Consider the following 96755-nt stretch of genomic DNA (forward strand, 5'->3'; position numbering starts at 1 on the left):
TACGTTGGCGCTTTCGCGTCTTTGTAAAGTTGCTGTCATTGTTCTTATGATTGCTATTACGTTATTTATGATGTTTGGGTGTTTTTTACCCTATGTTACACATCTTAAAGTGAATATTGCGGTTTGTAAAGTCTTTTCATAAATATCTACTTCTGGTATGATTTACGCGCCCAACTTGTATATATTTTTGAGGAGAATTCACTACACTTTCTGTTCCCCGTTCTCCGGATCAACTAAATACAGCCCTTTGCATCTAAATGGAATACACCCTGTGGGGACAAGTCCAATCCCTCACATCTAGCGGCATTTCAGTGACTTGATAAAATTGTGGTTACGTTCGCCCTTGGCGTTCTTGAAGGGTACCATGCCTTTGACATTAAGATTTTCTACTATGTTGAGAACCCCGACAACTCTTGCTAAGTCAGGGTTCTCGTCTCTCACAAATAATTTAGGAATGCTAGATGACTCAAAAACAAAATCAGGCGATCGCTACTGTTGCTTTTAATTCAAATATTTTTTCGATGACATCTTCTACTACCTTATCAGGTGTAGAAGCACCAGAAGTTACACCAATCACTATTTTGCCTTCAGGCAACCAGTTATTTGTGATTTCCAAATTACCATTTAATAATCGATGTTCAATGCGATCGCCAGATAAAATTCTATCAACACTATCAATATGGTAAGAAATGACTCCACGCTCAAAAGAAATTTGTTGCAATTGAGTAGTGTTTGATGAATTAAACCCACCAATCACAATCATTAAATCTAGTTTTTGTTCTACCAATTCCAAGATAGCATCTTGTCGCTCTTGAGTAGCATCACAGATCGTATTAAAGCTTTGGAAATGGTCATTTAAACTAGCTGGGCCATACTTCTGCATCATGGTATGCTCAAACAGCTTACCCAATTGCTCAGTTTCACTTTTGAGCATTGTAGTCTGGTTGGCAATGCCAATCATTTCTAAATCTTTATCTGGGTCAAATCCTGCTGAACAAGCTTTACTGAATTTAGCAATAAATTCTTCTCGGTTCCCACCATGCAAAATGTAGTTAGCGACGTATTCTGCTTCTTTTAGATTCAAAACAATGAGATATTTACCTGCAAAAGAACTAGTCGCAACTGTTTCTTCATGCTTATATTTGCCATGAATAATTGAGGTATATTCACGCTTTTTATGTTTTTCAACAGTATTCCAAACCTTTGATACCCAAGGACAAGTAGTATCAACTATTTTGCAGCCTTTATCGTTAAGTATCTGCATTTCTTGAACACTGGCACCAAAAGCAGGCAAGATCACAACATCACCAGTTTCCACAACCGAAAAATCTTTTTTCCCTGCTATGACTGGGATGAAGTCTACTTCCATTTCCTGCATTCGTTGGTTAACAGAAGGATTGTGAATAATTTCATTAGTAATCCAAATGCGTTCTTTAGGGAAATGTTTACGAGTTTCATAAGCCATTGCTACAGCACGTTCTACACCCCAACAAAAGCCAAAAGCTTGGGCTAGTCGGATTGTGACGTCTTCTCGGTTAATGGTATAATTATTATCCCGTATTTGCTGAATCAGTGGGCTTTGATATTCTGACTGTAACTGGGTGGCAACTTCTTCTTGATGACCAAATCCTTTACGATGATAGTTTTCAGAATGTTGAAGTGAACGTTTAAAAGCTTTAGTATCCATATGGTTTTTTCAACAAAAATCACTTTTTCACATTTTCTCTTACTGAGGCACTATTGAGGTGAGGAGTTGGAGAGATTGGGAAGTTCCCCATTTTCTTCTACTAGGGTTTATCAACTAAATCCATCTGACTATACAACTGTAAAGCAGAACTCCAGACTAAATAACCTTGAGGATTAAGATGTAAGCCATCAGTACTGAAATTGTGACGAAGATTACCTTGATTGTTGACAAATAGGGGATGCAAATTTAAATATTTGACGCCTTCTTTTGTCGCCATAGTTTGCAATTGCTGATTCAACTCAAGAATGCGACTATTTGGAATATTTAGCAATTTTTCTCGCCCTTCCCAAGTTGCTTCTTCTCCTGCGTGTGGTAATATCGATTGGATGACTATTTGTGTTTGGGGATGCACCCTACGTAGGTAACGCATGATTTGCCGATGATTGTTTAAAATTATCTCATCCTCATTGCCCTGGATTAAGTCATTAATACCAATCATTACAAAAATTGTTTCTGGTTGGGTGCGGTCAAATAGTTCTAATCTTTTTAATAATCCAGTGCTGTTTTCTCCAGAAATACCCTGATTTAGCCAATTCCTATTCTCAGGTAACAACTCAGGAGGAAACCACAGACTTAAAGAATCTCCAGCTAGTATGGTCAGATGAATTGGACGTTTTTCAGACGCGATTTTGGCTTCTTGCTTGAGAACATTTACCCATTGTTGATAATTGAGTTTATGACGATTACCCAATTCTGGTGTGGACTGGGATGAAGCATTTGCATTGACGTGATTTGGCAATATATTCGCTAAAAAAGCGGTGACACCCTGCTGTCGCCAAATTAGCAGGATGACCGCTACCAAGAGTACACCGTTAGTGATCAGCGATAAAATTGCCCAGGTAGGAGAAGTTTTTGCAGAAGTGGACACGATTCTGGAAAATATACCAAATCTTTAGTACCAGATTTTATCTGTACGCACTCCATGATGGCTACTTATCACTCACAGAAATGCGATCGCCAAATTCTTCGTTGTAACCTTCTTCTCCGTGTTCGTTGATATCTATACCTTGCATTTCTGCTACTTCTTTCACACGCAGACCCACTGTAGCATCAATTAGTTTGAGAATGACGAAGGTTCCCACACCAGCAAAAACGTAAGCGATCGCAATTGCTGCTAACTCGACTAATAATTCTTCTGGATTACCGTAGAGTAAACCATTTTTTCCTGCGGAGTTAACTGTGGTGGTCGCAAAGACTGCTGTCAAAATTGCACCTACTGTTCCACCCACGCCATGCACCGGGTAAGTATCGAGGGCGTCATCAATTTGTACTTTATGTTTGAAGCTAACAGCATAAAAGCAAACAAAAGCGGTGATACTACCAATTAAAATGGCTGCTAGTGGTGTGACAAAGCCTGCGGCGGGAGTAATACCCACTAAACCAGCAACAGCGCCTGTGGCTGCACCGACTGCGGTTGGTTTACCGCGCAAAACTTTTTCTAAAATTAACCAAGTTAATGCGGCGGCCGCGGCGGCGGTATTTGTGTTAACAAAGGCCACTGTTGCTAAACTACCTGAAGCAAGGGCGCTACCAGCATTGAAGCCAAACCAGCCAAACCACAACAAGCCAGCACCTAACAAAATGAAGGGAACGTTGTGAGGAGGACTAAGACGATCAGGGTAGGTTTTGCGAGGACCTAAGATGATCGCTGCAACTAAAGCAGAAACTCCAGAACTAATATGGACAACTGTACCACCTGCGAAGTCAAGAGCGCCCAAGCCCCCTGCTAAACCAATGAATCCGCCTTTACCCCAGACCATATGGGCTAGAGGAGAGTAAATAAAAGTAGACCACAATAGTACAAATAAACTATATGCAGTGAAGCTCATCCGTTCGGCGATCGCGCCAGAGATCAAAGCTGGGGTGATCATGGCAAACATGGCTTGGTAAATCATGAATGCTAGGTGAGGAATTGTTGGTGCATAAGAAACGAAATCGGCAGGATTTGATCCTTTGAGATAATCAGTTAATTCTGTGCCAACACCATTTAAACCCAGCCACTGTAAGCCACCAAGAAACGGATTTCCGGGCGAAAAAGCAAGGCTATAGCCCCACAGAACCCAAGTCACTCCCACAATCGCCATTGGTACGAAGCTCATCATCAACGTATTGAGAACGTTGTGAGAACGTACGAATCCACCATAAAAAAAGGCAAGTCCAGGAGTCATTAGCAATACTAAAGCTGCACAAATCAGCATAAATGCTGTATCAGCAGCAGTTTGAGCGTTAGAAATTGCTGCGTTCACATCAACGGGTGCAGCAACAGCATTGCCTATGAGCGGGCCTATAAGAAGCATTAGAGCGATCGCCCCAATCATGAAAATTTTCTTCAGCACTTGTTTATTATCCCTTTGCGCCAAAATCTTTCCATTACGTACATTTATTTGAGTAATTTTTAATACAGAAAACTGTATTGAAAATTACTCAAATTTAGTCCGTTTTGAGACATTCCTCAAAATATACTTCTTTTAGTAGTTGGCAAATCTTGAATTTTTAGCAGGTTATGCGTGTTTTAGAGTAATTTTTTAAATAAATTTTAAATAGCCATCACGAAGGGGAGCATCCCCTATCCCTATCCCTACCCATTAGCAACCATTGGTAAGCGTACGGTGAAAATCGACCCTATTCCCTGCTCACTCTTGACAAAAATTTCACCACCCATCATCAAACAAAAGTGACGGCTAATCGCTAACCCCAGTCCAGTTCCACCATATTTTTTCGTAGTTGAGGCGTCCCCTTGTGTAAAGGGTTGGAATAACTGCTGTTGTTGCTGTAAAGACATACCTATGCCTGTGTCAGTTACAGTAAAAATTATGATTTCGATGGGTTCTTCGTGAGGTCTGTAAACTTTTTCTCTTTTGACATTTAATACCACTTTGCCATTGGTAGTAAATTTCGCAGCATTACTGAGCAAGTTGTAAAGTACCTGCCTGAGCTTAGTCTGATCAGTGTGCATGATACCCAATTCTTGCTCATAATCTACTTCTAGGACGTTACCATTTTTTTCTACTAGCGGTTTTACTGTCAAAACAACACTATTGATTAATGTCATCAGGTCAAATGTCTCTGGGTAAAAAGTCATTTTCCCTGCTTCAATTTTTGATAAGTCTAGGATGTCGTTAATCAGTAACAAAAGATGCCTACCAGCAGAATTGATCGATTCCAAGTCACTAATAAACTCTCCTCCGAAGCTGCTATCAGCAGCATCATCTTGGAGTAGTTGACTCAATCCGATAATTGCATTTAATGGTGTACGTAGTTCGTGGCTAATATTTGCCAAAAATTGACTTTTGGCTTTGTTGGCTCCTTCTGCCAATTCTTTGGCATGTTCAAGTTCTTTCGTGTGTTTTGATACTTGTTCTATCAGACGATTCAGTGATTTTGCTAATAAACCTATTTCATCTTCAGTGGTAATTGGCGCTCGCAAGTCAAAATTTGATTTCCGTGCGACTTGTTCCGCGACTTGAGTGACGGTGATGACTGGTTCGGCGATCGCTCGCGAAGTACGCCAAGCCACAACAGCAGCTACTCCAACTGACAAGAGCATACTAGCTATGACTATTGATCTTTCAATTCCTTTAGACTGGCTGACATCATTTTTCATCCTCTCCTCTACTTGTTCGGCGCTTTGCAGGAGATCATTCAAATATTTGTATAGTTGATCTAGGCGCGAAGCTGTTTCACCGCGCATCACAGCTAGTAATTGATTCTGGACTGTGGATGCTTGCTGTTGTGATATTTGCTGGTTATTAATTGGTTCTAAAATAGACTCAATATCCTGAACGTAGGAGTCTAAATTAGTCGCGTAATTTTGTAATAAAGTCTGTAGAGAAGCTTCACTGGTTGCTAAGTTTCTAGGCTTGCTTTCCAGAAAAGCCATAATTTGATTTTCTATTTTTTTGGTTTTTTCAATATTTTCCAGAAATTTATCTCTTCTGTAGGCTAGGCTTTCTGGATTTTGCACGACAGCAGGCAAATTCGCACTCTGGATTTGTGCATCTGCGATCGCATCTTTGTAATTGACCAGCATTTGCGTCTGATAGTGGGCGTGATCTAATTCCTTGATTTGTTGTCCTCGGTAAAAGTTCGCAACAAATAATCCAGCAAGTGAACCAAAAAACCCAATCCCAATTGCCAGAAAGTAGCCATAGCCTATTTTTTGATGGATACGCCAAGAACTAGCTTTGAGTTTCCCTCGTGAGGGAAATTCGATAGTTGGCAGTTCATCGGTTGAGGGGTCGTTAGCTGACACTTTTGTTGTTTGTGAACTATTGTCAACAGCGGTTGGCTTATGAGTTTATATCCCTCAAATCTTCTTATCCATCCGCCAAAATTACCAAATCAGTTTAGGCATGAAATCACATCAGTGACTCTCACCTAATCTTATCTTCCTTTATAACAAGAACGAATATTCGCTCACTATTATAGTTAGTCTTACTAAAAATAAAGAGCTAGGAGCCATAGTTTTTACTTTTGGCTCCTAACTCTCGGTTTAACTGAAATTAAGCGATCGCAGCAGTTGAAGGTTGTTTGTTGAGTGATTGTTTCAACAATTCTGCCTTATCAGTACGCTCCCAAGGCAGATCTAAATCTGTCCGACCGAAGTGACCGTAAGCCGCGACGTCCTGATAAAAACGTCCGCCTCGTTCGCTTGGCAGGTTGCGTAAGTTAAAGGAATGGATAATCCCAGCTGGACGCAGTTCAAAATGATCTGTAATGAGTTGCAGCAAAGTTTCGTCATCAACTTTGCCAGTACCGAAGGTATCTACCAAAATGCTCACTGGTCGTGCTACACCAATGGCATAACTAAGCTGAACTTCGCACTTTTGTGCTAAACCGGCGGCTACAATATTTTTTGCCGCATAGCGACAAGCATAGGCAGCACTACGGTCTACTTTAGTGGGGTCTTTACCAGAAAAGGCTCCACCACCATGTCGGGAGTAACCACCGTAGGTATCAACAATGATTTTACGTCCAGTCAGACCAGAGTCTCCTTGTGGTCCACCAATGACAAATTTACCAGTGGGGTTAACTAAAAAGCGGGTATTCTCATCTGGCTTGACTTCTAAGTCGCCAAACACAGGTTCAACCACTGCTGACCACAGGTCTTTTTTGATTTTGGCTTGCACTTCTGCCTCATTGGTGATATCACCAATGGTAGGTGTGTGCTGTGTGGAAATCAGGATAGTATCGATACCTACAGGATGTCCGTCTTGGTAAGCAACAGTTACCTGAGTTTTACCATCAGGACGCAGGTAGGCTAATTGACCTGTCTTGCGGACTGCTGCTAGTCGGCGGGCAATACGATGAGAAAGGCTGATTGGCAAAGGCATCAGTTCTGGTGTTTCGTTACAAGCGAAACCGAACATAATACCTTGGTCGCCAGCACCAACTTTATCGAATTGTTCCTCGCTATCCTGGCGAGCTTCATGGGCAGTATTTACGCCTTGGGCAATATCGGGTGATTGCTCATCCAAAGCTACCAACACCGAGCAGCTGTTAGAGCAGAAGCCATTCACAGCATCGGTGTAGCCGATTTCCGCTATTTTATTACGAGCGACACTGACGTAATTAACACTTGCTTTACTAGTGATTTCACCAGTAATCAATACTAAACCAGTGTTAACAACGACTTCCGCAGCCACACGACTAGTCGGGTCTTGTGTGAGCAAGGTATCTAGAATTGCATCAGAAATCTGATCGCAGATTTTATCTGGATGACCTTCAGTCACTGACTCGGAGGTAAATAGATAGCGTTTAGACAAATTTAATTCCTCCTAAACAATTTGAGTTAGCCGATAAAATGACAACATTTAATCTAGCTGCTCAATCTGCAATCATAACAATATTTGTAGTTATAAAAAAAGGGACACCTCTTGGTATCCCTTAGATATTTGACACAACAACTGTTTTTTTAAACTTGAACGGCCATTTTGGCTTCCTTTGCTGTTAAACGCTCATAGGCAGCGCGCATTTTTAATCCTGTTAGCACTTGGAACAAACCTGTACCATTGTTGGAACCAGGATACTCACGGTGCTGGAGTAACAAGTGAGTCATCTCACCTTGATACTTGGTGGATGTTTTGCTGAGGTGAGTTTCGATGTAAATCACTTCTTCGAGATTGTCGAACTGACCATCTACCTCTAGAACAGAGACATAGCGACCGTAGTACACATCTGAACCATAGTACAGTTGCATACCAGGATAAGAACAACTCAGTTTGCGTCCACAGGGAGTCCACTGGATCGTGGAACCTTCATCGAACAGATAAACTGGTTCAAAGCCTTCTTTACCCTCACGTTGTAGCATCCGTACCCGCAGAACTTTACGCTCTTTATCTTCTTTGATCAGGTTGGTAGGTAATACCTGAAGAACTACATCAGCAAATTCTCTTTGTGGTTCAATGTACTTCTGAAAATCAGGTTTGCGAGAATTGATTTGAGCCAAAACATCTTCGTAACGATGACCACGTTCAGCCATGTCTCGCTGAATCTTCCAAGCAATTTTGACTTCATCACTGATATCAAAATAGACGCTGAAATCAATTAGCGATCGCACACGTTCATCATATAAAGGATGTAGCCCCTCAATCACTAAAATATGATTCGGCTCTATCAGTTCGGGTGGATCGATAGCACCAGTTTCGTGGTTATAAATTGGCTTCATGATTGATTGACCATCTTTGAGCGCTTTAATTTGCTCGTACATCAGGTCAAAATTATTGGCTCTAGGGTCAAGTGCGGTTATACCTGTTTCTTTACGCTGTTTGCGATCCAAACAATGATAGTCATCCAAACAGATGACTGTCATCAACTCCTCACCGAATAAATCTGTCAAACGACGCAAAAACGTAGATTTACCACATCCAGAGTCTCCGGCTACTCCAATTAGTACCACTCGTTCTGGTTTATTACTCATAGAATCTCCTCTAAATGCTAAAGATGAGTCAATCAATAATTTTTCACACCTACAAGACATGAAGCCAGGAGTTTACCCCTTTGGTTTATCTTGCGTTCTTGCTACTCAACAGCACAAATAAGAATATAACGGGTAAGCTTAACAGTAATAATTGTTACCCGTTTTTGTTGCCTAAGTTGTTACTGGTAAGTATTTAATCCTAGTGATATATTGGATTCTAACAGAAGGGGTTACTCTATACAAGGCTTACTAGCAGCAAGAAATTGCGTTTTTAGAATCATGGTTGTGAATATTTAGCAATCACAAAAATTTCCTAAACACTAGCTGTGCAGCTACTGAAGTTTAAGTCACAAGCCCAGAAATCATGGTTTGGGAATTTTTTCTTCCATATAGCAGCAAAGTGCTAGCTTTTAAGAGCGTTATGGTAAGGTCGGATTGCAGTTTATGACTCTGTTAATTCAAGTTTATAGGGTATGATCTGATTTTTAAAGTACTTTTTACCTTTTGTGAAGTACCTACACTCACCGCAAGCGGTGAGACTACTACCCTAATTAAGCTAAATTTTTATTAGACAACAAGCAAAACTCGATAATATTAAAAATTGTCAAACAGAGGTATTCTTCTTGGGCAAGTCATATCACTGCCAAGCTCGCTCTGTGGCGGTGATATGAACTACAGACAGGGACTGTGGTAAAATGCCAATAGTTCACCGAAATGCCTGTAGTCGTAAAAACCAAGCGACATAATTGGGTAAGAAAGTAAACAAAGTATTACAGTACCGTGGGACACACGGGATTTTAAGCCTGTGGAGAGTGAGTAAGGCTAGTAGTGCTTGCACTAAAAGCATCGCTCGTTGAATCAGGAATCTTCAGCCAAGCTTGCGCTTTGGCGGTGAGAATGTCAAGTTGTAGCGATGCCATATCACGAAAAAAAGATTAAATTGACTCATTATTAACATTCTCCAAAGAACTTATCCTCTACCTTAGAAGGTGAACAGGTGTGACTTTTTCCATGCCTTAGTATCTTTGGTGAGTGTACGTAAAAAGGCATTGGCTGATGCTGCTTTTCCAAGTGTTAGTTTTTCATAACCAAAATTTGGTAATGGAGAACTGTGTCTGTGGTGAAAGGGTTTTTTGTGAGAAAAGGTTAAGTAAATATCGGAGTGGTAGAACGAATGTACTACAGAGGTACTGTTGAAGGAGCTGCCAACACAGAATCAGGTAGCCGTGTTTTCGTTTACGAAGTAGTTGGTTTGCGTCAGAGCGAAGAAACTGATCAGACGAACTATCAAATTCGTAACAGTGGCAGTGTGTTCATCAAAGTGCCTTACAGCCGCATGAATCAGGAAATGCGACGTATCACTCGCCTGGGCGGCAGAATTGTTAGCATACAACCAGTGAGTGTTTTACAGCAAACCAATGGTAAAGCCACATCTGCTGAATCTGCTTACGAAGGAAATGGTAATGCCACACCTGTCAATGCTGAATCACCAGTCCAGCAACAGCCCCAGAAGAATGAGACGAAAGGCAAGACCATGACTCAAGCGAAAGCTAAAAAAGATGCCCACGCTGACGTTCCTGTCAATATTTACCGTCCTAATGCACCTTACATTGGTAAATGCATTTCCAATGAAGCATTAGTAGGAGAAAACGGTATTGGTATTGTTCAGCATCTCAAGTTTGACCTCTCTGGCGGAAATTTGCGTTATATAGAAGGTCAAAGTATCGGTATTATTCCGCCAGGAGTAGACAAGAATGGCAAACCAGAAAAATTGAGACTGTACTCGATCGCCTCGACTCGTCACGGCGATGATGTGGATGACAAAACTGTATCGCTGTGCGTTCGTCAATTGGAGTACAAGCATCCAGAAAGTGGCGAAACAGTCTACGGTGTCTGCTCTACTTACCTATGTAACCTCAAGCCTGGAGATGATGTGAAAATCACAGGCCCAGTGGGTAAGGAAATGTTACTACCCGCAGATGAAGATGCCAATGTAATTATGATGGCGACAGGGACAGGTATTGCGCCCATGCGTGCCTATCTGTGGCGGATGTTCAAGGATACCGAAAAAGCTGCTAATCCAGAATACCAGTTCAAAGGTTTCTCATGGCTGATTTTTGGTGTTCCCACAACTCCAAATATTCTTTATAAAGAAGAACTGCAAGAAATGCAAGCGAAGTATCCTGATAACTTCCGCTTGACATGCGCCATTAGCCGTGAACAGAAAAACCCCCAAGGCGGCAGAATGTACATTCAAGACCGCGTTGCTGAACATGCAGATGAACTGTGGAGTTTGATTAAGAACGAGAAAACCCACACCTACATTTGCGGTTTGCGTGGTATGGAAGATGGCATTGATGCAGCCCTTTCAGCAGCAGCAGCGAAAGAGGGTGTTACTTGGAGCGACTACCAGAAAGAAATCAAGAAAGCTGGTCGCTGGCACGTTGAAACATATTAATTTTAGTCATTAGTCATTGGTCATTAGTTATTTAGTGACAAAGAACAAATGACATAGACGCGCAAGCGGCTTCTGGTAGAGTAGGACAATTGACCAACAATAATTGTAGGGTGGGCAATGCTCACCCTACAATTATTGTTGGTGAAATTTGGTATAAGATTCGTGGGTGTAAAGCTGGGAATACTAGGTTTGGGTACGGTAGGCACGGGTACGGTGCAACTTTTGCAAGATAGTGCCGGGCGTCATCCTTTGTTGCGAGATGTAGAAATATATCGGGTAGGAGTGCGATCGCTTGACAAACCCCGCGCGGTCAAAATCCCAGATGCTGTATTAACAACAGATTTGGAAGCAATTGTCAATGATCCGCAGGTAGATATCGTCGTCGAAGTCATTGGTGGACTCGAACCAGCGCGATCGCTAATTCTCAAAGCCATTGAAAATGGCAAACACGTTGTGAGTGCTAACAAAGCGGTAATTTCTCGTTTTGGAGATGAAATATTTACTGCTGCCAATCAAGCTGGTGTTTATGTCATGCTAGAGGCTGCTGTTGGTGGTGGTATCCCAGTGATTCAACCCCTCAAGCAATCTTTAAGCGTTAACCGGATTCATACTGTTACAGGCATTGTCAACGGTACGACCAACTATATCCTGACGCGGATGCAAACTGAAGGCAGCAGTTTTAATGATGTCTTAGCTGATGCTCAAAAATTGGGTTATGCAGAAGCTGATCCTAGCGCTGATGTTGATGGCTTGGATGCCGCAGACAAAATTGCTATTCTGGCTTCATTAGCCTTTGGTGGACGCATCAAACTGCAAAATGTCTATTGTGAAGGTATTCGCCAAGTCAGCAAAACAGATATCGCCTATGCCGATAAATTGGGGTTTGTCATTAAACTACTGGCGATTGCCAAAAGAGTTAATCTTCCTTCCATTACCCCATCACCCCATCTTCCCATCTCCGTCAGAGTTCACCCCACCCTAGTTCCTAAGACACATCCCCTAGCCAGCATCAACGGTGTTTATAATGCCATCCTTGTCGAAGGAGAACCAATTGGACAGGTAATGTTTTTTGGGCCAGGTGCGGGTGCAGGTGCGACTGCTAGTGCTGTTTCATCTGACATTTTAAATTTAGTAGCAGTACTGCAAGCCAGTACAACCACACCCAATCCTCTATTGACTTGTGGGCATCAAGACTACTGCGAAATTACGCCATCAGAAGAACTTATTAGCAGATTCTATAGCCGTTTTATCACAAAAGATCAACCAGGAGTAATTGGTAAATTAGGCACTTGCTTTGGTAAATACGGTGTCAGCTTAGAATCAGTTGTTCAAACAGGCTTTCAGGGAGAACTAGCAGAAATTGTTGTTGTTACCCACGATGTCCGAGAAGGAGATTTTCGACAAGCTTTGGCAGAAATTCAGACCTTAGAAGCAATAGACAGCATTCCCAGTTTGTTACGAGTTTTATGAGAAACTTTGTTAGTGGTTATAAAGACCAACCAACAACCAAGCATTAAGGATAATTACCGATGACAGACACGCCTCCCGATCCTAAGTCATCTCAAACTAATGCCCTCGGCTTTGATGAATTTATTGGCATTCTTGTTGCCTTTGCTACTGTCGGGGCAATTTTGTTTTGGTCATTTTCCCGTAAGGAGTCTGGGTGGAACTTCAACAGCTTGCTGCTACCTGACTCTGGTTCGGTTGCTTCTCCCAATACTCTACCTAAGCAAACTGCTCCTAATGTCGAATCTCGCCAACAACTGTCTACATCTGTTGAGGATAAGTTACCTGTAGTCACACCAGAACCTAGTGTTAACTTTACGACTTTACCTCAACAACAAGCACCTTCACTACCTTTTACTATCAACAAAACCATACCACTAGTAATTCCTGAGCAGAAGTCAACTATTCCGCCGCCGATCACATTTACTGATGTACCTGGCGACTTTTGGGCGCGTCGTTTTATTGATGCGCTTTCTTCTCGGAATATCATCAAGGGCTATCAAGATTACACCTTTAGACCAAATCAGCCTGTAACTCGCGCTGAGTTTGCTGCGATCGTAGAACAAGCATTTGGCAAAGAAGTTGGTAAAACCAAGAGTACAATCGCTTTTAAGGATATACCATCTCAGTTTTGGGCAAACTCAGCTATCGACCAAGCTATTAGTATAGGGTTCTTGAAAGGCTACCCTAACAAAGTTTTTAGACCACAACAAAGAATTCCACGAGTACAGGTATTGGTTGCCCTTACTAGTGGTATGAATTTAAATGTTCCTGATTCCCCAACTCAAATTTTAAGTTTTTACAGGGATGCAAAAGTAATTCCTAACTATGCTACCAACAAGATAGCAGCGGCCACAGTCAATGATCTTGTGATCAACTACCCCAACACCAAAACGCTGAATCCAAATAAAGAAGCTACCCGTGCTGAGGTAGCTGCTATGGTTTATCAAGCTTTGGTGCGAACGGGAAGGCTAAACGCAATTGAATCTGAATATATTGTCAAAGCGCCTAATTAAATGTGATTACACAAGTGGTCAAGTGTTGCGAAGAATCTACTTGACCACTTGGGAGGAGGCGAGGTCCAGCAGCAATTCGTGGCGTACCAATAGTGCGATCAAGTAGCGTCTCCCTTTTGGGAGAATCGTCTCTAGCGGGCGCTGCTGCGCCATCGCGCTTGGGTACTGAATTACTCAGTTTTAGGCGTCTTTACCGACTACTTGTGATTTGAGAGTTGCAATTTCACTAGTTAACTCTTCCCTGGTAGAGGCTTTGAGTAAATAACGGTAGATAAACCATGCAGAGTAACCAATACCAATTAATTCAAAGGTCGGTGCTACTAAAGGAATATCATTTAAAGCATCCAAAATTGCTAAGACAACTTTAACAGCGACAATTGCTCCCACAATTAAACCAATTGTAACCAGGGGCTGTTTGTATTTGTTAAAGAAGGTTCCCAAGTATTCAGGTAATGTCGCTAAAAAGCTAGAAGCGACTTCTCCATACTTCAACCATTGGTCTTGAGTTTGCGCAGTAGGCTGGATTTTAGTAATGGTTCCTGTTTGGTTGTTCATTTCTGGCACTATTGCCTCTGGAGACTTTGTTTCTACTACTTCCGGTTCTTGCATTTCCGCTCCCATGATTGTGACAGTTGAGTTACTTTTATCGGGACAATTACAACCAAAAGGCTGTTGAGTCGGCGATGCACTAACACATCACTTTACACATATAGACATGTGCCTTGAACCAAAGTTCAAGTTTTGGTCTTACCAGTTTTGCCCATCTAGTGGACTAACATTGAGACAGGTAAGCTGCTTATGATCGTACTCATTCAAGTACAAATCATGCACCAATAAGTTCATCCCTTATTTATACAAGTCTAAATGCCGATTTTACCTGATATTTAGGCAATCTTAAGCTGTTATTCTCAATGTTGATAGTAGAATTAATATGAATACTTAATAAAACTTTTTATGTATTCACATAGTCTAGACTTTTATAATTATTTGTGGTAAATCATGGCTGTACATGCATATAAAAAAGCTAAAGTAGCTAGCTAGTACCTCCAAAATTTAATGTGAGTTCAACCAAGTATCTATTTTTACCATAAGCACGCGACTTAAGTGCGTGCTAGCTAATAGCGAAAACCCACTGTAAGTGGGTTCAAATGCTTCATAACTTATGCAAAAATTTTATTCTCAAAAATCTTCAAATCATTGGGCGCGTTTTAGCAAAACGCCTAACGCACCGACAATAACATCAGATAATGTGTTAATTAAGTAATGCACCCTACTAAAATATTGAAGAATTTATTTTCTGGTATTCCTTTAGTCCCAATCAGGAATATCCGCGCTGTCACCACCAATGCCGATCCCTGTATTGTATATCTCAGCGTTAGTGATATTAAGGTTATTCATTGATGCGCCATGGACATTAGAATCTAAAATTGTAGCACTGGTAAAATTGACGCCGTTGAGATTGGCATTTTTGAAATTAACATTGGTTGCAAAAGCTGACTCTAAGTTTGCACCTGCCAAGTTTGCACCCGTAAGATCAGCACCTTCAAGATTTGCTCCTTCCAAGTTAGCCCCTTGAAGATTTGCGCCTCTTAAGTCAGCACCAATTAAATGAGAACCACTGAGGTTTGCTCCTGATAGATTGCACTGTATACATTCCCCAGTTGATAACAGCTTTTGTACTTGCTGCGGATTGTTGGCGCTAACTGCACCAGTAAAGAACAGGGGAGCTGCTAAGGTTAAAGCTGCCAATATTTTAGTTTTCATATTTCCCCCTTTAAATTTCAACGTGCTTCCGTTCTTTTCCTCACGATCTAATTATCTCACTAAACAAGTTGTAAAAATGTATTTGTTTCATCAACTGTTTGCGATCGCACTTCGATTCAGACAAGTGCATAAATACTAGCGACCATCAGATAATTAATCATTTCTGGTCATAGTATATGTCTAACGAATGGCATCTGACAAATGTCTATTGTCAGAGTCTGCACATACTTTATTTTCTCACTCTTGGCAGAAGAGGGATTATATATCTTTTCTTTTATCTATTCCATTAGAAATAGATAATGAATTACATAGAATTATTTCAATTTCTCAAAAAATAATTTTTTGCTTAAATGTTACTCAAAATTAAATTTTCTCTGAACCAAGTCAATCGATTTTGGATTTTGGATTTTGGATTTTGGATTTTGGATTTTAGAAAATGGAATTGACCCCACAGATAAATCTGCTTGCTCTGTACCCTGCTCGGAATAATCGGTCAAAAATACTGCTATATTAAATATCAATCATCTTGAACATCTTTAAATTAGCTACTCAGTATTATTATTTTATGTTCGAGATTGAAGTACTAAGAAAAATATCTTTATTAATCAAATATATTTTGCTAAGTATTATTTAGGATTTTATAGCATTCCTAAATCCTTCGTAAAAGACAATATCCCCGACTTTTCCTGCGAAGTCGGGGATCTAAGCTCTGCTATTCTCACAAATCATATAGTATTACTATATATCTAAGACGCAATTAAGCTTACAAGATTGATAGGTAGTTGTAGATATAAACTTACCGCAAATCGATACTTTTTTCAAGCTTTGACCGTTGAGACTAGTTAACGTATAGTCATAATCTGATGAGAGATCAACAAGGCTTGATTTATGGTTCGAGAGCTTGAACGAAAACGCCAGAGTGCAAACTTTCCAGAAACAGCCCCAGCTGCTAATCCGGTGTTTTTTAGAACTTACAGCCGTCGTCAAGAGGCACAAACAAGAGAGACATGGGAACAGGTGTGCGATCGCACCTTGGGAGGTTTAATCAGTTTAGGGAAATTGCAACCACACGAGGCTGACATTCTCGAACGGATGCAGCGTAACTTGAAAGCTTTACCCAGTGGGCGCTGGCTGTGGGTTGGTGGTACAGACTGGATAGCCAAGCCACAGAATTTTTCTGGGGCTTACAACTGCACTTCTACCAACCTCCAAGACTGGAGTGCTTTTGGTTTGATGATGGATTTAGCAATGATGGGTTGTGGTACTGGAGCAGTTTTAGAACCAAAATACATTAACAAATTGCCGCCAATTCGTAATCTTTTAAATGTAACTGTACAGGGAGAAATTGGTTTTACTCCCCGTCTAGAACGACGTGAGTTGACAGAAGTCAAAATAGATAGAGATGCTAACCGCGTTACCATCTATGTAGGAGACAGCCGTCAAGGTTGGGTGCAATCATATCAAAGTTTACTGGAACTCTCTACAGATGAAAGATTGACTCAAGAAGTTCAAGTAATTGTTGATATCAGTGATGTACGTCAAGCTGGAGAAGTTCTTAACGGCTTTGGAGGAGTAGCCAATCCTGTAAAATTGCCTGGACTTTACCAGCGCTGCGCTTCTATCCTCAACAAAGCAGTCGGGCGTAGATTGAATTCTGTAGAATGCTGCTTGTTAATTGATGAAGCGGCTGTGACAATTGTTGCTGGGAATATCCGAAGATCAGCTGGGATGAGGCAAGGCAACAATGATGATAATTTATTTGCGGATGCGAAAGCAAACCTTTGGCAGCAGGATGAAAACGGCAACTGGCGTATCGATCCAGAACGCGATTCACTGCGAATGGCAAACCATACCAGAGTTTTTCACCGTAAGCCGACATTAGAAGAATGTGTTGATGCTGTTCGCAAACAATACTACAGTGGTGAAGGTGCAATTCAATGGGCTGGTGAAGCTGTAGCTAGAGCAAACTTTGATTTACTGTCTACCACCAGCTTGAAAACTGAATTTTTGCAAGCTTATCAACAAGGTAATGCCAAACAGTGGTTGCAGGAACACTATCCCAATCTTGATGCTTGTGAGCTAGAACATCGTTTGGCTCGATTTGCCTTGAATCCGTGTGGTGAAATTATTGGTAGTGACTTCCACTGTAATTTATCAGAAATCCATCTCAATCAAATTGATCCATTTAACTATAAAGAACAGGAAGAAGCCTTCACCGCAGGCGCATTATCTGTAGCCGCCCTTTTGCATCACAAATTCCAAGAGCCACGCTATCAATATAGCCGTGAACTTGACCCGATTGTCGGTGTTTCTTTCACTGGTTTATTTGATTTCTTTGTTCATGCTTTTGGGGTTAATTGGTTACATTGGTGGGCTGAAGAAAGACCAAACACTGCTCAAGGATTGGCGTTTAAGCGTGAAGAAGAAAAATACTTGAGTACGTGGAAAGATATTGTGCATCGGGTAGTTTGGGATTATTGCTCAAAGCACAATCTGAAACGTCCAAATCGTTGCACTACTGTTCAGCCTAGCGGTACGAAATCTTTGTTGACTAGTGCTTCTCCAGGATGGCACCCCCCTAAAGCTCAAAGATTTATTCGCAGAATCACTTTCCGTAAAAATGACCCAGTAGCTTTAGCATGTGTTGATTATGGTTACAATATTATACCTTCTCAATCTGATAAAGATGAACAGGGCAATTTATTAAATGACCCCTTTGATTCTAGAGTTAGTGAGTGGTTGGTGGAAATTCCTGTGGCTGTTCCTTGGGCTGATTTATTAGGTGCTGATCAAATTGACATTAGTCAATTTAGCGCTTTATCTCAGATGGACTTCTATATGCAAGTACAGAAATTTTATGTGACGCATAACACATCTGCTACAATTGAACTGCGAGAGCAAGAAATAGAAACTTTGGGAAGTCGTATATACGAAACTATTCGTGATGATGAAGGTTATATCAGTGCAGCTCTTTTAGCACGATTTGACGATCATCAAACTTTTCCACGTTTGCCCTTTGAACCAATTACAAAGGAGCAGTACGATAAACTTATGCAAGAAGTCATATTACGTCGTAAAACGAATGATTTTCACACAGCATTGAGTCGTTATGATTTCGGTGAATTAATGGAAGTTGGACCCGCAGGTTGTGATTCAGATAAATGTATGATGCCTGAAGAAAATCCTAATTAATTAGTTAACCTAGAAATTAGGAAGAAGGAATAATTTAGATTGATTTTCTTCTTCCTACTTTATTTGAGGACTACTTTCTAACGAACTTCCTCGCACACGCTACGATGAATAAAATTCACAAATTTTGAGACTAATGCAGGTAATTTAGGGGACTATAATTATGTTTTTGGATGAACTGACGCCTATTTTTCAACAATTTACCCAGCACCCTGTATCATTTATGGGTGGTTTCTTCTCTGGGTTACTGCGATTAAATCTTGCTGACGAGCCTGTTAGAAGCTGGCTGGATCAACAAACTGGCTCAAATATTCATACAGCTTCTACCGCTGAACAAACGAATGGTAGGTCAAGTGGTCCTCAATCAATAGCTATTGAATGAACAAAACAATCATTGGTCATTGGTCATTAGTTATTTAGTTATCAGAGGTTATTTATAAAGTAAAAATAAAATTACTGTAGGAGAGCCAGTGCGCTGTTGGAACCCTCAAGATCGCACTGGCTCTTTGATATGCGTCTTAACCCGTCTACTGGCTACTCTGACTTGAAAATGATTGTGGGGGTGTAAGAAGAGTCATATTTTTATTCACCCTGGTGTATGCAGTTCAGTCAGGGCTACTAAAGATTTACTTTATAAGTAATCTCTGAATACATTTCTTTGACTAACTTTTTCAGCTTCATAGACTTGTGCTATTAGCTAAGGGTTAAAACCCTTAGCAGTATATTGAAAAAATTGGGATGCTCCCCGTAGCAATTCTGGTAGAGAGAACATGTATTCGCAAAGGTTGTTTTTTGTTTCAATCAACGCACTCCTAAAGTGGCAAATTTCGCATCTGCACAAATAGGTATATTTGATGTAAGTAGCATGGAGAAACTTTTAAAAAACTCACTTTAACATCAGCAAAACCCCACATATAAGAGAGACTGATTTGAAGTTAAAGATGTTTGTAAAATCTCATACTTTAAAAAATGTCAACATCGGTTATCATATGAGCGTACGCGAAAAATTCAGCCTAAATGTTAGACCAGACGAAATCATTTTCGTTTCTTGTTAACTTTACTTTTGAGCTGAATTTATCGCCTCGAGTTGAGACTTACGTGATCCAAATGACTATTTACGTTGGAAATCTCTCCTACAGCGCTACCGAAGACGATTTGAAAGCTGTTTTTGCCGAATATGGCCAGGTTAAAAGAGTTGTGTTACCGACCGACCGCGATACGGGTAGACTGCGCGGGTTTGCTTTTGTTGAAATGGATGATGATGCCCAAGAGGATACAGCGATTACAGAATTAGATGGCGCTGAATGGATGGGCCGTCAACTCAAAGTCAACAAGGCAAGACCAAGGGAGGATAACCGACGAGGTAGTTGGGCGAAAAGGTAATATATATCTTATCTTTTAAAACTGACGAAAGACAATAATAGCAAATTCCTTTCTTTTTAGGCAAGGTATTTAAGTTACGGTAAGTAACCACAAAGCAGTGAATCGACCTAAAACTAAATAGCAGCTAAATAGCCAGCTAGTTGTGACTTATAAAAAAGTTAGCGACTAGTTGGTTATTGCTGTTTTATATGAGCAGACGATCCTATTTAAGGGTGACAAAATGTTGATTTCTTTAGTTTGTCTAAAGTCACATCTCAATTGTCAAATTACCTTTCTAAGATAGAGGCAGCAACCACAAGTTGCAAGGCACGGGAGTAACCCAGTAAATAGCTAATTGCTATGGAGGACAAAGATAATGACTAAAGCGGCAGAATCTTTAGAACAGTCCATCAAAGATGCTACAGCAAACCGCAGCTTAGATCGTGATTGTACTACTTTATCCCGTCACGTCCTGCAACAACTCCAGACTTTTTCGCCACAGGCACAGGATTTGAGTGCGCTGATGAATCGTATTGGATTGGCTGGTAAACTCATTGCTCGTCATCTCAGTCGCGCTGGTTTAATGGAAGGTGTTCTCGGATTTACAGGCGAGACTAACGTCCAGGGTGAATCTGTGAAAAAAATGGATGTCTACGCCAATGACGTATTTATCGCGGTATTTAAGCAAAGCGGGTTAGTATGTCGCTTGGCTTCTGAAGAAATGGAAAATCCATACTATATCCCCGAAAACTGTCCCATTGGCCGCTACACTTTGCTCTATGACCCCATTGATGGTTCATCTAACACTGATATTAATTTGAGTTTGGGTTCCATCTTCTCAATTCGTCAACAAGAAGGGGAAGATATTGATGGTACAGCAAAAGATTTGCTAGCAACGGGACATAAACAAATTGCTGCTGGATACATCCTGTATGGTCCCAGTACGATGCTGGTCTATACTATAGGAAGGGGCGTTCATTCCTTTACCCTTGATCCTAGTTTAGGGGAATTTATCCTTACCGAAGAAAATATTCAGATTCCTACCCATGGTCCGGTGTATAGCGTGAACGAGGGGAACTTTTGGCAATGGGATGAATCAATTCGCGAATATATCCGTTACGTTCATCGTACAGAAGGTTATACTGCTCGTTACAGTGGGGCAATGGTTAGCGATGTTCACAGGGTGTTAATTCAAGGCGGTGTGTTTCTCTATCCTGGAACTGCTCAAAAACCAGAAGGTAAACTACGCTTACTTTATGAAACAGCTCCCCTTGCTTTTTTGATAGAGCAAGCAGGTGGTCGAGCTACAACTGGGCATGAGAACATTTTAGACGTGATACCAAAGAAACTGCATCAACGTACACCTCTGATTATTGGTAGTAGAGAGGATGTGGCGAAGGTAGAGTCTTTTATTCAAAACGGTCATTAGTAATTGTTGGTTGATGGTTGTTTTTTGGAAAGTAAAACCTACCAACTAACAACTAACTTTAAAAAATTTCTCTAGCAAAGAGAATAAGCAGGAGGGAAAAAATATGACGACAAATCATTTATTTGAGATTAAAAATTACGGTCAAAGTATCTGGATGGATAATTTGACCCGTGACATTATTAAGTCTGGCGAATTGAAAAATTTGGTGGAAAAGAAAGGTATTTGTGGCATTACTTCCAATCCAACTATTTTTGAAAAAGCGATCGCTGGTAATGCAATTTACGACGAAGATATCGAAGCTGGAATAAAAGCAGGATTGCCAACTTACAAAATTTATGAATCACTGGTATTTCAAGATATTCGTGATGCTTGTGATCTTCTGCGCCCAGTTTACAAATCCTCGAATGGGTTAGATGGTTATGTCAGCATAGAAGTACCACCAACAATTGCTGATGATACCGAAGCCACAATTTCTGAGGCTCGTCGCTACTTTCAAGAAATTGGCCGGGAAAACCTCATGATCAAAATTCCTGGCACTGAACCCGGTTTGCCAGCAGTTGAGCAGGTAATATCCGAAGGAATTAATGTCAATATCACGCTGCTGTTCTCCGTAGAAAGCTACATCAACACAGCTTGGGCTTATATTCGCGGCTTAGAGAAACGAGCAGCAGAAGGTAAAGATATCAGCAAAATTGCATCTGTAGCTAGTTTCTTTCTTAGCCGAATTGACAGCAATATTGACGGTAAAATTGATGACAAGCTAGCCAAAGGCGTTGACAATCTCAATGTTGAAGCCAAGCTAAAAGCAATTAAAGGAAAAGTAGCGATCGCTAACGCAAAGATTGCTTATCAGGAATATAAAAAGATTGTGCAAAGCGATCGTTGGCAAGCGTTGGCGGCTAAAGGTGCAAAAGTGCAGCGCCTACTGTGGGCCAGCACCAGCACCAAAGATCCCCAATACAGCGACGTGATGTATGTTGATGAGTTGATTGGTCAGGACACCGTTAACACCTTACCACCAGCAACCATCGAAGCTTGTGCTGACCACTGCAATGTCGCTAACCGAGTGGAAACAGACGTAGATGAGGCTTACAACCTGATCGCAAACCTCAAAGATCCAGACGTGAACATCGACATCAATACAGTGATGGATGAACTGCTTTTAGAAGGAATCGACAAATTTGTCAAGCCCTTCCAATCCTTAATGGATTCTTTAGAAAATAAAGTCAAGCAGTTGTCGCCAGTATAAGAATAAGGGACAAGGGAGACACGGGGACAAGGGAGAATTGGTTACTTATAACTTAGTCTCCCCACACTTCCCACACTTCCCACACTTCCCACACTCCCCACACTCCCCACACTCCCCCAATCCCCGATCCCCGATCCAACATCTCAAACCTAAAATTCAAAATTCATTCCTATGGTCAGTCTGCTAGAAAATCCTTTGCGGGTCGGTCTGCAACAACAAGGGATGGCCGAACCCCAGATAATAGTCATCTTTGGTGCTTCTGGAGACCTTACTTGGCGCAAACTTGTGCCATCACTATATAAATTAAGACGCGAGAGACGCATTCCACCAGAGACAACCATCGTTGGCGTAGCACGTCGGGACTGGAGCCACGAATACTTCCGCGAACAAATGCGAAAAGGTATGGAAGAGGTTCATGGCGGTGTTGGTCCAGAGGAACTCTGGCAGGACTTTTCTCAAGGATTATTTTACTGCCCTGGTAATATCGATAAGCCCGAAGATTATCATAAACTGAAGACTTTTTTGCAGGAGTTAGACGAAAAACGGGGAACACGAGGAAACCGGATGTTCTACCTTTCTGTGGCGCCCAACTTCTTTGCAGAAGCAATTAAACAACTAGGAACTGGAGGAATGCTGGACGATCCCTACAAACATCGTCTAGTTATTGAAAAACCTTTTGGTCGAGATTTGGCTTCTGCTAAAAGTCTGAACTTAGTAGTGCAGAAATATTGTAAAGAACAGCAAGTCTACCGCATTGACCATTACTTAGGTAAAGACACAGTTCAAAATTTGCTGGTATTTCGCTTTGCCAATGCTATTTTTGAACCGTTGTGGAATCGTCGCTTTGTTGACCACGTCCAGATTACCGTAGCTGAAACCGTCGGGGTAGAAGACCGGGCTGGCTACTATGAAAGCTCCGGCGCCCTGCGGGACATGTTGCAAAATCATTTGATGCAACTTTATTGCTTGACAGCAATGGAAGCTCCCAATGCTATGGATGCAGACAGTATCCGTACAGAAAAAGTTAAAGTATTACAAGCTACACGTTTAGCAGATATCAACAATTTAAATCTCTCGGCTGTGCGTGGGCAATACAGTGCTGGTTGGATGAAAGGTAAGCCTGTACCAGGGTATAGAGAAGAACCAGGAGTCAATCCTAATTCGACTACACCCACTTACGTAGCGATGAAGTTTCTCGTTGACAACTGGCGCTGGCAAGGAGTTCCCTTTTACCTACGTACTGGTAAGCGAATGCCAAAAAAAGTTAGCGAGATTTCTATCCACTTCCGCGAAGTTCCTTCTCGGATGTTTCAATCCGCAGCCCAACAGATGAACGCCAATATTTTAGCAATGCGGATTCAGCCGAATGAAGGTATTTCTCTGCGCTTTGAAGTCAAGATGCCTGGCGCAGATTTTCGCACTCGTTCCGTTGATATGGACTTTAGTTATGGTTCCTTTGGCATCACCGCAACTTCTGATGCCTACGATCGCCTGTTTTTAGATTGTATGATGGGCGATCAAACATTGTTTACACGGGGGGACGAAGTAGAAGCAGCTTGGCAGGTTGTCACACCAGCTCTTTCTGTGTGGGATGCACCCGCAGATCCAACAACCATTCCCCACTATGAAGCCGGAACCTGGGAACCCGTGGAAGCGGAATTATTGATTAACCAAGATAGTCGCCGTTGGCGCAGACTCTAGAAACTAGTCATTAGTCATTAGTCATTAGTAAAAACAAATGACCAATGACCAATGACAAATGACCAATGACAAATAACAAAATAATTCTTATGACTACCCAAGCTCCTACTATTTTTTCACTACAGGCTCCCAAGGATGTTTCGCTTACAGATATTGAAGCGGAACTCGGCCAAATTTGGCAAAGTTACGGCATGGCTGGCGAAGATGGTACACTTCCGGCGGCGACAAGAGCAACCACATTTACTTTGGTGGTTTACGAGTCAGAAGAAACTCAACATTTACTCGCCGCTTTGGGATTTTACAATGGTCCAATTGATGGTATTCCTGGTCCGCAAACCCAAGCAGCACTGAGGGAAGTACAGAAGAAGTACGGGTTAACAGAAACTGGAAAAGCTACAGAGGAAACTTTGACTCTGTTGCGGGAAGAAGTTGCCAAACGTTACAAGAGTGGGACAACAGAAAATGGGTCTGCATCTTATAGTTTAGATTCAAAAGGCCCTAGAATTGCTGACGAAATTGCTCTGCGTAACCCCTGTCGGATTATTACTCTTTTACCAGTAGTCGGAGAAGACGAAGGCGTGAAAGCACAAGTCTCTGCCTACTGTCCCATTCAAAAAGGTACATCCACCAGTCTGGTATGTTGTGAATACATCACCCTTACCGGAACCGCCGCCGCCTTAGAACGGATTGGTGGTATGATACCAGCGTTGACGATTGGCGGTTTACCTAAGTTTTTATGGTGGAAAGCCACGCCAGATGCCAATAACGGTTTATTCAAACGCTTGGCAGCAATATGCAACAACGTTATTGTAGATTCTTGCAACTTTAACAAACCAGAAACAGATTTACTCAGCCTACAATCATTGGTGGAAAATGGTGTACCTGTGGCTGATTTGAACTGGCGTCGCCTCTCTGGATGGCAAGAATTGACAGCAGAAGCTTACGATCAACCCCAACGTCGCGACGCCCTGATTGAGATTGACAAAGTAAATATTGATTATGAAAAAGGTAACTCCACACAGGCGTTACTGTTTTTAGGTTGGTTGGCAAGTCGTTTGAATTGGCGTCCGGTTTCTTATCAAAAAGAAAGCGACGATTATGACATTACCCGCGTCAGCTTTAGCACCGATAACCAACGGCAAGTAGAAGCTGAATTAGCAGGAGTCCCTGTAGCTGATGTGGGCGAAGTTCCAGGCGACTTGATTGCTTTACGTTTAACTTCTACCAATCCCCAAGCTAACTGCGGTACTGTAATCTGTACGGAAACTGGCGGTTGTATGCGGATGGAAACCCAAGGTGGCGCCCAATCTGCTGGATTATTCCAGCAGGTAACTTCACTTTCTGAACAAAAAGCCGAAGTTTTGTTGAGTCAACAGGTACAACGTTGGGGAAATGAAGCGCTGTTTGAAGAAAGCCTAGCAGTTATAGGGCAAATACTCAAATTAGGAAAAGGGTAATGGGTAATGGGTAATAGGATAGAAAATCAGGCGTTGCTGAATGCGGTATGAATCCGAATGTAGAGACACGATATATCGTGTCTCTACAAAGATTTTGGCATTACGCAAAATCATTTTCATACATGAAATCAGCAATGCCGAAAATCAGTTACCAATTACCTATTACCAATGGCTTTAATTATTGCAGGAGAACGTAGCGGGGTGGGTAAGACAACAGTCACACTCACCCTGCTGGCGTCTTTGTGTCGGCGATCGCACAAAGTACAATCTTTCAAAGTAGGGCCGGATTATATAGATCCGATGTTTCATCAGCATGTGACTGAACGTGCTTGTCGGAATTTAGACCCAATCTTAACTTCAGAAACCTACGTACAGCATTGTTTTACTTGTCACAGTCAAGGGATGGATTATGTCCTAATTGAGGGCGTGATGGGTTTGTTTGATGGAGTAACCCCTCCCCAACCTCTCCCCTTACTAAGGGATGGGGTTAATGATTATGCTAGTACTGCTCATATAGCAAGACTATTAAATTTACCTTTAGTGTTGGTGATTGATTGTAGTCGCTTGTCTGGTTCTGTTGCTGCGATCGCTCACGGTTATAGTTCTTTTGATCCCAGAATTAAAATAGCTGGATTAGTCTTAAATCGTGTGGGTAGCGATCGCCACTTGCAATTGCTTAAAGACTCTCTCACACCACTACAGTTACCAATTCTTGGTGTACTGCGTCGCCAAGACAACATTACCATTCCTGATCGTCACCTTGGTTTAGTACCCACAGTTGAACTTCCTGAACTCAATGCTTTGATTGAGAGATTTGCTGATTTGGGTGACATTTGCTTTGATTGGGAGAAGTTGTTACCGTTGCTGAGAATGGAAGGATACGGGGACAAGGGAGACAAGGGAGACAAGGGAGACAAATTGCTTGCTTGTCTTTCATCTACTGTAAAGATTGCTGTGGCACGCGATCGCGCTTTTAATTTTTACTACCAAGACAATCTTGACTTGTTACAACAACTGGGTGCAGAGTTGGTTTTTTGGAGTCCTTTAGAAGCTCCTGAGCTACCAGAAGGAGTGGAGGGTATGTACTTTGGTGGTGGGTTTCCAGAAGTATTTGCCCAACAACTTGCGGAAAATACTGATGCTAAAGCAGCAGTTCAGACAGCAATTATGGCGGGAATGCCAACAATTGCCGAGTGTGGTGGGTTGATGTATTTGTGTGAGCAAGTTATCGATTTTGCAGGTAAATCTTGGTCAATGGTGGGAGTGTTACCTACAACCGCAGTTATGAGTGGACGATTAAGTTTGGGATATCGCCGCGCAGTTACCCTGCAAGATAGTTTGTTAGTAAATGCAGGAACAACAGTTTATGGACATGAATTTCATCGTTCCTATTTAATGTCTAATTTTGAGCAGCCACTATTTCAAACTTATCGCTTTGATAATGAAGAATTTATAGGGTGTGAAGGATGGGGATCTAACTTACCACATCTCAATCTTCACGCCTCTTATATTCATATGCACTGGGGTGCTTCCCCAGAAATTCCCCAAAGGTTTTTAAGACGCTGCTTGAGTGAGTAGACTTGTTGGTTTTTGGTCGTCTTGATTAAATAAAAAACCCCCAATAGGGGGTTAATGTCATCAAATAAGGGAGTAAAAAGTAATACTCACAGTATATATAATAATCCGAATAGGATTATCCAAATTACGTCTACGAAGTGCCAATAAATTTCGGCAGCTTCAATACCAAAGTGCTTTTCACTACTGTAGTGGTCTTTTTTGAGCGATCGCCACAATACTGCCAAGATTGCTAAAACACCAATCGTCACGTGCAAACCGTGGAAACCAGTCAAAACATAAAATGCACTGGCGAACAAATTAGTTGTCAGACCAAATTCCAGGTGGAAGTATTCATACATTTGTCCCACCAAGAAAATTATCCCCATAACAGCAGTAATTGCAAACCACATTTGCATACCCCGCACATCATTCTTTTTAATAGCGGTATCGGCATTATGAATAACAAAACTGCTAGCAATTAGGTTTATGGTGTTGATACCGGGAAGCAACAGTTCTAATTCTGGAGTACCTTCTGGTGGCCAAGCAGGTAATGTCGAACGAAAAGCTAAATAGGCTCCGAACAAGCCCATAAAAATCATGCCTTCGGCAACTAGAAATACAATAAGTCCAAACAGACGATAGTCATGATGTTCTTCGTGATGAGCAGTTTCTGCTGCGTGGTGATAATTTAGGGCTGTTTTTGCTGGGTCAATAGTTTGACTCATGAATCTTTTTTAAATTATGAATTGTGAATTATGAATTATGGATGATGAATTCAGGATTCATCATTCATAATTCATCATTAAATTAGATTTCGCCTTTTTCAGCTGCGATCGATGGATAGGGTTCGTCGGGATTGGCGCGTAAAACTGAGTTTGGCCCTGCTGACAAAGCTGGATCGGAACTAGATAAAGGTACACCTTCTCTAGCTCTTTCCAAACCGTAGTCGTAGGGGCCAGTAGCCAATACAGGGGGTTTATCAAAATTCTCAAATGCTGGAGGTGAAGCAGTCATCCACTCCAGAGTTAGAGCTTTCCAAGGATTATTACCAGCCTTGGGACCATACATCCAACTCCAAATCACATTGACAATAAAAGGTAAAGTCGAAACTGCGAGTATGTAAGAACCATAGGTGCAAATTTCATTGATCAAGGCAAATTTGGGATCATACTGGGCAATACGGCGGTTCATACCCATTAATCCGAGTTTGTGCATGGGTAAGAAGGTCATATTCAGACCAATGATGGTAAAAGCAAAATGAACCTGACCCCAAAATTCGTTTAGCATTCGTCCCGTCATTTTTGGGAACCAGTGGTAGAAAGCGGCATAGATACCCAAAACACTACCACCAAACAAAACGTAATGCAGGTGGGCAACTACAAAATAAGTATCATGAACGTGGATATCAAAAGGCACTGCTGCCAACATGACTCCACTGATACCACCAATCACAAAAGTTCCCACAAAGCCGATCGCAAATAGTAAAGCAGTACGATCAACGCGGAGTTTACCACCCCACATAGTTCCTAACCAACTGAAAATTTTAATACCCGTAGGTACGGCGATGATCATCGTCGTGATCATGAAAAACATCCGCAACCAACCAGGAATACCACTGGTGAACATGTGGTGCGCCCACACAATTAAACCCAGAAAGCTAATTGCCAAAGAAGAGTAGGCGATCGCCTTATAACCAAAAATTGGTTTGCGGGAGTGAACGGGGATCACCTCAGAAATCACCCCAAAGAAGGGCAAAATCATGATGTAAACTGCTGGGTGAGAGTAAAACCAAAACATGTGCTGGTATACTACTGGATCACCACCGCCAGTCGGATTAAAAAATGTTGTACCTGCTAATAAATCAAAGGCAAGCAAAATTAAGCCTGCTGCTAGCACAGGCGTAGACAATAGTACTAAAGCTGAAGTTGCCAACATTGCCCAACAGAACAAGGGCATTTGATGGAAACCCATGCCAGGGGTACGCATTTTTAGGAGAGTGACGAGGAAATTAATTGCCCCCAAAATCGACGATGTACCCAACAGCAGGATACTCATAATCCAGATTCCCTCACCCACTTGGCCTGTTACCAAACTCAGAGGAGGGTAAGAAGTCCAACCTGCATCTGGAGCATCACCTACAGCTAAACTGGCGATCAGCATCAAACCTGCTGGAGGAATCATCCAGAAAGCTAAGGCATTAAGGCGAGGGAATGCCATATCTTTTGCCCCAATCATCAGTGGCATTATGTAGTTAGCAAAACCCGCACCCGCAGGCACAATCCACAAGAAAATCATGATTGTGGCGTGCAGCGTAAACAAGCTGTTGTAGACTTCAGGAGTTACAAAATCTACTTCTGGAGTTCGGAGTTCGGTACGTACCAAATCAGCCATCACCCCGCCAATACAGTAGAAGATGAAAGTGCTGACTAGATATTGAATACCAATGACTTTGTGGTCAGTGTTAAAGGTAAAGTATTCCCACCATTTTCTAATCCCTGGTTCGTCTGCCTCAGCAGGGATATTAGCTGTTTCTTGTATTTGTGCTTGTGTCATAAAAATCTATTGTCATTTATCATTTGTCTTTTGTCATTTGTCTTACTCTACGAGAAGCCGCTTGCGCGTCTATGTCATTTGTTCTTTGGGAAGAAGCTAATGACTAATGATTAATGACTAATGACCAATGACTATTTTTTGTGAAGTTGATGTAGCATTTCTGGCTGAATTTTCATGTCTTGAGTGTATGGGGCAAGATATTCAGCTGGGGATAGTTCGCTAGGGTTCACGGCAACTGCTTGATTCAGAGTTTCGGCACTAGCAATCTGCTGTTCTTGTATCCATTTTTCAAAGGCTTCTGGTTTTTCTACTATGACTTGTGTCCTCATCGCGCCGTGGTAAGGACCACATAATTCCGCACAAATTACAGCATAATCGCCTTCTGTCTTGGGTGTAAACCGAATTTCTGTTTGCCGACCGGGGATCACATCTTGCTTGAGACGAAATTCTGGCACCCAGAAAGCATGGATGACGTCATTAGCTGTCATATTTAGTCTCACTTCCTGGCCAATGGGAACGTGCAATTCACCAGAGGTAATACCTGTATCTGGGTAGGTGAAAATAAACGCATACTGCAAACCTGTGACATTAATCACAAGTTCCGGTGGTTTGCCTTGGTTTTCTCGACTAGCACCAATCGTGGGAGCAACACTACCGACACCGGGAGCATCCTGTTTTTGGGGAATTTGGTCAGCATTACGAACTGCTGCGGTGGCTGGATCTTGCATTGCCTCATCAGATTTCTGTTGATTGAGGTTGGGTTGATCACTTCCTTGTGTATCGGTCAATGTTGCTGCGATCGCTGCCCCTGGCATTTTCATTGCTTGAGGGGTCATCGGTGCGTCGTGAATGGCATGGGGATCAAAGCCACCCATCTCATTGTAGACATCAAAACTGTAAACAGAGATACCAATGACAATAATCGCGGGGATCGCTGTCCAGAGAATCTCTAGTGGTACATTGCCATGCACTGGCTGACCATCTGTATCATCACCTGCACGTCGGCGATATTTAAAAGCAGTGTATATTAAAACACCTTCTACAATTAAAAATATACCTGTAGATACGATCATCATTGCATTGAACAGGCCATCCACTAAAACAGCTTCATCGGAAGCCTGGGTAGGTAACAGACCATGATTTTGACCATACCAGAGGCTGACTACTGTCAGCACGATGCCAATAAGTAATGTCCAGATTGAACTTGGAATTTTCACGGTTGATAAAGTTAATGACTTTACTACTTAGACGGAACTGCTCACTTACTACGGTAGTCCAGCCTACAGGAGATAGAGTCCTAGAAAGTAAAATCATTATTAATTTTTAAGCTGATTTTTCAATCCTCAACAGAATGTATTGCTTGGATATGTCGGAGGTTAGATGCAAATTAAGAGAAAACTTTTCTTAAGCTAGAAGTATCTCTAGCAGTCTATTGTCTACAACTTGAAAAATACCTAAAGCTTAGGCGCAAAGTAACCAAGGTGCTTCAAAGTATTAAGTGAGAGCCGAACTTTCACCCGAATTTTCATAAGCTAGGGTGGAGATGTGGATTTTGAATTTTGCGAAAAGTTTGAGCGCAGGTTTCCTCCGTACTCTAACGAGAAGCCGCGCAAAGCGCGTCTACGCGAAGCGTCCCGGAGGGAACTTCAAAGCTTTTCAAGATGGATTTTGGACTTTGGGAACGACGTTTCAACCAAGTCACAACTCCTCTATCGATCATCCAAAATCCCCAAGCCCCTAAATGGATGGCATGGACAATCTCTATAAAGTCCAAATCGACTGGTAAACGTTTGAAATTTTGTGGCTCACGAAGAGCAACTCAAAGGTATCTTTCATGAGCGAATTTGTTCTGGAACAACAAAATGTAGAGGCAGTAGGACAACAGCAAAATCCCAAGGATAGAATTCGACGCTGGGTGTGGAGAATGTGTGTAGCCACTTTGATTTTGATGGCGATCGGCAGTGCCACCCGCGTCATGAATGCAGGATTAGCTTGTCCAGACTGGCCTTTGTGCTACGGTAAACTAGTACCAACCAAGCAAATGAATTTCCAGGTGTTTCTGGAATGGTTTCATAGATTGGACGCGTCATTAATTGGGATCAGCGCGATCGCACTCGTGGGTGTATCTTGGTGGAATCGTCGCTCTTTACCCAAGTGGCTTCCTTGGGCATCCACATTTGCCTTATTTTTAATTATCTTCCAAGGTGTGTTAGGTGGACTCACTGTTACTGAACTGTTACGGTTTGATATAGTGACTGCTCACTTGGGAACAGCTTTAGTATTTTTCTGTACTCTATTGGTGATTGGTACTGCACTCACTCCCTACCAAGCTACCGGAAGTGTTGGTAAATTACCTTGGGTAGGTTTAATTGCCACTATTTTGGTTTACGTACAGAGTCTTCTCGGCGCTTTAGTCGGTTCTCGCTGGGCGCTACACCAATGTTTCGGAGGCTACGAACTTTGTAATGTGATGTATAGTCACATCTTTGGCTTGATCCCACCGACAGTGGCAATATTGGCACTGGTATTTATGGCTTGGCGTACACCAGCACTCCACCCAGCTCTACGCAAACTGGCAAATATGGCTGGTGGATTATTGGTTTTACAATTGATCGTAGGATTTGCTACTTTCCGGTTACATCTCCAAGTCGAACAATTAACAGTCTCTCACCAAGCTATAGGGGCAAGTTTGCTGGGTATTTTGGTAGTTTTCACTGTTCTGTCATTACGCGATTGGGCAGCCAACCGCGGTATTAACGCTGACATGAATACTGAGACTGCCAATCCACTTCTAAGTTAATCAGTTAACAGTTAACAGTTAACAGAAAGGAACACTGATAACAGTGAACTGTTATGAAAAAGAGCTACTAGTAACTGATAACTGATAACTGACTGATAGCAACAGCATACAAATTATTGAATATTAAGGAATTAGTGCCAAAATGATTGAGACTAATGTCTCGAAGCAGCATGAATCATTTTTACAGATTCTGCAAAGCTATTACCAACTAACTAAACCCAGAATTATCCCATTGCTCTTAATTACCACAGCTGGCAGTATGTGGATCGCAGCAAAGGGGCAGGTAGACCCGGTGCTGTTGCTAGTAACTCTGTTTGGTGGCACTTTAGCTGCTGCTAGCGCCCAAACAATTAACTGTATTTATGACCGGGATATAGATTATGAGATGGAGCGTACCCGTCATCGTCCCATCCCTTCTGGTAGGATACAGTCACGTGATGCTTTAATTTTTGCGATCGCTCTAGCTGTTATTTCCTTTAGCCTATTGTCAGTATTTGCCAACTTGCTAGCCGCCTCCCTAGCAATGGCTGGTATAGTTTTTTATGTTTTAGTTTATACTCATTGGCTAAAGCGTCACAGCACCCTCAATATTGTCATTGGTGGAGCCGCAGGAGCGATTCCGACCCTAGTAGGTTGGGCGGCTGTTACTGGTAGTTTAAGCTGGACAGCGTGGTTATTATTTGCAATTGTCTTTTTATGGACACCGCCTCATTTCTGGGCTTTAGCCTTGATGATTAGCGAGGATTACGCAAAAGTTGGTGTACCAATGCTACCAGTAGTTGCCGGTAATCCAGCGACTGTGCGCCAGATTTGGTGGTATACCTTAATCACAGTCGCAGCCACACTGATGCTAATTTATCCTTTGCAGCAAACAGGATTTGTTTATGGTGCGATCGCCCTATATTTAGGCGGAGTATTCATTTACAAAGCTTGGCAATTGCTCCATAATCCAAGCGATCGTAATTTAGCCAGAGGATTATTTATCTATTCCATTTCTTACATGATGCTGTTATGTCTGGGTATGGTAATTGATAGTCTTCCTCTTACCCATCATGCAATTAGTTTTGTAGTGAGTCAGTTGCATTTGGTGAACTGAAAGGTAGATCACTGGAATTAGACCGGGTTTTTCTCAAACCCGGTTTTTATTTTTATTTAAATTATTGGCTTTGCTGATTTTATGTATGAAAATGATTTTTAGATGATTTCAAAATCCTTGTACCAGACCCGATATATCGCGTCTGGTACATCTAATTCATACCGCGATTCAGCAACGCCAAATTATTTAATTGCAGAAAGAGCGTGTCCACAGACACCAGCAGCTATACCAGCCGAAGCCACCAAAGAAGGCTGATTCTTAACGACACCAACAATAGCTGCTAAGAAAAGAGCAAAAAAAGCACTCAACGCCATTTGACGTAAAATACCCATCTTGAATCCTCTAGCTAGATTTAATAGGGCTGACACTAATATAATTATCTATTAATTTTGTTTATAGAAATAAAAATAAATTATACAAATTATTCAATTTTAAAAATTATTCTCGTTACCAGGTTTAACCTGGTAACGAGGGTTTAAAGGCTTCGCATCCTGATACTACAAACTAGTGCAAGTTGTCAGTCTCTGTATTTGTAACATTCGTAGCATTTGTATTTATATTTGTCTTTGTCTCTGTCTTTGCCTTTGTCGTCTCTACCACCAATAATTTGACTAGATTCAACAGATTCGATGTGATTCAGATCAGAAATAATCATGACTTTCTCCTGGGAATTAATTAATGGTAATTGCTATGATTTTAAGGATGTTTGAAAAGCGTTGGACTGCGATTTATTAGTACCGATTGTAATTAACTTTCACTTCTCAGACATCCTCTTAGCCTCACTTACAAAATCAGGTGAGCGATAACCTTAGTACCCTAATTTAGGTATTGCTGACTGGACATTCATATGTCCAAAGGTAGAACCTACATCTATCAAAAGTTGAACTCAATCTCTGGCTATAAATTAGCTATCCAAAAGCTTGTAATTTTAACTTTAAAAATAAATTTATTAAGTGTTTTTCTGGAATCAATTAGGATGTTAAAACGCGTATTTGTTGGCATAATATTTATCGTGTTAACCCAATTAATTATTTACAACCAGTTGCAAAAATAGTCATATTTTCATACCAAACACCTTGGTCAGTTGCCATTGCTTCTATTTTTTGACGATACTCTGCTTGCAATTCTTGCATTTGCTCCACATAAATCTGTAATAAGGGATTTTCTCTAGGATGAAACCATCCTCCATTCCATTCTTGAGCTTTCTCAACACTACGGTAAAAACCAAATTGTTCGCTTTTGACTTGAATATCTTTAAAACCAGCTTCTCGGAGCAAATTTTGGCACTTATGGTGAGTTCCTGTTGGCTCGTTAATATTTGTCAGTGAAATACCATATTTGGCACAAATTTCAATAATGAGTGATGCTTCACATGACTCCTGAGAGCAAGCAGAAAAACCAACAATGCCACCTTGTTTTAGAAAACGATACCATTTTTGTAAAGCAGCAGGAATATCTGTAAAGTAAACTATTGCTGTAGAACAAATAATTACATCAAAACTTTCATCATGAAAGTCTATATACTCTGCATCTGCTTCTATTAATTCAATATTTTGCAAGCCTAATTCCTCTATTTTGCGTTTGGCTTGCTCAAGCATTCCTGACGAAAAATCTACTCCAATTACTTTTCCTTCTGAGCCAACAATTTGAGCAGTAGGGATAGCAATGATACCTGTACCAGTTGCTATATCTAGTATTTGTTGTCCCTTTTTTAATTTAACTAACTCTAATAAAGGCAAAGTGCGACGAATAGTGTAGTGATTGTCGTAACTAGTTCTGCTGTTGAAAAAATCAATTACTTCTTGTTTGTACTGTTGTTCGTATTGGTTGCTGCACATAAAATTGTCAGGAAAAATATAGACTAAGTTTAAACTAGAAAAATATAAAAAATAAATGATATTTAGAAGAAAATTTCGTAAATCGCCCAAGTTTCTTGAAACAGCTTGATTTGTCCGATTGCTTCACTTGTGAGTGCTGCTAATAGCATTTGCTAGTGTAGTAAAGTAATACATGCTTAAAATAACTGGCTTAATATGGCTAATTTAAATCTGCGTCGCCCCCAAAATATTAGTGGTGACTTTTATGTCGATACCACTTGTATCGACTGTGATACCTGTCGTTGGATGGCTCCAGAAGTATTTACTGAAGCTGAGGGAATGTCAGCAGTATATCAGCAACCAGCGAACTATAAAGAAAGATTAAAAGCATTGCAAGCACTTTTATCTTGTCCTACGAGTTCAATTGGAACTGTTGAAAAGCCTCAAGATATCAAAATTGTTCAGTTCAGTTTTCCGATTCCTGTAGAAGAAAATGTCTATGATTGTGGCTACCATTCGGAAAAATCCTATGGTGGAACCGGCTACTTTATTCAACTATCAGAAGGTAATGTTTTAGTAGATTCTCCTCGCTTTACACCACCTCTAGTCAAGCGTTTAGAAGAAATGGGAGGAATACGTTATATGTACCTAACTCACATAGATGATGTGGCAGATCATCAAAAATATGCACAACATTTTGGGTGTCAACGTATTCTACATAAAGATGATATTAATGGGGGTACTCGTGATGTTGAAATTCAATTGACTGGTTCAGAACCTTTTGAGTTAGCTTCTGATTTATTGATTATCCCAGTTCCTGGACATAGCAAAGGACACACTGTCTTGCTATACAAAAATAAGTTTCTCTTTACTGGCGATCATCTGGCTTGGAATGATGATATTGACCAGTTAATTACTTTCCGTGATTATTGTTTTTATTCTTGGTCAGAATTAATTAAATCAATGCGGAAGTTGGCTAATTATACTTTTGAGTGGGTGCTTCCAGGTCACGGACGGAGATATCATGCAGATGCAGAAACTATGAAAAAACAAATACACAAATGCGTTGCGTGGATGGAAAACCAATAACGCAATTAGTATTGATGAAAATAGTTTGGAAAAGTTTACAAAATAGCCAAGAAACCGGGTTTTAATCATATGATTAAAACCCGTTTTTTATATAAACATCCTCACTTCATCACTACATACTTCCATACACAGTAATCTATTTCCGGAATTTCACGAAGAAACTTAGTAGCATATTGTGTAGTTGCTTGCCGAAGTAATATATAGAACCATTAATCACGGGAGCGATCGCACTATTCTTAATCAAGAAACTACATTGATTGAGATCTAGGAAAAAGTTTTGATGGAGCTTTTGGAAATATCATGCAAAAGCTGAAAGTCCAATCGCCTAATACCGCAGACGCTTTAGAAACAGAACAGCAGTTTTTAGCATATTTTCGCAATCAGTTAGGTTTAGAAAAATCTCATCATGTTTTAGGCATGGAAGTATCAAAACACCAAAACAATCTTACCCGTGGTCGAACCAGATTCAATTAACTGGTGTGCTTTTGCTGCTTCAGCTAAGGGTAACTCATGACTTACATGAATTTTCAACTTACCTGCATCAATATATTTAGCACACTCTGCTAATATTTCTGCTTGGTGCTGCTGTGCTTCCACCATCCCTTCCACCATTGGTATAAGCATTAATTCTAAACCAATGCGAAGATTACGGTTTCTCGCAGTTCTCCAAACAGTATTAGTATTTGGTTCTAAAATTGTCACAATATCGCCATACATCCGTACAGCTGGGAAGGTTTTATGAAAAGTTTCTCCACCCACAGTATCAAAAGCCAAGTCTACACCTTCGCCACCAGTCCAATCTAAAACTGCTTGGACAAAATCTGTTTGTTTATAGAAAATCGGATAATCTGCACCGAGTTGTTTGACAAAATTTGCTTTTTCTGGAGAACTTACTGTTGTGCAGACATCTGCGCCTTTAAGTTTAGCTAGCTGAATTGCCACATGTCCAACACCACCAGCACCAGCATGAATTAAGACGCGATCGCCTGGTTCTAATCTTCCACGTTCATATAAAGCTTCCCAAGCCGTAATTAATACTAAAGGTGCTGCTGCGGCTGCTGCAAACGAGACAGATTTGGGTTTGTGGGCTGCAAAGCGCTCATCTATTGTAGTATATTCAGCATAATTACCTTGGTGTTCCCCCAACCCACCATTACAAAAATATACTTCATCACCAACGTTAAAATTCTTGACACCAGCACCAACAACTTCAACTACACCTGCACCATCACAACCTAAAATAGCAGGCATTTGATCGGGGTAGAAAGTGCCACGTTTGCGAAGTTTGGTATCAATCGGGTTAACACCAGCTGCTCTTAAGTGTATCAAAAGTTCAGTTTCACCAACAGGAACACCAGGATTTGTCACATCTTGTAGTTGCAGAACTTCAGGGTTTCCGGGTGCTGTCATTAATACTGCTTTCATGACTTATTCCTCCGCGTGCTTGCATTTGTCAATGTAGCGCAAACAGGTAGAGCGATCGCATAGATAAGTTAAAAACAGATCCAGAAAAACAGGGAAAACCTTTTGTTGACAAACTCAAGGGATATCGTAGTGTTAGGGCTGTAGGTCAACGTTACAGAATCATACACTCATGCAGAAATTGTTAGAGGACTTAGAGAAGTAAGATTTCAAACATCTATCTATAGAAATAGATTTATCAAAAGTAAGAAACTTCACAGAGATGTTATCAGTCTGATGATTCACATTCTCCGAAAATTTTCTTATGCCAGAACAAGCTCAAGGTATTCCAGGAATACCTGATCTTACGCATCCTACCGAACTAGTTCAGTTTGGAACTCATATCCTCAAAGGTTCGCTGTTATTAGTACTTATAGTTATTGCTTTGGGAATTGCGATCGCTCTGCTCAACTTCTCCCTGCGTCGTAATCAAGCAGAACAGGCAAATTTTATTGATGAATGGGCAATTCGCTATTCGCAAATTTTATCAGGATTACCACACTTAACTCTAATTTTAATTTTATTAATTGGAGGATTTTTTCTTTGCTCAACTTTAAGTAACAGATATCACCATTGGGAACAAGCAAAAGTAGCACAAGTAGCAGAAAGTGTTGCTGGCGACAGACTAGAACAAATCGCACCGCAAATACGTTATGTAGTGCAAGTACCCTACAATTACACCACCCAAGTTAATGGCAAAATTGTCAAAGTCAATGAGACGCGAGAAGAAACTCGCTACCTGACGCTAGCTGGTTCACAAATTCAGGTCAAAATTGATCAAACTCCTGATGTGCAAAATCGTCGTGCCACATATCGCGTAGACTATACTGCTGACTATAAAGTAGTTAATCAACTCAAAGATATTGATAGTTTTTTCTTTGAAACACCACCGCCTAACGGCTATTCACTGCTTTCCAACTATAAAGTAGAGCGTGATAGTAATAGACTGCAACAAACCAATCCAGGTGACTACGGCTTTCCCTTCCGTCTTCAACCAGGGGAAGAAACCAGCTTTCGAGTTACCTATAAAACTCAAGGGGGATCACGCTGGGTTTATAATGCTAATGGGCAGTTACTCCAAAATTTTCGCTTGGTAGCCACTGCTAACTTTCCGGGGGCTGATTTTGCGAGTGGTATTGTACCAACAGAAATTGCAGGAGAAGGACAAAGCACCCGCTTTACTTGGGTATTTGACGATAATGTTTCTGTGAGAAACCCATTTGGAGTATTTACAAATACTAACCCTGTTCGTAATACAGGTGTGCTTCCCCGCCTATTATTGCTAGCGCCAGCAATATTCTTATGGTGGATATTGTTGCTATATTTATCTATTCCTATAAATTTAAAAAATATCGCTGTTGCTGGTGGTATATTCTTTGCCTGTCTGTTGGCTTTAACTTACACTAGTCGTGTCATGAGTCCCCAGTTTGCTTGGACTTTGATTTCTCTAGTTTTACTAATATTAACTTGGGGACTGGGTACAAATGTTCGGGCTTCATTAGCTGCGGTAATTTGTACTATTGCTGGCGCTGTACTACCAATATTTGGATTGTTAGTATCATACAGTGGACTAACGCTGAGTTTAGCTGGTTTTCTTTCCGCAGTTTGGCTAGCGGTTTGTCACTGGTTTTGTTGGTACAGGCTACAACCACAAGATTATCGATAGACAATTGATTTATATATTTACCTCATCCTGCCTATAAAGTACTCCTGTGAGAGTCATTAGTCCTTGGTCAGCTTTTATGATTTGAATGAGCAAGCTAGGATCGAGATAATAGTTGAGGGTAATTTGGAACGTGTATTGTCAAGCGTTCTTATCTCAAATACCACTTTACCTTGGTGAAATTTCTCGATTTTTCGTTGGTAAATTGGTATCAAATTTTCTTTTTTGCAAAAGACATCTAAATTTATGACCTACGATTACGACCTGTTTGTCATTGGTGCTGGTTCTGGAGGATTAGCAGCTTCTAAGCGTACTGCTAGCTACGGTGCAAAAGTGGCGATCGCCGAAGAAAGTTTAGTCGGTGGTACTTGTGTGATTCGTGGCTGCATTCCCAAAAAATTAATGGTCTATAGTTCCCATTTTCCAGCATTATTCCATGATGCAGCAGGCTATGGCTGGAAGGTAGGCAAAGCAGAATTAGACTGGGAATATTTTATTACAGCAATTGATAAGGAAGTCAAACGACTTTCCCAACTACATATTGGTTTTTTGGAAAAAGCTGGGGTAGAACTTATTCCCAGTCGTGCTACTCTTTTAGATCAGCACACTATCGAAGTGAATGGGCGTAAAGTCACCGCCGATAAAATTTTAATTGCTGTTGGTGGTCGTCCCGTCAAACCTGATTTACCGGGGATGGAATATGGTATCACCTCCAACGAAATGTTTCATCTCCAAGAAAAACCTAAGCACATAGTGATTATTGGTGCTGGTTATATTGGCACAGAGTTTGCTTGTATTATGCGTGGTTTGGGATGCGAAGTCACCCAAATTGTCCGTAAAGACCTTATTCTCAATGGTTTTGATGAAGACATTCGTAGCAATATTCAAGAGGGGATGACCAACCACGGTATTAAAATTATCCAGAATCATATAGCGGAAGCAGTGGAAAAAGTTCCAGAAGGTTACAAAATCAATTTGTCTGGAAATCAGGAAGAATCTGTAATTGCTGATGTGTTTTTGGTAGCAACTGGCCGTACCCCCAATGTGGAAGAGCTAGGTCTGGAACAAGCTGGAGTAGAAACGTGTTGTACTTCCATCGAAGGTCCCGGATATAACACAATGGATGCGATCACTGTGAACGAATACAGTCAAACTTCACAAGAAAATATTTTTGCCGTCGGTGATGTTACTGATCGTATGAATTTAACCCCTGTCGCCATTGGTGAAGGGCGGGCGTTTGCAGATAGTGAATTTAGTGGTAATCGTCGTGTATTTAGTCACGAAAATGTCCCGACTGCTGTCTTTTCTACACCGGAAGCAGCAACAGTTGGTCTCACAGAAGCTCAAGCCTGGGAAAAGCTGGGAGACGATGGAGTTAAAATATACCGTACTCGTTTCCGTCCTTTATTTCACAGTTTAACAGGCGCTCAAGAAAGAACCATGATGAAATTGGTAGTAGATGCCAAAACTGACAAAGTGTTAGGCGCTCACATGGTAGGAGAAAATGCAGGTGAGATAATTCAAGGTGTGGCGATCGCTGTTAACATGGGCGCAACCAAAAAAGATTTTGACGCCACCGTTGGTATTCATCCTACAGCAGCTGAAGAATTTGTCACTATGCGCTAATTGTTAGCTTGTTGAGCATTGGACATTGGGAGAAATTTCTTCCTTGTCTACCTTTTCTCCCTTGTCCTTAATCCCCAACCCCCACAAAAGCTTGATAGTGAATCAGTTTATCTATCTTCATGGTTTTGCTTCTAATCCCAATTCTGCCAAAGCTCGCTACATACGCGATCGCTTTGCCGAATCCAAAATCAAGTTGAATATTCCTGATTTGAATTTTGGTGATTTTTCTCACTTGACAATTACTCGCCAAATTCATCAAGTAGGGTCAATAATATTAGCAGATGGAAAACAAAACATAGAACCATCTGCGTCTCAAGCTGCACCAGTAATTCTCATTGGTTCTAGTCTAGGTGGTTTAACAGCTGCCTACACAGCACAACAATACCCCCAGGTGCAGCGACTCGTTTTACTAGCACCCGCCTTTGGCTTTTTATCTCACTGGTTAGCGCAGTTAGGAGATGCACAAGTCCAGCTTTGGCAACAAGAAAAGTATTTAATGGTTTATCACTATGGCGAAGAGCGATCGCAACCTTTAAGTTATGATTTCATCACAGATGCGACTCAATATCAAGAAGAAGTATTACAGCGCCCTATTCCTACTCTCATCCTGCATGGAAAAAATGATGAGGTTATCCCAATTCAAGCCAGTCGCGACTTTGCCAAATCACGTCCTTGGGTAGAGTTAGTGGAATTAGACAGTGATCACGCCTTAGCTAATGTCATAGCAGAAATTTGGCAGGCAATCCGGCTATTTTGCAACTTACCGTAGAAATTTCTTAGGAAAATACCCACATGCTGAATCGATTATAAACTGCTTTCCAGACCTCAAATCTGAACGAGCTCAATAAATCAGTCTAGTATCTACATCATTGCCTAAGCGGCGTACTATGGAAACCGTTTGTGGTAAAACACCCACTAATAATGCAAATGCTTCATCTGGCAAATTTTCCACCATCTCAAGTGGAAAATACTGTTCAAATTGATCAAGAATCTTTTGAACTCGCTGACTAGGAACAGGGTTTTCTGTAATCTGTTTGATGAGCCGAATCCACTGTCGCCTTATTAAATAAGCCTTCTGTCGCTCTTCATTTGTTTCAGGAGTTAATAAAGATAAATTTCCTATAGGTAATACTTTTTGACAATCATAATCATAATCGCCACCAACAGCTGCTCCTGGACCGGCAAACTCTGTATGGTAGCGTTTAAACAGTATCAAACCATTTCGTCTTCGACTGTTAACAATGAAAACTTTTCTACTCAACAATTGTGTAAGGATATCCGAGCTACAGGATTGCTCAGTTCCGTCTCGCATGACAATATAGTCAAGAAAACTTGTGTCCGGGTAATAAGTGGATACCATAGCAGTCTGATAGCGTTGCTTTTTTGCGCTATCCATCTTCTTTCAAAATGAGGATGAATTGGGGACTAGTACCGCAGGCAGAAGTCAAAAGTCAAAAGGCTTTTATTTTGAGCTTTATGGCTGTTTTGTAGACACTGAGCGGCTTCCCGCAGGGTATGGTAACTTTATTTGCGCCGTCATGTACTAGTTTGTACCTAAATAATAGATAGATTGCTATTAGATCAAAGTTTTTATTTTGCTGTTAACAAGATAATATATCTTTGGTCAATCTAAACTTACGATGAACATTAATAGAGGTTGCTCTGTAATTGATTATTCATATTTTATGAGATTTAACATTGATTTGTCTGCCATTACTGGTATCTTTTTTTAAAGTTTCTATAAAGATGAATATTTTTAATACAAAGTTATTATGAGGGCTTGACAGATTCCTGATCGTATTTTTACTGAATATATTTCAACAATAATCTGTTTTGTATTGCACTCAGAAAACTTTCTCCTTTTAGATCCCATATTCAGCACTTCAAAGTGAAACACGAAAATATTACAGCCGACAAAGAGACAAAAACTAGTACAATTACAACAAAAAAAATCTACTAATTAAATATTAAATAATCAGAATCACATCGAGAAGATTCTCCTGATAATATTGAGTTTATCTAAGCAGCAAAAAATATAAATTCAGCTTCTTGTTGATTCCTTTTATCTTATATTGAGCTTGCTCTGGATTCTCAAAATTCTCTTGTTTTATTTCTTTGAGTAACTTTTTAACCTTATCCTCTTCCCTTTTTATCTTTTTTTGTAGTTTCTCTAAATCAATTCTTTTTGTTTTTTAACTTTCTACAATTAACAATTAACCAAACTTGCTTTACTCACAAAAAAAACCCCAGTACCATGACTAGGGGTTCTTAAAATCACCATTTCACCCAATATTGCCAGAGGCTTATCAAAATCGCTCCTTTAGGCTACATAGGAGCGACAGTCTTTTTCAATAATGTTAGCGCAACAATGTGAATGTATAAATATTAGCCTACATTCGCCAACATGAACTCTCTGGTTTCTGATTTGTTGATTGTGACTTGTCCATCATCATCAACATCGACAATGGCTGTATCACCTTCACCAATTTGACCAGACAACAATGCTTCTGCTAGAGAATCTTCTAAAAGATTCATAATCGCCCGACGTAAGGGTCTAGCACCGTAGCTGGGGTTGTAACCTTCTTGAAGTACGCGCTCTTTGAAGCGATCGCTCACTTCTAAAGTGATACCTTTTTCCGTTAAACGGCCAGCAACTTCTTTGAGCATAATCTCAGCGATTTGCTTGACTTCTTCTTTCTTGAGTTGAGTGAAGACAATAATCTCATCAAGACGGTTGAGGAATTCTGGACGGAAATAGTTCTTCATTTCTTCGTTCACCAAGTTACGAATCCGGTTGTAACTTGCTTCGGCTTCGTCTTCGTTGAACTGGAAGCCTAAACCGCCACCACCTTTTTCGATCACTCGTGAACCAATATTAGAAGTCAAGATAATCAGAGTGTTCTTGAAGTCTACTTTACGACCTTTAGCATCAGTGAGATGACCGTCATCCAACATTTGCAGCAGCATATTGAATACATCGGGGTGTGCTTTCTCGATTTCGTCGAACAGCAACACTGTGTATGGTCTGCGTCGGACAGCTTCGGTCAATTGTCCACCTTCATCGTATCCGACAAAACCAGGAGGCGAACCAATCAGCTTGGAGACGGTGTGGCGTTCCATGAACTCTGACATATCCAGACGAATCATGGCTTCTTCAGAACCGAAGAAGTAAGCTGCTAAGGACTTAGCCAATTCTGTCTTACCAACTCCCGTAGGCCCAGAGAAAATAAAGCTAGCGATCGGTCGATTCGGATTCTTTAAGCCGACACGGGCGCGACGAATTGCACGGGATACAGCCGTAACTGCTTGCTCTTGACCAATAAGGCGCTGATGCAGGGTATCTTCTAAGTGCAGCAACATCTCAGACTCAGATTCAGTCAATTTGTTGACTGGTACGCCAGTCCAAGAGGCAACAATTTGAGCGATATCTTCTTCGTCAACGACGAGGGTATTGACAGATTTGTCAGTTTGTGAATCTGCCAATTGAGTTTCGAGTTCCAACTCGCGATCGCGCAATTCTCCAGCTTTGTCAAAATCTTGCGTTCTGACGGCTTCGTCTTTAATTTTAATAACAGCAGTCAATTGGCGCTTGATTTCGCGATTCGCACAAACCATCGAACTCCGCAGACGCACACGGCTACCAGCTTCATCAATCAAATCGATAGCTTTATCTGGTAAGAAGCGATCGCTAATATAACGATCAGATAAATTAGCGGCTGCAACCAATGCTTGGTCAGTAATTTCCACTCTATGGTGTTGTTCGTAAACTGAACGCAAGCCTTGGAGAATCTCAATTGTGTCTTCTACCGAAGGTTCACCAACCATAATCGGTTGGAAACGACGCTCTAGTGCAGCATCACGTTCGATATGCTGACGATACTCATCAAGGGTAGTTGCACCAATGCACTGGAGTTCACCCCTGGCTAATGCGGGTTTGAGTATATTAGCAGCATCCATGCCACCTTCTATACCACCAGCACCAACGAGGGTGTGAATTTCATCGATCACCAGGACGATATTACCCACAGTGCGGATTTCGTCCATGATTTTCTTCAAGCGTTCTTCAAAATCGCCACGGAAGCGAGTACCTGCTACGACTGACCCCATATCAAGACTGATAACTTGCTTGTCTTGCAAAATATCGGGGACATCTTGGTTGTGAATGCGTTGTGCTAAACCTTCAGCGATTGCAGTTTTACCAACTCCCGGTTCACCGATCAATACGGGGTTGTTTTTCGTGCGACGACCAAGAATCTGGATAGCACGCTCAATTTCTTTATCACGACCAACTACAGGGTCGAGCTTACCTTCTTGTGCTAATTTGGTCAGATTTCTCCCAAATTCTTCTAAACTTAAATTTTGTGTTCGTCTAGGACTGCTACTAGCACCTACAGTCGTCGGTGTGACTTCACCTAATATACGAATAACTGTGCTGCGGATATTGTTGAGGTCAACCCCCAAATTTTGTAGTACCTTGGCAGCAACTCCTTCCCCTGCCTCAGTTAATCCTAACAGTAAGTGTTCAGTACCAATATAGTTATGTCCTAAACCACGAGCTTCTTTAAATGATTGCTCGAATAAAGTTTTTACTTTCGGAGTAAAAGGAATTTCTGGTGGTAAATAGCCAGAACCCCGACCAATAATTCTTTCGACTTCGCGACGTGCTTCTTTGAGAGTAACGCCCAATTCAGTCAGCACTTTGGCAGCAACCCCATTTCCTTCTCCCAGCAAACCCAGGAGAATTTGTTCAGTTCCTACGAAGTTGTGACCCAGTCTTCTGGCTTCCTCCTGAGCGAGCATAACTACTTTAATAGCTTCGGAAGTGAAATGTTCAAACATAGCGGGTTTTGCTCCCTTGCTGCTTGGGCTTTGGGTAGAATCAATTTCACCCTCACCTGAACTTGTTGTCTACTTTTCTTAAAGACAATGTATCTTTATTTTAAGTTTAACGGCAGTGAGGAGAGCCGTAAGATTTTAGGTAGGGTAGCCGTCTTTTTGGGGATAGGGGATTGGGGATAGCGGATTAGGGATTGGGGATTGGGGACAAGGGGGAATTATTTACCAAGTCTCTTCCCAATGACCAATGACGAATGACCAATGACAACTAAAGTAAATATTTATGAACAAAGATCAACAACATCCTTTATATAATCGCGATCGCTCGATTGTGGAAAGTTTACTAGCTGGTGAGGCGACAGAGTACAATTTGGCAGAATTAGCTAGATTGCGAATTCGTTATAACGGCTTTCCCGGTGCAAGAGACATTCAAAGCGACTTGGATAAAATACTACAACAGTGGGGTCTCACTGAAGCAAAGCTATTTGACAAAACTCGCGCTATTCACGCTGTTGGTGGAATTTATCAAAGTCGCTCTAAAAAAGATGAGCAAGATTGGAATTAGTCATTGGGGAGTGGGGACTTGGGTATTAACATTTACATTTATTGTCCCTCGTGTTCCCCATATCTTCCTTCTCCTCTTTCTCCTCCTTGCCCCCGATCTCCGATCCCTGACCCCCTATTTTTACTATATTCACGTAATTTATGCAATAGTTTTTCTTGAGATTCTGAGGTACTAAACTCAATTGCTGTTGGTTGAATTTCTTTGCTTGCACTCATCAGTGTTGTGGGTGAAAGATTAAACTCAATATTTGGTTGATTTTTGTTTTTGTGCTGATTTTTGTTTGTTGTTAATGTTGTTGCTTTGGGATTTTTTACGGCTGTTTTGACTGCATCGAGTGTAGATGCAACTTCAATTTGTTGCTCTATTTGTTGAGTGGAAGACAGTAATTTACCTAAACCATTTACTAGCTGCTTGACATTTTCTCGAAAAGCTGGATCACCAGTCAATTCATCTAAATCAGATGTGATTTTTTCGACGTTTTCAAATGTTACTCTGGCAGAATCTAGAGTTTGTTGCAGCACCAAAATATTATTAGGATTGTTAAGCGCTTGGCTAGCATCCCGCAAATTAGCTGAGGCTTGTGCTGCATTTGCAGATAGTGTTTCTAAATTTTGAACTAACTCTCCTTGCGTCAAGCGATTGAGAGTTGGTGATAAGCTACTAACTGTAGTTCTGAGTTCCGTTGTAGTTGCAGTAATATTATTTAAAGTGCCAACCAGTGAAGAACGATTACTTGTGAGCAGGGTATCCAGATTTTTGATCAGTTGACTTGCTTGATTTGCTGTGAGGCTGAGATCCTTTGCTGTGGTACTAAAGGCACTAGCTGTATCACTAAATTGACTAGTTGTTTTAGTAGCAGATGCGGTGATTTTATCGGCTGCATTTGCCACTGAATTTGTAGCAGTTGACAAACCACTTAGTTGTTTTTGCGTACTTTTTGTCAAGTTGGAAAGATCGCGGCTAAGAACAACTACTTGACCAGCTGCTTTTGAAGCATTTACTAATGTATTGTTGAGATTATCGTAGATTTGAGGCTGAGTATAAAGATTGGCAAAAACAGTACTACTACGAATTAACTCATCCAAACTAATACCAATTTGACCTTTTAACCGTGAACCATTACAAACGATGAGACTCGGATCGCAATCTTTATCTAATGGTTTAGCAATCGTACCACTTGGTAATGGTGATTTAGGTGTAATGTCAATAATGCTTTCGTTAATCAGACCGGATTGATTAGCTTCTACTTTGACATCACGGGGGATAATCAGGTTAGGATTGGCAATTTCGATTTCTACTTCTACATTGTTCGGTCTTGGTCGGATTGAAGAAATATTGCCGACTTTGACGCCACGAAAGCGAACAACAGCTCCTTTTTGCATCCCACCAGCATTAGCAAATTCAACAAAAGCTTTGTATGAACTCGCAGCAGCAGTAAATCTTGTTAACCAGAGGATAATTATTCCAAACACACCCACTCCAACGAGGAGTAGTAAACCCACAGAACCTTCTCGAAAAGTGCGCGATCGCATTTTTTATCCTCCTTCTCAGATTTTTAGATTTTAGATTAGGTTGTGGTTTGTTGGTTGTTATTAGTCATTAGTCATTGGTCATTGGTCATTGGGAAGAGACTTGGTAAATAATTCCCCCTTGTCCCCCTTGTCCCCCATGTCCCCCATGTCCCCCATGTCCTCCTTGTCCCCGCTCCTCTCATCCTGCGACTTGAATTGGTCCAGATATACTTCCACTCATAAATTGTCTGATTAAAGGATTATCTGTGTGGTCTAGTTCACTGACTGTACCTTGCCACTGTACTGTACCGTGATAGAGAAATATTAGCCTATCTGCTGTTCTGCGGATGGTGCTTTCTTGGTGAGTGACAATTGCGTAGGTGCTACAGACTCCTTGTGTTGATCGCAATTGTCGGATTAAATCTTCGATTACTGTTGAGGCGATGGGGTCGAGTCCAGCCGTGGGTTCATCGTATAGTAAAACCTCTGGTCCTTCTTTGGTATTTTCCGGGTTAGACATAATTGCACGAGCAAAACTTACCCGTTTTCGCATCCCTCCAGATAGTTCCGCAGGATAGCGATCGCTTATTCCTGGTAAACCCACCATCTCTAATTTTTCCTCAACTAGTTCATGAACGCGCGATCGCGGCAATTTTGAGTTTTGATAGAGAAAGAACCCAACATTTTCATCTACTGTTAGTGAATCAAATAATGCCGCCTGTTGAAACACCATACCAATACCTACTGGATCGGCTGCATCTTCAATCAATCCTTCTCGGCGCACACCTTGCACAATAATTTCTCCAGCATCAGGAGCAATTAAACCCGCAATTATACGTAGAATTGTTGATTTACCAGTACCACTAGGCCCAATTACTCCTAATGCTTCTCCCCGATAGATCCTCAAATCCACGTTATCTAATACTTTATTATCACCAAAGGATTTAGAAATACCTTTTAGTTCGATTAATGGTTCGTCATTAGTCATTGGTCAATAATCAAGGGTGATTGGTCATTTGTTATTAGTATTAGACAAGAGACAAAGGACAAATGACAAATGACAAAAGACAAATATGATGTCATCGTCATAGGTAGCGGTATTGGTGGGTTGTGTGCTGCGGCCTTACTTGCGCGTTATGGTAAACGCGTCATTGTCTGCGAAAGTCACACACTTGCTGGTGGTGCTGCTCATAATTTTAGACGTCGGGGATTTGAGTTTGATTCTGGCCCTTCATTTTACTGTGGTTTAACCGACATCCAGAGTTTGAATCCTCTCAAACAAGTTCTAGATGCAATTGGCGAATCTGTTGCAGCCATACGCTATGACCCATTAGGACATTACCATTTTCCCGAAGGGACTTTGGCAGTTTATAGTGATGGCGATCGCTATCGTGATGAAGTAGCTAAAATTACTCCTGTCGGTGCAAAGGAATTAGAAAATTTTGAACGCCGCCTCTTGCCTTTGTATGATGCGATGAAGGGTATTCCGACTCTGGCGCTCAGAGCAGATTGGCAATTACTTCCTCTGCTGCTGGGGCGTTATTTATCATCTATGTTAAAAATGTTACCCAATCTCTTACTTGTTCAGGCTTCTGTGGGTAGCGTGATGGATGCTACTGTCAGAGATCCTTGGGTCAGACGATTGATTGACCTGGAATGTTTTTTATTATCAGGTTTAAAAGCACACGGGACAATTGCACCAGAAGTAGCTTTTATGTTGGGTGAACGTACTCGTGCTGGTGTTGAGTATCCTGTGGGTGGAAGTGGGGCGATTGTCAATGCTTTAGTGCGGGGGCTAGAACGGTGGGGTGGTAAGTTGCTGTTGGGGTGTCATGTCGAGCAAATTTTGGTGGAAGCAGGAAAAGTTGTAGGTGTACGGTTGCGATCGCAATCTATCCTGCAAGCACCTATAGTAATTTCTAATGCCAGTATTTGGGATACCTATACTCAATTATTAGATTCTGATGACTTACCCCCATCTGATCGCCGAGCAGCTTTGGCTACACCCACAGTCGAAAGTTTTATGCATTTACATTTAGGGATTCGTGCCGATGGTTTAGAAAATTTAACGGGACATCATGTAGTAGTTCACGACGCCAATAAAGATATCATCACACCAGGGAATACTTGCATGATATCAATTCCTAGCGTTTGGGATGCAAAACTTGCGCCTGAAGGACACCATGTAGTCCATGCTTACACCCTAGAGCCTCATACCGGATGGGAACGCAACGATGGGTATGAACACAAGAAACAGGAAAAAGCAGAAACTTTGTATCGCGCCTTAGAGAAAATTATCCCAGATATTAAGGAGCGTGTGGTTTTAGAACTGATTGGTACGCCTCTAACTCATGGTTATTATTTACGAAGATATCAGGGAACCTACGGTCCTGCGATCGCAGCAGGTAAGGGTATGTTTCCGGGAACCCACACACCCATACAGGGTTTGTATCGTGTAGGTGATAGTACTATGCCAGGAATTGGTGTACCTGCGGTAGCAGCGTCTGGGATTTTATGCGCGAATACGTTGGTGGGAGTAAAGCAAATGCAAAAATTGTTGGGATGATAATCATACTGAGGGGAAGGGGAAGCCGATGGCAGCCTCTTCCCCTTCCTCTTATAGAGTTATTAGTTGTCAGTGAACAATTATCAGGTGAAATCATAAGACAATTTTGGGAGTTATGCCAAAATCGTTATAGATTGCCTATCCTGGAAGCATATGGCAAGGAAAGTGGCATGACCAGTCAGACAACTAGTTTAAAAACTTTGAAAATCGCTGTAGTTGGAGATGTTCACGATCAATGGGAAGTGGAGGATGGGAATGCACTCAAGCATCTTGGTGTTGACTTAGTGCTGTTTGTCGGAGATTTTGGTAATGAGTCGGTAGAAGTGGTCAGAGCGATCGCATCCCTTGATATTCCCAAGGCAGCAGTGATGGGAAACCACGATGCATGGTACACTGCCACAGAATGGGGACGAAAAAAGTGTCCCTACGACCGTTCTAAAGAAGATTGGGTACAGGAACAGCTAAATTTATTAGGTGAAGCCCATGTTGGTTATAGGAAACTAGATATTCCTGCTTTTAACTTGACAGTGGTGGGGGGACGCCCCTTTACTTGGGGTGGGCCGGAGTGGCGATTTGCTGACATCTGCAAAGAACGCTATGGTGTCACCGATCTCGATGAGTCCGCCGTCAGGATTTTTGCAGCAGTCAAAAAGGCTGCTTATGAGACAATTATTTTTTTAGGTCACAATGGACCTTCTGGGTTAGGCGATCGCCCAGAAGACCCCTGTGGTAAAGATTGGCACCCTATCGGCGGTGATTTTGGCGATCCTGATTTAGCTGAGGCGATATCTCTAACTCTCACTGCTGGTAAAATGGTTCCTCTGGTGACATTTGGTCATATGCACCAGACGTTACGACACACGAAGAAAGTGTTGCGAAAGCGCGTGTTTACCAGTCCAGAGGGGACAGTTTACTTAAATGCGGCAAGTGTACCGAGAATTGTGGATAGTGATGGTCAAAAACTGCGGAATTTTTCGATTGTGCTGCTAGAAGATGGAGTAGTTTCCCAAGCCTCTAGTATCTGGGTTGCTAATGGCTATAAAGTAGCTTCTGAGGAAATTTTGTATGAAAAATCCCGTTCAGTAGTGCAAACTGCATGAATTTGAGTTATGATTACTTACTGGTCAGCTTTTTTAGCTGACGGCTGACGAATAGAGTTCGGCAGCTTTTTTTGGAGAGGTGGCAGAGTGGTCGAATGCGCTCGACTTGAAATCGAGTGATGTGAAAGCATCCGTGGGTTCGAATCCCACCCTCTCCGCTTAACAATTAAAAATTAAAAGTTGCGAGCTTGTGCTTATTCTACCCCTGTTTGTCATCAAGAAACTGGCACAATTTGACTATGCGAATTGAGAAACGAAAAGTGCGATCGCAAATGTCTTTTTTCACAAATGAAAATTGATTAAAATCAAATACAGTAGGGTAGATGCATTACCACTGTGTTTAACGAAAACCCAATATTTCTGAAATCGCCGCGATAATATCGAGATAAATACTACCACCTCGTACCGACCGAAACAATTCAAAATTAGCTTTAGGATCACCAAAAAAAGGTCTGAGAGTCCATCCTAGCTGCATACCAACAAAGGCATAAAGCAACAACCAGGATCTTAAAATAGTAGTGCGAGTTCCTTTACCAACCTCATCTTGTTGGGAAAGTAACTGCATTCCTTCATAAAGAAATTTAACACCAAAAGAGCCTGTAATCACAAAAATGAACACATTCAAAAGTTTAAAAAATTGGTAAGAATCGGGAGCTGTGATTAGGAAAAATAGTGTGACTGGAGCCAAACTAAAAAGCAGAACACTAATCACAGACATAGCTGTGAGCAAGACTACCAAATGCTGTTGAATAGTACTACGAGAACCAAATAAAACATTAAAAAAGTACAAAGTTGGTAGACAAATAATTAGCGTTAATAAGTATAAGATTGGCAATTTGATAGCAGCAGATAATGCTTGCATCCAACTATGAGATGCACCAATAATCGCACCATAAAGAGCAAAGAAAATTGAACTAGTAATGAGCAGAGAACTAGCTTTGGTTTCTAATCTCGTTCTTTGACGAATTTCTTCTAGAAAAGCTTGGCGATCGCGCAATAAGCTAATCTGCACCGCAAAGTATTTTTTTCCCTGAAATTGCCGTATAGTCATGCTATCCTCACACTTTTATTGGTTGCTGATTTTACTCATTTGATGTTGAACGTCTACCCGACTTCCTGTATATTCGCCACGTTTCCAAACTCAGTATACAAGTCATCAACCAGACTACACCCGCCGCGTAACCAGCGATCACATCAGTCGGCCAGTGTACGCCAAGATAAAGCCGACTAAAACCAATTGCTATAATTAAGATCATGGTGAATGTAAAAATCCATGCTCGCCAACGACGATATCGCTTTGCGATTAAATAGCCAATGAAACCATAAATTACTAATGAAATCATCGCATGACCGCTAGGAAAGCTGTATTGACCGACGTCAACGATACGATTCCACAATTGCGGGCGTACTCTACCAAATAACACTTTTATTAAATAATTTAAGCCGATCGCACCAACTGCGGCAATACCCAAAGTAGTTGCTTGCGAACGACGGTGAATATAGAGTAATCTGATTGCTATTCCCAAACAAATCAGCAGCAAAAATACTGGTTCACCCAAAAAAGTGATACCCAGCATTACGCGATCGCCTATGGGTGTATGCATCTGCCGAATTGCTAGTAAAATGCTTTGGTCGAACCTTTGAGTTTCTTGTTCGAGAACTTCGTCGGCGATTTGAGCAAATACCCACAACGCTAGGGCTGAAAGTAACAGTCCCATTAACCGAATGCTAAATATTAAGGAAAAAATCCGCGATCGCATCTAGTACCAGTTTTGTTGTATAGTAACTTTTCCTACTCTTCTACTACTTCAACTAAGTCTTCAATCATCACATCTAATGCACGCGCCATTTTCAAAATTGAGGTAAAATCTACCATTGCTAGCCCTCGCGATCGCGCGTAGGCTCTGACTGAACTATAGGCTACTCCCGAATAGTCAGAGACATCCTTGAGCGTCCAACCTTTTTCACCTGCAAATTCCCTAATCCGTAGCCTAATTAGCCCCATTTTTTCTCTTGACAAACGATGAGATTATATCGTTTAATTATTACACTTTAAATTAAAAAACGATCTCCCCCCGGCGTAGGAAACTGAAGGGCGATCGCTTTTCCATTAAATTAAATCTCTTCTTCAAACAGATACACCATCCGTAACAAGTTATCCGCCAAGGAATTTGGATGTATCCATCTCAAAAGGATTTGTCTATATGTTATCATTAACCACACCAAAAGCGATTGTCATCCGTGAGTCAAAAATTGTCCACAAGTCAAGAACCATCAACCCATTAGCCAGATTTGTCACCGAAGAAGCTGTTTGCTTGATGTTGAATATCAAGCCAGAAAATATTTATGTAGTAGAATGCTGGCGCTATATGGTTTACGTTCATGGTAAGGGTGTGAGTAAGTTTGTGAGTTATGCAGATTTTCCGCCAATTCTGGGAGTCCGCCCACCAACCCAAGCAGAAACAGCCAAATGGCGCAGGCGTTGGCGAAAAAATTTCAACCCTGAATATAGAAAGCAAGCACCTCAATGGTGGGCAAAGTTTTTTGCAGGTGAAGCTTCCCAAGCCCCTTCAGAACCTACGTTGAAAAGTTGGAGTGATTTAGTAGAGTCAATTAAATTTGCATTTAATCAAGAAAGCTGGGAAATACTCCAAAAAAATTTGTTAAGTAAGTGGGTCAAATTAAATATAAAACCTCACCCTCAATCCCTCTCCTTAGTAAGGAGAGGGAAGCCGGAGGCAGGGTGAGGTTTTATTTTATCTTTAATTACACCTACCTACTTAGTTAAAAAACAACCACTAACCACTAACTCCTAACCACCAGATCTTTCAAGGTGTAAATTTAGAAAATGAAAATTTCTTGGTGTCTTAGTGTTTTGGTGTTGAAAAAAATTACTTTTTCAACACCAAAATACAGAGACACAAAGAGAAAATATATTTTCTTAACTTAAGATAATGGTTCTTTTTCTATCCACCTTGAAAGGACTACCGCTAACCACTAACCAAACTATTCAGTAATTTTTTTCCTGGCTCTTTCTGCACGTGCTTCAGCACTTGCCATGACTTCATCCATGTTTTCTAACATTTCCCCAGGGAAGTTTTCTAAGACTCTAGTGGAAAGAGCAACCCGATTTTTTCCTTCATCTAAGTCAATAATTACGGCTTTGATTGACTGACCGACTTGGAATACTTTTTCGAGATTGTCAATAAATTTCTGAGTAATCTGCTTGATGTGAAGTAAAGCGCTAACGCCATCTATATCTACAAATACACCAAAGGGTCTGATACCACTAATTTTCCCTTCTACTAACTGACCTAGTTCAAAAGTACTGAAGCTAGCAGAACGAGTTGCCAAACGCTGGGAAAGTATAAGTTTTTTATTATTGCGATCAATTTCTAAAAAACTAACAGTCAGAGTTTGTCCTTTGAGGGATTCTAAATTATTACGTTCTAGCAGGTGCGATCGCGGAATAAATCCCCGTAAACCCAGAATATCAACAGTAACACCGCCTTTATTAACATTGAATACCCGGACTTCCACTGTCTGAGAATTATCACGCATTTGGGCTAGTCGTTCCCAAATATGTTTAATTTCTAATTGTCGCCGCGAAAGTGTAACTTGGCCTTCTGCGTCTTGATCGCGAATGATTAAAAATTCTAATTCCTCATTGAGTGGCAGTACCTCTGACAAATCTGTTACATTTCTCAAAGCAGCCTCTTCACGAGGAATAAAGGCAGACGATTTACCACCAATGTCTACATAAGCGCCATCTGGGTCTAACTGGAACACTTTCCCATGTACTACCTGTCCTTTTTGAAACTGGTAATCATGTTTTTCCAGCGCTTTAGCAAAATCGTCCATTGAAAAAGATGAATTGGCTTTTTGAGAAAGTTTAGTTTCAGAATTCATGAGTTGTGCAGACAAATTGTTAATTAGTCAATAGTCCAGAGTCCATAGTCAATAGTTCAGAGTTTTTAATGACCCTTGACCATTGAACGCCACGTGCTACAACGCGGGGAACCCGCGCAACGCAGTGGCTCCCCTTAACCATTGACTATTGTTGTAGCTGTTGTGCAAACAGTTGTTTTACCTGTTCCCAAGCATCAGCCGCAGCTATTGGATTATAGCTGGCACGTTGGTCACAGAAAAATCCGTGATCAGCTCCATCGTAGCGAAACACGCGATGAGGAATTTTATATTTTTCTAACTCTGCTTCTATTTGGTTTACCTGTTTAGTAGGAATACTGGCGTCTTCCATACCAAAGAAAGCGTAGAGAGTTCCTGGAATATCTTTTGTACGAGTGATAGTAGCATCGCCGCCTCCTGGTGTGGCGTTAGCAATACGTGCGCCGTAGAAGGAAGCAGTAGCTTTGATATCTGGGAGAGTAGCAGCAAGATAAGCAACATGGCCGCCAAAGCAGAAACCTATACAACCAAAACCATCTTGTTTTACTTGTGGTAGAGTTTTGAGGTAGTCAATCGTTCTTTGAATATCACTGAGTAGTTCTGATGCTTGGCTTTGTTCCCAAGCGTAGACTCTACCCACTTCTATATCTGCTGGTGTGTAACCTGTTTCAAAAGCAGGGGCGACACGTTCAAACAGCGCAGGGGCGATCGCTACATAACCTTCACGAGCAATACGTTCTGTAACATCGCGGATATGCGAGTTCACTCCAAAAATTTCTTGCAAGACTATAACTCCTGGATAAGAGCCTGGTTCTTGAGGCTGGGCTATGTAAGTAGCTATCTCGAAATCAGCTTGCGAAAGATTAACTTTTGCGGTGTCAATTGCTCGTACCATAACAATTTTTACCAGTACTATGTATGATTTAGATATATCTATAGATATACCTATGCAAATATCTCTAAACTATCCCAAATCAAATTATTAACTACTGGCAACGAATGTACTATAAATTTCCCTCAAATAATTTGAATCTATAAATAGAATATTTAACAAGTAAAATTTGTAGCTGGTTACAGAATGCTAATAATGCAGCGTGGTAAAAATTACTATGCAGTAAAACAGGGTAAAAAACAAAGTATATAAACCTTGTAGCCTTCTACCTTTTTGTACCAGCAACTTTGGAGGCTTGGTGATGATTCAGTTCCGTATTCAGCCAGACAGTGAAATTCCTGCATCAAATCAGCTGTTTAATCAAATCAGATTTGCGATCGCATCTCGCCAATATCCCCCTGGGTACAAGTTACCGAGTACACGGGCGCTGGCTATGCAAACTGGGCTGCATCGTAATACCATTAGCAAGGTTTACCGCCAACTCGAAGATGACGGACTCGTAGAAAGTCTTGCTGGTTCAGGTATTTACGTCCGCGCCCAAGGTCATGAAGGTGGTAGTAAACTGCAATCACCAATTCTCAAAGAAGATCCCGAAGCATACAAGGTTGTCCAACAAGCACTTGATGAGTTGCTGTCTCATGGCTGTTCACTCAACCAAGCACGAGAAATATTTCTCGCGGAAATTGACTGGCGCTTGCGTTGTAGTGCGCGGGTGTTGGTAGCGGTTCCTGCTGGTGACATTGGTGCAGGAGAATTGATGGTGTATGAATTAGAACAAAATCTCAAAATACCAGTACAGCTAGTCACAATGGAAGAATTGCCTGTTGTACTTGAGAAAACCTCCTCTGCTACAGTTGTTACCAGTCGATATTTTATCGGTGAAGTAGAAGTAATTGCAGCTCCGAAAGCAGTACGGGTGATTCCTCTGGATATCCAAGACTACGCCAAAGAGTTCAATATTTTGAAAAACCTTCCAAAAGACAGTTGTATTGGTATAGTCAGTCTAAGTTCTGGCTGGCTTCGAGCCGCAGAAGTTATTCTCCACGGTCTACGGGGAGATGAAATACTCGTAATGACTTCACAACCAAAAGATAGTTATAAACTTCAAGCAATGGTCAAGCGGGCGCAGGTAATTTTTAGCACAGACAAACCTAGTTTTGCTGCGGCACAAGTAGCTTTACACAACTGTGCTGAAGATATTATTCGTCCACCCAAACTCATGTGTGGTGAAAATTATATCGGTACTACATCGATTAATTTGCTCAAAAGAGAATTGGGTTTAAGTTAGTTAGTGGTTAGTGGTTAGTAGCAGATGACAAATGACTATTGACCATTAACTTGTCTAAGAGTTCATTTTAACCCTCGTAACAACAGAGCGATCGCCTACTTTCTCCACTTTGAGAAGCTTGGAAAACAGAGGCATTTTTATCTGGTAAGAGTGTTAACCATTAACCATTGATAAAAATTCTTGTACCCTTTTTAAGTAAGTTGGTGCATCTTCCAACATGGGGAAATGCGCTGTCTTGGGAATCATCACATATTCAATTGCTTGATTCAGTTTTGCTGCTTGACGTCCCATCTCAGCAGGAATAATTTTGTCATATTCTCCTGACACTAGCAGCGTCGGTACAATGATCTTAGTAAATTCCTGCGGCATTAACTCAGCAGCAGCTTTACTGACAGAAGTAAAAATTGTACCTAAAGCTGCATCATAATCAGCAACGAGAAAATCTTGTAAAAAAGCTCGCCTTTCTGGTGCTGGTATGGGGCGATGCAAAAATCGTGCAATGAACATCCTGTCTACTAACGGTATTTTTCCCAACCATTGAGGGCGGAATTTGACAACGTAGCCACCGAATTTATGAAAGGCTGTGAACGCTTTCTCGTCGTATTCAAAAATACCGCTACAGGTAAGAATTGCTTTTTCCACTCGTTCTGGATAGCGGTTGAGAAATAGAGTCGCGATGGAAGCGCCCATCGAATGAGCATGAATATAAGCGCGTTGAACCTGTAACGAATCTAACAACGCTGCTAAGTCATCCGCGTATTCTTCTAATTCATAAGTTAATTCTGTAACTGCTTGTGATTCTTCTGACGGCGAATCGGACTCAACAACGGCTTCACTAGCTTTAGTGACAGCAGTCGGCTTACCACGGGAACGCCCGAACCCGCGTAAATCATAAAGCAGACAATCGAATTTTTCAACCAATGTTGCGGCAGTACTTTGCCAGTATCGACCAGAACCAGCCCAACCATGCACAAAAATCATCACTGGTTTGGGTTGAGAAATAATGGATGGTTCTCGTATCCATTCGTAATAATGTTCTACGCCACGGATATTAATGTAAGGCATCTCCAGGAGGAGGTGGTGAGGAGTAGGGGGAAGTGGGGAAATTGGGAGATGAAGAGGGTTAGAACATTCTGTATATTCTGTCCCTGTGTCACCTTGTCGCCGTGTCCCCGGATTCTTAGTTTACGCTGATTCTGGCTTGGGTAGGGAAGAAGGATGCACTAATAGTTCAGCTGTGGAACGCTTCTCTACCATTTCCCGTGTGACAGTGCAGCGAGTCACGTCCTTACGGGACGGTAATTCATACATGACATCGAGCATTAGTTCTTCAACAATACCCCGCAGCGCCCTTGCACCAGTTTTGCGGCGATATGCTTCTTGGGCGATCGCTCGCAAAGCTTCTGCTTTAAAGTCCAGCTGAACGTTGTCCATTTTCAGTAGTTTCTGGTACTGCTTGACTAAGGCACTACGTGGTTGAGTCAAGATAGCCATCAACGCTTCTTCATCTAGTGGATCTACCACTGCTACCATTGGCACACGTCCAATAAATTCTGGAATCATGCCAAATTTAACTAAATCATCCGGTTCCAAATACCGCAAAGTATCTGCTGCGCGTTTTTCTTTCGTTTGACCTTCTCCTGGTTGCACAAAGCCTATTGACTTTTTGCCAGTTCTCTGATCTACAACTTTTTCTAAGCCAACAAAAGCACCGCCGCAGATGAACAAAATATTACTGGTGTCAATCTGGATACAGTCTTGATAGGGGTGCTTGCGTCCGCCTTGAGGAGGTACGTTAGCAACTGTTCCTTCCAGCATTTTCAGCAAAGCTTGCTGTACACCTTCACCAGACACATCCCTTGTAATCGAAGGGTTTTCACTCTTACGAGCAATTTTATCGATTTCGTCGATATAAATAATTCCCCGTTGCGCTTCTTCGACATCCAAATCTGCTACTTGCAGCAGTCGCAACAAAATATTTTCTACATCTTCGCCCACATACCCCGCTTCTGTCAGGGTAGTCGCGTCAGCAACAGCAAACGGCACATCCAGAATTTTGGCCAAAGTCTGAGCGAGCAGAGTTTTGCCACAACCAGTAGGGCCAATCAACAGAATATTGGACTTCTGTAGCTCAACAGGATCATCGGTTCCACTTTTGCCATTGTTTTTGGACTGAATGATCGCCAGTCGCTTATAGTGATTGTAAACGGCTACTGATAGTACTTTTTTGGCTTCGTCTTGCCCTATCACATGTTCGTCTAGATAATTCTTAATCTCTCGCGGTTTAGGGATTTGGTTTAACGAGAGATTGGAGGAGCGGACACGGCGTTTTTGAGGATCTTCTGATTTTTGTGTTGGTTGAGACGCCGCGCTATTTGTGTCGAGCAACTCCTCGTCTAGGATTTCATTACACAAGTCAACGCATTCATCGCAGATATAGACTCCCGGTCCAGCGATTAATTTACGCACCTGCTCCTGAGACTTACCACAAAACGAACATTTTAAATGGGAGTCGTACTTAGACATACCAGCCTCTTATTTCAGAATGGTGACGTTTTCCCCTGCTGCGGGAAGATTTTGCCTGGTGATGACCTGATCGATCAATCCATAATTTTTGGCCTCTTCAGCCGACATGAAAAAGTCCCGTTCAGTATCGGCTTCTATTCTTTCTAATGGTTGACCAGTATGGTGTGACAGTAACTGATTCAACTTTGCTTTAATGTAAAGAATTTCCCTTGCTTGAATTTCTATGTCAATTGCTTGACCTTGAGCACCACCAAGAGGTTGGTGAATCATAATCCGCGAATCAGGTAAAGACATACGTTTACCCGCAGTTCCGGCTGTTAGTAAAAATGCTCCCATGCTCGCGGCTAATCCAAAACAAATGGTCACAACATCTGGACGAATTTGTTGGATTGTATCATATATTGCCATGCCCGCATATACTGAGCCACCAGGAGAATTAATATATAGCTGAATATCTTTTTCTGAATCTTCAGCGTCTAGGAACAGCAACTGAGCAACTATCGAGTTAGCGATCGTATCGTCTATTGGCGTTCCCAAAAAAATAATTCGTTCTCGCAGTAGGCGGGAGTAGATATCAAAGGCTCGTTCTCCCATGCCAGATTGCTCTACCACCATCGGCACGATGTTACTCGGACCGTTTTGGGTGCGAATTTCAAATGGACTTAAACTGCTGATTGGGTAATTTCCCGACTGCGATACAAGCATACAGACAAATGTTTGACTTTAAATGTAACAGTAACAGTGGGCAAGACAGCATATGCTGCCTGTGATGAGCGAATGGTTTTTTTTTAGGTATGTGTTAACCATTATGCCTCATATAATTTCTTCTCGTGTGAATACAGGATGAATCTAGGTGAGAGAGGATCGGGGATTGAGGATAGGGAGAGGGGATAGGGATAGGGATTGATTGTTGAATTTTGTTAAGCATCCCTGATCCTAATTCCCAATCTCTGAATCCCCTATCTCTGCTCCCTAAATTTATTCTGCTTCTGTTGAGGCTTCCTCTGTGACTGCTGTAGCTTCAGCATCTATGGTGATGGTTTGTTCTTCGCTTTCGTCTGTTTCTTCTGTTGGAGATTCTTCTGCACTCAAAGAACCTTCGGGTAAGAGTTCAACTTTTGCATGTTCCAGCAGCCAGTCGATAGTTTTTTCGGTTAGCAGTTCGTCTTTGACATACTCTTGCAGTCGCTCTGGATCATAATCTTGCCCAGATAACTGTTCAGAGAGTTCTTCTATTCTGGTGGCGACCTCTTCATCAGTAACTTCGATAGACTCGCGTTTGCCGATTTCTTCAAGGGCTAGGGTGCGTTGGAGACGTTCGATCGCTTCATCACGAGAACGCTGACGTAATTGCGGAATAATATCGGCAGTAAAAAATTTCTTGACATCTAACCCTTGTTGTGCAAGACGCATAGCTGTTTGAGTAAGCATGTTATCGACTTCCCGATCAATCATTGTTTCTGGTAAGTCAATTTCTACATGCTGAAGCAGTTCATTCAACAAGGCTTCCTGCTTATTTCCTTTGGTTTTTTGTTCGGCTTCTTTTTGGAATCTCTCTTCCAGGGAAGTCCGTAATTCAGCTAAAGTCTCATGATCACTGATGTCTTTGGCGAAGTCATCATTCAACTCTGGCAGTTCTTTTTCTTTAATTTCTTTGAGAGTGACGGTGAAAATAGCTGGTTTTCCGGCTAAATCTTCATTGGTATAGGGATCGGGAAAAGTAGCAGAAATTTCTTTGGTTTCTGTGGGGTTCATTCCGAGGATGCCTGTGATAAAACCAGGAATAAATTTATCTTCCTGTAACTCTACCTGAAAATCAGTTGCTTCGCCGCCAGGTATTGCTTCCGGTTCGGCTGCTTCATCATCACCTTCAGTTTTGGCGATCACGCCTTTAAAGTCAACTACGGCAATATCGCCCAGTTGTGCTGGGCGTCCTTCTACAGGAATCAATGTTGCCATTTGTTGACGTTCATTTTCTAGAACTTGGTCTACTTTTTCGGGATCGTACTTGATTTCTTCTGCTTTGATTTCCAAATCAGTGTACTGAGTCAAGTTGACTTCTGGTGACACATCAACAGCAGCCGAAAAAGTCAAGGGTTTACCAGGTTCATAATTATTAATCAAGTCATCAAATGATGAACGTAATTGTGGTTGCCCGATCGCCTGGATATCTTCTTGTTTAACAGCTTCTGTAATGCCATCTTGAATAAGTTCTTCTAGCGCTGCTGCCTTGATTCGAGTTGTACCCAGGCGCTGTAGCAGTATCTGCCGTGGCACCTTGCCTTTACGAAACCCAGGAATGTTGGCAGAACGGCTTAAGTTTTGGATAACTTGTTCGTAGGTTTGCTTGGTTTTTTCTGGTGTAATCTCTATTTCCAGACCGATTTGACTGGAGGGGAGTTTTTCCTGGGTAACTTTCATGCTTTGTCTCTATTTGCTTTCTGCTAATATTTTTTTACTTCTTGCTTCTACACACAGACGTCACACTTCTCGTATGATGGGTTATTCCTAATTGGGAGGAAAATTACCCACAAGGCTTTGTCAGCTTGAAATCGAACCTGTGTTGATGAACAGAGATCCAGTTTACTGCTAATGCGAAAGCTCTTGACACTTTAGCGCAAATTAGTTTATGTATCTATGCCTCTATTACTCAAAGCCAATCAAAGCTAATACTAGTACTTAACCAAGAGTTTTAACCAACATAACTAGCAGCATGGTATCCTGGTTCTCAATCAGTTGTTGTTAGTGAACTGCGTACACCAGAAAACATGAAAAAGGGGGTTGGATATTGGAAATTAGTGATTTAATGGGAGTAAATTACTCCTGATCTCATTTTCCATCCCCACGATCAGTACAAGCATCTATTCCACAGCAGCATAGTCGCTTGACTGTATCAACTACGTAGCTGCTCTTTAGTACATTTGTCACTGAGACTGATTTTGTTCTTGATTTAGTTTCAGTGGGTATGGTTGACAGCATAAAATACCAAGCAGTTAGAATTACTTCAAGTGCATTTTTTTAATAACACTCAAACGACAGTTTGCTGTATAATATTCAATCTATATATAAAATGTTGAAAAAATAATAGTTATTAATTCTTGTAAAGCGAAATACAACTTTTGTAACAGTAAAAAATAAATGTATTAAATTAATAAATAAAGATTAAATAAAGGTAAAGCATTAAAGACCGTAAAATCATTCAGAGTCTGTTGTGTAATTTAATATATGCGTAAATTTTAAATTGATTCAAAAAATTGCCAGAAGAAACCTTAAGGAGGAAGCTAGTTTGTCTAATTCCTATTGTGTAGCTATTTTGGGCGCGACAGGTGCTGTCGGCAGGGAGTTGTTGGAATTATTAGAAAGTCGTAATTTTCCAGTTTCAAAATTAAAATTATTGGCATCAGAACGTAGTGCAGGGCAAAAGCTGCCGTTCAAAGGAGAAAATTTATTAGTAGAGCCAGTCAGCGATCGCGCCTTTGAAAATGTCGATATAGTACTAGCAAGTGCAGGAGGTTCAACCTCAAAAACTTGGGCGTCGATAGCCACAGAAAAAGGCGCAGTTGTCATAGATAATTCCAGCGCTTTTCGTATGAATGAGGAAGTACCTTTAGTTGTTCCAGAGGTGAATCCCCAAGCAGCAGCAAATCATAAAGGTATTATTGCGAACCCTAACTGCACCACAATTTTAATGGCAGTAGCAGTGTGGCCTTTACACAAAATCAAACCCATCAAACGCATTGTCGCAGCCACCTATCAATCTGCCAGTGGTGCGGGTGCAAAAGCAATGGCAGAAGTCCAAACTCAAACTAGCGCTATTTTAGAGGGCAAACAACCAACTGCGGAAGTATTTCCTTATCCTTTGGCTTTTAATTTATTCCCGCATAATTCCCCATTAAACGATTGGGGATACTGCGAAGAAGAAATGAAAATGGTCAACGAAACACGGAAAATTTTTGCAGATCAAAATATCAGAATTACTGCTACTTGTGTACGGGTTCCCGTACTCCGCGCTCACTCAGAAGCGCTTAATCTAGAATTTGAAACCCCGTTTAACCCAGATGAAGCCAGAGAAATTTTAAGTAAATCTCCTGGTGTGAGACTGATAGAAGATTGGCAGAAAAATTACTTTCCCATGCCATTTGAAGCCACGGGTCGTGATGAAGTTTTAGTGGGTAGAATTCGTCAGGATATTTCCCATCCTTGCGGTTTAGAACTGTGGTTATGTGGTGATCAAATCCGCAAAGGTGCAGCATTGAATGCTGTACAAATTGCGGAATTATTAGTAGAAAAAAGTTTACTTAAACCAACTCCTTTATTGGTTAATGGCTAATTGGTTATCGGTTAATTGGTTATTGGTAAATATATCCCAAACAACAACCAAAAACCAATAGTTTCCCCTTGAAAGTAATTTGCAAATAGGTTATTACAATAAAGAACCACCAAAACACAAAAAACAAAAAATCAGGAGTAGAAAAGGGTGGTAGATTTCGGTAGAGTTTTAACCGCAATGATTACGCCGTTTAAAGAAGACGGTAGTGTCAGCTATGATGTAGCAGCAAAACTAGCAGATCATCTAGCAAATAACGGTACTGATACAGTGGTGGTGTGTGGCACAACTGGAGAATCTCCTGCTTTAAGTTGGGAAGAAGAATATCAACTATTTTCCGTTGTGTTGGAAGCAGTAGCAGGTAAAGCACTGGTAATGGCTGGATGTGGTTCAAATTCCACCAAAGAAGCAATCGCTGCTACTCAAAAAGCAGCTAGAATAGGAGTACACGGTGCTTTACAAGTTGTTCCGTATTACAACAAACCACCGCAAGAGGGACTTTACCAACATTTTCAAGCCATAGCGCAAGCTTCTGGTGACTTGCCTATCCTGTTATATAACGTGCCAGGTCGTACTGGTCAAAACCTCAGTGCTGAAACAGTTGCTCGATTAGCTCAAGTAAATAACATTGCTGGTATTAAAGAATCAAGCGGGAACTTAGATCAAGTGAGTGAAATTCGTCGCTTGACACCAAAAGAATTCCAGATTTACTCTGGAGATGATTATTTAACCTTGCCATTGTTAGCAATCGGGGCTAAAGGTGTAGTTAGTGTTGCTTCTCATCTTGTAGGCAATGAGCTACAACAGATGATTCAAGCCTTTAATTCAGGTAAAAATCAAGTCGCTATCGACATTCATCTGCGGCTTTTTCCTATATTTAAAGCTTTGTTTTTAACCACAAATCCCATTCCAGTCAAAAAAGCATTACAACTTCAAGGCTGGAAAGTTGGTTCAACACGTCCGCCTTTGTGCGAAGCTGACGTCAAAGTTACTCAAACCTTGGAATTTGTGATGAAGGAACTTAGTCTGATCTAAATCAAAGTGGAATCTCAGTTACTTTCACACTCGAAAGATATGTTGAAAGGAATTCAATAAAAATCCTTAGTAATTTTGACAATGTGTCAGGTACAAAGCCTATACTACGAAAGAAAAATTACAAAGAGTGCCTTTGATGTAAAGTTGCTTTTATCAAATATATAGAAAGAATTAAAAAGCTCATAAAAACAGGATTACAGGAAAGCAAAAGGCATGTTATGTTGCAGAAAAAAATTTGTATTTCATAACAATTTTAATTTTTTTCACTGGATACTTAAATTTATTTATGTCACACAGAACTACCTTATAACTGAATTTCTAATAGACATACAAATAGATGAATGTAAATAAAATAACTACGCGAGTTACAAACAGTAAACACGCACCAAATCCTTACCAATGACATAGACGCGCCTTCTTCGGCTTCAAGGGAGGACAGATGACGACATAACCCTTATAGGTTTGCAGTCGCACCCTATACCGAAGCCTTCTAAAGGGCGTCTAAATGGGGAAACCCCCAAGACCAAGCTGACTCACAAATTAACTTTAATTTGTGCCGATCTACTTATTTTTTAACTGTCTTAAAAGACCGCTAAATTCTCATATTTTTAAAGATCAAAAGAACAATCTCAGGAGAAGTAATGACTAAAAACGAAACTAATTCCGCACTCAAAATAATTCCCTTGGGTGGCTTGCATGAAATTGGCAAAAACACTTGTGTTTTTGAGTACGAAGATGAAATTATCCTCTTAGATGCAGGATTGGCGTTCCCCACTGATGGAATGCATGGAGTCAATATTGTTTTGCCAGACATGACTTATGTGCGGGAAAATCGCCATAAAATTAAAGGCATGATTGTTACCCACGGTCATGAAGATCATATTGGGGGTATTGCCTTTCATTTGAAGCAATTTGAAATTCCTGTAATCTATGGTCCTCGCCTAGCGATGGCAATGCTAGAGGGTAAATTGGAAGAAGCAGGAGTACGCGATCGCACAGAATTAAGAAGTGTCCTTCCCCGCGATGTCGTGCGAATTGGCAAACATTTCTTTGTGGAATATATTCGCAACACTCACTCTATTGCTGACAGTTTCACCGTCGCCATCCATACCCCCCTTGGTCTGTTGATCCACACAGGAGACTTTAAATTTGACCATACACCCGTAGATGGCGAACGTTTTGATATCCAACGTTTAGCCGAACATGGGGAAAAAGGTGTTCTGTGTTTGATGAGTGATTCCACTAACTCTGAAGTACCTGGATTCACGCCTTCAGAACGCTCAGTTTATCCCAATTTGGATCGGGTTTTTTCCCAAGCCCCAGGGCGACTATTTGTTACAACCTTTGCTTCTAGCGTCCACCGCATCAACATGATTTTGCAGTTAGCGCAGAAGCATAACCGTGTTGTCACAGTTGTAGGACGCTCGATGCTGAATTTGATTGCCCATGCTCGAAATCTTGGGTATATCAAGTGTAATGATGATTTATTCAAGCCGTTGAATGCCATCCGCAATCTTCCGGATGAAGATGTGCTGATTTTGACAACTGGCTCCCAAGGTGAGCTGATGTCAGCCATGACACGCATTGCCAGAAAAGAACATCCCCATATTAAAATTCGCCAAGGAGACACAGTTGTCTTTTCTGCTAACCCGATTCCTGGCAATACGATCGCCGTTGTGAATGTCATTGACAAATTGATGATCCAAGGCGCAAATGTAGTCTATGGTCGGGATAAAGGTATTCACGTTTCCGGTCACGGCTGTCAAGAAGACCAGAAACTCATGCTGGCGTTAACTCGTCCCAAATTTTTCTTACCTGTTCATGGTGAACATCGGATGTTGGTGAAACACTCTCAAACAGCCCAGAATGCGGGTGTTCCAGCCGAGAATATGGTGATTATCCAGAACGGCGATATCGTAGAGTTGACAGAAGAATCACTGCGTGTTTCAGGAAAAGTTCCATCTGGCTTGGAACTTGTAGACACTTCCAGTTCTGGTATGGTCAGCGCCAAAGTCTTGCAAGAACGGCAGAAAATGGCAGAAGAAGGTATTGTTACCATTGCCGCAGCAATTGATTGGACTGGTAAACTGATGGCGAAACCAGAAATTCACCTGCGGGGTGTGGTGACAAGTATCGAGCGATCGCTTCTGCAAAAATGGGTACAACAGCGAATCGAAGAAATCCTCAGCGTGCGTTGGTCAGAATTTGCCCAAGGATTTGAAAGTGATAAACCAGAAGTAGACTGGGGTGGATTGCAAGAAGTATTAGAACGAGAACTGGCGCGTTCAATTCGTCGTGAATTGCAATGTCAGCCATCACTGACATTATTAATGCAAATTCCTGATGAACCACCCGTCAAAGTTGCTGATGGTAGAAGACGGCGGACTCGTACAGCTGCTCAGGTAGCATCGTAAGGAATTAGCAATTCAAAATTAGCTGTGGGCGGTTCTCCCACTCTTGCAGGGGTTGCGTAGCAGTGCTACCTACCCCTGATTGTTTATTTTACACAAATTCTTTTACTACCAACTATTTTGGCATTTCACCAGTGGTAAGTTTCATAAACGTATGCGTACAAATTGACTGCATCAAATATGCCACGCTTCTAAACTCTTTTTGGTTTAAAGGATGTCCCTTCTTCTTTGAGCTTTTTTGAGAGAAATGCGATAAATTACCACGTATTTGTACAATTAGTTCGATGATTCCATCAATACTCAATTCCTTTTTTTCTAATTGTAAAAATTTGTTTAACTCATCTAAATTTTCTGAACTCTCCTCGTCCTGGTATAACTGTATGGTTTGTTGCACAGCGTATCTAACATGCTCTGAGGATTTAAACAGTCTTTCTACTTCTTTGTTTTTTGTTTTTCCCTGTCCATACAAGTCATCTAGATAGAAGTAGAAGTTGATGAAGGAACTCGTGTATCTTCCAGAACCGAAGTCGTTACACGCTTCTCGATAAAAAGACATTGGCAAAATTAAATGGTGATGCAGGCGACGATTATGCACCATAGACGCTAACATCTTTGGAGAGATTTCTCTATAAAATTTGTTTTCGCGAGCTTCTTCCTGAAAATTATGTGGTAAAAATTCAATAACTTTCTGCTCCTCTGGTGTCTCAGCTATCCAAGCTCTTTTTGGACTTTCCCAATAGATCTTCTTAACTCCAAACCAAAAACTACCAAGAGCTTCTATATGCTGTGCGACGTCAACCAGAAAAAAACATAATTCTGAGTCTCGCAGGCTTATTTGAGTAATCTGGCTTTCTATGTCTAAACTAAGTTGAGGTAAAAAATCCTGGTAATTATTTACTTTTAAAGCAATGCTCAGTGCTTCTACAATTTTACCGGAGTCAACTATTACTTCAATGATAAAGTTATCGACTTCAATTTTATATGGTCGTTGGCAAGTTGCTTCCGCTTCAACCTTGACTGTTATCTGATACAGCATTGACTTTGATTTTTAGATATGTTCCATTTACTATTTACTAGAAATTCATCGAATCCACACATAAACTAAAAGCAAAGTTAACACGAGCAATAGCCAAGACTGGGTATCATCTTTAGGAATCAGAGGATGCAACAGCAGTACAGCCGGCACATTAGAAATTAAGTTCGATAAAATTGCTGTCACTCCCAACAAACCAGCAGCAGAGTTAACTGCATAGGTAAAAGGTTGTAGCAAATTCAGTTTTTGAGTGGCTTTACTCAAAATAAATAGTCCAGAGAACATCACCAGTAAGTTCCAATCGATTTTGTTAAGAACCCGCTGGGGTTTGACTCGCCTGGTGATCAGTAATAAGCTAGCAGCAACTAAAGCTGACTCTGCTAAAGGTAAACCAGCAGCAAAAGCAATTAACAATCCGGTGGTTATTATTAAGGTTTTGTAAAATAAAGGTTTAAATAGGCGCTTTTTCCTTGTAGGTAAGTGTTCGCAAGGCACAATTGAGCGTACATTTGGGTAAAGTAAACACAGTAGAATTACTTGAATTGCTAACCCTGTTACAGCAATTGGAGTCATTACCAACGTAAAATCCAGATAATGAATGCCTGAAAAGGAGCCAATCAAGATGTTTTGAGGATTACCGCTCAAAGTGGCGACAGAACCAATATTAGTTGCGCCTGCGATCGCCAATAAATAGGGTATGGGATGCAATCTCAAAGCTTGAGTTAGGCTCAGTGTAAGTGGTGTAAAAATTATTGCCAATGTATCATTCAAAAAAAAGGCGGAAAGAATACCACTACCAAAAGTTAAGGCGATCAAGATCCCCAAAGGACTACGGGTAAAACGTAGAAGCAGTGACAATGCTTGAGGGAAAAATCCTGCGTAGGATAAGTTAGCGTTCACCACCATCATGCTCAATAAAAACACAATCGTGGTGGGATCAATTGCTTGCCAAGCCTCCTCCAAACTGAGTACACCCAAAGCAATTAAAAAGGCTGAACCCACCAAAGCGATCGCAGCCCTATTCATGCGTAAACCAGGTAGGTAGCCCAATGCTAACCCCAGATAGGTCAATCCTAAAAAAATATAAGTGGCAAATTGATAGATATGTGGTAACATCTTTCACTGGTAATCCTAATTCTGAACTCAGAATTAGGAATGCAAAATTGTTGAAATCAGGGGCAAATAAGCGAAAAGTAGCAACCAAAAGACTTGTACCTCTATTAACTCAGGGTGCAAAGCATTTTAAGCTCCTAACAAAAAATAATTCCTGGGTGCTAATTAATCAGATACATCAAATAGACACTTAGGAAAAATATTTTATGAATTTTCTGCAAAAAAAGTTCGTAGATGTTACATTGATATCTGTCTTTAGACAGATGACTTTATTAAAATTTTAACTATGTCAAGTTATTAAGAAAATAGTACAATTACACTTCCGATCCTGGGGAAATTGCGATTAACTTGACGTAGTTAAAAAGAAAGTTCTGAGCAAAGTGGCCACTTAAAAACTAGACAGTATCTCTGTTGAAACAAGAATTTTCCGGGAAACGCGATTGTTACATTGTATAACTTCATCGAAGTGGTGAAGACCCTCAAGGAAAAAGAGGAATAGATCATGAAGGTATTCGACAATACCACAAAAAAGATTTTTTTCGCTAGCTGGGTATCGCTAAATCCAACCGAAGCTAGTAATACCAGTGCTATCCAGCCAAATCGCCCAGTTTCCAAGCCTTATTTTGATGTTCTCAAGCCTCTACGTTGGTGGCTAGACCACGTTAAAGTTAGTGATCGCCAATTAGCACACCGCTTGTGTTATCTAATTCCTGCTCAATGTCCATTTGAGCGTGATTTCAAATTATTTGGTAGAACCTTATTTCACATACCACCCATGTGCAAGCTCAACCCCCTATATGAAGAAGTCGTGAGCTTGCGTTTCCGAGCGCTGTGTTACCTAGCCGATGAATGCGGCGAAGATGTTTCCCAGTATTGTTGAGAGAGTGGGGATCAGGGATCGGGGATTCTCCAGAGGAGACGCTACGCGTAGACGCGTAAGCGGCTTCTCATAGAGTACGGGGATTGGGCATGAATCAGTTAACAGTTAACAGTGACCAGTTTAATTTGATAACTGATAACTGATAACTGATTAGTTGTCCCCCTTGTCCCCGATCCCCTACTTCTGCAATTTGCCATTTTGCCATTTCTGGATGGCTTCTTGAGCTTTGTTATGGGCTGATGTTCCCTCTGGAACTAAAACAGCCGTTCCAATTGCTGATTTAGTTTCTCCTCTAGAGGCGCGGCGTTTAGCCATTTCCAAAATAGTTTCGCTCCACTTATTTATAGATTTTCGAGCTTGATCGGAACCTGGTTCACCTGGTGAAACTTTTTTAGCAACTTCGATCGCGCGGTTATAAGTAGAAGCTTGTCCTGGCTGAATTAAACCGTTAGCAGCATCCAAAAGGGTTTTATTAGCCACATATTGCTTGGCTTGTTGACGCCACTGTTTAATTGCTGCTTGTGCTAGGGGATAATTTGGCTGATCTTGACCAATTAATTCAGCAGCAGCTACAGCTTTGGCATATTTTCTCTGTTTAGCGCGATTTTTGGCTAAGTCTAAGATCATGTCATTCCAAATCTGAATATTTGTTTGTGCTTGTTCGTAACGTGAATCACCGGGTTTGATTTTTTTGGCTTTAGCGATCGCCAAGCTGAGATCGCTGGCTTGATTTGATTCGAGTGACATTTTTGTCAAATCTGACAGTGCTTGCTTGCGCTTGGCTAACTCAGAGGTAAGAACAGTCGATGCTTCTACTTGATTGTTTTTAACTTGATTGCTTTGTATTTGATTGTTTTGTAGAGGCGGTGGAACAGTTGGTAAAGTCTTGATAATCTTGGTACTCCTGGTGGTATCTGGTATTACAGGCAAAATTTCTGTTTCACTGTCATCATTAGTAGTTTTGGTTGTAGTTGGAGAAATATCTACAGTTCTAAATCCTGCTTGATTGCGAAGAAATACCACTACAAGCAAGCCAACAACCATGATTGTGCTTATACCCCACCACAGTAGTGGTTTCCAAATAGAGGTGTTGGGTGTTGCAGTCTGTTTTGCTTGTGAGTAGTTTGTTGGTGGTGAGTTGGAATTTTCTTCTGCGCTACTGTAAAGGCTGCTTTGAGAACCAGATCCGACTCCATTCCAAGCGATCGCATTTGTTGCTAATTGATGGGAATGAGAATGCAGCGAAGGCAATGGTAGGGAAGCAGCTAAAATTTCTTGAGAGTTGATCGCACTTGTATTTTTGACGCGATGATTTGTTTGCGATTCTGGTAAGATTCCTTGCTTTCTGGAGGGAATAATGGTAACAGGATTTTGCGTTGGACGCCAGTAGTGTTGACATAGTTCTGGAGTACGGAGGCTCAAGTATCTTTCGAGATCCTCCAAGGTGTTACCATTGCCAGAGCGCAAAGCTTCTAACACTGCTGCTGTAAAGAATCCATGACCGAGTTCGGTACTTTCATGAGAATATTGTTCTGGTTGGCAAGAAATAATAGTGGGAATTTGTAATTCTTGCGCTAGTTCAATTGCCTCTTGACCAATGAGAGTATTTGCTTGAGTTGCATAAGCACGATTGATATCAAGCAGTACTACTGCATCAAGCCCAGCATTTTGCAAAGTTTGCATCAATATTCGCAACTCTATGCCCGTTTCTTCAATCTGAGTGGAGTTGCCTTCAATAGGCATCAGGTAGTCTTGTCCATTGTGATTGATGCCATAGCCACTAAAGAAAAACCACAGTCTGTCTTGGGGTTGCCAACACGCTGCCGCTAAATCTTCTAATAAAAGCAGGATATTTTCCTTTGTAGGATAAGTGGATCTATCACCTAGAGGCGGTGAAGTATCTGTCAACAGTAGACACTGTTGTTGTAAAAAACCTGCTTCTATTACCAAAAAATCTTTTAATGCCTCGGCATCTGCTTGAGCACATCCTAACGGTTGAAAGAATTGATATTGATTTACGCCAATAGCGATCGCCCAGTTATTTGCCATCGCACTTTCTGCCGATTATTTTTTACTTACTTAAAATCGCGGTTGGCTTTGCTGAAAAAACAAAGCTAACCTATTGTTTTATCGTTTTAGTGACCGAAAGATTTCGGAATTGTGAACTAGGAATTTGGAGTTTGGCGCTTTCTCCCATAAGAGTTTTAGTTCTAGGGAGTAAAGAGTTTCTATTCCAAATTCCTAATTCTAAGTTTGGATAAACCTTCATTGAGAGAGAAAAATTTAAACATCATTTTTGTTACTTGTATGTACGAATAAATACTGAATTTGAAATCACCTAAAATTTTCATAGTGAGGAGTATACAGGTCATGAGGAGTTACAGTCATCAGTCATCATGCAGAATTCTCTTTGAAAATAAGATTTTTTTTCAAAGACTTATTCAACTTATGCCATTAATTGGCAAGAGAATCCGGATAGCCTACGCAGTAGTTTTGCTGGGTATTGCAACTCCTATTTGGCTAGCGACGAGTGCGATCGCACCTCAGATTGTGCGAGCTTACACCGCCAGAGTAGACTTATCTATTGATCGCTTACCAGAAGAAAACTACGAAACCCTACTGCAAAGAGCAGAAGCAGCTGCAAGAGCGGCGGCTCAACGTAGCTTTGATCAAGATATTTTAGTAACAGATGTTTCCATATTTATCTCCGTACAAAACAACGGAGCGATCGCACCAGTTTTAGAATTAGCAGTGACTCGTCCTCAGTGGCGCAATCGTCCTGATCCACGACGCTGGGCAAAATATTTTAAAACAGCGCGATCGCTTCTATATTTTGGCGACAATTTTACAACTCCCACTGCGACTACTAATCAAACTGCTAAGTAGGGGATCGGGGATTGGGGAAGAAGGGGGACAAAGAAGAGAATCACTAATGACAATTGACTATTGACTATTGACGACCAAGCACTAAAAATGTCTTGATGACTTAGAATAGTAAGGTTGTCAAAAATTGCGTTATCCGCTGATATGGCTGTTCCAAAGAAGAAAACATCTAAATCCAAACGTGACAAGCGTCGAGCTACCTGGAGACGTAAAGCCAGCCTGGAAGCACAAAAAGCTCTCTCCCTTGGTAAGTCGATTTTGACTGGACGTTCTACTTTTGTCTATCCATCTGCTGAAGAAGAGGAAGAAGAGGAATCATAAAACTGCTAATTGATAATTGGTAATTGGTAATTGGTAATTGAGAAAATACATTATCCATTACCCATTACCCATCAAAGTAATGCAAGAGGGCAATAACCCCTGAGTTTTTAACCAGTGGATGAAGCCCTTTAATTTTTGAAAAAACTCACTACACTTCCTGTTAAGAGTTCCCCATGTTCAAGAGTAAGTTTATAAATCAAACTTGATTTTTATATCCAAGCATTCGTTGTAAAAAAGATAATTTGCTCTTTGTATAGGGAGCGTATCGCCATTTTAAATCTAGCCAGAAAGGATTGGATAATACGCTTTTATAGTGAGAAAAGGTGTCAAAACTAAACTTACCGTGATAACTGCCGATACCGCTATTGCCTACACCACCAAATGGCAAAGATGAGATACCGATATGCATGACTGTTTCATTCAGACACACTGTCCCGGATGAAGTTGTGTGTAAAACTCTTTGTTGGAGATTTTTATTGTTAGAAAATAGGTATAAAGCTAAAGGTTTGGGCTGAGAATTGATTAGAGCGATCGCCTCTGATATATCTGTGTATTCAATGATTGATAAAATTGGAGCGAAAATTTCCTCTTGCATTATGGGTTCTGCAAAGGAAATATTCTCTACTAATGTTGGAGAAATATAAAGTTTTTCTCGATTTATTTGTCCGCCAAAAATAATTTTACTGCTATTTAAAAGATTTGTGATTCTATCAAATTGTTTTCGATTAACAATTCTACCATAGTCAGAACTAATGGCAGGATTGTTACTATAAAATTCTTGAATACATTTTTGAATTTCAGCTAATAATTTTTCTTTAATATTGGTATTTACTAATAAATAATCTGGTGCTAAACAAGTTTGTCCATTATTAATAAATTTACCCCAAGTAATACGTCTAGCAGTATGTTGAAGATGAATATCTGTATCAACAATACAAGGATTTTTGCCACCCAATTCTAAGGTGACAGGCGTCAGGTGTTTGGCTGCGGCTTTCATAACAATTTTTGCCACAGCAGTACCACCAGTGAAAAATATGTGATCGAACTTTTGTGCCAATAATTCTTGACTTGTCTCCACACCTCCTTCTATAACTTTGATGTATTCTGGTTGAAAATACTTACTAATCAGCTTGGCAATCAAATTAGAGGTATTGGGAGCAATTTCTGATGGTTTGATAATAGTACAATTTCCAGCAGCGATCGCACCAATTAATGGTGTCATTACTAACTGAAAAGGATAATTCCAAGTACCAATAATTAAAACGACTCCTAATGGTTCTGGATAAATTTTTGCTGAAGCAGGAAGTAATTGCCAAGGAACTTTTGTTTTTTGGGGTTTAATCCAATTCTTGAGATTTTTGATACAATATTCTATTTCTTTGAATACTAATAATATTTCTGAAGAAAAAGCTTCAAACTCTGGTTTTTTTAAATCTGCCTTTAAAGCTTGACAAATTGCTGTTTCGTTTTCTTTGATTAATTGCTGTAAAATTTTGAGTTGAGAAATCCGAAAAGATAAAGTTTGAGTTTCGCTCTTTTGAAAAAAATCTCGTTGCTGATTAATAATATCAATAATTGATACTTCTAAAATCATTTTATTTCTCAAATAAATATATTTCTGGGGATTAACTGAGAACAGACGCGTAGACGCTCGCAAGAGCAGCTTCTCGTAAGAGTATAATCGCGTCTCTAGCTAACTGTTAACTGTTAAAGGCAATCTCACAGTAAATATACTGCCTTTTCCTACCTCTGAACTGACTTCGATACTACCTTTGTGTGCTTCCACAATTCGCCTTGAAAGATACAGTCCCAAACCACTACCAGAACGCTTATGGCTTCCTTGGCGAAATCGTTCAAATAAAGTTGCTTGTTCTTCAACAAGAATACCAGAACCTGTATCTACTATTTTGATAGTTATATTGTGATCATCACTGATATAGCGTTTCCTATGCTAATGAAGTATAGCTAGACTTCATAGATAAATCATTTCAACTTTGAGAATGTACCTCATCTGAGCGAGAACCGCTATAAATGGTACAAGGCTAATAGTCACAGAACCTTGATCAGTGAATTTGATCGCATTACCGATCAAGTTGGTGAACAGGCGATGTAATTCTAAGCGATCGCCAATAACTGTAATTTTGCAAGACTCTTCATCAAAATCTAATAAGAGTACTAGTTGCTTTGCTTCGGCTAAAGGAGTTAGTTCACCTGCAACTTCTTTGAGTAATTGTCCCAAATCAATCGGTTGAAACGCTAGGGTTTTACGACCTGCCTCAAAACGGTACACTTCTAGTAAAGTATTCACCATCGCTAGCAAGTTGGTGTTGCTACGTCCCATGATCGTGATCACTTCCTGCATCGGTGCTGATAAACTTCCTAAAGCACCTTCCGAAAGTAGTGTTAGCATCCGTTCTGCTGCAACCAGAGGTGTGCGTAAGTCGTGAGTGAGACGAGAGACAAAATCTTCTCTTTGGCGAGCGATTTCATCTCGTTCATCAATACTATGCTTCAACCGCAGAAGCGATCGCACTCTTGCTAACAACTCATCCACCGTCACAGGTTTACGGATAAAGTCATCAGCACCCAAATCTAAACCTTGGGCAACATTGGGTGAATCGTGGGCTGTTATCAGTAAAATGGGGATAAACGGCAAATTCTTATTTTCTCTCATCCGCTTAGTTACTTCATAACCATCCATCCCTGGCATCATCAGATCTAGCAATACTAAGTCGAAAGTAGCCTCATCAATTTTTGCTAATGCAGAAATACCATTTTCTGCTGTGCTAACTGTATAGCCTTCTTCTTCCAAAATAGTTTTGATCAAAAACACGTTATCAGGAGAATCATCGACTACCAATATTTTGTCTGAGTTAGAACCTTGTGTAATCATTGACATTTATTAATTTCAGTAATACTTAAATTTATATTTAATTTTATTAGTATTAATGATATCTAAATTTTTATCAAATTCTTCTTAGCTACTCAATTATTAATTTTATTTATTATCCACAAAAATTTTACTTGAAAAAATAATTAAAAACCACAAATATTTTTTTGTGTTTGCATAACACAAACTGGTAGAAATCAAGTCAAATATGCCAAAAAATCCTAATCACTGTTTTTTATCAAGCAAGAAATAATCACTAACTGCTCATTAAATGAAATATATTTATTTGACGCTTGTCTTGCTTAGAAGAAGGTTATAGAGCAATACGGTTGTTAAAGATTTTTAGTACAGAAAATTGGTGTGTAGAGACGTGTAGCAAGATCTCCGAGGGAATTTCGCGTCTCTACAAATAATTGTGGGCTTAACTGACTCTTTTTAGCCTGTGTAGGTAGGCGTAAGTTTCGTGTAGCCGCTAATTATAGCGCTTCTCGGTTGTGTGCAATACGCTGCGCCCAGACGTTACATGTAACGTCTCTACATTGTTTGTGGCGGTGTATTTGATTCAAATGAGAACCGCTATATATTCGCCAGGTAAGTTTGAAAAATTGGGATGCTCCCCCTTTAACCTTTTACTTTTACCTTTTTCCAATTTAATAGGGTGGATAACCAAAATCATCCTCATCAGGATAAATGTAAGAATTAGAAACCCCCGCCACTACCATCTTCGGGGCTTCTGCTTTAATAGGTTCTTTGCCAAATTCCTTATATTCTTCGTAATTCTTGATAATTATCTCTGACTCTGGAGAATCAGAAGCTATGAGATATTGCGTTAAAGTTGAAACCGTCGGATGTTTATAGTCTACAGTAGAAGCAACCAAAACTGTATTTGGTTCAATACCCCTTTCTTCTGAATCAATAATTGGGCAAAAAATGCCGTGAGCGTGAAATAATGGCCCTTTTGGTGTTAAAGGTAGCTTGCGGTAAGTAGCATAAATTCTTTCCAATTCCGCGAGAAATCCACCTGTAATTCTACCTTGTTGATATTCACAATAGGATTTACTAAAACTTGCTCCGGCTGCGCCATTCAAAGTAAGTTGCAGTGGCAATTCATGCAAAAATTCTTTATTTTCTCCGACTACAAAAATTAAATAGCGTGTAAAGGTTTTAAATTTAAGTTTATCTGCTAAAAAAGCATCATAATTATCTCTTAATGTACCTAGTTTGACACCAGTTTCTCGGTCTTTGACAGACAATGGCCCGCGCCGCACTACTACTAAGCGTGGGGTAGTAGTGATATAAACTGTTTCAGAACCGGAACTAAATTCGTGTTCCATTTGTTGCCAATTGTCATCTGGCTTAAACCCAACAGCATGGGCATTATCCAGCTTGATTGCTAAACCATAAGGCTGGATATGATCTTGTCCATATCGAGGATTAATCATCTGACACCAAGGGATGACTTGAGAAGGCGGTGCATTAAACTTATCGTCCTCAAAGTCGAATTTTCCAGATGTTTTCATTGTCTTTGTCTTGAGCATTTGTGAGTATCTTGCAGATCCAGTTTAAGAAATTTGTAGAGTATTGGTGTTGATAGTAGCTTTGTTAACTTAGACACAATAAGTCTATAGTTGGCTAGGACAGAAAATAGGTAAAAATTAGGCGATCGCACCTCAGACAAGCAAGTTAAATAATGATACCTTGTGTATCGACACCAAGCACATTTATCAAAGCAGATTTTAATTTTTAATTACTTAACTTAAATTACTCGCCATCCACTCCAAACACAACTGCCGGAAATGCTCACCTCGCACTTCAAAATTAGGATACTGGTCAAAACTCGCACACGCTGGTGACAGTAAAACTACAGATGCTTGATGTTGTTTAGCTAGTTCTGCTGATCTGCAAACAGCTTTATCCATCGTTTCCACAATTTCGTAATTAGTGTATCCCACTTCTTGCAACCTTTGAGCAAAGGTATTAGCAGCATCACCAATTAGTAAAACTACGGCAGCTTTGGTTTGAATTTTTGCCATCCAGGCAGTATCATCACCTGCTTTGGCTTCACCACCAGCTATTAAGATCACAGGACTTTGGACTGATGCTAATCCAACCTCGGCAGCATCATAATTAGTAGCCTTGCTATCGTTGATAAAATCTATACCTTCCCAAGTACAAATGTGTTCTAGGCGATGGGGAACACCGGGGAACTCCCTAATGGCACGAGAAATGGCATCTTGATCAATTCCAGCCAATCGCGCCGCCGCTACAGCCATGAGTAGATTTTGCTGATTGTGTTCTCCTACCATCCGTAACGCAGATACTTCCACAATCGCTGTATCTTGTCCCGAATTATCATGGCACGTCTGGGAAATCCAGCCATCTTGAATGTAAAAACCTTTTTCACCAATCAAGAAATCTTTACCTTGAACACTTGTCCAATAGGCATCCGGCCAATCACTCAAACCAACTTTACGCAAGTATGCGTCATCACCATTAAAAATTTGGATCTCACTCTGACGCAATAAAGAAGCTTTTATATTGTAATAATTATCTAATGTTTTATGGCGACTGAGATGATCGGGAGTAAAAGTAGTCCAGACACCAATACGTGGTTTCAAGGTAGAAGAAGATTCTATTTGATAACTACTAATCTCTGCAATCACCCAATCTAGATGATTTTGGATTTTGAATTTTGAATTTTGGATTGCAGTAGCTTCTTCTTTATCGTGTTCCTGTGTGTCTCTCTCTCCGTGTTTCTCCTCAAAAGACAGGGCAACTTCACAAGCAGCATAGCCAATGTTACCGCAAGCTGGAGCATTTAAACCTGCTGTTTGGAAAATGCTAGCAATTAAAGAAGTAGTAGTTGTCTTGCCGTTAGTACCAGTAATTGCCACCCAAGGTATAGATGTTAAGTACCGCCATGCTAGTTCCATCTCGCCGATGGTTTCTATACCCAAATCCCGTGCTTGGGCTAGTACGGGGATATCCCAAGGAACACCGGGACTAACAACTATTAGCTGGGGTAAATCTGATTTGGTCAAGTCCAGAGAATACCCTAGTTCAACAGTGATTTGTTCGGCTAGGAGTTCTTGTTGTTGTGTACGGAGGTTAGGGGAGGTGTTGCGATCGCTTAACACCACCTCCCAACCATCCCGCTTCAACAATCTCGCCGCCGCAACACCGGACTTTCCTAATCCAATTACATGGGCTTTGGGCATAGACTGTAGCAGAATTCCCTGGTTAAGCACACCTTATCCTAACGTTTCTTGGCATAATTTACACAATATTTTTATGGACTTTAGCTACAAATTTTTTACAACTGCACCAAAATCTGCTAACACGCGCGCGTGATTACGCAGCAAACCCAGCAAATTTAATCGATTGCGCTTAATATTGGGATCTGGATCTATAACCAAAACACTTTCCGGCCCATCAAAAAAGTTATTCACAGTGGGAGCAATTTTTTCTAATCCTGCTACCAACAGTTGGTAATTGCGCGAATTTTGTGCGGCTTGAGTTTGGGGAACTAATTCTACTAAGGTATGGTAAAGTGCAGTTTCACAGGATTTTTGGAATAGTTCTGGCTGAACGACAGTCGTCGGATCAAGCTGCTTGGTATCTAAATCACCTTGCGCTGCTAAACGGGTGGAACGGTTGACGGTTTCGTAGATTTTGTCTATAGTACCGTCTTTGCGGATTTTTTGCAGGAATAAGGCGCGATCGCGGACATCTAATAAATCCTGTAATGTCCTTTGAGTATATTCTGGATCATTTTCGCCCAAAACAGCATTCACTAAGTCATAATCTATTTGTTTTTCTTCTTGCAATAGTGTACGAATGCGTTGTAAGAAAAAGTCTTGTAAAGTCGCAACTAATTCTTCTTTGTTTTTATTATGAGTTGCAACAAAATCTGTAGCGATTTTCTCCAATAACTGTTGTAAATTAATTGCTAAATCTGCTGTCCATGTGATGTTTACAATTGCATTGGCAGCGCGTCGTAAGGCGAAGGGGTCAGAAGAACCTGTAGGAATCATCCCTAAACCAAAGATACTGACTAAACTATCTAATCTATCTGCCAAACCCACAACTTGACCTATAATTGTTTGTGGCAAAATATCATCTGCACCACGAGGCAAATAATGTTCAAAAATTGCTGTTGCAACCGCTTCTCCTTCTTCACTTGCTAAAGCGTATTTTTGTCCCATAATTCCCTGTAATTCTGGAAACTCATAGACCATTTGGCTGACTAAATCAGCTTTGCATAATAAAGCAGCGCGGTGAACATTATGACTTTGCTCTGGATTTAATTGCAATTGTTCAGCAATCTGTGTGGTAATTTGAGAAACTCGTCCTACTTTATCTAAAAGTGAACCCAAATCTTCTTGAAAAGTAACTTTTGCTAACTGGGGTAAAAAACTATCTAACGGGTTTTTTAAATCAGCATCATAGAAGAATTTACCATCAGCTAAACGAGCGCGAATTACTCTGGCATTACCAACAGCAATGATATCTGATTTTGCTGGATCACCATTGGAAATAGTGATAAAATACGGTAGTAATTTTTGCTGAGTACTATCTTTGAATATCGGAAAATAACGCTGGTGATGCACCATTACAGTCGTAATTACTTCTGTAGGCAAATTCAAAAACTCGCTTTCAAATTCGCCAATCACTGCTGAAGGGTATTCGACTAGGTTTGTAACTTCTTCTAACAAATCTGGGTAAATTTCTACAGAACCATTTAACTTATTGGCAGATTTTTGGACTTCTTCAACGATAATATTTGTGCGTTCCTCGACATTCACAACAACCGAAGCTAAACGCATTACAGTCACATAATCGGTAGCTTGAGGAATTTTAACTGGTTGGGGATGTAAAACCCGATGACCTTGAGAGATGCGATCGCTTTTAATCGTCTCAGAACCATTCACTAATTCTATCGGCAGCACAGCATCATCTAACAAACTCACCAACCAACGAATGGGACGAGAAAATCGCAAATCTCCATCACCCCAACGCATCAACCGCTTACCTTCTAAAGCCAAAATCCACTGAGGGACAAGTTCTGTTAAAATTTCTGCTACCCGACGACCGGGAATAAGTTTGCGTACAAAAACAAAATCGCCTTTCTCTGTGCTGCGAATTTCAAAAGCATCAAGTTCCACACCTTGCTTTTTAGCAAAACCTTGTGCTGCTGGGGTAGGTTTTCCGTCTTTAAAAGCAGTTTGGGCGGGTGGTCCCTTTATTTCTTCTTCCCTGTCAGCTTGCTGGGATGGTAAACCTTTGATTAATACTGCTAAACGTCGGGGAGTACCGTAAATTTCTACAGATTCACTGCTGAGACTATTTTCTTGGAGACTTCGAGGAATCAGCGATTTCCACTGTGCGATCGCACCACTCAAAAAGCTTGCAGGTAATTCTTCTGTACCAACTTCTAATAAAAATGCTTTTTTGCTTGTATTTTCAATAAATTGAGAATTCATAAACCTGGTACTACACAAACGATATACAAATTTAAGTCTAGTTCAGCAGACAAAGCTAGCTTACTAGTTTGAGGCTCTTTTTTCCTTACTTAGTAATAAAGAGATTCACAACAAAGTAGTGTGGCGATACTGTAGTAGACTATACCAGAAGCTTGTCACCAATGGTCTGATATTAATTCTCCATGAAAGATTAGCAAAAATTATTCAAATCTTTCAAAAGAAAAATAGCTAGGCATCTCGCTAAAGACCTAAAGTTTTGTTAAGATGCAGATGCTGGTAAATTAAAGAGCGAAAATCAGCCATCAGGGTGTGAAGAAACAAATAGTACTAGCACAACAGAGTTAAAGAGAGCAAAGCTATGACCACCTACATTTTCTTTGATGAAGCCCTCCACATGCTTGTAAATGCCTTTTTGATATCGGTAAGTCTGCTGATTGCAGGTTCTGGTATTGGTTTGGCAGTTATTGAAACAATAGAAAAAACAGGCGATCGCCAAATCTCTCCCAGACAGTTTCGCTAATTGCAAGCTAAAAATGTAACTGATTGTCGAAAACCATTGAGTGCTGTGTTCACTAGACAAAAATCCTGGGAACACTAGGGTCAAGAGTCTTACAGAGTTTCATTAATTACCTAAAAAGGAATAAAAATACGGTAATTATACAGAGACGGAGACCAGAGCAAAGGAGCAAACTACAATGGGTTTATTCGACAAAATGTCCAGTACACAGAGCCAAGTTCAAGACGCATTCACTCCAGCAGAAGCATTTGCCGCCATTACTCTGGCAGCAACAGCCTCAGACGGTTATCTTTCTGAAGAGGAAGCGCGTGCTATCTCATCTACACTTTCTCGCATGAGACTTTTCAGAAGTTATTCTAATGATGTCATTATTAGAATGTTTGACAAACTTCTGGGAGTTTTAAAGGGCAAGGGTATTAACTTTTTATTTAATGCTGCTAAGGATTCTCTACCAAATGATTTGCGGGAAGCGGCTTTTGCAGTAGCCACCGATCTAGTATTAGCTGATGGGGTCTTTTCCCAGGAAGAGCGAGATTTCTTGAATGATTTATACCAAGCTTTAGGCATCTCCAGTGATATCGCCACACAAATTGTGCAAGTGATGTTGATCAAAAATAGGGGATAGTTTCGTCATATATCTAACATCACTGTCTCAATGAAAAATAGGGGACGCTCTTTATATTTTCCTGCTCAGTCAAAAACCTGCTTTTGCGATCGCTCTGTTCACGTTCTAATTGAGAGTATTTCTGGGCGATCGTTCAAAATAATTCTATTTACTTACCTAAATCTCGACTGGATGCTGTCCGTAGAATGGAAGTGCTTCTGACCAATAAAGACGCTTTCCTGCTTGCCATTCCAGATACGCTAGCTGCAAAATGCTTGTCACTGTTGCAGCTAATTCTGATTTTGCTTCAACTAGCTGATAATCACTATTCCAGGTTGCTAACTTTTTCTGCCATGCTTCTGGTGTCAATACAGTATCTGGTAATAAGGCTTGGAGTCCCAAACCATCAGGTGCAGGTTGATAAATAGCAGCAAAAAATTGACCCCTTTGTGCCGCCATTTGTACAGCAATGACACTTTTATTTGCTTGTGACAAAGCTACTGCTGACAATGTGGAGATAGCAAATACAGGAATATCTAACTGTTGTCCCAAAGTCCTAGCAGCAACCACCCCAATCCGAGTTCCAGTAAAACCACCTGGTCCCTTAGCTACAGCAATAAAGGCCAAGTCTACCCAAGTTTGGGGTTTAATAAATTCTATTAAGCGTTGATGCATAAGACTGGATAATTCACGTTCCAAATTCCAGACAGCAGAACGTGCATCTCCAGCAAAGTTACTAATTGCCAAACCCAATTCAGGGGTTGTAGTATGCAACGCTAATCCGTATCGTTTGAGGTCGAGATCTTCCAATGCAGTAGACAAAGCAAATAACTTGATTTATTTTACCAAACATAAAGCGTAGAGACATGCCATAGCACATCTCTACAACTAACCACTAAGCACTAACTAAATACTATTCCTCTTCAGCAGCATCATCAGTATCTTCGTCTTCGTCCTCATTTGTCTTGGTGACAGAGTTAGCGGAAACAACAGCTCCTTTTTCTAATTTTTCCCGTACTAGCTGTTTAATTTGTTCAGCAAATTCCGTTTTTTCTTCTAAGTACTTAATAGCGTTATCTCGACCTTGGGAAATATTATCGCCATTGTAGCTATACCATGCTCCCTTACGGTTGATAACACCAGTTTCTTCTGCCAAATCCACAAGACAACCCAAGGTAGAAATACCTCTACCAAAAATGATGTCAAATTCTGCAATTCTAAAAGGTGGCGCGACTTTATTTTTAGCAACTTTGACTTTGACGCGATTACCAAATTCCTCGGTTCCTTTTTTCAAGGTTTGAATCCGGCGGATATCTAAGCGTACCGAAGCATAATATTTAAGTGCATTACCACCAGTTGTAGTTTCTGGATTTCCGTAGCTGATACCAATTTTTTGTCGTAACTGGTTGAGGAAAATAACTGTGCAGCCAGATTTACCAATATTACCAGTAATTTTACGGAGAGCTTGGCTCATCAATCTTGCCTGAAGACCAACGTGAGCATCGCCCATATCGCCTTCGATTTCTGCACGGGGAACCAGAGCTGCTACCGAGTCGATGACGACTATATCTACTGCTGCTGAACGAACGAGTTGATCGACAATTTCTAATGCTGATTCTCCTGTATCTGGTTGGGAAACCAATAAGTTTTCTGTATCTACACCTAAAGCTGCGGCGTAGGTAGGATCTAAGGCGTGTTCAGCGTCAACATAGGCAGCAATTCCACCATTTTTTTGCACTTCTGCAACGGCGTGTAATGCTAATGTTGTTTTCCCAGAGCTTTCTGGGCCATATATTTCAATCACTCGACCTTTGGGTAAACCGCCGCCCAAGGCCAAATCTAAAGTCAGCGCCCCACTAGAGATGGTTTCTACCCGCATCCGGGTGGCGTCGCCCAAGCGCATGATTGTTCCTTTGCCAAAAGTACGCTCAATCTGGTTGAGTACCATGTTGAGCGCTTTTTGCTTGCCAGCATTGTCAGTATTAACAGCCATTCCTACCTCTATATATATGGATTTAGGGAGTGTTGCTTGGGAAGATTTATAGAACAGATATACTATTTTGACATTTTTCTGTGGCTAATCGCTACATAGTGCGAACTACTCTATCTTGGTTATTATGCAGTATGTGTTAGCTATGCGCCTGGTCAAGCGCTACTATAGGCATATTTTTACGTTTATTTACAAGACATTTGTTAATTCTCGTCTAGCTATTTAGTCTACAAGCATAATGAGTGCTGATTTTACTGACTTTGTGATTCCTGATACAGCTGTTACCGTAGCTGGTTTGACTGATTATATTCGCTTGCTACTAGAACAAGATGAGCAATTACGGCAAGTTTGGGTAATTGGAGAAGTTTCTAGTACTAACAATCATCGTAGTGGTTTATTTTTTACACTGCAAGATCCCGATCATGGAGCAGCAATTAAATGCGTGGTGTGGAATGGGCAATTGCCGAAACTGATGCAAAGACCGACTGTGGGTGAGCAGTTAATTATTTTGGGTAGTATACGACTATACCCGGCACGCGGAGAATATCAGCTTTCTGTTTGGCAAGCTTTACCTGCTGGTGTGGGTTTGCAGGCGTTGCGTTATCAACAACTGCGAAACCGTTTAGAAGCGGAAGGATTATTCGATCCACAAAGGAAGCGATCGCTTCCACTTCATCCTCAAACTATTGCTGTTGTAACTTCACCGACTGCTGCTGCTTGGGGTGATATCCAAAAGACTCTCAAACACAGATACCCAGGTTTACGTGTTTTATTTTCTCCTGCCACAGTCCAGGGTGAGCAAGCACCAGATTCTATTGTCAAAGCAATTGAACGGGTTGAACGTGATGGACGGGCTGAGGTATTAATCTTATCACGGGGAGGGGGTGCTGTTGAGGAATTGGCTTGTTTTAATGATGAACGGGTAGTGCGAGCAGTCGCTAATTGTGCTATTCCTGTGATTACGGGGATTGGACATCAAAGGGATGAGTCTTTGGTGGATTTAGTTGCAGATGAGAATGTGCATACTCCGACTGCGGCAGCTGAACGAGTTGTTCCGGCTCTGGCAGACCTATATAATCAGCATCAACAGCGAGTTGTAAGTTTACAGCAGGTTGTGCAGAGGAAGTTAACAACAGCTGAAAATCAACTGCAAGGATTGGGGGAACGTTTACAGCGTCTGCGCTTGGATAAGCAAGTACAGCAACAAATGCGGATGCTGGTTTGGCAACGTCAGAAATTAGTGCAAATCACATCTGGTAAACTACAACAAGCAACTCAGCATTTGGAGATGTTACGACAGAAGCTGACAACTCTTGACCCGAAAGCTGTATTACAACGTGGTTATGCCGTGGTCAGACAAGAAAATGGGATGATTGTTCGCAATGCGACTGAGTTAGGTATGGGTCAGGAGTTGGTGATACAGTTGGGACGGGGTGAGGTTAAAGTAAGGGTTACGGAAGTAGGGGACAAGGAGGGAAGAAGCATTTTGAGTAAAAAAATTGGATAATTTATTTTTTGGAATTTCCCTAATTAATAGTGTGAAGACGCAGAGGACGCGGAGATTTGCATGGTTAAGCGCAGTAATTCTTCTAATTCTAAATCTGTAGAAATAGAAGTTTGGAGTTATGAGGCGAAGGTTGCTGAGATTGAAGATATTATTGCTCGGATTGAGGCGGGTGAGTTGGAGTTGGCTGATGTGTTTGAGGAATTTGCTAAAGCTGTTGAGTATTTAGGTGAGTGTGAAAGTTTTTTACAACAACGACAACAGCAAGTAGATTTGTTGATTGAAACTTTGGATGATAAATAATTAACTTAAGTTAGCGATCGCAGTGGCTTGTCCCTAATCAATTGTTTGTATAAAAGGGTGTAACTATCGATACTGGCTGTTCTGCTTCACTGATGGGAGCAGGTTTCATTTCGCCGCGAAAGTCGATGATTTGTACGAGTAGTAGGTAGGCGATCGCCAGAAGAATTGAAAAAATACCTGTAATAATTGCGACAAACTTTGAACTATTCATTTTTCTTCCTAGATGTGAGATTAGAACGAGAGAGTATTTTTATTAGGTTCTATTTTCTACTAAGTAGTTAATGATAAATGACGAACTTTACGAGTTAGCTTTACTCGTGCCGATCTACTTAATTATGATATTACACTGGATTTTTCTTTTGTGTTAATCAAAAATTGATTAAGTGGCTTGATCCGTTTTTTAATAGACGACAGCCAAAAGAAGATTCTTTCTGTGTGTCTAAATCCCAACATATTTTGAATTAAGTTATATGTTATGCGTTTACTTTGATGCTTAAAATCAGGGGATAATATTAAAGTTTTTTCCAGAAATCGCAGGTACATTGAATAATCAACTTTTAATGATTCTCGTGCCAATTCAAAGTAAGATAAGGCTAAAGCATAACGATATTTCAGTGTCAATTTGTTTGACTGTGCTAACCTATTTTGTGCTTTCTGTAGCACTAAATTTTGGCATTCTATCCAACGAGATTTACTATAAGTAGAAACTGTCACATTGCCATATCTTCTATAAACTGCATAGCAACCTGGCTGATATACTACTTTCGCACCACTAATGACTACTGATAAGAAGAAATCTCGATCTTGTGCAGCTAACAAGTTTTCATCCCATCCACTACTATTTTCGACTGCACTTCTTCTATAAAGTAATGAAGCGACAGCAGTCCACCAATTTGATAGTAAAGATTCAAGGATATCAGCTTGTATTTTGGCTATTTGTATAGGCCCTAAAAAACTTGTTCCATCTGAATAATGATGTTTATGTCTCCAATCACCATAAACGACATCAGCTGCTGTTTTTTCTAAAAAATCCACTTGTCTGGTAATCTTTTCAGGTAAGATATAGTCGTCTGCATCTAGGTACTGGATATATTCTCCTTGAGATAGATGAAAGCCATAGTTTCTGACATGGTTTCCGCCTTGATGAGGTAGGCTTTTCCAGATCACTTTATTGCCATAAGTTTTGATAATTTCTAAGGAATTGTCAGTTGAACCATCATCAATCACAATAATTTCAAGATTGGGATAGGTTTGTTGTAGACAGCTATCAATTGCTTCTTTTAACCATTTTTCTGCGTTAAAACAAGGAATGATCACTGAGACAAGTTTGGACATTTTTGTTTGACTCTATGCGTTGTAAAAACTTTATAAACAGATTATTAATAACATATAAATGAGATGGTTTTCAGGAATCCTGAGATGTGATTAGTCTTTTTAATCTAAAAATACTTAAAATTAACGAAGTAAAAATTATTCAAACAATTTTTTTGCGGTTTGGAATTATATCAAGTTAGGATAATTTGTTCTGCTTGTGGTACACGAGTTAAAAAGTCTTTGTCTACTCGTACCCACAAATATCATGAATGTGGGACACTTATGCATCGTGACCACAATGCAGCGATTATGATTTTGAACAAAGGACTTAAACCCACATTCCGCACCCTAAAGTGTCACACTACGAATTTTGGACGTTTGAGGATTTTGAGATGGCGATCGCCATTTCAAATTTATCGAGTTTTGTATAAAATACAGCTTTTCTCGTTAGTAAAAATCCGAAAAAACCGATTGTGACAGTAGGGTGTGCGGAATGTGGGCTTAAAAATACGGTAGGGCATACCGAAATTCAAGCTTCTGGACAGAACGACCTCTGCTTAAGTGGGGAAACTCCTTTAAGTAAGTTGGCTGGATGAAAGAAGAATCCCGTCGCCTTCAGGCACGGGAGTGTCAACCATTAAAAAACCGAATCACATTCAGGATTCTGGCTAGTGGTAACTTTCCATTGTCGGGGTTGATAAAACAAAGATTGATTGGTAATCGTATTGGCTTTGACTGTAAATCGAAAAGATTCAACAGCATCAAAGGAGTAGGCGCCTTCTTTGATAAAAACTTTGGCATTGTATACACCAGGATTCAAGCAGCAAAAAGGCATATACATTTGTAATTCATTTTTTCCCGGTAGAACCTTTAAAGAATTATTGTCGCTGGCTGCTGTTAGATACAAAATTCGACCGTTTTCTCCACCAATATCTGTAATTGTGACACAGAGATTAGCGTTAGTTACCGTGCGATGTGCTTTGCATTCTACACACAAAGAAGCAGATGCACCACTTATAGGTGTTTCTACAAAATTTCCCTGGTCATCTTTAAAATATACAGAAGTAATATCTATACCTGTACTTTCACTTTCAGATTTTTCTGGTAAAACCAAGTAACCTGTAGATTTTTCTGTCCCAGCTAGACATAAATCTTCTTCATATTTACGAACAACAGTATCTATGTCGCCAGCAGAAATCAATCTACCTTTTGATATATAAACTGCTGAAGTACAGACATTTAAAATTGCTGGAGGATTATGAGAAACTAAGATAAAAGCAGTGCCATTTTCTCGAAGTTTAGCCAGTCTGCGATGGCATTTCATTCTAAATTTGATATCACCAACTGCTAATACTTCATCAATTAGTAAAATATCTGGTTCAATATGCACAGCACAAGCAAATCCTAATCGTGCAGCCATCCCAGAACTATAAGTTTGGACAGGTGCGTCAATGGCATCGGCAATTTCCGCAAACTCTATAACATCCTGCAATCTTTCTTCAATTTCTTTTGTAGATAGACCCAGGATAGACATATTAGCATAAATATTTTCTCGCCCTGTCAAAATAGGATTAAAACCTGCTCCCAAGGCAATTAATGGTGCAATTCTACCTCTAACTTTGACTCTGCCAGTATCAGGTTTAATCAAGCCACTAATAATACGTAGAATTGTACTTTTACCAGCTCCATTTGACCCGATTAATGCTAGTGCTTCTCCTCGACGGAGTTGAAAGCTAATATCTTTAAGCGCCCAAAATTCTTTTGGTCTTAAGGAGTGACTTTTTCGATTCACACCAAATAATTCTGTAGTGATATCTTGAACACCATATAACAAAGATTTTTTTAAATTTCGACAAAATTTTTTAGATACATTCTCTACTGAAATCACAACTTCAGTATCCTCTTGAGATTGGGTATGGGAAATTTCTTCAATTAAATATGTCATAATCATGAACTAACTCTTTCTACTACGAAAGGCATAGCTAGACGAAATGTAATCCAAGTAAGTAGTAAACCGATAATAGTAATTCCACTAACTACCCAAAATCCTAAAGGTTCTGATACTATGCCTGTGGTTGCTAACTCTCTAGTTGTAACTAATAAGGGAGTCACAGGGTTGAGCTTTACTAAAAATCTAAATATTCCCTCACTAGGAATTTCATAGACTACTGGTGTTAAAAACAGCCAAAAACCTGTGATTAAAGTTAATCCTTTAGACACATCTTGATATAAAATTCCGAAAGGAGCTAATAAAATACCGATGAATGTTCCAAGTAAAACTAAGTGAATTAATGCTACTGGCGTTAAAATCACTGTCCAACTAACAGAAACACGAAAGAAGATAAATAAGGCAACAATCAAAATTACTTTAATAGCAAAATTAAAAAACACTTCGCCTAGCTTCGCCAAAATTAGCGCTTCGCGAGGAAAATTAACTCTGGCTAACATTGGTTTAGCAACTGTCACTGCTTGTAGAGGGCCATTTAATGCTTCCACAAATGTTTGCCACAAAGCAGTGCTAAACATGACATAAGCTGGATAGGGTATATCTGTTTTCCCGACATTAATGACTTGGGCATTATTAGCAAGGGTAAAGCTTATTGCCATGACAATTGGGGGTAAAAAGGCCCAGATTATTCCTAAAAATGATTGACGGTACTGGGCGCTGATATCGCGGATCATTAATCGCCAAGCGAGTTCACGAGAAGCGAGTAAGTCTCGCCACATTTGTTGGAATAATCGGAGGGGATGTTTCAGGCTACTTTCTGGTGTATGAATAACCACATGTAGCTGAGATTTTGAACGCTTTTTGTGCTTCAAAGTTTTCACTCCACTACACCGCATATATATATTTCCCTTCACAGGTAAGTGTTTTCCACTACCTTATGAGTGAGGTATTCTCAGTCATGAGGTTGTGATCCGGGAAAATTGTATTTTTATTTACTGAGCGATAAAAAAAGACTATCGCGATCGCAGTTTTCTGGCAATGATCTGCGGTACATACAGAGGGTCATATGAAGATTTGATGAGCATTGCTCGTAGCGTGCCAAAATATTTATTACTTGGATTACAAGGATAAATCGCTATTTGAGGAGCAGCTTGAGAAATCAGATCAAGTTGATACTTGGCATTGAGGCGGCGATTTTCTGGGATACTAAGCATTAACGCATAGGTGCGCGCAGCGTTAATAATGGGAATTCTCTGGATATTACTCAGGTCATACAACTGTTCTTTGGAACTCTGCCAACCTGCGAGCCGTTGTTCAATGTAAAATCGATCTCGCCAGTCCATATGTTCTTGGGGAGTTTGTTTCACCCATTCCAACCATTCACAAATACCTGCGATCGCACTTGATTTGCAAGATTCGCCATAGGTGCGGGCAATTTGTTGAGTGCAGATTTCGATATCGTCTATATTATCAGGAAAACATGTGCGCCACATGGCTTTACCGACTTCAAAGCACCAACCACCTACAGAAATTCCCTCCAAGGAATCTCGTACACTTTGGAGAAAAGGTAAAGCGTCGCCTTCGCAGACGTGTCCTGCGGTGTGTTCAGTGACGAGTTGCTTACGGTTGGCTTTGCTGTTGCGTCCTTTTAAAAAGATGTGCTGATATCCGAGTTTGTCTGCTAATGTGGCTGGTAGGATGCGATCGGCTACTGACATCCTGGCAGCAATACGAGTGAAGGGTGCGATGCTGACATTACCACGAGATGCCATTGCTAGTACCAAGCGTGAGTCAACACCAGCCGAAAGTCCTAGCCAAACTCTGTTCTCTTGCTGATAAAGTCGTTGCAGTGCTGTGATCATGCTTTGGCTTAAAAGTTCCAAAGCTTCTTCATAGTCAAGTTCTGGATTGATTGGTGGCAGCAAAGGTCGAGGATGAATGCTACCATCTTTGAGGTGAATAACTTGACTGGGTAAAAGACGACTTATTTCCCCAAATCGCGAAAGCGGGGGTGTAAACCACGATAAACCTTTTTGATAATACAACTCTCGGCAATCAGCCTTTGGTAAAAGTATATCGTTAAGTAAAGCTGGACTACTCGATACCCAAGGTTGACCGTCGCGAGTGCTTCCATAAAAGCAACCTAGAAGCCCAGAAGCATCCATGTGTACCTGACCCTTACCAATCAAAACCCAACGACCAGCCCAACTCGTGTAGAGTTTGGGTATATCTTCACTCTTTGTCCGGGAAATCTCTGTTATTGGTTCTAATTGGGACTCTAGCGTTTCCACAGCCACTCCCAGAATAACCCAACAAGCTCCGTCAGCATCCTTTGTCCAAGTGGCACGAAGTTCGGGACAATAGGAAATCCAACGGTCGGCGTCTAAGCGGCGATAATGCCAGTCTTCATATACAGGGAAAACTTCTGGTCCAATTATAAACTGGCGGCGATGTGGTCGCATTAATAGGGATTTAGTCGGAGGCACAGATTCTTTACTCATGTGAGGTTGTGTCCTTGTTTTTCCAGGTCACACCCTGATTAATTTTGTGATGATAGCGTTGTAGATGTTGGTGGCTGGTTGGGTGGGACTTGATTTTTTAGTCCTTGCAAGTATCTTTTTGCATAGCGAGAGGTGAGATAATGGTTTAATGCCTTGTCTATTTCTCGGAGAATTTTCCCTAGTGCGCGAGAACCAAATTTCCCCAAAGGAACTTTACGGACGAGGGGATTGACAATTGTCATATCTCGGCGCCATCCTAAGCGTTTATATTTGTTTTGAAAATACTCATCTTCAGTCAGGTTCCACTTATCACGTAAACGCTTCAAGCTAGTTAGTTCCCAAGCATCACTCCACCGCAGCATATAAAAGTGTAAGTCTGTCCATTTTAAGGGCGGGCCTGGTACGTAGGTTATTAAAGATTCAGGTTCTAAGTAAACTGTACCGCCAGCCTCACTAACCAAAATACATAAATCGACGTGTTCTTTCGTGTTCAGCAGTCCTTCATCTAAAAGACCAATCCGATCAAAGATTTCTGTGCGTACGAGCATACAGTGAAACTCTGCCAATCCGGTTGGTTGGCGTTGCAGTTGGGGACGCACATCAGATACTTTGCGTCCCTGTTTATAAATCTTCTCAATCATTCGCCGTCTGGTAGTCTCGCCTTTGGTTTCGACTTTGACTCCAGATTCTCCACCTGCACAATGCACTTCTGTATGTAGGGGTAGGTATTGACAGACGAGGGGACTAACGATGGTTGCTTCGGTGGCTTCTGCACAGTCTACCAATGCTTGCAACCAGCCAGGTGTCACTGCGACATCGTTATCCATGAACACAACATATTTACTGTTGACTTGGCGTAAACCGATGTTTCTTGCGTGGTTGGGAGAAAGGTAGTGATCAGTGCGAATTAATTTAAATTGTTTTTCGGCTGCTTTTGCTTGCAGATAATTTTTGATGTCAGTAGGGGAACCACCATCTACGTAAATTAACTTAAAAGGATAATCTGTGTTGTCGTAAATACTTTCCAAAGATTCACGGCTATAGCTAAAACGCTCACGGGGAACAACTACTATCGTTACCTCTGGTTCTAATAACAAAGCTTTATTCATGATGATGTTCTTTTTAAGTGTGGTATAAAATAAGCCAGTTTAACTGTTCACAATTATTTTGACTAGTAGTCTATATCACCTTTTTCCAATTGGTTGAGAACTTACCGAAGATGGTTGCAGATGATCCATGATGACTCGCTGATATATTTTGACTAATTCATCATTGAGGTGATTTGTATCATAGTGTGTTTCTACATAAGCACGACCAGCTTTACCCATTTTTTCCCATAATTCTGGATGCTTAATTAAGTAAGTCAATTTATCTGCGATCGCATCTGCATTTCGTTCTGAAACTAAGAAACCAGAAATCCCATCTTGCACTAGCTCCGGAATCCCACCGTGTCGAGTCGCAATCACTGGTAAACCCATAGCCATTGCTTCTTTGAGGGTATTAACAGGTGCATCCTGATTTCCATCTTTAGCTGTGACACTTGGAGCGATAAAAATATGAGTATTATCAATAATTTGAATTATTTCTTGTTGATTTTTCCAACCTAATAACTTAACTTGTTCTGCAACACCCAGTTCAATAATTAATTGCTGTAAATATTCTTTTAAAGCGCCATCGCCGACAATATTATATTCCAAGTTGGGATAGGTTTTTAAAACTTTGGCAACAGCACGAATGCCATATTCTATTCCTTTCTTTTCGATCAACCGACCAGTTGTCGCCACAGAGATTTTACCATCTTCTAGAGGCTGGCGTGTCTGAAAACTAAACCGACTACAATCTATTCCCGAACCGTGAACAATAATCTTTTTTTCATTACACCCTAATTTAATGGCTCGCTGGCGAAAAAACTCACAATTCGCCAGGAAAAAATCTCCTTTGACAAACAATTGATCGTAAACATTTGCCCCATATTCTTTGACATACCAGCTGATATCATAGCCCCGAAAAGTGGTAATTAACTTGCCTTGAATCGCACCGATTTCACGATAAATCATTCCCTCGTTGCCTTGGATACCAAATTGACAGTGAATAATATCATATGATTCGGTATTTAATAAAGGGATTATAGAGTATAAAATCCTTAAAGATGCTGCTCGCCCATGATATCTGAAAAAGTTGAGCGATCGCAGTATGACTAATGGAGCTTGATAAAAATTTGTAATGATTAACCACAGTGCTTTTAGTAGCCGCCAGAGTTTATTTTGAGGAATATTGGGAGCATAAAAAGTGGATTTTAGCAAGTCATATTTTTCTACATCTGGATGATATTTAGCAGTATCATCAGGTCTATAACCGTAAATATGAACTTCATGTCCTCGGCAAATTAGACCTGTAATCTGATTCAAAATAAATGTTTCTGAGATAACTGGAAATTTGTTGACTATAAAAGCTATTTTCATACACTCATGTCACCGCTTATTAGCTGTTGATAAACAGCTATATTATCTGTTTGCGCTGTCAAGATGCACTTTTAAAACCTAATTATTTTTTATTGGGAATAAATATAGCAGAAGACACCGTAATTATTGTTTCACAAAAAAGCCGAATAGTTAAACTTTCTTTGAAATGAAAAAACACGGTTATAGATCAATAATGTTTAAAATCCCCGCAGACTGGAAGTCTGGGGCTATACAAACAAAGTCCGCGCAGGCGGACTCTTTTTAGCCTGCGTAGGGTGGCTACCCTACCCTGCGGGAACGCCTGATGGCGAATGGGAAGCCGCCCTACGGGCGTCTATGTTTGTGTAGCCGCGACTTCTAGTCGCCAGGTAAGTTTGAAAAATTGGGATGCTCCCACTAGGAATATCAATGTTCTGGTTTAGAACCTCAACATTCTGGTTTCAAACCAAAAAATTCTGGTTTAGAACCCCAACATTCTGGTTTAGAACCAAAAAATTCTGGTTTAGAACCTCAACATTCTGGTTTCAAACCTCAACATTCTGGTTTAGAACCAAAAAATTCTGGTTTAGAACCTCAACATTCTGGTT

At 40.8% G+C, this 96755-nt stretch carries 79 protein-coding genes, 1 tRNA gene and 2 pseudogenes; 36 read left to right on the plus strand and 46 right to left on the minus strand.

The features are described 5' to 3' along the window. Positions 1 to 478 precede the first annotated feature (478 nt). The 7 genes from AC5JMK_RS19695 to AC5JMK_RS19725 form a co-directional block, all read right to left on the minus strand. Positions 479 to 1687, minus strand: a complete 1209-nt coding sequence (locus AC5JMK_RS19695) for a 4-hydroxy-3-methylbut-2-enyl diphosphate reductase (RefSeq protein WP_096673918.1) — start codon at positions 1685 to 1687, stop codon at positions 479 to 481. Positions 1688 to 1787: 100 nt separating this feature from the next. Continuing rightward, on the minus strand, positions 1788 to 2615 hold the full coding sequence (locus AC5JMK_RS19700) for an SGNH/GDSL hydrolase family protein (RefSeq protein ID WP_096673916.1): 828 nt from the start codon (positions 2613 to 2615) through the stop codon (positions 1788 to 1790). Between the two features lie 61 nt (positions 2616 to 2676). Further along, complete coding sequence (locus AC5JMK_RS19705) at positions 2677 to 4083, minus strand: ammonium transporter (RefSeq protein ID WP_096678712.1); 1407 nt, start codon at positions 4081 to 4083, stop codon at positions 2677 to 2679. A gap of 242 nt (positions 4084 to 4325) precedes the next feature. Beyond that, positions 4326 to 5999, minus strand: a complete 1674-nt coding sequence (locus tag AC5JMK_RS19710; RefSeq protein ID WP_096673914.1) for a sensor histidine kinase — start codon at positions 5997 to 5999, stop codon at positions 4326 to 4328. Between the two features lie 250 nt (positions 6000 to 6249). Beyond that, positions 6250 to 7512, minus strand: coding sequence for a methionine adenosyltransferase (gene metK, locus AC5JMK_RS19715; RefSeq protein ID WP_096673911.1), 1263 nt, complete (start codon positions 7510 to 7512; stop codon positions 6250 to 6252). A gap of 149 nt (positions 7513 to 7661) precedes the next feature. Continuing rightward, complete coding sequence (locus AC5JMK_RS19720; RefSeq protein WP_096673908.1) at positions 7662 to 8666, minus strand: phosphoribulokinase; 1005 nt, start codon at positions 8664 to 8666, stop codon at positions 7662 to 7664. 797 nt (positions 8667 to 9463) lie between these two features. After that, a complete protein-coding gene (locus AC5JMK_RS19725; protein ID WP_495910856.1) occupies positions 9464 to 9586 on the minus strand; it encodes a hypothetical protein in 123 nt (40 codons plus the stop codon). 254 nt (positions 9587 to 9840) lie between these two features. Here AC5JMK_RS19725 and cpcD/petH point away from each other — a divergent pair, with 254 nt between their 5' ends. The 3 genes from cpcD/petH to AC5JMK_RS19740 all read left to right on the plus strand — a co-directional run bounded on the left by cpcD/petH (position 9841) and on the right by AC5JMK_RS19740 (position 13646). Further along, positions 9841 to 11124: a bifunctional rod-capping linker CpcD/ferredoxin--NADP reductase PetH gene (cpcD/petH, locus tag AC5JMK_RS19730; RefSeq protein WP_096673906.1), complete on the plus strand. Its 1284-nt coding sequence runs from the start codon at positions 9841 to 9843 to the stop codon at positions 11122 to 11124. A gap of 162 nt (positions 11125 to 11286) precedes the next feature. Beyond that, positions 11287 to 12594, plus strand: coding sequence for a homoserine dehydrogenase (locus AC5JMK_RS19735; RefSeq protein WP_495910885.1), 1308 nt, complete (start codon positions 11287 to 11289; stop codon positions 12592 to 12594). 59 nt (positions 12595 to 12653) lie between these two features. Further along, positions 12654 to 13646, plus strand: a complete 993-nt coding sequence (locus tag AC5JMK_RS19740; protein ID WP_495910857.1) for an S-layer homology domain-containing protein — start codon at positions 12654 to 12656, stop codon at positions 13644 to 13646. Between the two features lie 180 nt (positions 13647 to 13826). On the opposite strand, the gene AC5JMK_RS19745 is transcribed toward AC5JMK_RS19740, so the two are convergent. Together AC5JMK_RS19745 and AC5JMK_RS19750 are read right to left on the minus strand one after the other, a co-directional pair. Next, positions 13827 to 14267 (minus strand): CAAD domain-containing protein, encoded by a 441-nt coding sequence (locus tag AC5JMK_RS19745; RefSeq protein ID WP_016860622.1) that lies wholly within the window; start codon positions 14265 to 14267, stop codon positions 13827 to 13829. A 687-nt stretch (positions 14268 to 14954) separates the two neighbouring features. After that, positions 14955 to 15410 (minus strand): pentapeptide repeat-containing protein, encoded by a 456-nt coding sequence (locus AC5JMK_RS19750; protein ID WP_096673898.1) that lies wholly within the window; start codon positions 15408 to 15410, stop codon positions 14955 to 14957. An 888-nt stretch (positions 15411 to 16298) separates the two neighbouring features. Between AC5JMK_RS19750 and nrdJ the strand changes: the two genes are divergently transcribed. The 8 genes from nrdJ (at position 16299) to AC5JMK_RS19790 (ending at position 27375) form a co-directional block, all read left to right on the plus strand. After that, positions 16299 to 18602 (plus strand): ribonucleoside-triphosphate reductase, adenosylcobalamin-dependent, encoded by a 2304-nt coding sequence (nrdJ, locus tag AC5JMK_RS19755; RefSeq protein WP_495910858.1) that lies wholly within the window; start codon positions 16299 to 16301, stop codon positions 18600 to 18602. A gap of 160 nt (positions 18603 to 18762) precedes the next feature. Next, positions 18763 to 18981, plus strand: a complete 219-nt coding sequence (locus AC5JMK_RS19760; RefSeq protein ID WP_096673893.1) for a ssl0294 family protein — start codon at positions 18763 to 18765, stop codon at positions 18979 to 18981. A gap of 725 nt (positions 18982 to 19706) precedes the next feature. Continuing rightward, complete coding sequence (gene rbp, locus AC5JMK_RS19765) at positions 19707 to 19982, plus strand: RNA-binding regulator (RefSeq protein ID WP_096673891.1); 276 nt, start codon at positions 19707 to 19709, stop codon at positions 19980 to 19982. Positions 19983 to 20337: 355 nt separating this feature from the next. Further along, the gene (gene fbp, locus AC5JMK_RS19770; RefSeq protein WP_096673889.1) at positions 20338 to 21390 is read left to right on the plus strand and encodes a class 1 fructose-bisphosphatase; all 1053 of its coding nucleotides are present in this window, start codon (positions 20338 to 20340) and stop codon (positions 21388 to 21390) included. Between the two features lie 103 nt (positions 21391 to 21493). Continuing rightward, positions 21494 to 22639: a transaldolase gene (gene tal / locus AC5JMK_RS19775; RefSeq protein WP_096673887.1), complete on the plus strand. Its 1146-nt coding sequence runs from the start codon at positions 21494 to 21496 to the stop codon at positions 22637 to 22639. Between the two features lie 171 nt (positions 22640 to 22810). After that, positions 22811 to 24340 (plus strand): glucose-6-phosphate dehydrogenase, encoded by a 1530-nt coding sequence (zwf, locus tag AC5JMK_RS19780; protein WP_096673884.1) that lies wholly within the window; start codon positions 22811 to 22813, stop codon positions 24338 to 24340. 89 nt (positions 24341 to 24429) lie between these two features. Continuing rightward, on the plus strand, positions 24430 to 25797 hold the full coding sequence (opcA, locus tag AC5JMK_RS19785) for a glucose-6-phosphate dehydrogenase assembly protein OpcA (RefSeq protein ID WP_096673882.1): 1368 nt from the start codon (positions 24430 to 24432) through the stop codon (positions 25795 to 25797). Positions 25798 to 25965: 168 nt separating this feature from the next. Then, a complete protein-coding gene (locus AC5JMK_RS19790; protein ID WP_096673879.1) occupies positions 25966 to 27375 on the plus strand; it encodes a cobyrinic acid a,c-diamide synthase CobB in 1410 nt (469 codons plus the stop codon). 86 nt (positions 27376 to 27461) lie between these two features. Here AC5JMK_RS19790 and AC5JMK_RS19795 read toward each other — a convergent pair whose 3' ends face one another. From AC5JMK_RS19795 to AC5JMK_RS19805, 3 genes are all read right to left on the minus strand, one after another. Then, a complete protein-coding gene (locus AC5JMK_RS19795; RefSeq protein ID WP_096673876.1) occupies positions 27462 to 28079 on the minus strand; it encodes a cytochrome c oxidase subunit 3 in 618 nt (205 codons plus the stop codon). Between the two features lie 82 nt (positions 28080 to 28161). Further along, positions 28162 to 29907, minus strand: coding sequence for a cytochrome c oxidase subunit I (gene ctaD / locus AC5JMK_RS19800; RefSeq protein ID WP_096673874.1), 1746 nt, complete (start codon positions 29905 to 29907; stop codon positions 28162 to 28164). 131 nt (positions 29908 to 30038) lie between these two features. Next, positions 30039 to 31124, minus strand: a complete 1086-nt coding sequence (locus tag AC5JMK_RS19805; RefSeq protein WP_495910859.1) for a cytochrome c oxidase subunit II — start codon at positions 31122 to 31124, stop codon at positions 30039 to 30041. 617 nt (positions 31125 to 31741) lie between these two features. Between AC5JMK_RS19805 and AC5JMK_RS19810 the strand changes: the two genes are divergently transcribed. Continuing rightward, a complete protein-coding gene (locus AC5JMK_RS19810) occupies positions 31742 to 32707 on the plus strand; it encodes a COX15/CtaA family protein (RefSeq protein ID WP_096673868.1) in 966 nt (321 codons plus the stop codon). Between the two features lie 142 nt (positions 32708 to 32849). Further along, positions 32850 to 33803, plus strand: coding sequence for a heme o synthase (locus AC5JMK_RS19815; protein WP_096673866.1), 954 nt, complete (start codon positions 32850 to 32852; stop codon positions 33801 to 33803). A 182-nt stretch (positions 33804 to 33985) separates the two neighbouring features. Here the strand turns inward: AC5JMK_RS19815 and AC5JMK_RS19820 are convergent, their stop codons facing one another. The 3 genes from AC5JMK_RS19820 to AC5JMK_RS19830 form a co-directional block, all read right to left on the minus strand. Beyond that, positions 33986 to 34135, minus strand: a complete 150-nt coding sequence (locus AC5JMK_RS19820; protein ID WP_495910860.1) for a hypothetical protein — start codon at positions 34133 to 34135, stop codon at positions 33986 to 33988. A gap of 185 nt (positions 34136 to 34320) precedes the next feature. Then, on the minus strand, positions 34321 to 34458 hold the full coding sequence (locus AC5JMK_RS19825; protein WP_495910861.1) for a hypothetical protein: 138 nt from the start codon (positions 34456 to 34458) through the stop codon (positions 34321 to 34323). A gap of 373 nt (positions 34459 to 34831) precedes the next feature. Next, positions 34832 to 35641 (minus strand): class I SAM-dependent methyltransferase, encoded by an 810-nt coding sequence (locus tag AC5JMK_RS19830; RefSeq protein ID WP_495910862.1) that lies wholly within the window; start codon positions 35639 to 35641, stop codon positions 34832 to 34834. 195 nt (positions 35642 to 35836) lie between these two features. On the opposite strand from AC5JMK_RS19830, the gene AC5JMK_RS19835 reads away from it, so the two are divergent. Together AC5JMK_RS19835 and AC5JMK_RS19840 are read left to right on the plus strand one after the other, a co-directional pair. Further along, entirely contained in the window at positions 35837 to 36709 is an 873-nt protein-coding gene (locus AC5JMK_RS19835; protein ID WP_495910863.1) for an MBL fold metallo-hydrolase, read from the plus strand. A gap of 300 nt (positions 36710 to 37009) precedes the next feature. Then, the gene (locus AC5JMK_RS19840; RefSeq protein ID WP_495910864.1) at positions 37010 to 37183 is read left to right on the plus strand and encodes a hypothetical protein; all 174 of its coding nucleotides are present in this window, start codon (positions 37010 to 37012) and stop codon (positions 37181 to 37183) included. On the opposite strand, the gene AC5JMK_RS19845 is transcribed toward AC5JMK_RS19840, so the two are convergent. Beyond that, positions 37136 to 38134 carry a zinc-dependent alcohol dehydrogenase family protein gene (locus AC5JMK_RS19845; RefSeq protein WP_495910865.1) on the minus strand — a complete coding sequence of 333 codons (999 nt, stop codon included), beginning with the start codon at positions 38132 to 38134 and terminating at the stop codon, positions 37136 to 37138. The genes AC5JMK_RS19840 and AC5JMK_RS19845 overlap by 48 nt on opposite strands. A gap of 301 nt (positions 38135 to 38435) precedes the next feature. On the opposite strand from AC5JMK_RS19845, the gene AC5JMK_RS19850 reads away from it, so the two are divergent. The 3 genes from AC5JMK_RS19850 (at position 38436) to AC5JMK_RS19860 (ending at position 42228) form a co-directional block, all read left to right on the plus strand. Next, on the plus strand, positions 38436 to 39836 hold the full coding sequence (locus tag AC5JMK_RS19850) for a hypothetical protein (protein WP_096673852.1): 1401 nt from the start codon (positions 38436 to 38438) through the stop codon (positions 39834 to 39836). Between the two features lie 243 nt (positions 39837 to 40079). Next, positions 40080 to 41459, plus strand: a complete 1380-nt coding sequence (gor, locus tag AC5JMK_RS19855; protein ID WP_096673849.1) for a glutathione-disulfide reductase — start codon at positions 40080 to 40082, stop codon at positions 41457 to 41459. 94 nt (positions 41460 to 41553) lie between these two features. Continuing rightward, positions 41554 to 42228, plus strand: a complete 675-nt coding sequence (locus AC5JMK_RS19860) for a YqiA/YcfP family alpha/beta fold hydrolase (protein WP_495910886.1) — start codon at positions 41554 to 41556, stop codon at positions 42226 to 42228. A gap of 72 nt (positions 42229 to 42300) precedes the next feature. On the opposite strand, the gene AC5JMK_RS19865 is transcribed toward AC5JMK_RS19860, so the two are convergent. Further along, positions 42301 to 42855 carry a hypothetical protein gene (locus AC5JMK_RS19865; protein ID WP_096673846.1) on the minus strand — a complete coding sequence of 185 codons (555 nt, stop codon included), beginning with the start codon at positions 42853 to 42855 and terminating at the stop codon, positions 42301 to 42303. 989 nt (positions 42856 to 43844) lie between these two features. Beyond that, positions 43845 to 46298 carry an ATP-dependent Clp protease ATP-binding subunit gene (locus AC5JMK_RS19870; RefSeq protein ID WP_495910866.1) on the minus strand — a complete coding sequence of 818 codons (2454 nt, stop codon included), beginning with the start codon at positions 46296 to 46298 and terminating at the stop codon, positions 43845 to 43847. A gap of 280 nt (positions 46299 to 46578) precedes the next feature. On the opposite strand from AC5JMK_RS19870, the gene AC5JMK_RS19875 reads away from it, so the two are divergent. Then, positions 46579 to 46860 (plus strand): DUF3288 family protein, encoded by a 282-nt coding sequence (locus AC5JMK_RS19875; protein ID WP_096673840.1) that lies wholly within the window; start codon positions 46579 to 46581, stop codon positions 46858 to 46860. Between the two features lie 38 nt (positions 46861 to 46898). Here the strand turns inward: AC5JMK_RS19875 and AC5JMK_RS19880 are convergent, their stop codons facing one another. Next, positions 46899 to 48392, minus strand: a complete 1494-nt coding sequence (locus AC5JMK_RS19880) for an MlaD family protein (protein WP_495910867.1) — start codon at positions 48390 to 48392, stop codon at positions 46899 to 46901. Positions 48393 to 48570: 178 nt separating this feature from the next. Beyond that, positions 48571 to 49359, minus strand: coding sequence for an ABC transporter ATP-binding protein (locus AC5JMK_RS19885; protein WP_096673831.1), 789 nt, complete (start codon positions 49357 to 49359; stop codon positions 48571 to 48573). Between the two features lie 69 nt (positions 49360 to 49428). On the opposite strand from AC5JMK_RS19885, the gene AC5JMK_RS19890 reads away from it, so the two are divergent. The 3 genes from AC5JMK_RS19890 to AC5JMK_RS19900 all read left to right on the plus strand — a co-directional run bounded on the left by AC5JMK_RS19890 (position 49429) and on the right by AC5JMK_RS19900 (position 52195). Next, positions 49429 to 50937: a phytoene desaturase family protein gene (locus AC5JMK_RS19890; protein WP_096673828.1), complete on the plus strand. Its 1509-nt coding sequence runs from the start codon at positions 49429 to 49431 to the stop codon at positions 50935 to 50937. A gap of 170 nt (positions 50938 to 51107) precedes the next feature. Continuing rightward, positions 51108 to 52037 carry a TIGR04168 family protein gene (locus AC5JMK_RS19895; RefSeq protein WP_495910868.1) on the plus strand — a complete coding sequence of 310 codons (930 nt, stop codon included), beginning with the start codon at positions 51108 to 51110 and terminating at the stop codon, positions 52035 to 52037. A gap of 73 nt (positions 52038 to 52110) precedes the next feature. Continuing rightward, positions 52111 to 52195 (plus strand) — tRNA-Ser (locus tag AC5JMK_RS19900). A 182-nt stretch (positions 52196 to 52377) separates the two neighbouring features. On the opposite strand, the gene AC5JMK_RS19905 is transcribed toward AC5JMK_RS19900, so the two are convergent. The 3 genes from AC5JMK_RS19905 to AC5JMK_RS19915 are packed head-to-tail and all read right to left on the minus strand — an operon-like array spanning position 52378 to position 54042. Beyond that, a complete protein-coding gene (locus AC5JMK_RS19905) occupies positions 52378 to 53088 on the minus strand; it encodes an actin-binding WH2 domain-containing protein (RefSeq protein ID WP_096673826.1) in 711 nt (236 codons plus the stop codon). A 31-nt stretch (positions 53089 to 53119) separates the two neighbouring features. Continuing rightward, positions 53120 to 53797 (minus strand): phosphatase PAP2 family protein, encoded by a 678-nt coding sequence (locus AC5JMK_RS19910; RefSeq protein ID WP_495910869.1) that lies wholly within the window; start codon positions 53795 to 53797, stop codon positions 53120 to 53122. A gap of 32 nt (positions 53798 to 53829) precedes the next feature. After that, on the minus strand, positions 53830 to 54042 hold the full coding sequence (locus tag AC5JMK_RS19915; protein ID WP_096673824.1) for a helix-turn-helix domain-containing protein: 213 nt from the start codon (positions 54040 to 54042) through the stop codon (positions 53830 to 53832). A gap of 199 nt (positions 54043 to 54241) precedes the next feature. On the opposite strand from AC5JMK_RS19915, the gene AC5JMK_RS19920 reads away from it, so the two are divergent. Continuing rightward, entirely contained in the window at positions 54242 to 54784 is a 543-nt protein-coding gene (locus AC5JMK_RS19920) for a hypothetical protein (protein WP_495910870.1), read from the plus strand. A 259-nt stretch (positions 54785 to 55043) separates the two neighbouring features. On the opposite strand, the gene AC5JMK_RS19925 is transcribed toward AC5JMK_RS19920, so the two are convergent. Together AC5JMK_RS19925 and AC5JMK_RS19930 are read right to left on the minus strand one after the other, a co-directional pair. Then, positions 55044 to 55946 carry a S1 RNA-binding domain-containing protein gene (locus AC5JMK_RS19925; RefSeq protein WP_495910871.1) on the minus strand — a complete coding sequence of 301 codons (903 nt, stop codon included), beginning with the start codon at positions 55944 to 55946 and terminating at the stop codon, positions 55044 to 55046. A 145-nt stretch (positions 55947 to 56091) separates the two neighbouring features. Next, on the minus strand, positions 56092 to 56838 hold the full coding sequence (locus AC5JMK_RS19930) for a dienelactone hydrolase family protein (RefSeq protein WP_096673820.1): 747 nt from the start codon (positions 56836 to 56838) through the stop codon (positions 56092 to 56094). A 298-nt stretch (positions 56839 to 57136) separates the two neighbouring features. Between AC5JMK_RS19930 and AC5JMK_RS19935 the strand changes: the two genes are divergently transcribed. After that, entirely contained in the window at positions 57137 to 58123 is a 987-nt protein-coding gene (locus tag AC5JMK_RS19935) for a GntR family transcriptional regulator (RefSeq protein ID WP_026722870.1), read from the plus strand. Between the two features lie 153 nt (positions 58124 to 58276). On the opposite strand, the gene AC5JMK_RS19940 is transcribed toward AC5JMK_RS19935, so the two are convergent. The 4 genes from AC5JMK_RS19940 to tig form a co-directional block, all read right to left on the minus strand. Beyond that, entirely contained in the window at positions 58277 to 59188 is a 912-nt protein-coding gene (locus AC5JMK_RS19940) for an alpha/beta fold hydrolase (RefSeq protein ID WP_096673817.1), read from the minus strand. A gap of 120 nt (positions 59189 to 59308) precedes the next feature. Beyond that, entirely contained in the window at positions 59309 to 60649 is a 1341-nt protein-coding gene (clpX, locus tag AC5JMK_RS19945; protein ID WP_096673814.1) for an ATP-dependent protease ATP-binding subunit ClpX, read from the minus strand. A 9-nt stretch (positions 60650 to 60658) separates the two neighbouring features. Further along, positions 60659 to 61354, minus strand: coding sequence for an ATP-dependent Clp endopeptidase proteolytic subunit ClpP (gene clpP / locus AC5JMK_RS19950; protein WP_495910872.1), 696 nt, complete (start codon positions 61352 to 61354; stop codon positions 60659 to 60661). Positions 61355 to 61627: 273 nt separating this feature from the next. Next, positions 61628 to 63070, minus strand: coding sequence for a trigger factor (gene tig, locus AC5JMK_RS19955; protein WP_495910873.1), 1443 nt, complete (start codon positions 63068 to 63070; stop codon positions 61628 to 61630). 865 nt (positions 63071 to 63935) lie between these two features. Here tig and AC5JMK_RS19960 point away from each other — a divergent pair. The 3 genes from AC5JMK_RS19960 (at position 63936) to AC5JMK_RS19970 (ending at position 68425) form a co-directional block, all read left to right on the plus strand. Next, positions 63936 to 64979 (plus strand): aspartate-semialdehyde dehydrogenase, encoded by a 1044-nt coding sequence (locus tag AC5JMK_RS19960; RefSeq protein ID WP_096678704.1) that lies wholly within the window; start codon positions 63936 to 63938, stop codon positions 64977 to 64979. Between the two features lie 147 nt (positions 64980 to 65126). Then, a complete protein-coding gene (gene dapA / locus AC5JMK_RS19965) occupies positions 65127 to 66011 on the plus strand; it encodes a 4-hydroxy-tetrahydrodipicolinate synthase (RefSeq protein WP_096673806.1) in 885 nt (294 codons plus the stop codon). A 641-nt stretch (positions 66012 to 66652) separates the two neighbouring features. Then, positions 66653 to 68425 carry a ribonuclease J gene (locus tag AC5JMK_RS19970; RefSeq protein ID WP_096673803.1) on the plus strand — a complete coding sequence of 591 codons (1773 nt, stop codon included), beginning with the start codon at positions 66653 to 66655 and terminating at the stop codon, positions 68423 to 68425. A 112-nt stretch (positions 68426 to 68537) separates the two neighbouring features. On the opposite strand, the gene AC5JMK_RS19975 is transcribed toward AC5JMK_RS19970, so the two are convergent. Then, a complete protein-coding gene (locus AC5JMK_RS19975; RefSeq protein WP_495910874.1) occupies positions 68538 to 69458 on the minus strand; it encodes a hypothetical protein in 921 nt (306 codons plus the stop codon). A 45-nt stretch (positions 69459 to 69503) separates the two neighbouring features. Continuing rightward, complete coding sequence (locus AC5JMK_RS19980; RefSeq protein ID WP_495910875.1) at positions 69504 to 70571, minus strand: SLC13 family permease; 1068 nt, start codon at positions 70569 to 70571, stop codon at positions 69504 to 69506. Between the two features lie 499 nt (positions 70572 to 71070). On the opposite strand from AC5JMK_RS19980, the gene AC5JMK_RS19985 reads away from it, so the two are divergent. Then, complete coding sequence (locus tag AC5JMK_RS19985; protein ID WP_096673798.1) at positions 71071 to 71448, plus strand: Mo-dependent nitrogenase C-terminal domain-containing protein; 378 nt, start codon at positions 71071 to 71073, stop codon at positions 71446 to 71448. A gap of 177 nt (positions 71449 to 71625) precedes the next feature. Here AC5JMK_RS19985 and AC5JMK_RS19990 read toward each other — a convergent pair whose 3' ends face one another. Beyond that, a complete protein-coding gene (locus AC5JMK_RS19990) occupies positions 71626 to 73497 on the minus strand; it encodes a caspase family protein (protein ID WP_096673795.1) in 1872 nt (623 codons plus the stop codon). A 399-nt stretch (positions 73498 to 73896) separates the two neighbouring features. Here AC5JMK_RS19990 and AC5JMK_RS19995 point away from each other — a divergent pair, with 399 nt between their 5' ends. Next, complete coding sequence (locus tag AC5JMK_RS19995; protein WP_096673792.1) at positions 73897 to 74334, plus strand: hypothetical protein; 438 nt, start codon at positions 73897 to 73899, stop codon at positions 74332 to 74334. 141 nt (positions 74335 to 74475) lie between these two features. Continuing rightward, positions 74476 to 74652 carry a 50S ribosomal protein L32 gene (gene rpmF, locus AC5JMK_RS20000; RefSeq protein WP_009457986.1) on the plus strand — a complete coding sequence of 59 codons (177 nt, stop codon included), beginning with the start codon at positions 74476 to 74478 and terminating at the stop codon, positions 74650 to 74652. 196 nt (positions 74653 to 74848) lie between these two features. Here the strand turns inward: rpmF and AC5JMK_RS20005 are convergent, their stop codons facing one another. The 5 genes and pseudogenes from AC5JMK_RS20005 to glyS all read right to left on the minus strand — a co-directional run bounded on the left by AC5JMK_RS20005 (position 74849) and on the right by glyS (position 83025). Continuing rightward, the gene (locus tag AC5JMK_RS20005; protein WP_495910876.1) at positions 74849 to 76246 is read right to left on the minus strand and encodes an aldehyde dehydrogenase; all 1398 of its coding nucleotides are present in this window, start codon (positions 76244 to 76246) and stop codon (positions 74849 to 74851) included. Positions 76247 to 76345: 99 nt separating this feature from the next. Continuing rightward, positions 76346 to 77545: pseudogene (locus AC5JMK_RS20010) on the minus strand (hybrid sensor histidine kinase/response regulator). A 647-nt stretch (positions 77546 to 78192) separates the two neighbouring features. Continuing rightward, a complete protein-coding gene (locus AC5JMK_RS20015; RefSeq protein ID WP_096673788.1) occupies positions 78193 to 79062 on the minus strand; it encodes a DUF5895 domain-containing protein in 870 nt (289 codons plus the stop codon). Positions 79063 to 79293: 231 nt separating this feature from the next. Continuing rightward, on the minus strand, positions 79294 to 80760 hold the full coding sequence (gene murD, locus AC5JMK_RS20020; protein ID WP_495910887.1) for a UDP-N-acetylmuramoyl-L-alanine--D-glutamate ligase: 1467 nt from the start codon (positions 80758 to 80760) through the stop codon (positions 79294 to 79296). An 84-nt stretch (positions 80761 to 80844) separates the two neighbouring features. Beyond that, positions 80845 to 83025, minus strand: coding sequence for a glycine--tRNA ligase subunit beta (glyS, locus tag AC5JMK_RS20025; protein WP_495910877.1), 2181 nt, complete (start codon positions 83023 to 83025; stop codon positions 80845 to 80847). A gap of 358 nt (positions 83026 to 83383) precedes the next feature. On the opposite strand from glyS, the gene AC5JMK_RS20030 reads away from it, so the two are divergent. Together AC5JMK_RS20030 and AC5JMK_RS20035 are read left to right on the plus strand one after the other, a co-directional pair. Continuing rightward, on the plus strand, positions 83384 to 83545 hold the full coding sequence (locus tag AC5JMK_RS20030) for a hypothetical protein (protein ID WP_495910878.1): 162 nt from the start codon (positions 83384 to 83386) through the stop codon (positions 83543 to 83545). A gap of 175 nt (positions 83546 to 83720) precedes the next feature. Further along, positions 83721 to 84167 carry a tellurite resistance TerB family protein gene (locus tag AC5JMK_RS20035; RefSeq protein WP_096673780.1) on the plus strand — a complete coding sequence of 149 codons (447 nt, stop codon included), beginning with the start codon at positions 83721 to 83723 and terminating at the stop codon, positions 84165 to 84167. A 156-nt stretch (positions 84168 to 84323) separates the two neighbouring features. Here AC5JMK_RS20035 and tsaB read toward each other — a convergent pair whose 3' ends face one another. Beyond that, positions 84324 to 84968, minus strand: coding sequence for a tRNA (adenosine(37)-N6)-threonylcarbamoyltransferase complex dimerization subunit type 1 TsaB (gene tsaB / locus AC5JMK_RS20040; protein ID WP_495910879.1), 645 nt, complete (start codon positions 84966 to 84968; stop codon positions 84324 to 84326). 91 nt (positions 84969 to 85059) lie between these two features. After that, positions 85060 to 86139 carry a recombinase RecA gene (gene recA / locus AC5JMK_RS20045; protein WP_096673775.1) on the minus strand — a complete coding sequence of 360 codons (1080 nt, stop codon included), beginning with the start codon at positions 86137 to 86139 and terminating at the stop codon, positions 85060 to 85062. A gap of 235 nt (positions 86140 to 86374) precedes the next feature. On the opposite strand from recA, the gene xseA reads away from it, so the two are divergent. Next, positions 86375 to 87643 carry an exodeoxyribonuclease VII large subunit gene (xseA, locus tag AC5JMK_RS20050; RefSeq protein WP_495910880.1) on the plus strand — a complete coding sequence of 423 codons (1269 nt, stop codon included), beginning with the start codon at positions 86375 to 86377 and terminating at the stop codon, positions 87641 to 87643. Between the two features lie 60 nt (positions 87644 to 87703). Next, positions 87704 to 87943 carry an exodeoxyribonuclease VII small subunit gene (gene xseB, locus AC5JMK_RS20055; RefSeq protein WP_096673769.1) on the plus strand — a complete coding sequence of 80 codons (240 nt, stop codon included), beginning with the start codon at positions 87704 to 87706 and terminating at the stop codon, positions 87941 to 87943. Between the two features lie 37 nt (positions 87944 to 87980). Here xseB and AC5JMK_RS20060 read toward each other — a convergent pair whose 3' ends face one another. Beyond that, positions 87981 to 88154 carry a hypothetical protein gene (locus tag AC5JMK_RS20060; protein ID WP_495910881.1) on the minus strand — a complete coding sequence of 58 codons (174 nt, stop codon included), beginning with the start codon at positions 88152 to 88154 and terminating at the stop codon, positions 87981 to 87983. Between the two features lie 122 nt (positions 88155 to 88276). Further along, complete coding sequence (locus tag AC5JMK_RS20065; protein WP_096673767.1) at positions 88277 to 89278, minus strand: glycosyltransferase family 2 protein; 1002 nt, start codon at positions 89276 to 89278, stop codon at positions 88277 to 88279. 159 nt (positions 89279 to 89437) lie between these two features. On the opposite strand from AC5JMK_RS20065, the gene AC5JMK_RS20070 reads away from it, so the two are divergent. Continuing rightward, the gene (locus AC5JMK_RS20070) at positions 89438 to 89734 is read left to right on the plus strand and encodes a zinc ribbon domain-containing protein (protein WP_495910882.1); all 297 of its coding nucleotides are present in this window, start codon (positions 89438 to 89440) and stop codon (positions 89732 to 89734) included. A 160-nt stretch (positions 89735 to 89894) separates the two neighbouring features. Here AC5JMK_RS20070 and AC5JMK_RS20075 read toward each other — a convergent pair whose 3' ends face one another. The 5 genes from AC5JMK_RS20075 to AC5JMK_RS20095 form a co-directional block, all read right to left on the minus strand. Next, positions 89895 to 91202 (minus strand): ABC transporter ATP-binding protein, encoded by a 1308-nt coding sequence (locus AC5JMK_RS20075; RefSeq protein WP_495910888.1) that lies wholly within the window; start codon positions 91200 to 91202, stop codon positions 89895 to 89897. Between the two features lie 2 nt (positions 91203 to 91204). Continuing rightward, positions 91205 to 92101 carry an ABC transporter permease gene (locus tag AC5JMK_RS20080; protein WP_096673761.1) on the minus strand — a complete coding sequence of 299 codons (897 nt, stop codon included), beginning with the start codon at positions 92099 to 92101 and terminating at the stop codon, positions 91205 to 91207. A 117-nt stretch (positions 92102 to 92218) separates the two neighbouring features. Then, on the minus strand, positions 92219 to 93706 hold the full coding sequence (locus AC5JMK_RS20085) for a hypothetical protein (protein ID WP_495910883.1): 1488 nt from the start codon (positions 93704 to 93706) through the stop codon (positions 92219 to 92221). A gap of 38 nt (positions 93707 to 93744) precedes the next feature. Then, complete coding sequence (locus AC5JMK_RS20090; RefSeq protein ID WP_495910884.1) at positions 93745 to 94815, minus strand: glycosyltransferase family 2 protein; 1071 nt, start codon at positions 94813 to 94815, stop codon at positions 93745 to 93747. A 75-nt stretch (positions 94816 to 94890) separates the two neighbouring features. Further along, a complete protein-coding gene (locus AC5JMK_RS20095) occupies positions 94891 to 96168 on the minus strand; it encodes a glycosyltransferase (protein WP_096673753.1) in 1278 nt (425 codons plus the stop codon). A 427-nt stretch (positions 96169 to 96595) separates the two neighbouring features. Here AC5JMK_RS20095 and AC5JMK_RS20100 point away from each other — a divergent pair. Further along, positions 96596 to 96755: pseudogene (locus tag AC5JMK_RS20100) on the plus strand (DUF1720 domain-containing protein); the annotation flags it as partial.

The sequence above is a fragment of the Pelatocladus sp. genome (assembly GCF_059505505.1).

Coding starts and splice junctions, on each gene's coding strand:
- AC5JMK_RS19820 (WP_495910860.1), bottom strand. CDS start 34,135: ATGGGTATTTTACGTCAAATGGCGTTGAGTGCTTTTTTTGCTCTTTTC.
- tig (WP_495910873.1), bottom strand. CDS start 63,070: ATGAAAGTTACCCAGGAAAAACTCCCCTCCAGTCAAATCGGTCTGGAA.
- AC5JMK_RS19720 (WP_096673908.1), bottom strand. CDS start 8,666: ATGAGTAATAAACCAGAACGAGTGGTACTAATTGGAGTAGCCGGAGAC.
- AC5JMK_RS20085 (WP_495910883.1), bottom strand. CDS start 93,706: ATGAGTAAAGAATCTGTGCCTCCGACTAAATCCCTATTAATGCGACCA.
- AC5JMK_RS20060 (WP_495910881.1), bottom strand. CDS start 88,154: ATGAATAGTTCAAAGTTTGTCGCAATTATTACAGGTATTTTTTCAATT.
- AC5JMK_RS20080 (WP_096673761.1), bottom strand. CDS start 92,101: ATGCGGTGTAGTGGAGTGAAAACTTTGAAGCACAAAAAGCGTTCAAAA.
- AC5JMK_RS20035 (WP_096673780.1), top strand. CDS start 83,721: ATGGGTTTATTCGACAAAATGTCCAGTACACAGAGCCAAGTTCAAGAC.
- AC5JMK_RS20015 (WP_096673788.1), bottom strand. CDS start 79,062: ATGAAAACATCTGGAAAATTCGACTTTGAGGACGATAAGTTTAATGCA.
- AC5JMK_RS20005 (WP_495910876.1), bottom strand. CDS start 76,246: ATGATTTTAGAAGTATCAATTATTGATATTATTAATCAGCAACGAGAT.
- AC5JMK_RS19745 (WP_016860622.1), bottom strand. CDS start 14,267: ATGGGAGCGGAAATGCAAGAACCGGAAGTAGTAGAAACAAAGTCTCCA.
- AC5JMK_RS19940 (WP_096673817.1), bottom strand. CDS start 59,188: ATGCCTTACATTAATATCCGTGGCGTAGAACATTATTACGAATGGATA.
- AC5JMK_RS19990 (WP_096673795.1), bottom strand. CDS start 73,497: ATGGCAAATAACTGGGCGATCGCTATTGGCGTAAATCAATATCAATTC.
- AC5JMK_RS19970 (WP_096673803.1), top strand. CDS start 66,653: ATGACTAAAAACGAAACTAATTCCGCACTCAAAATAATTCCCTTGGGT.
- AC5JMK_RS19935 (WP_026722870.1), top strand. CDS start 57,137: ATGATTCAGTTCCGTATTCAGCCAGACAGTGAAATTCCTGCATCAAAT.
- AC5JMK_RS19870 (WP_495910866.1), bottom strand. CDS start 46,298: ATGTTTGAACATTTCACTTCCGAAGCTATTAAAGTAGTTATGCTCGCT.
- AC5JMK_RS19810 (WP_096673868.1), top strand. CDS start 31,742: ATGAGCGAATTTGTTCTGGAACAACAAAATGTAGAGGCAGTAGGACAA.
- AC5JMK_RS19790 (WP_096673879.1), top strand. CDS start 25,966: ATGGCTTTAATTATTGCAGGAGAACGTAGCGGGGTGGGTAAGACAACA.
- AC5JMK_RS20030 (WP_495910878.1), top strand. CDS start 83,384: ATGACCACCTACATTTTCTTTGATGAAGCCCTCCACATGCTTGTAAAT.
- AC5JMK_RS19910 (WP_495910869.1), bottom strand. CDS start 53,797: ATGCGATCGCGGATTTTTTCCTTAATATTTAGCATTCGGTTAATGGGA.
- glyS (WP_495910877.1), bottom strand. CDS start 83,025: ATGAATTCTCAATTTATTGAAAATACAAGCAAAAAAGCATTTTTATTA.
- AC5JMK_RS19815 (WP_096673866.1), top strand. CDS start 32,850: ATGATTGAGACTAATGTCTCGAAGCAGCATGAATCATTTTTACAGATT.
- AC5JMK_RS19840 (WP_495910864.1), top strand. CDS start 37,010: ATGCAAAAGCTGAAAGTCCAATCGCCTAATACCGCAGACGCTTTAGAA.
- cpcD/petH (WP_096673906.1), top strand. CDS start 9,841: ATGTACTACAGAGGTACTGTTGAAGGAGCTGCCAACACAGAATCAGGT.
- xseB (WP_096673769.1), top strand. CDS start 87,704: ATGGTTAAGCGCAGTAATTCTTCTAATTCTAAATCTGTAGAAATAGAA.
- ctaD (WP_096673874.1), bottom strand. CDS start 29,907: ATGACACAAGCACAAATACAAGAAACAGCTAATATCCCTGCTGAGGCA.
- nrdJ (WP_495910858.1), top strand. CDS start 16,299: ATGGTTCGAGAGCTTGAACGAAAACGCCAGAGTGCAAACTTTCCAGAA.
- AC5JMK_RS20095 (WP_096673753.1), bottom strand. CDS start 96,168: ATGAAAATAGCTTTTATAGTCAACAAATTTCCAGTTATCTCAGAAACA.
- murD (WP_495910887.1), bottom strand. CDS start 80,760: ATGCCCAAAGCCCATGTAATTGGATTAGGAAAGTCCGGTGTTGCGGCG.
- AC5JMK_RS19835 (WP_495910863.1), top strand. CDS start 35,837: ATGGCTAATTTAAATCTGCGTCGCCCCCAAAATATTAGTGGTGACTTT.
- AC5JMK_RS19875 (WP_096673840.1), top strand. CDS start 46,579: ATGAACAAAGATCAACAACATCCTTTATATAATCGCGATCGCTCGATT.
- AC5JMK_RS19880 (WP_495910867.1), bottom strand. CDS start 48,392: ATGCGATCGCGCACTTTTCGAGAAGGTTCTGTGGGTTTACTACTCCTC.
- opcA (WP_096673882.1), top strand. CDS start 24,430: ATGACTACCCAAGCTCCTACTATTTTTTCACTACAGGCTCCCAAGGAT.
- AC5JMK_RS19760 (WP_096673893.1), top strand. CDS start 18,763: ATGTTTTTGGATGAACTGACGCCTATTTTTCAACAATTTACCCAGCAC.
- fbp (WP_096673889.1), top strand. CDS start 20,338: ATGACTAAAGCGGCAGAATCTTTAGAACAGTCCATCAAAGATGCTACA.
- AC5JMK_RS19905 (WP_096673826.1), bottom strand. CDS start 53,088: ATGACTATACGGCAATTTCAGGGAAAAAAATACTTTGCGGTGCAGATT.
- AC5JMK_RS19850 (WP_096673852.1), top strand. CDS start 38,436: ATGCCAGAACAAGCTCAAGGTATTCCAGGAATACCTGATCTTACGCAT.
- rbp (WP_096673891.1), top strand. CDS start 19,707: ATGACTATTTACGTTGGAAATCTCTCCTACAGCGCTACCGAAGACGAT.
- AC5JMK_RS19920 (WP_495910870.1), top strand. CDS start 54,242: ATGTTATCATTAACCACACCAAAAGCGATTGTCATCCGTGAGTCAAAA.
- AC5JMK_RS19795 (WP_096673876.1), bottom strand. CDS start 28,079: ATGAGTCAAACTATTGACCCAGCAAAAACAGCCCTAAATTATCACCAC.
- tal (WP_096673887.1), top strand. CDS start 21,494: ATGACGACAAATCATTTATTTGAGATTAAAAATTACGGTCAAAGTATC.
- AC5JMK_RS19845 (WP_495910865.1), bottom strand. CDS start 38,134: ATGAAAGCAGTATTAATGACAGCACCCGGAAACCCTGAAGTTCTGCAA.
- AC5JMK_RS19930 (WP_096673820.1), bottom strand. CDS start 56,838: ATGGTACGAGCAATTGACACCGCAAAAGTTAATCTTTCGCAAGCTGAT.
- AC5JMK_RS19995 (WP_096673792.1), top strand. CDS start 73,897: ATGCCATTAATTGGCAAGAGAATCCGGATAGCCTACGCAGTAGTTTTG.
- rpmF (WP_009457986.1), top strand. CDS start 74,476: ATGGCTGTTCCAAAGAAGAAAACATCTAAATCCAAACGTGACAAGCGT.
- gor (WP_096673849.1), top strand. CDS start 40,080: ATGACCTACGATTACGACCTGTTTGTCATTGGTGCTGGTTCTGGAGGA.
- clpP (WP_495910872.1), bottom strand. CDS start 61,354: ATGCTTGTATCGCAGTCGGGAAATTACCCAATCAGCAGTTTAAGTCCA.
- xseA (WP_495910880.1), top strand. CDS start 86,375: ATGAGTGCTGATTTTACTGACTTTGTGATTCCTGATACAGCTGTTACC.
- AC5JMK_RS20075 (WP_495910888.1), bottom strand. CDS start 91,202: ATGACATATTTAATTGAAGAAATTTCCCATACCCAATCTCAAGAGGAT.
- AC5JMK_RS19830 (WP_495910862.1), bottom strand. CDS start 35,641: ATGTGCAGCAACCAATACGAACAACAGTACAAACAAGAAGTAATTGAT.
- clpX (WP_096673814.1), bottom strand. CDS start 60,649: ATGTCTAAGTACGACTCCCATTTAAAATGTTCGTTTTGTGGTAAGTCT.
- AC5JMK_RS19895 (WP_495910868.1), top strand. CDS start 51,108: ATGACCAGTCAGACAACTAGTTTAAAAACTTTGAAAATCGCTGTAGTT.
- AC5JMK_RS19915 (WP_096673824.1), bottom strand. CDS start 54,042: ATGGGGCTAATTAGGCTACGGATTAGGGAATTTGCAGGTGAAAAAGGT.
- AC5JMK_RS19985 (WP_096673798.1), top strand. CDS start 71,071: ATGAAGGTATTCGACAATACCACAAAAAAGATTTTTTTCGCTAGCTGG.
- AC5JMK_RS19980 (WP_495910875.1), bottom strand. CDS start 70,571: ATGTTACCACATATCTATCAATTTGCCACTTATATTTTTTTAGGATTG.
- zwf (WP_096673884.1), top strand. CDS start 22,811: ATGGTCAGTCTGCTAGAAAATCCTTTGCGGGTCGGTCTGCAACAACAA.
- AC5JMK_RS19740 (WP_495910857.1), top strand. CDS start 12,654: ATGACAGACACGCCTCCCGATCCTAAGTCATCTCAAACTAATGCCCTC.
- AC5JMK_RS19890 (WP_096673828.1), top strand. CDS start 49,429: ATGACAAAAGACAAATATGATGTCATCGTCATAGGTAGCGGTATTGGT.
- AC5JMK_RS19725 (WP_495910856.1), bottom strand. CDS start 9,586: ATGGCATCGCTACAACTTGACATTCTCACCGCCAAAGCGCAAGCTTGG.
- AC5JMK_RS20065 (WP_096673767.1), bottom strand. CDS start 89,278: ATGTCCAAACTTGTCTCAGTGATCATTCCTTGTTTTAACGCAGAAAAA.
- AC5JMK_RS19885 (WP_096673831.1), bottom strand. CDS start 49,359: ATGACTAATGACGAACCATTAATCGAACTAAAAGGTATTTCTAAATCC.
- AC5JMK_RS19825 (WP_495910861.1), bottom strand. CDS start 34,458: ATGATTATTTCTGATCTGAATCACATCGAATCTGTTGAATCTAGTCAA.
- AC5JMK_RS19750 (WP_096673898.1), bottom strand. CDS start 15,410: ATGAAAACTAAAATATTGGCAGCTTTAACCTTAGCAGCTCCCCTGTTC.
- AC5JMK_RS19865 (WP_096673846.1), bottom strand. CDS start 42,855: ATGGATAGCGCAAAAAAGCAACGCTATCAGACTGCTATGGTATCCACT.
- AC5JMK_RS19925 (WP_495910871.1), bottom strand. CDS start 55,946: ATGAATTCTGAAACTAAACTTTCTCAAAAAGCCAATTCATCTTTTTCA.
- AC5JMK_RS19975 (WP_495910874.1), bottom strand. CDS start 69,458: ATGCTGTATCAGATAACAGTCAAGGTTGAAGCGGAAGCAACTTGCCAA.
- AC5JMK_RS20090 (WP_495910884.1), bottom strand. CDS start 94,815: ATGAATAAAGCTTTGTTATTAGAACCAGAGGTAACGATAGTAGTTGTT.
- AC5JMK_RS19695 (WP_096673918.1), bottom strand. CDS start 1,687: ATGGATACTAAAGCTTTTAAACGTTCACTTCAACATTCTGAAAACTAT.
- recA (WP_096673775.1), bottom strand. CDS start 86,139: ATGGCTGTTAATACTGACAATGCTGGCAAGCAAAAAGCGCTCAACATG.